105 protein-coding genes, 1 pseudogene and 1 riboswitch (1 of these 107 cut by a window edge) are annotated in these 113419 nt (G+C 60.4%); of the genes and pseudogenes, 60 read left to right on the top strand and 46 right to left on the bottom strand.

Annotated elements, in window-relative coordinates; all coding sequences use genetic code 11:
* The 3 genes from I2H38_RS04885 to I2H38_RS04875 form a co-directional block, all read left to right on the top strand.
* Window positions 1–383 carry the 3' end of a glucokinase gene (locus I2H38_RS04885; RefSeq protein WP_407664041.1) on the top strand. 595 nt of this gene lie to the left of the window's left edge, so the window shows 383 of its 978 coding nt (coding positions 596–978); the start codon falls outside the window, past its left edge; it ends in the stop codon at window positions 381–383.
* A gap of 86 nt (window positions 384–469) precedes the next feature.
* A complete protein-coding gene (locus tag I2H38_RS04880; RefSeq protein ID WP_196270713.1) occupies window positions 470–1585 on the top strand; it encodes a succinylglutamate desuccinylase/aspartoacylase family protein in 1116 nt (371 codons plus the stop codon).
* An 847-nt stretch (window positions 1586–2432) separates the two neighbouring features.
* Window positions 2433–4016, top strand: a complete 1584-nt coding sequence (locus I2H38_RS04875) for a peptide chain release factor 3 (protein WP_196270712.1) — start codon at window positions 2433–2435, stop codon at window positions 4014–4016.
* A 27-nt stretch (window positions 4017–4043) separates the two neighbouring features.
* On the opposite strand, the gene I2H38_RS21230 is transcribed toward I2H38_RS04875, so the two are convergent.
* The 7 genes from I2H38_RS21230 to I2H38_RS04840 form a co-directional block, all read right to left on the bottom strand.
* Window positions 4044–5510: a sensor histidine kinase gene (locus I2H38_RS21230; RefSeq protein WP_196270711.1), complete on the bottom strand. Its 1467-nt coding sequence runs from the start codon at window positions 5508–5510 to the stop codon at window positions 4044–4046.
* A 79-nt stretch (window positions 5511–5589) separates the two neighbouring features.
* Entirely contained in the window at window positions 5590–6525 is a 936-nt protein-coding gene (locus I2H38_RS04865; RefSeq protein WP_196270710.1) for a sugar kinase, read from the bottom strand.
* A gap of 84 nt (window positions 6526–6609) precedes the next feature.
* Window positions 6610–7401, bottom strand: a complete 792-nt coding sequence (locus I2H38_RS04860; protein ID WP_196270709.1) for a bestrophin-like domain — start codon at window positions 7399–7401, stop codon at window positions 6610–6612.
* 67 nt (window positions 7402–7468) lie between these two features.
* Window positions 7469–8371, bottom strand: coding sequence for an N-acetylglucosamine kinase (locus I2H38_RS04855; protein WP_196270708.1), 903 nt, complete (start codon window positions 8369–8371; stop codon window positions 7469–7471).
* Between the two features lie 43 nt (window positions 8372–8414).
* Entirely contained in the window at window positions 8415–9308 is an 894-nt protein-coding gene (locus I2H38_RS04850; RefSeq protein ID WP_196270707.1) for an N-acetylmuramic acid 6-phosphate etherase, read from the bottom strand.
* 113 nt (window positions 9309–9421) lie between these two features.
* The gene (locus I2H38_RS04845) at window positions 9422–10435 is read right to left on the bottom strand and encodes a serine hydrolase domain-containing protein (RefSeq protein WP_196270706.1); all 1014 of its coding nucleotides are present in this window, start codon (window positions 10433–10435) and stop codon (window positions 9422–9424) included.
* Window positions 10436–10451: 16 nt separating this feature from the next.
* Window positions 10452–11549: an anhydro-N-acetylmuramic acid kinase gene (locus I2H38_RS04840; protein ID WP_196270705.1), complete on the bottom strand. Its 1098-nt coding sequence runs from the start codon at window positions 11547–11549 to the stop codon at window positions 10452–10454.
* A gap of 141 nt (window positions 11550–11690) precedes the next feature.
* Here I2H38_RS04840 and I2H38_RS04835 point away from each other — a divergent pair, with 141 nt between their 5' ends.
* The 4 genes from I2H38_RS04835 to I2H38_RS04820 all read left to right on the top strand — a co-directional run bounded on the left by I2H38_RS04835 (window position 11691) and on the right by I2H38_RS04820 (window position 15490).
* A complete protein-coding gene (locus I2H38_RS04835) occupies window positions 11691–13190 on the top strand; it encodes an ABC transporter substrate-binding protein (protein WP_196270704.1) in 1500 nt (499 codons plus the stop codon).
* 69 nt (window positions 13191–13259) lie between these two features.
* Entirely contained in the window at window positions 13260–14207 is a 948-nt protein-coding gene (locus I2H38_RS04830) for an ABC transporter permease (RefSeq protein ID WP_196270703.1), read from the top strand.
* Window positions 14208–14210: 3 nt separating this feature from the next.
* Window positions 14211–15035 (top strand): ABC transporter permease, encoded by an 825-nt coding sequence (locus I2H38_RS04825; protein WP_196270702.1) that lies wholly within the window; start codon window positions 14211–14213, stop codon window positions 15033–15035.
* A complete protein-coding gene (locus tag I2H38_RS04820) occupies window positions 15032–15490 on the top strand; it encodes a GNAT family N-acetyltransferase (protein WP_196270701.1) in 459 nt (152 codons plus the stop codon). Before I2H38_RS04825 ends, I2H38_RS04820 begins: the two co-directional genes overlap by 4 nt.
* On the opposite strand, the gene I2H38_RS04815 is transcribed toward I2H38_RS04820, so the two are convergent.
* From I2H38_RS04815 to I2H38_RS04795, 5 genes are read right to left on the bottom strand one after another with little or no spacing between them, the layout of a single operon-like run.
* On the bottom strand, window positions 15477–16544 hold the full coding sequence (locus I2H38_RS04815) for a Gfo/Idh/MocA family protein (RefSeq protein ID WP_196270700.1): 1068 nt from the start codon (window positions 16542–16544) through the stop codon (window positions 15477–15479). The two genes, I2H38_RS04820 and I2H38_RS04815, sit on opposite strands and share 14 nt — an antisense overlap.
* Before the next feature lie 15 nt (window positions 16545–16559).
* Window positions 16560–17693 (bottom strand): N-acetylglucosamine-6-phosphate deacetylase, encoded by a 1134-nt coding sequence (gene nagA / locus I2H38_RS04810; RefSeq protein WP_196270699.1) that lies wholly within the window; start codon window positions 17691–17693, stop codon window positions 16560–16562.
* Window positions 17693–18733, bottom strand: coding sequence for an SIS domain-containing protein (locus tag I2H38_RS04805; RefSeq protein ID WP_229426557.1), 1041 nt, complete (start codon window positions 18731–18733; stop codon window positions 17693–17695). The genes nagA and I2H38_RS04805 overlap by 1 nt, the downstream gene beginning before the upstream one ends.
* A gap of 4 nt (window positions 18734–18737) precedes the next feature.
* On the bottom strand, window positions 18738–19523 hold the full coding sequence (locus I2H38_RS04800) for a GntR family transcriptional regulator (protein ID WP_196270698.1): 786 nt from the start codon (window positions 19521–19523) through the stop codon (window positions 18738–18740).
* Window positions 19504–20400 carry a BadF/BadG/BcrA/BcrD ATPase family protein gene (locus I2H38_RS04795; protein ID WP_196270697.1) on the bottom strand — a complete coding sequence of 299 codons (897 nt, stop codon included), beginning with the start codon at window positions 20398–20400 and terminating at the stop codon, window positions 19504–19506. The genes I2H38_RS04800 and I2H38_RS04795 overlap by 20 nt, the downstream gene beginning before the upstream one ends.
* A gap of 427 nt (window positions 20401–20827) precedes the next feature.
* On the opposite strand from I2H38_RS04795, the gene I2H38_RS04790 reads away from it, so the two are divergent.
* The 4 genes from I2H38_RS04790 to I2H38_RS04775 all read left to right on the top strand — a co-directional run bounded on the left by I2H38_RS04790 (window position 20828) and on the right by I2H38_RS04775 (window position 25068).
* Window positions 20828–22072, top strand: a complete 1245-nt coding sequence (locus I2H38_RS04790; protein ID WP_229426591.1) for an ABC transporter substrate-binding protein — start codon at window positions 20828–20830, stop codon at window positions 22070–22072.
* Between the two features lie 70 nt (window positions 22073–22142).
* A complete protein-coding gene (locus I2H38_RS04785; RefSeq protein ID WP_196270695.1) occupies window positions 22143–23105 on the top strand; it encodes a carbohydrate ABC transporter permease in 963 nt (320 codons plus the stop codon).
* An 8-nt stretch (window positions 23106–23113) separates the two neighbouring features.
* The gene (locus I2H38_RS04780; protein ID WP_196270694.1) at window positions 23114–23947 is read left to right on the top strand and encodes a carbohydrate ABC transporter permease; all 834 of its coding nucleotides are present in this window, start codon (window positions 23114–23116) and stop codon (window positions 23945–23947) included.
* A gap of 23 nt (window positions 23948–23970) precedes the next feature.
* The gene (locus tag I2H38_RS04775) at window positions 23971–25068 is read left to right on the top strand and encodes an ABC transporter ATP-binding protein (RefSeq protein WP_196270693.1); all 1098 of its coding nucleotides are present in this window, start codon (window positions 23971–23973) and stop codon (window positions 25066–25068) included.
* 39 nt (window positions 25069–25107) lie between these two features.
* On the opposite strand, the gene I2H38_RS04770 is transcribed toward I2H38_RS04775, so the two are convergent.
* From I2H38_RS04770 to thiB, 5 genes are all read right to left on the bottom strand, one after another.
* Window positions 25108–25401: a DUF2218 domain-containing protein gene (locus I2H38_RS04770; protein WP_196270692.1), complete on the bottom strand. Its 294-nt coding sequence runs from the start codon at window positions 25399–25401 to the stop codon at window positions 25108–25110.
* Window positions 25402–25545: 144 nt separating this feature from the next.
* Window positions 25546–27837 carry a putative bifunctional diguanylate cyclase/phosphodiesterase gene (locus I2H38_RS04765; protein WP_196270691.1) on the bottom strand — a complete coding sequence of 764 codons (2292 nt, stop codon included), beginning with the start codon at window positions 27835–27837 and terminating at the stop codon, window positions 25546–25548.
* 191 nt (window positions 27838–28028) lie between these two features.
* On the bottom strand, window positions 28029–28730 hold the full coding sequence (locus tag I2H38_RS04760; protein WP_196270690.1) for a thiamine ABC transporter ATP-binding protein: 702 nt from the start codon (window positions 28728–28730) through the stop codon (window positions 28029–28031).
* Window positions 28717–30291 carry an ABC transporter permease subunit gene (locus tag I2H38_RS04755; RefSeq protein ID WP_196270689.1) on the bottom strand — a complete coding sequence of 525 codons (1575 nt, stop codon included), beginning with the start codon at window positions 30289–30291 and terminating at the stop codon, window positions 28717–28719. Before I2H38_RS04755 ends, I2H38_RS04760 begins: the two co-directional genes overlap by 14 nt.
* A 9-nt stretch (window positions 30292–30300) precedes the next feature.
* Window positions 30301–31305: a thiamine ABC transporter substrate binding subunit gene (gene thiB / locus I2H38_RS04750; RefSeq protein WP_196270688.1), complete on the bottom strand. Its 1005-nt coding sequence runs from the start codon at window positions 31303–31305 to the stop codon at window positions 30301–30303.
* A gap of 68 nt (window positions 31306–31373) precedes the next feature.
* A riboswitch (TPP riboswitch) is annotated at window positions 31374–31480 on the bottom strand.
* Window positions 31481–31606: 126 nt separating this feature from the next.
* On the opposite strand from thiB, the gene solA reads away from it, so the two are divergent.
* Together solA and I2H38_RS04740 are read left to right on the top strand one after the other, a co-directional pair.
* Window positions 31607–32824, top strand: a complete 1218-nt coding sequence (gene solA, locus I2H38_RS04745; RefSeq protein ID WP_196270687.1) for an N-methyl-L-tryptophan oxidase — start codon at window positions 31607–31609, stop codon at window positions 32822–32824.
* Window positions 32825–32988: 164 nt separating this feature from the next.
* The gene (locus I2H38_RS04740) at window positions 32989–34770 is read left to right on the top strand and encodes an HWE histidine kinase domain-containing protein (protein ID WP_196270686.1); all 1782 of its coding nucleotides are present in this window, start codon (window positions 32989–32991) and stop codon (window positions 34768–34770) included.
* A 17-nt stretch (window positions 34771–34787) separates the two neighbouring features.
* Here the strand turns inward: I2H38_RS04740 and I2H38_RS04735 are convergent, their stop codons facing one another.
* Window positions 34788–37148, bottom strand: a complete 2361-nt coding sequence (locus I2H38_RS04735) for a Tex family protein (RefSeq protein ID WP_196270685.1) — start codon at window positions 37146–37148, stop codon at window positions 34788–34790.
* Window positions 37149–37335: 187 nt separating this feature from the next.
* Between I2H38_RS04735 and I2H38_RS04730 the strand changes: the two genes are divergently transcribed.
* The 10 genes and pseudogenes from I2H38_RS04730 to I2H38_RS04685 all read left to right on the top strand — a co-directional run bounded on the left by I2H38_RS04730 (window position 37336) and on the right by I2H38_RS04685 (window position 49065).
* Complete coding sequence (locus I2H38_RS04730; RefSeq protein WP_196270684.1) at window positions 37336–38652, top strand: Hsp70 family protein; 1317 nt, start codon at window positions 37336–37338, stop codon at window positions 38650–38652.
* A gap of 67 nt (window positions 38653–38719) precedes the next feature.
* Window positions 38720–41512 carry a phosphoenolpyruvate carboxylase gene (gene ppc / locus I2H38_RS04725; protein ID WP_196270683.1) on the top strand — a complete coding sequence of 931 codons (2793 nt, stop codon included), beginning with the start codon at window positions 38720–38722 and terminating at the stop codon, window positions 41510–41512.
* Window positions 41513–41633: 121 nt separating this feature from the next.
* Window positions 41634–41804 (top strand): annotated as a pseudogene (locus I2H38_RS04720) (plasmid stabilization protein); the annotation flags it as partial.
* Between the two features lie 295 nt (window positions 41805–42099).
* On the top strand, window positions 42100–42582 hold the full coding sequence (locus I2H38_RS04715) for a (2Fe-2S)-binding protein (RefSeq protein ID WP_196271310.1): 483 nt from the start codon (window positions 42100–42102) through the stop codon (window positions 42580–42582).
* On the top strand, window positions 42579–43598 hold the full coding sequence (locus I2H38_RS04710) for an FAD binding domain-containing protein (protein WP_196270681.1): 1020 nt from the start codon (window positions 42579–42581) through the stop codon (window positions 43596–43598). Before I2H38_RS04715 ends, I2H38_RS04710 begins: the two co-directional genes overlap by 4 nt.
* Window positions 43595–45889, top strand: coding sequence for a xanthine dehydrogenase family protein molybdopterin-binding subunit (locus I2H38_RS04705; protein ID WP_196270680.1), 2295 nt, complete (start codon window positions 43595–43597; stop codon window positions 45887–45889). Before I2H38_RS04710 ends, I2H38_RS04705 begins: the two co-directional genes overlap by 4 nt.
* Before the next feature lie 9 nt (window positions 45890–45898).
* Entirely contained in the window at window positions 45899–46957 is a 1059-nt protein-coding gene (locus I2H38_RS04700; protein WP_210324685.1) for an XdhC family protein, read from the top strand.
* A 6-nt stretch (window positions 46958–46963) separates the two neighbouring features.
* The gene (locus I2H38_RS04695; protein WP_196270679.1) at window positions 46964–47254 is read left to right on the top strand and encodes an NTP transferase domain-containing protein; all 291 of its coding nucleotides are present in this window, start codon (window positions 46964–46966) and stop codon (window positions 47252–47254) included.
* Window positions 47255–47361: 107 nt separating this feature from the next.
* The gene (locus I2H38_RS04690) at window positions 47362–48276 is read left to right on the top strand and encodes a dihydrodipicolinate synthase family protein (RefSeq protein WP_196270678.1); all 915 of its coding nucleotides are present in this window, start codon (window positions 47362–47364) and stop codon (window positions 48274–48276) included.
* A 12-nt stretch (window positions 48277–48288) separates the two neighbouring features.
* A complete protein-coding gene (locus tag I2H38_RS04685) occupies window positions 48289–49065 on the top strand; it encodes an SDR family oxidoreductase (RefSeq protein ID WP_196270677.1) in 777 nt (258 codons plus the stop codon).
* A gap of 47 nt (window positions 49066–49112) precedes the next feature.
* Here the strand turns inward: I2H38_RS04685 and chrA are convergent, their stop codons facing one another.
* Entirely contained in the window at window positions 49113–50510 is a 1398-nt protein-coding gene (gene chrA / locus I2H38_RS04680; protein ID WP_196270676.1) for a chromate efflux transporter, read from the bottom strand.
* A gap of 298 nt (window positions 50511–50808) precedes the next feature.
* Here chrA and I2H38_RS04675 point away from each other — a divergent pair, with 298 nt between their 5' ends.
* The 3 genes from I2H38_RS04675 to I2H38_RS04665 all read left to right on the top strand — a co-directional run bounded on the left by I2H38_RS04675 (window position 50809) and on the right by I2H38_RS04665 (window position 51785).
* Complete coding sequence (locus tag I2H38_RS04675; protein WP_324617347.1) at window positions 50809–51138, top strand: hypothetical protein; 330 nt, start codon at window positions 50809–50811, stop codon at window positions 51136–51138.
* Between the two features lies 1 nt (window position 51139).
* Window positions 51140–51457 carry a c-type cytochrome gene (locus I2H38_RS04670; RefSeq protein ID WP_196270674.1) on the top strand — a complete coding sequence of 106 codons (318 nt, stop codon included), beginning with the start codon at window positions 51140–51142 and terminating at the stop codon, window positions 51455–51457.
* Window positions 51458–51572: 115 nt separating this feature from the next.
* On the top strand, window positions 51573–51785 hold the full coding sequence (locus I2H38_RS04665; protein WP_196270673.1) for a dodecin family protein: 213 nt from the start codon (window positions 51573–51575) through the stop codon (window positions 51783–51785).
* A gap of 10 nt (window positions 51786–51795) precedes the next feature.
* On the opposite strand, the gene I2H38_RS04660 is transcribed toward I2H38_RS04665, so the two are convergent.
* The 4 genes from I2H38_RS04660 to I2H38_RS04645 form a co-directional block, all read right to left on the bottom strand.
* The gene (locus I2H38_RS04660) at window positions 51796–52233 is read right to left on the bottom strand and encodes a universal stress protein (RefSeq protein WP_196270672.1); all 438 of its coding nucleotides are present in this window, start codon (window positions 52231–52233) and stop codon (window positions 51796–51798) included.
* A gap of 57 nt (window positions 52234–52290) precedes the next feature.
* The gene (locus I2H38_RS04655; RefSeq protein ID WP_196270671.1) at window positions 52291–53130 is read right to left on the bottom strand and encodes a universal stress protein; all 840 of its coding nucleotides are present in this window, start codon (window positions 53128–53130) and stop codon (window positions 52291–52293) included.
* 86 nt (window positions 53131–53216) lie between these two features.
* Window positions 53217–53981 (bottom strand): LOG family protein, encoded by a 765-nt coding sequence (locus I2H38_RS04650; RefSeq protein WP_196270670.1) that lies wholly within the window; start codon window positions 53979–53981, stop codon window positions 53217–53219.
* A 95-nt stretch (window positions 53982–54076) separates the two neighbouring features.
* Window positions 54077–55060: a zinc-dependent alcohol dehydrogenase family protein gene (locus I2H38_RS04645; protein ID WP_196270669.1), complete on the bottom strand. Its 984-nt coding sequence runs from the start codon at window positions 55058–55060 to the stop codon at window positions 54077–54079.
* A gap of 123 nt (window positions 55061–55183) precedes the next feature.
* On the opposite strand from I2H38_RS04645, the gene I2H38_RS04640 reads away from it, so the two are divergent.
* The 4 genes from I2H38_RS04640 to I2H38_RS21220 all read left to right on the top strand — a co-directional run bounded on the left by I2H38_RS04640 (window position 55184) and on the right by I2H38_RS21220 (window position 59267).
* The gene (locus I2H38_RS04640; protein ID WP_196270668.1) at window positions 55184–57055 is read left to right on the top strand and encodes a PHA/PHB synthase family protein; all 1872 of its coding nucleotides are present in this window, start codon (window positions 55184–55186) and stop codon (window positions 57053–57055) included.
* A 157-nt stretch (window positions 57056–57212) separates the two neighbouring features.
* Window positions 57213–57962, top strand: a complete 750-nt coding sequence (locus I2H38_RS04635) for a response regulator (protein ID WP_196270667.1) — start codon at window positions 57213–57215, stop codon at window positions 57960–57962.
* 98 nt (window positions 57963–58060) lie between these two features.
* Complete coding sequence (locus I2H38_RS20665; protein WP_210324683.1) at window positions 58061–58378, top strand: phasin family protein; 318 nt, start codon at window positions 58061–58063, stop codon at window positions 58376–58378.
* Window positions 58379–58430: 52 nt separating this feature from the next.
* Window positions 58431–59267, top strand: coding sequence for a universal stress protein (locus I2H38_RS21220; RefSeq protein ID WP_196270665.1), 837 nt, complete (start codon window positions 58431–58433; stop codon window positions 59265–59267).
* Between the two features lie 9 nt (window positions 59268–59276).
* Here I2H38_RS21220 and I2H38_RS04620 read toward each other — a convergent pair whose 3' ends face one another.
* From I2H38_RS04620 to I2H38_RS04605, 4 genes are all read right to left on the bottom strand, one after another.
* A complete protein-coding gene (locus tag I2H38_RS04620) occupies window positions 59277–60125 on the bottom strand; it encodes a universal stress protein (RefSeq protein ID WP_196270664.1) in 849 nt (282 codons plus the stop codon).
* A gap of 35 nt (window positions 60126–60160) precedes the next feature.
* Window positions 60161–60907, bottom strand: coding sequence for a CBS domain-containing protein (locus I2H38_RS04615; RefSeq protein WP_196270663.1), 747 nt, complete (start codon window positions 60905–60907; stop codon window positions 60161–60163).
* A gap of 553 nt (window positions 60908–61460) precedes the next feature.
* Window positions 61461–62267: a helix-turn-helix domain-containing protein gene (locus I2H38_RS04610; RefSeq protein WP_196270662.1), complete on the bottom strand. Its 807-nt coding sequence runs from the start codon at window positions 62265–62267 to the stop codon at window positions 61461–61463.
* A 112-nt stretch (window positions 62268–62379) separates the two neighbouring features.
* The gene (locus I2H38_RS04605; RefSeq protein WP_229426556.1) at window positions 62380–64683 is read right to left on the bottom strand and encodes a hybrid sensor histidine kinase/response regulator; all 2304 of its coding nucleotides are present in this window, start codon (window positions 64681–64683) and stop codon (window positions 62380–62382) included.
* Between the two features lie 467 nt (window positions 64684–65150).
* Here I2H38_RS04605 and I2H38_RS04600 point away from each other — a divergent pair, with 467 nt between their 5' ends.
* The 3 genes from I2H38_RS04600 to I2H38_RS04590 all read left to right on the top strand — a co-directional run bounded on the left by I2H38_RS04600 (window position 65151) and on the right by I2H38_RS04590 (window position 66501).
* The gene (locus tag I2H38_RS04600) at window positions 65151–65798 is read left to right on the top strand and encodes a BON domain-containing protein (RefSeq protein ID WP_196270661.1); all 648 of its coding nucleotides are present in this window, start codon (window positions 65151–65153) and stop codon (window positions 65796–65798) included.
* Window positions 65799–65849: 51 nt separating this feature from the next.
* Complete coding sequence (locus tag I2H38_RS04595) at window positions 65850–66212, top strand: SPW repeat protein (RefSeq protein ID WP_196270660.1); 363 nt, start codon at window positions 65850–65852, stop codon at window positions 66210–66212.
* A gap of 67 nt (window positions 66213–66279) precedes the next feature.
* A complete protein-coding gene (locus tag I2H38_RS04590) occupies window positions 66280–66501 on the top strand; it encodes a hypothetical protein (protein ID WP_196270659.1) in 222 nt (73 codons plus the stop codon).
* A 15-nt stretch (window positions 66502–66516) separates the two neighbouring features.
* On the opposite strand, the gene prs is transcribed toward I2H38_RS04590, so the two are convergent.
* Entirely contained in the window at window positions 66517–67989 is a 1473-nt protein-coding gene (prs, locus tag I2H38_RS04585) for a ribose-phosphate diphosphokinase (RefSeq protein ID WP_229426588.1), read from the bottom strand.
* A 300-nt stretch (window positions 67990–68289) separates the two neighbouring features.
* Window positions 68290–68901, bottom strand: coding sequence for a phosphoribosyltransferase (locus I2H38_RS04580; RefSeq protein WP_229426555.1), 612 nt, complete (start codon window positions 68899–68901; stop codon window positions 68290–68292).
* Between the two features lie 368 nt (window positions 68902–69269).
* Between I2H38_RS04580 and I2H38_RS04575 the strand changes: the two genes are divergently transcribed.
* A complete protein-coding gene (locus I2H38_RS04575; protein WP_196270656.1) occupies window positions 69270–70175 on the top strand; it encodes a hypothetical protein in 906 nt (301 codons plus the stop codon).
* A gap of 142 nt (window positions 70176–70317) precedes the next feature.
* Here the strand turns inward: I2H38_RS04575 and I2H38_RS04570 are convergent, their stop codons facing one another.
* From I2H38_RS04570 to I2H38_RS04550, 5 genes are all read right to left on the bottom strand, one after another.
* Complete coding sequence (locus tag I2H38_RS04570) at window positions 70318–70851, bottom strand: universal stress protein (protein WP_324617346.1); 534 nt, start codon at window positions 70849–70851, stop codon at window positions 70318–70320.
* A gap of 235 nt (window positions 70852–71086) precedes the next feature.
* Window positions 71087–72160 carry an NAD(P)-dependent alcohol dehydrogenase gene (locus I2H38_RS04565; RefSeq protein ID WP_196270654.1) on the bottom strand — a complete coding sequence of 358 codons (1074 nt, stop codon included), beginning with the start codon at window positions 72158–72160 and terminating at the stop codon, window positions 71087–71089.
* A gap of 356 nt (window positions 72161–72516) precedes the next feature.
* The gene (locus I2H38_RS04560) at window positions 72517–72981 is read right to left on the bottom strand and encodes a DUF2267 domain-containing protein (protein WP_196270653.1); all 465 of its coding nucleotides are present in this window, start codon (window positions 72979–72981) and stop codon (window positions 72517–72519) included.
* Between the two features lie 459 nt (window positions 72982–73440).
* Window positions 73441–75828, bottom strand: a complete 2388-nt coding sequence (locus I2H38_RS04555; RefSeq protein ID WP_196270652.1) for a PIG-L family deacetylase — start codon at window positions 75826–75828, stop codon at window positions 73441–73443.
* A gap of 24 nt (window positions 75829–75852) precedes the next feature.
* Window positions 75853–77076 (bottom strand): ROK family protein, encoded by a 1224-nt coding sequence (locus I2H38_RS04550; RefSeq protein WP_196270651.1) that lies wholly within the window; start codon window positions 77074–77076, stop codon window positions 75853–75855.
* Window positions 77077–77258: 182 nt separating this feature from the next.
* Between I2H38_RS04550 and I2H38_RS04545 the strand changes: the two genes are divergently transcribed.
* The 7 genes from I2H38_RS04545 to I2H38_RS04515 all read left to right on the top strand — a co-directional run bounded on the left by I2H38_RS04545 (window position 77259) and on the right by I2H38_RS04515 (window position 85169).
* A complete protein-coding gene (locus I2H38_RS04545) occupies window positions 77259–78512 on the top strand; it encodes an extracellular solute-binding protein (protein WP_196270650.1) in 1254 nt (417 codons plus the stop codon).
* A gap of 4 nt (window positions 78513–78516) precedes the next feature.
* The gene (locus I2H38_RS04540) at window positions 78517–79440 is read left to right on the top strand and encodes a carbohydrate ABC transporter permease (protein ID WP_196270649.1); all 924 of its coding nucleotides are present in this window, start codon (window positions 78517–78519) and stop codon (window positions 79438–79440) included.
* 2 nt (window positions 79441–79442) lie between these two features.
* Window positions 79443–80300: a carbohydrate ABC transporter permease gene (locus tag I2H38_RS04535; RefSeq protein ID WP_196270648.1), complete on the top strand. Its 858-nt coding sequence runs from the start codon at window positions 79443–79445 to the stop codon at window positions 80298–80300.
* A 2-nt stretch (window positions 80301–80302) separates the two neighbouring features.
* On the top strand, window positions 80303–81820 hold the full coding sequence (argH, locus tag I2H38_RS04530; protein WP_196270647.1) for an argininosuccinate lyase: 1518 nt from the start codon (window positions 80303–80305) through the stop codon (window positions 81818–81820).
* Window positions 81820–82917: an ABC transporter ATP-binding protein gene (locus I2H38_RS04525; RefSeq protein ID WP_196270646.1), complete on the top strand. Its 1098-nt coding sequence runs from the start codon at window positions 81820–81822 to the stop codon at window positions 82915–82917. The genes argH and I2H38_RS04525 overlap by 1 nt, the downstream gene beginning before the upstream one ends.
* On the top strand, window positions 82905–83819 hold the full coding sequence (locus I2H38_RS04520) for a carbohydrate kinase family protein (protein WP_196270645.1): 915 nt from the start codon (window positions 82905–82907) through the stop codon (window positions 83817–83819). The genes I2H38_RS04525 and I2H38_RS04520 overlap by 13 nt, the downstream gene beginning before the upstream one ends.
* 150 nt (window positions 83820–83969) lie before the next feature.
* Entirely contained in the window at window positions 83970–85169 is a 1200-nt protein-coding gene (locus tag I2H38_RS04515) for a fumarylacetoacetate hydrolase family protein (RefSeq protein WP_196270644.1), read from the top strand.
* Window positions 85170–85230: 61 nt separating this feature from the next.
* Here the strand turns inward: I2H38_RS04515 and I2H38_RS04510 are convergent, their stop codons facing one another.
* The 8 genes from I2H38_RS04510 to I2H38_RS04475 form a co-directional block, all read right to left on the bottom strand.
* The gene (locus I2H38_RS04510; RefSeq protein ID WP_196270643.1) at window positions 85231–86664 is read right to left on the bottom strand and encodes a gamma-aminobutyraldehyde dehydrogenase; all 1434 of its coding nucleotides are present in this window, start codon (window positions 86662–86664) and stop codon (window positions 85231–85233) included.
* Between the two features lie 26 nt (window positions 86665–86690).
* Window positions 86691–87488 carry a gamma-glutamyl-gamma-aminobutyrate hydrolase family protein gene (locus tag I2H38_RS04505; RefSeq protein WP_196270642.1) on the bottom strand — a complete coding sequence of 266 codons (798 nt, stop codon included), beginning with the start codon at window positions 87486–87488 and terminating at the stop codon, window positions 86691–86693.
* Between the two features lie 26 nt (window positions 87489–87514).
* A complete protein-coding gene (locus I2H38_RS04500) occupies window positions 87515–88570 on the bottom strand; it encodes an ABC transporter ATP-binding protein (protein ID WP_196270641.1) in 1056 nt (351 codons plus the stop codon).
* Between the two features lies 1 nt (window position 88571).
* Window positions 88572–89375, bottom strand: coding sequence for an ABC transporter permease (locus I2H38_RS04495; protein WP_196270640.1), 804 nt, complete (start codon window positions 89373–89375; stop codon window positions 88572–88574).
* Window positions 89368–90192 (bottom strand): ABC transporter permease, encoded by an 825-nt coding sequence (locus I2H38_RS04490; RefSeq protein WP_196270639.1) that lies wholly within the window; start codon window positions 90190–90192, stop codon window positions 89368–89370. The genes I2H38_RS04495 and I2H38_RS04490 overlap by 8 nt, the downstream gene beginning before the upstream one ends.
* 20 nt (window positions 90193–90212) lie before the next feature.
* On the bottom strand, window positions 90213–91235 hold the full coding sequence (locus I2H38_RS04485; RefSeq protein ID WP_324617345.1) for an ABC transporter substrate-binding protein: 1023 nt from the start codon (window positions 91233–91235) through the stop codon (window positions 90213–90215).
* 55 nt (window positions 91236–91290) lie between these two features.
* Window positions 91291–91767: a DUF3830 family protein gene (locus tag I2H38_RS04480; RefSeq protein WP_196270638.1), complete on the bottom strand. Its 477-nt coding sequence runs from the start codon at window positions 91765–91767 to the stop codon at window positions 91291–91293.
* Between the two features lie 116 nt (window positions 91768–91883).
* A complete protein-coding gene (locus I2H38_RS04475) occupies window positions 91884–92813 on the bottom strand; it encodes a LysR family transcriptional regulator (RefSeq protein WP_196270637.1) in 930 nt (309 codons plus the stop codon).
* A 342-nt stretch (window positions 92814–93155) separates the two neighbouring features.
* On the opposite strand from I2H38_RS04475, the gene I2H38_RS04470 reads away from it, so the two are divergent.
* Complete coding sequence (locus tag I2H38_RS04470) at window positions 93156–93926, top strand: CYTH domain-containing protein (RefSeq protein WP_196270636.1); 771 nt, start codon at window positions 93156–93158, stop codon at window positions 93924–93926.
* 216 nt (window positions 93927–94142) lie between these two features.
* On the opposite strand, the gene I2H38_RS04465 is transcribed toward I2H38_RS04470, so the two are convergent.
* Both I2H38_RS04465 and I2H38_RS04460 read right to left on the bottom strand, forming a co-directional pair.
* Window positions 94143–95477 (bottom strand): globin-coupled sensor protein, encoded by a 1335-nt coding sequence (locus tag I2H38_RS04465; protein ID WP_196270635.1) that lies wholly within the window; start codon window positions 95475–95477, stop codon window positions 94143–94145.
* A 129-nt stretch (window positions 95478–95606) separates the two neighbouring features.
* The gene (locus I2H38_RS04460) at window positions 95607–97250 is read right to left on the bottom strand and encodes a putative bifunctional diguanylate cyclase/phosphodiesterase (protein ID WP_196270634.1); all 1644 of its coding nucleotides are present in this window, start codon (window positions 97248–97250) and stop codon (window positions 95607–95609) included.
* A 353-nt stretch (window positions 97251–97603) separates the two neighbouring features.
* On the opposite strand from I2H38_RS04460, the gene flgB reads away from it, so the two are divergent.
* The 17 genes from flgB to I2H38_RS04375 all read left to right on the top strand — a co-directional run bounded on the left by flgB (window position 97604) and on the right by I2H38_RS04375 (window position 112048).
* On the top strand, window positions 97604–97990 hold the full coding sequence (flgB, locus tag I2H38_RS04455; RefSeq protein ID WP_196270633.1) for a flagellar basal body rod protein FlgB: 387 nt from the start codon (window positions 97604–97606) through the stop codon (window positions 97988–97990).
* Complete coding sequence (gene flgC / locus I2H38_RS04450; RefSeq protein WP_196270632.1) at window positions 97987–98406, top strand: flagellar basal body rod protein FlgC; 420 nt, start codon at window positions 97987–97989, stop codon at window positions 98404–98406. Before flgB ends, flgC begins: the two co-directional genes overlap by 4 nt.
* Complete coding sequence (locus I2H38_RS04445; protein ID WP_196270631.1) at window positions 98406–98735, top strand: flagellar hook-basal body complex protein FliE; 330 nt, start codon at window positions 98406–98408, stop codon at window positions 98733–98735. The genes flgC and I2H38_RS04445 overlap by 1 nt, the downstream gene beginning before the upstream one ends.
* Before the next feature lie 10 nt (window positions 98736–98745).
* Window positions 98746–99534 (top strand): flagellar basal-body rod protein FlgG, encoded by a 789-nt coding sequence (gene flgG, locus I2H38_RS04440; protein WP_196270630.1) that lies wholly within the window; start codon window positions 98746–98748, stop codon window positions 99532–99534.
* 111 nt (window positions 99535–99645) lie between these two features.
* The gene (gene flgA / locus I2H38_RS04435; RefSeq protein WP_267875943.1) at window positions 99646–100026 is read left to right on the top strand and encodes a flagellar basal body P-ring formation chaperone FlgA; all 381 of its coding nucleotides are present in this window, start codon (window positions 99646–99648) and stop codon (window positions 100024–100026) included.
* A 2-nt stretch (window positions 100027–100028) separates the two neighbouring features.
* Window positions 100029–101126, top strand: a complete 1098-nt coding sequence (gene flgI, locus I2H38_RS04430) for a flagellar basal body P-ring protein FlgI (protein WP_196270628.1) — start codon at window positions 100029–100031, stop codon at window positions 101124–101126.
* A 25-nt stretch (window positions 101127–101151) separates the two neighbouring features.
* A complete protein-coding gene (locus I2H38_RS04425; RefSeq protein WP_229426553.1) occupies window positions 101152–101766 on the top strand; it encodes a MotE family protein in 615 nt (204 codons plus the stop codon).
* A complete protein-coding gene (gene flgH, locus I2H38_RS04420) occupies window positions 101763–102461 on the top strand; it encodes a flagellar basal body L-ring protein FlgH (RefSeq protein ID WP_196270627.1) in 699 nt (232 codons plus the stop codon). The genes I2H38_RS04425 and flgH overlap by 4 nt, the downstream gene beginning before the upstream one ends.
* Window positions 102462–102486: 25 nt before the next feature.
* Window positions 102487–102996, top strand: coding sequence for a flagellar basal body-associated FliL family protein (locus I2H38_RS04415; RefSeq protein ID WP_196270626.1), 510 nt, complete (start codon window positions 102487–102489; stop codon window positions 102994–102996).
* A gap of 135 nt (window positions 102997–103131) precedes the next feature.
* On the top strand, window positions 103132–103869 hold the full coding sequence (gene fliP, locus I2H38_RS04410) for a flagellar type III secretion system pore protein FliP (protein WP_196270625.1): 738 nt from the start codon (window positions 103132–103134) through the stop codon (window positions 103867–103869).
* A gap of 309 nt (window positions 103870–104178) precedes the next feature.
* Window positions 104179–105348 carry a flagellin N-terminal helical domain-containing protein gene (locus I2H38_RS04405; protein WP_196270624.1) on the top strand — a complete coding sequence of 390 codons (1170 nt, stop codon included), beginning with the start codon at window positions 104179–104181 and terminating at the stop codon, window positions 105346–105348.
* A gap of 142 nt (window positions 105349–105490) precedes the next feature.
* Complete coding sequence (gene fliF, locus I2H38_RS04400) at window positions 105491–107128, top strand: flagellar basal-body MS-ring/collar protein FliF (protein WP_196270623.1); 1638 nt, start codon at window positions 105491–105493, stop codon at window positions 107126–107128.
* Window positions 107128–107754, top strand: a complete 627-nt coding sequence (locus I2H38_RS04395; RefSeq protein WP_196270622.1) for a hypothetical protein — start codon at window positions 107128–107130, stop codon at window positions 107752–107754. The genes fliF and I2H38_RS04395 overlap by 1 nt, the downstream gene beginning before the upstream one ends.
* A gap of 2 nt (window positions 107755–107756) precedes the next feature.
* Complete coding sequence (locus I2H38_RS04390; protein WP_196270621.1) at window positions 107757–108959, top strand: MotB family protein; 1203 nt, start codon at window positions 107757–107759, stop codon at window positions 108957–108959.
* A gap of 140 nt (window positions 108960–109099) precedes the next feature.
* The gene (locus I2H38_RS04385; protein WP_196270620.1) at window positions 109100–110173 is read left to right on the top strand and encodes a chemotaxis protein MotC; all 1074 of its coding nucleotides are present in this window, start codon (window positions 109100–109102) and stop codon (window positions 110171–110173) included.
* Window positions 110170–111534 (top strand): flagellar hook-length control protein FliK, encoded by a 1365-nt coding sequence (fliK, locus tag I2H38_RS04380; RefSeq protein ID WP_196270619.1) that lies wholly within the window; start codon window positions 110170–110172, stop codon window positions 111532–111534. Before I2H38_RS04385 ends, fliK begins: the two co-directional genes overlap by 4 nt.
* Window positions 111515–112048 carry a transglycosylase SLT domain-containing protein gene (locus tag I2H38_RS04375; protein ID WP_229426552.1) on the top strand — a complete coding sequence of 178 codons (534 nt, stop codon included), beginning with the start codon at window positions 111515–111517 and terminating at the stop codon, window positions 112046–112048. Before fliK ends, I2H38_RS04375 begins: the two co-directional genes overlap by 20 nt.
* 41 nt (window positions 112049–112089) lie before the next feature.
* Here I2H38_RS04375 and I2H38_RS21480 read toward each other — a convergent pair whose 3' ends face one another.
* Window positions 112090–112419: an AprI/Inh family metalloprotease inhibitor gene (locus I2H38_RS21480; RefSeq protein WP_407664040.1), complete on the bottom strand. Its 330-nt coding sequence runs from the start codon at window positions 112417–112419 to the stop codon at window positions 112090–112092.
* On the opposite strand from I2H38_RS21480, the gene I2H38_RS20820 reads away from it, so the two are divergent.
* On the top strand, window positions 112349–112615 hold the full coding sequence (locus tag I2H38_RS20820) for a hypothetical protein (RefSeq protein ID WP_229426551.1): 267 nt from the start codon (window positions 112349–112351) through the stop codon (window positions 112613–112615). The genes I2H38_RS21480 and I2H38_RS20820 overlap by 71 nt on opposite strands.
* A gap of 271 nt (window positions 112616–112886) precedes the next feature.
* On the opposite strand, the gene I2H38_RS04365 is transcribed toward I2H38_RS20820, so the two are convergent.
* Window positions 112887–113419, bottom strand: a 533-nt coding sequence (locus tag I2H38_RS04365; RefSeq protein WP_196270616.1) for a response regulator transcription factor, incomplete at its 5' end; no start/stop codon positions are given.

Here is a 113419-nt window from a genome sequence, read left to right as displayed (position 1 = left end):
TCGCCGCGCATCGCGGGGTCGCATGCCCCTACACAATGCCCAACGATGTCCTCGCCGCCGCGCGCGAGGGTGAGGCGCTTGCCATCGACGTGCTCGATCTTTTCGCCCGGTGGCTCGGGCGGTTCGCGGGGGACCTTGCTCTGACTTTCGAGGCCTCCGGCGGCGTCTTCATTGCCGGCGGCATCGCGCCGCGCATGGTCGATATTCTCCAGAAGGACGCTTTCCGGAAGGCCTTCGACCACAAGGCCCCGCACGAGGCTTGGGCGAGGCGCGTGCCTGCGTTCGTCATCGTGAATCCGGAGCCGGCCCTGCAGGGCTTGGCCGCCCTGGTCACGCATCCGGGGCGCTTCGTATTCCAGTCGCAGGGTTGGAAGGCTCCTTAGGCAAGGCTTTGCCCTGTTCAAGCAGCGTGAGCGCTGGTAATCCGGCATTCTCTCCCGCCACAGGCCCATGCCCCATTCCGGTTATCATGAAGACAGAACAGATCGCCCTTTCTCCGCTTGCGCCCGGCGCGAACCTTTCCCTCACGGTTCAGCGCTTCGGTGAGGCGGGCGCGCGTCCGCGCGTCTATATCCAGGCCGCCCTGCACGCGGACGAGATCCCCGGCATGATCGCGGCGCATCACCTGCGCGAGCGCCTGACGGCGCTTGAGGCGGAAGGGCGGATCAAGGGCGAAGTTATCCTCGTGCCTTCGGCCAACCCTATCGGTCTCGCCCAAAAGGTGCTGGGAGAGCCGGTCGGCCGTTTCGATCTGTCGAACGGTATCAATTTCAATCGCGGCTACGCCTATCTCGTCCCGAAAGTGGCGGAGCGCATCAAGGGCCGGCTGACGAATGACGGAGAGGCGAATGTCCGCCTGATCCGGGAAGCCCTGAGTGCGGAACTGGCTGTATGGCCGACCCACAATCCCGCCGAGGTCCTGAAGAAGACCCTCCTTGGCCTCGCCATCGAGGCGGATATCGTGCTCGACATGCACTGCGATTCCGAAGCCGTCGTGCACCTCTACAGCCACACGCGTTCGGCCGAGGAGTTCACCCCGCTCTCGGCGCTCCTCGGTTCCCACGCGTTCCTGCTGGCGGACGAATCCGGCGACGATCCGTTCGATGAGGCCTGCAGCCGTCCCTGGGCAGAGCTTGCAGACCGCTTCCCCGAGCATCCGATTCCCTTCAGCTGTCATTCGACGACGCTCGAATTCCGCGGCGAGGGCGATGTGGCCCATGATCTCGCCGGCACCGATACCACCGCCATGATCGGCTATCTGACCCTGCGGGGTGTGATCGCCGGGGAAGCTCCCAAGGTGCCGTCGGCGCTCTGCGCGCCGACGCCGCTCGCCGCTTCCGAACCGGTTGTCGCCCCGGCCTCGGGCATGGTGGTGTTTCGTGCGAAAGTGGGCGACCGGGTCAAGGCAGGTGACGTGATCGCGGATATCGTCGATCCCCTGACGGGCGTCGTGACGCCCGCCCGGAGCGAAAATGACGGCGTCATGTTCGCCCGCATCCTGATCCGTTTCACCACGCAAGGCGCGCGCCTGGCCAAGGTTGCCGGCACCCATGCGCGGCGCACGGGCAAGCTTTTGGGGGCCTAAAGCTCTCGGCAATCGAATGGGGTCCGGCAAATGTAGGGAAGCTTGCAAATCGCTTCGGCGAGCTTCGAGGAAAGCTTCATTCGTCGTGCTGCCCGAATATGGGCGCGATTGACGCATCCTGCCCCGGCTTCGCATTTTGCCAGCTCTGGCTTCGCAATCCTGTCGATACGGATGCGGAGTTCTAGAGGAAGTTCATTCCGGAAAGCCTCGATTCCATCAACGAGGATGCCAGGGTTCAAATGTTCTAGGTGTCGAGCCGGACATTGTCGACGGAGCGCTTCAAACTAATCATTATCAGGCGCCTGGGGGACTTCGGCTGGTTTCGACCACGCTGGTACGGCAAGCAGAACCATGCAGACATACGCGAAGGGGCTCCAACCTTTCAAACGACCTCCGATTCTTCGCTAATGGATGATACTAAGTGTCACTAACGGAGCCGCTGCAAGAGAATAAAAAGAAAGGCCGCCCGTTGAGGCGGCCTTTCCATTGTCGGTCCACGGCCCGGATGGGGCCGCCCTTTTCGTGCCTTAGGCACCAATCTCGGCAGAGGCCAGGATCAAGGTCACGGCAACCGGGAACCGTAGGGTATGACAATGAGACACTTGATCACCTCCTTTTCGTTGTTGACGGGGACCACCAATATGGTTTGAAAGCCGAGGCGGGTTAAGAGGGTAGCACTGCGGCGTCTTGCCCCCCGCCTTTCGTCCCGACAATCCGCGTCCCGAAGCGCATTCCGATCTGATTGGATTGAAAGGCGATCTAGTCTAGAAAGTTTTGTTTGCCGCATTTTCAGTCGCAAAACCGGCGTGCGGTTTTGTCGAAAATGCTCTAAAGACCTTGGAAAGCCATGACCGACCTTCCGGCGCCCGTGCGCCGCCGCCGCACCTTTGCCATCATCTCCCACCCGGACGCGGGTAAGACCACGCTGACCGAGAAGCTGCTGCTGTTCGGAGGCGCGATCCAGCTTGCCGGTGAGGTGAAGGCCAAGAAGAACCGGGTCTCCACCCGCTCCGACTGGATGGGGATCGAAAAGGAGCGCGGCATCTCGGTTGTGACTTCGGTCATGACCTTCGAGTATGGCGACTGCGTCTTCAACCTGCTCGACACGCCAGGCCACGAGGACTTCTCGGAGGACACTTATCGCACGCTGACCGCCGTCGATTCCGCCATCATGGTGATCGACGCGGCGAAGGGCATCGAGGCGCGCACGCGCAAGCTCTTCGAGGTGTGCCGCATGCGCGACATTCCCATCGTCACCTTCGTCAACAAGATGGACCGCGAGGCACGCAACCCCTTCGATCTGCTCGACGAAATCGAGAAGACGCTGGCCCTCGACACCTCCCCCGTGACCTGGCCGATCAGCCAGGGCCGCACCTTTGCGGGGACCTTGGATCTGAGCCGCAATCTCATCCGCCGCATCGATACGGACGAGGAGCCGATTTCGGTTTCGGGGCCGAACGATCCGGCGCTGACCGCGCTGCTCCCGCCGGAGGAGGTGGAGGCGTGGCTGGAGGAGGTCTCGCTGGCGCAGGAGGCCTGCAAGCCGTTCGATCTGACGGCCTTCCGCGAAGGTCACCTGACGCCGGTCTTCTTCGGCAGCGCGCTGCGCAATTTCGGCGTGCGCGATCTCATCGACGCCATGGCGGCCTATGCGCCGCCGCCGCGCGGGCAGGAGGCGGATAAGCGCCTGGTCGAGGCGGGTGAGGCCAAGATGTCGGGCTTCGTGTTCAAGATCCAAGCCAATATGGACCCCAACCACCGCGACCGCATCGCCTTCATGCGCATCTGCTCCGGCAAGCTCCAGCGCGGCATGAAGGCCAAGCTCGTGCGCACGGGCAAGCCCATGAGCCTGAACACGCCACAGTTCTTCTTCGCGCAGGATCGCGCTATCGCGGACGAGGCCTGGGCGGGCGATGTGGTCGGGATTCCGAACCACGGTACGCTGCGCATCGGCGATACGCTGACCGAGGGCGAGGATCTGGTGTTCCGGGGCGTCCCGAGCTTTGCGCCGGAAATCCTGCGCCGCATCAAGCTGCAGGATGCCATGAAGGCGAAGAAGCTGCGCGAGGCGCTGCAGCAGATGGCGGAAGAAGGCGTGGTTCAGCTCTTCGTTCCTCAGGACGGCTCCGGCGCCATCGTCGGTGTGGTCGGTGCGCTGCAGCTCGACGTGCTGAAGGAGCGTCTCCTCGGCGAATATGGTCTGCCCATCGACTATGAGCCGACCCGCTTCACCATCTGCCGCTGGATCACCGCGACCGACCGCGTCGAACTCGACAAGTTCATCGACGGCCATTTGTCGTCGATGGCGCGCGATCTCGACGATGCCCCGGTCTTCATGGCGGCGAACACCTTCAATCTCCAATACGAGATGGACCGCTACAAGGGCATCCTGTTCTCGGATGTGAAGGATTACCAGAAGAAGGCGGCGTGAGCTTTCGCGGCCTTTCGGCGCCTCGCCTCAATGAGAGAGGAAGTCGAGCGGCAGGCGGATGCGGACGTGCAAGCCTTCGCTGCGCCAGTCGTAGTGGATGTCACCGCCCAGCTGGCCCGTCACGCTCGTGCGGGCCAGTTGTGAGCCGAAGCCTTCCGCCGCGGGCGCGGTTGCGATCCTCGGGCCGTTGGTTTCCTGCCACAGCAGGAGAAGCGTCGAATCGTCGTGCGTCCAGCTGATCTGGACCTGCCCCTCGTGCACCGACAAGGCGCCATATTTGGACGCATTGGTCGCGAGTTCGTGGAGAACCAGGGTCAGGCTGGTCGCCGCTCGCGGTCCGACCGGGAACAGCGTTCCGTCAATCGACATCTGCGTCTCTTGATCGATATGCGGCGCGAGAACGACCCGAACGATCTCATCGATCGAGGTCTCGCGCCCGGCGGGCTCGTCACCCGTAATGGCCGGGCGGATCAACTCGTGGGCGCGCGCAAGCGCCTGGAGGCGTCCGCGCAGCACGACCGACATGTCCCTCGGCGTTTGCGCCGTTTTTGCCGTCAATGCGACCATGCCGCTCGCCATCGCGAACAGGTTTTTGACCCGGTGATTGAGCTCCTGCACGAGAAGCTGCCGGGTCTCCTCACCCTTGCGGCGCTCCGTGATGTCGAGAATTGTCCCGAGGAGGCGTGAGGGCACCCGTACGCCTTTCACGACATCATACATCATTCTGCCGCGGGCTATGATCCAGCGGGTCTCGTCGTCGGGGCGCGTGATCCGATGTTCGAGCTGCAATCGCCCATCCGAATTCGGATCAAGCAGCGATGTCACGCATTTCAGAACCTGGTCGCGATCTTCAGGATGAAGAGATGAAAGCCAGACGTCGTAGGTGGCGGGTTGATCGATCGGGAGGCCAAAGATCTCCTTCTGACGTTCGGACCAATAGGTCTGGCCTGTCCGGACATCCCATTCCCAAAGACCCAGCTCCGTGGCTTCGGCGGCCAGCGCGAGGCGCTCATGATGCAGGGCCTCGTGGTGTGCCTGCCGGTCCGCCTCCGCGCGCGCCTTGACGCGATCAGTCACATTGGCGCCGATGATCAGGACACCGCTGATACGATCATCCCCGCCCCGTGTGGGCACCAGCTTGATGTCCCAATAGGTTGTCTCGCGATTGGGGATGAAGTCGAATGGCGCGCCTGAGATTTCGTATGTCTCGCCGGTCTCGAAGACGCGCGCCTGGCAGGTTGCGATCCCCGCAGCGTAGCGATCGCCTATGATTTCCGAGACGGTTTTGCCGATGAAGTCCGAGTCACGGGTCGAGAATGCCGAACGGAAAAGACGATTGGCAAAGACACAGCGGTGATCGGAGCCGAGCGTCACGGCGAGCGCGAGCGGAACATGCTCAAGGAGTTGCGTGAGAGCGTCGGGGCCAAAGTCCTGCGCCCCCGCCTGAAAGCGGAACTCATTGAGTCCAGAGGCCCACTCCTGGAAAGGACTCACCGCAGCACCCTTCGCTCACCCAATCGCTAGCGCATCGGAACGCCGCGCTACACAACCCTAAATCGTTCCGCCGCTCGGTTCAAACGCGTTTTTGGTGCAGCACACGAAGCTCCGGAGCGGGTTTGGCATTCTCTGGAAACGTTTCCTGTGTGCGCTTGATATCGGCGACGGTCGGCAAACTGGCCTCGTTGCCGAGATGCTGGATGGCGTAGGCCGACGCCGCGCGGGCGAAAATGAAATGCTCACGCCAGGGAAGCTCGGGCCGCGCCATAGCCGAATAGACATACGCGCCGTGGAAGATGTCGCCCGCGCCGTTGGTATCAACAACCACGTCCGGCGGGACTGCAAGCGCGGGGAGCACGCCTTCCGCGCCGGTTTCATCGTACCAGACGAGTCCGCGCTCGCCCAAGGTCACGCCGCCGATCTTGCAGCCGCGACTCTTGAGGTAACCCAACATTTCATAGGGCGTCAGATTCATCTGCTCGCAAAGGCGCTCGGCAACGATGGCGACGTCGATGAATTCGAGAAGTTCATGCGTGTTGGAGCGCAGGCCGCCGCCGTCGAGCGAGGTGAGAATGCCGGCCTCGCGGCAGGTGCGGGCGTAATGCATCGCGGCGTCGGCTTGGTGGCCGTCGAGGTGAAGCGCCTTGCAGCCGGTCAGATTCAAGGGCGGCACAGGGTGCAAATAGTGGTCGTCGCGGCAGCGCACGATGGCGCGCTTGCCACCATGCGGCATAATGAACGACAAGGACGATTCCGCGACCTTCCGGTGATGAACCGAAATGCCATACTTCGCGGCCATGTCGATGAACATGCGCCCCAACCAGTCATCCGCAATCGAGGTGAGCAGGTCCGGAACGATACCGAGCTTCGCGCAAGCAAATGCGGCGGTGACCGCGTTACCGCCGAACGAGATAGCATAATCGCGCGCCACGGTCTTGTCGTCCCCGGTCGGAATTTCATCCGCGAGGAAAGTCACATCGATATAGGTCTGGCCGACGAAGAGAGCATGCATCACTAAGGATCGTTTCGAAATTGGATTCCGGACATGGGAGTCTTGGCCGAGGATGACGGATTGTGCAAGCGTTACGGGTCGGCCTCAAGGCGCCAATACGCCGGTGTAGACCTGGAGCACTTCCTGCAAGGGGGCAGGAGATAGTTGCAAGGGACCGTCAAAGGGACGCTCGCGCATCGCGACAAAGCCCAGGGCTACGACGACGGCAACGGAGAATATCGATAGAGCGGCGATCTGCGCTCGGGGACGCTCCAGATGCACGACGGCAATCGCGATTTGCGTAATGAGTGCGAGGATCACGACAGCGGCCCATTTCGTACGGTCCGTGCGGTCGCCGCTCAAAGCCAGACGGTCGTCACGCGCGGAGCGCAGCTTGAGCACCACGTCGAGAAGCGCGCCTTGCGCTGCCGGGCCGGCATCGGCTGTGATTTTGGGATCCGCGACTTTGCTGAGCAGCTCCAGAAGCGTCTGGCCCGCCTTGGCGGAATAGTCCTGATCGCGCATGCGTGGCCATTCATCGGAAATCAGCAATTCTGCGTAACGTTGCGCCGTTGCGCGGATGTCCTTCATATCCGACACTGTCGCGACGCTGACGGCGTATAGAGTCAGCAATCCGCCCTCTTCAGCCATCACAGTACGGGTCGCCTGCCTGTTTCGCTCCCAGACATCATTGGCCAGAAAACCGGTCAAGAGGGCAAACAACACCGCGACGGAACCGAAGAAGGGCGCAACCACCCCGCTGAAGTTCGCTGCGCGGGTGCGGCAGGCTTTCCCAAAGCAAAGCCAATGGATCAGGATGGCCGTGAGGGCAAACAGCCCTGCCACCGAGCCAAAAATTCCCCAAACAGGCATATCGAGCCAGCTGTCGAAGATCATTTCGCTCCTCCTGAGAGGTCGGGTCGGAGTTAAGGTGCTATCTTACGGGAATGTAAAGGTTCGGGGCTCAACGGACCATGGCTGCCAAACGCCCGGCAGTCAGCGCCGCATCCACGTCGTTGGCAATCACTTCCACCGGCGCGACCAGATCCCGCCGAAAGGCCTCCGCAATGATTGGATGAAGACGCGAGCCTCCGCCGACGAGCGCGACGGGGCGCGGGCCGACCCGCTTGATCAGGCTGTTGGCGAGGCGGGCGAGTTCCTCTCCGGCTTCGCGCAGGATGCGAAGAGCGGTCTTGTCGGGCCTCGAAGCGGCTTCGCCGACGACACGAGCGAGGACGCCGATCTTTCCGCGATCCCCGCCATAGACGAAGGTTCGCACGATATTCCAATCGGTGCCGCCGAGCGCTTCGGCAAGACACGAGCCGAGGGGTGTTCCCCAGCCTGATCCGGGAGTGTCCTCCTCCGCGCGCAGCACCGCTTTCAGGGCCTCCCGCGCGATCCAGAAGCCGGAACCGCCGTCGTCGATCAGGTTGCCCCGTCCGCCGACCCGGATCACTTCCTTGTCTTCGGACAGGTAGTAGCCGATGGAGCCCGTGCCGCTATAGACCAGGATGCCCTCGCCGAGCGCGAAATGGGACAGGTAGGCGATCCACATATCCTCGGCGACGAAGACCTTGTCTTCAGGAAGCTTGAACGCCTCCGCCAGAATGCTGCGCATCGTCGCCTCGGCTGGCGTGTCGCGCGTCAGGCCGGTGATGCCTGCGACGATGCCGACGGGCTTGTCGCTTTTGGCGGCGGCCTGCGCCACCTCGCCGACAATCCGCTTCGCCCGCTCTTCCGCAGCAGTGGAGAAGAGATGGCCGGTCAGAGGCTCGACGGAGCCTTGCGCGACGCATTTGCCCTCGGCATCCACCAATCTCCAGCGCGTGGCGGTTCCGCCCGCGTCGATGCCAAGCCCCAGCGCCATGACACTTCGCTTCCCTGTCTCAACCCACCTTGATGTGGTGGAGTCAGCCCCTGATGTCGGAGAAGTCTGCCAGCGCTTCGCGCAAATTGCCATCGCTACGCGCGAGCGCCGCCTGCGCATCGGTGGAATTGATGCCCAGCGCGATGAGGGAGGCGAGTTTCATGTCGCCGTCTGCCTGACGGAGCGCCGCGATGGCGGTGGCGTCATCGCAACCGGTAATCTGGGACACCATGATCTCGCTGCGGCGACGCAGTTTCGCGTTGGTCGCGCGCATATGCACCATGAGGCCGCGATAGACCCGGCCCAGTCGAACCATGATCAGGGTGGAGAGAAGGTTGAGAATGATCTTCTGCGCCGTGCCCGCCTTCATGCGGGTCGAGCCGGCGACGACCTCTTCGCCCGTATCGGCGAGGATCGGGTGAGAGCACACGTCGAGGATCGGCGCGCCCGCGTTGTTGGAAATGCCGATCGTCTGCGCGCCGCGCGCCTTTGCTTCCTCAAGGGCCGCAATGGTAAAGGGCGTGCGGCCGCTGGCGGCAACCCCGATGACCACGTCATTCGGGCCGACCTGGGAATCCTTGATCCCGGCGATGCCCTGCTCGACTGAATCTTCCGCGTTTTCGACCGCTTTCAGCAACGCGCCTTCGCCGCCCGCGATCAGGTAGACCAGTTTATCGTCGGGCCAGTTGAAAGTGGGCGGAAGTTCCGTGCCGTCCTGCACTCCGATGCGGCCCGAGGTTCCGGCGCCCACGTAAACCAGGCGCCCGCCCCGTCGCAGCCGCGCCACTGCTTCCTCTGCGGCCGCCGCGATGGCGGGGAGCGAGGACCGAACCGCCGCAACGGCGGATAGCTGGCCCTCATAGAAAGCGGAAAGGATGTCGAGGCTGGGCCAGGAATCGAGATCCTGGAAGCGAGTGCTGAAGGTTTCTGTGGCCATCGGGTGCTCTCTATTGCAGACCAATATAGGTCCAGTTCGTTACGTCAGCAATCGCCGTCTCCACCGTGGGGCGGGGATTCAACGGCTTTCGGTAAATGTCGTTAAGACCGTACCTAACGGTCGAATAACGCGATCACCTGCTCCCCGGTCGCGCGGCGGAGGCTCAGGATTCCGCTATCCGTGTGGCGGCTCGGATGGACGCGGTTGGTTAGAAGCGACCACGCCAGCCCGCGCTCGAAATCGAGCCATAGGCCGGTCCCCGTGAAACCCGTATGCCCGATGGTGGTGGGCGAGCAGGCATCGCCCCCGTGCCAGCCAGGATAAAAGCCCTCCCAGCCGATGGTTCGCTTCTCGGATTCCCGGGTGCGGATGGCCTTCAGGGAAGCCGCCGAGAGGCCGGTTCCGTCGAGGAGCGAGTGCGCGAAATCGAGCACGCCGTCGATGGTGCCGAACAGGCCCGCATGGCCGGACGCGCCGCCGAGCGCGAAGGCGTTCTCGTCATGCACTTCGCCGCGGATCACGCGTCCGCGCCAAGTGCAGCGCTCCGTCGCCGCGCACAGGTGCGGGTCGGGGCGAAAACTCAGCCGGTCGGGGAGGGGCTGCTCGATGAGGGGCTTGTCCGTGATGCGCTCGATGGCGATGCCGAGCAGCATGTAGTTGATGTCGGAATAAACCGGCGCCCCGCTCTGCCAGACCCGTTGCAGAATGAAGGCGCGCAGCGTCTCGGGATCCTGGCCGTAAGTATAGAGCGGCTCGACAGCGGGCAGATGTGTCTGATGGGCGAGGCACTGGCGAAACGTGAGACGCCGCTCGGCAGCGTTCATATCGTATTGGCGCAGATCGGGAATGACCGCGATCAGCGGATCGTCGAGCGCGATCCTGCCTTGCTCCACGAGGCGGAGAATGCCCGTCGTCGTAAAGACGACCTTGGTGAGAGAGGCGAGATCGAACCACGTCTCACGCGATAGATCGTGCCTCTCCGGCACGATCTGCGCCGAGCCCGCCCAATGCACCGCGCGCGTTCCGTCGGCTGTGACGATGCCCAGGACCGCGCCAGGAATTTTGGTGTCGCGAATGGAGCTTGCGGCAGGCTCGAAAGCCTGCCCGATCAGGTCTGTCAGGGGCATGGTTCGCTTATGAAAATCAGGCTGCGCGATGAAGTTCGCCGCCGGGCATCGGATGAGGCACGCCGGTCGTCGTCGGAAGGCTCAAGGGCAACCCTTGGGTTGACCGCACGGCGAGATAGCCGAAGGCCTGCGCCTCCAGGAAATCGCCGTTCCAGCCGACCGCTTCCACCGGATCGACGCTCACGCCGAGGCGCTTGCGCAGGCACTTCATGAAGTGCGCGTTGCACCGTCCGCCGCCGGTGACCAGCCAACGCTGCGGCGCGCGCGGAACGTGCCGGAGCGCGGCGATGACGGATTCAATGGTGAATGCGGCGAGCGTCGCCGCGCCGTTCTCGTCCGAGAGCGTTTCCACGCTTTTGGCGCGGGCATGGAAATCCTGGCGGTCGAGCGATTTCGGGGCAGGGCGGTCGAAATAGGGGTTCTTCATGAACTCGGCGACGAGCTTGGGGTCAGCAACACCGGATGAGGCGAGCTGCCCGTTCTCGTCATAGGCCAGCCCGCGGCGGCGCAGCATGAAATCATCGAGAAGCGCGCTCGCCGGGCCGGTATCGAAGGCGATGACCGTGTCGCCGTCGATGTAGGTGACATTGCCGACGCCGCCGAGATTCAAGATCATGACCGGCTGCGGGAGGTTGCTCGCCAGCGCTCGGTGATAGAGCGGCACGAAAGGCGCGCCCTCGCCTCCGGAGGCGACATCCGCATGGCGGAACCGGTCGACCGTGTCGATGCCCAGCTCGCGGGCAACACGGGTTCCCGTGCCGAGCTGCCGCGTGAAGCGAACCTCCGGCCGGTGATAAACCGTCTGTCCATGAAAGCCGATGAGGCGGACGTCTTTGGCCGCAATGCCAGTCTCCGCCATGAAGCGCCGGATCGCGGCGATATGGGCGTCCGTCACCTCTTGATCGAGGTCGCTCAAGGGCTCGCTCTGCGCGCGCGCCGGCTCGGCGATCAGATCCTGGAGACGTTTCCGTAGATCGTCAGGATAGGAGAAAGTGCGTCCCGGCCCCGGCTTGACGATTGTGTCGCCGTCGGTCTCGACGATCGAGACATCAATGCCGTCCATGGAGGTCCCGCTGATGACGCCAATCGCTTTCACGGGCGAACGTTGCAACATCAAGTGCTCCGGCCAATTTGGGTCTGTGGCGAACCATAGCACAAGCGGTCGGGTGGTCTAGAGTGGTATGATATTGGACCATGACAGGTTCGCAACGATGGCTTATAAATTCACCTGCGGCTTCCAAGGGAGAAAAGACGCATGTTCAGGTCAGCACTGCGCGGCGCAATCGGCGCGGGTTTCATGGCGGCGATGATGGCCTCCGCCTCGGCTCAGGTTCTCGAGATTGGGGCTGAGGCCAGCCCGACCGGTCTCGACCCCCATCTCATCACCGCTTTTCCAAGCTTCATGGTGGTGAACGGCAACCTCTATGAAGGCCTCACCACTGTCGATAGGGACTTGAAGATCGGTCCCTCCCTCGCGGAATCATGGACCATCTCGCCCGACGGTAAGACCTATACCTTCAAGCTGCGCTCCGGCGTGAAATTCCACGACGGTTCCGCCATGGAGGCGGAAGACGTGGTGTCGACGATCCGGCGCGTGCAGAGCAAGGACATCGCGTCCCCGCTCGCGAGCCGCCTTTCCGCCATCGACAGCGCCGCGGCGACCGACGCCAAGACCGTCGAGCTGAAGCTGAAGGAGCCGTCTGCTCCGCTTCTGGCTTCGCTTGCTACCATCGCTATCGTTCCGCGCTCTGTCGAGACGAACAAGGACATCCTGCAAAAGACGCCGGTCGGCACCGGCCCGTTCAAGTTCCAGGAATGGCAGCCGAACGGCTTCATTCTTCTGGCGAAGAACGATGCCTACTGGCAGCAGGGCCTGCCGAAGCTGTCGGGTTTGAAGTTCAACATCGTGCCTGAATCGGCCACGCGCCAAGTCGGCCTGACCAACGGCCAGTACGCGCTGCTGCCGAACATCGACGCGGCGACGGCGCTGCAGCTCAAGGGCAAGCCCAACGTCAAGCTCTCCGAGACGCTCGAACTGGCCTACACCCTCGTCGGCATGAACGTGTCGAAGGCTCCCTTCGATAACGCCAAGGTGCGCGAAGCCCTGAACTACGCGATCAACCGCAAGGAGATCGTGGATGCCGCGCTCTTCGGCGCGGGCGTGCCCGGTGGTCCGCTTTCGCCGGCCCTGAAGACCTGGGCGGTCGATGTGAAGGAGTTCCCCTGCTACAGCTTCGATCCGGCGAAGGCCCAGGCGTTGCTGAAGGAGGCAGGCGTGACTCTGCCGGTCGCGGTGACGATGAATGTCCTGCCGCGTCAGGACATCAAGGACATCGCGCAAGTCGTGCAGGAGCAGCTCAACAAGGCCGGCTTCAAGGTTGAGTTGAAGAACCAGGAGCAGGGGCAGTTCATTCAGGATTGGCGCAACAGCAACTTTGACCTGTTCGCCTCGATCAACTCCGGCAGCCCCGATCCGGACGAGTATTTCTACCGCACGTTCCGCACGGGCGGTTCGACCAACGTGTTCAAGTATTCGGACACCGAGATCGACGGGCTTCTCGACAGTGCCCGCACCCTGTCCGATCAGGCCGCACGTAAGGTTGCTTACGACGCGGTGCAGAAGAAGCTCGCCTGCTCGGGTCCGGTTGCGCACCTGACCTACGGCACGCTGTTCTCGGCGATGCGTGACAAGCTCCAGGGCTATGAAGTCATGCCGAACCGCTCGCTCGTGCTGCTGCGCGGCGCGAGCTACTAATCCACGACACCACTCCGGCGCCGCCATGTCGCGGCGCCGGAGTTATTTTCAAACGAAGTTTGTTTTCCGATGAATCGAGTCCTCGCCGCGCGCCTCATTGATCTGGTCGTCGTTCTCTTCGGCGTCTCGATCATCGTGTTCTTGATGATCCGCCTCATTCCCGGCGACGCCGTCGCGATTATGCTGGGGGCCAATACGGAAATTACGCCCGAGCGCATGGCGGAACTCAAGAGCCGCGTCGGCCTCGACCGGCCCGTGATCGAGCAATATCTGCTCTGGGCCGGGGCCGCGCTACGCGGCGATTTCGGCACCTCGCTCTGGACCGGCAGGCCCGTCGCAACCGAGATCATGACGCACCTCTGGCCGACGCTTGAGCTCACCATGCTGTCGCTGGTCCTCGGCGCGGTGCTCGCCGTCCCCGTGGGTTGCCTGATGGCGCAGACACGCGGCGGCGGCGCGGACGTCGCCATGCGAATTGGCGCGATCGCCGGCTTGACGATCCCTTCCTTCTGGCTCGGTATCGTCCTCATTCTTCTTCTCGCGACCGTTGCTCCGAGCTTTGCCTCCCTCGGCTATGTGCCGTTTTTGGAGGACCCCATCGGCAACCTGCAGCGCATGATGCTTCCGGCTTTCGCTTTGGCGCTGCCGATCCTCGCCAATCTTTCGCGCCTCGTGCGCTCGGCCATGCTCGACGCTTTGGGGCAGGATTATATCCGTACCGCTCGCGCCAAGGGCTTGAACGAGCGGCGCGTGGTCTACAAGCACGCTTTGCGCAACGCCCTGATCCCGTTTCTCACCAGCGTCGGCATCATGACCGGCTATCTGCTCGGCGGCGCGATCGTGGTCGAGCAGGTCTTCGCCATTCCGGGCCTCGGGCGCCTCATCCTCGGGGCCATCGCCGAGCGGAATTATCCCGTCATCCAGGCGACCATTCTTGTCGTCACGGCCGTGTTCGTGCTGGTGAATTTTCTCGTGGATTTTCTGTACATGATTGTCGACCCCCGCGTGAGGGCTTGAGCCGTGTCGCGTTTGGCCAAGAACAAGCTTCTTACTTTCGCCGCCATTCTGGTGCTGGTGCAACTGGTCCTCGCGCTGGGCGCATCCGTCATCGCGCCTTATGATCCGATGGCGCAGAGCGTCGCGCGTCGTCTGCGCGGCCCGTCCGAATTGAATTGGCTTGGCACGGACCAACTCGGCCGCGATGTGTTGACGCGCATTCTCTATGGCTACCGCACCTCGCTCATCGCCTGCCTGCTCGCCGTCGGCATCGCGCTTCTGGCGGGCGGTACGCTCGGGCTGATCTCCGCCTATTATCGCGGCTGGCTCGACCGCATCATCATGCGCATCATGGACGTGCTGTTTGCATTTCCTGTGATGCTGCTCGCTATCGGCATCATCGCGGTGCTCGGGCCGCACACCTATAGCGCGGCGGCGGCGATTGCAGTCGTCTACACGCCGATATTCGCTCGACTTCTGCGCGGCCCCGCGCTGGTGTTGTGCGAAAGCGAATATGTTGCGGGCGCAAAGGCCATCGGCGCGTCGGATGCGCGTATCATCTTCCTGCACATCCTGCCGAACCTCGCTTCCGTCATTCTCGTGCAGACGAGCCTTTTGCTGTCGGCCGCCATTCTGGTCGAGGCGTCGCTCTCCTTCCTCGGCCTCGGCACGCAGCCGCCGACGCCGTCGCTCGGACTGATGCTCTCGGAGGGACGCAATTTCCTCATGCTCTCGCCTTGGAGCGCCATCTTCGCCGGTTTCGCGATCCTCTTCCTGTCCTTCGGCTTCAACCTGTTGGGCGATGCGTTGCGCGACACGCTCGATCCGCGCCTGCGAGGCCAGCCGTGAGGGTGCGGCCGGCCAACACCGCCGACATCCCGGCGCTGGCGATCATCGCCGAACATTCCTATCGTGAGGCGTTCAAGACGATCCTCGAGGAGGATGTGCTGGCAACGCGCGATGCGGCTTTCTTCGCGGCGCGCTTTGCTGGATCATGGGATCGCACGATCCTCGTCGAGGAGGGGACGCCTCTCGGCTTTCTCCTCATGACAGATGGCCATATCGACATGCTGTTCATGGACCCCGATGCCAGCGGGAAGGGCGCGGGAACATTGTTGCTGCGCGAAGCGGAAGCGGCGGGAGCCAAGAGCCTCGAATGCTTTCGCGACAACCAAGGCGCACGCCGGTTCTACGAGCGCCATGGCTGGCGTATCGCACGGGAATATGACCGCGAATTTGCGGGCAAGAACCGCAGCTTCGTGTTCTATGTGAAAGATGGCGTAGGCAGTCCTACAGCGCTATGACGCGACCCGTGCGGACCGATTCATCGGCAGCGAGCACGATCCTCAGTGATCTGACCGCATCCGTCATATGATCCGTCAGGTCGAGATCCTCGTTGATGGCGCGTAACAGGAATCGCTGCTCGCGCTCGCACAACGCGTCGTGATCGGGTTCATCCGCTGTGTTGATCCGCTCATCCGCCTTCGCGAGCGTGCCATCTGGCGTCAGCGCGGCGTGATGCAGCAGGATCTGGTTGGTCTTGGTGTGGGCGTTGATGTCGGCGGATCTCACCTCTCCCGCCGTCTCGGTCATGACGATGCTGACGCTGCCCTTCGGGCCGATCACGTCCTTCACGAAATAGGCTGTCTCGCTCATCATCGGCCCCCAGCCGGCCTCGTACCAGCCGACTGAGCCGTCATCGAAAGTCACATGGAGGTGGCCGTAATTATACATGCCTGCGGGCATGTCGTGGGTCAGACGTGCGCCGACCGCGTGGACCTGCAAAGGTCTTGCGCGGGTGATCTGGCACATGACATCCACATAGTGGACGCCGCAATCGACGATCGGTGAGAGCGATTGCAGCAGCCGCTTGTGAGCCTCCCAGGCGGATCCGCTCGATTGTTGATTGAGGTTCATGCGAAAGACATTCGGCACGCCGAGCGTCTTCGCGATTTCGATGAATTTGATCCACGATGGATGATGGCGCAGGATGTAGCCGATCACGAGCTTGCGCTTGGTACGGATGGCGGTTTCGACGACCTGTTCCGCATCCACCACCGTATCGGCGAGGGGCTTTTCCACGAAGACGTGCGCGCCGGCTTCCATGGCGGCAATGGCGTAGGACGCATGAGTGTCGGACCAGGTGTTGATCGACACCACATCCGGCTTGAGAGCCTCGAGTGCTTCCTCGAAATGCGTAAAACGCTTTGCGCCTTGCAACGCCGGCGGCAGATCCATGCTCTCGGAATTGCGGGTGCAGAGGCCCGCGACTTCGAAACCGTCGATGCGGGAATAGGCGAGGGCATGTGAAAGGCCCATATTGCCGAGACCGACGACAAGAACCCGCTTCACGCCCATGGTCATTTCCTTACATTAATCGTCTTCGCCGTCGATCCAGGTTTTTTGGACGTGCAGGTCATCGTCAAGCAGAACCAGGCTCGCACGGTACCCCGGGGCGATGCGGCCGAGTTCATGATCGAGCCTGAGGAAAGCGGCTGGGGCAAGGGACGCCATGCGCAACACGTCAGGAAGCGCGAGGCCGAGTCGCTGTACGCTGTTGCGCACTGCGCTCGCCATATCGAGATCGGAGCCGGCCAGCGTTCCATCCGCCGTCGTCAGTTTGCCGCCCTTGCGATAGATCGTCCGGCCATGAATGTCGAAGCTCGTCATGTCCGTGCCGGTCACCGACATCGCGTCGGTGACGAGCATCATATGCCCCGTGCCCTTCGCCGCAATGGCGATGCGAAGTGCTGCGTCGCTCACGTGGTATCCGTCGACGATCAACCCGCACCAGGTGCTGTTGCTGTCGAGCGCAGCGCCGACCGGGCCGGGGTCGCGGCCCGCCATCGGCGGCATGGCGTTGAAGAGATGCGTGAACCCGCGCAGGCCGTGGCGGCAGGCTTCCATGATCGTCGCGTAGTCGCCCGCCGTGTGTCCGGCGCAGACGAGCACGCCCGCAGCAGCGAGGCGCGCCACCATCTCCATCGCGTTGCGCTCGGGCGCAAGCGTCACGAGCGTACGGCCCTCCTTCAGCGACGTGAGGATCGCGAGGTCTTCCTCCTCCATCGGGCGCATATAGGCGGGATTGTGTACGCCCTTGCGCTCGGGATTGATGAACGGACCCTCGACATGGATGCCGAGAACGCCGGGTGTGCGTGCGGCGAGCGCCACACGCATCGCCTCGACAGCCTCTGTCATCCGCTCACGCGTATCGGTGATGAAAGTCGGCAGAAGACCGATGGTGCCGAAAGCCCGATGGGCCTTGGCAATGGTCTTGATGCCCTCGGCGGTCCGCACGTCGTTGAAGAAGACACCGCCGCCGCCATTGACCTGAACATCGATGAAGCCCGGCGCAAGCAGACCTTCGACTTTGCGGCGCTCGGTTGCCGCGCCGAGATCCTTTTCAAATGGCAGGCCGACAATGCGGCCGTTCTCGATGACGACCGCGCGCCCCTCAAGAATATGCGTGCCGTCGAAAACGCAGGCTCCGGTGAGGGCAAAGGGCATCAGACCGTCTCCGTCACCTTGCGCAGGCGCGGCGGAGCATCGGGGTTGCGACCGCGCGCCTGTGCGATGGCGTTCACCAGCGGATAGAAGCTCTGGATAAGCGCAATCGGCGCGACGAAGGGATGAATGTTCTCGACCGACGGCAGCATGACCTTCGCAGGCCCTTCGGCCGCGCCCGCGACGATAACGGGAACACCCTGCTCGTTCAGCTTCGTCACGAGATCGTTGACGCCGCTCAAGGTCTCATCGCGCTGGCTGAGAACGAGAATCGGGAAGTGATCGCCCGCGAGGGTCCAGGGACCGTGCATGAGTTCGGCGGCGCTCATGGCTTCCGCGTGCAGGCCGGAGGTTTCCTTCAGCTTCAGCGCGGCTTCCTGCGCCATCGCAAAGCCCACGCCGCGCCCGACGACGAAGAGGTCGTCAACTTTCGACAACATGGGGAGCGCGGCCGACCAGTCCGTCGAAGCCGCCTTGGCGAGCACGTCCGGCAACGTCTCGAGGGCCTTCAGGAGCGCCTGGTCCTGCGACCAATGGGCCACGAGCTGCAAGGATGCGGCAAGCGCCGCGATGAAGGATTTTGTCGCTGCGACGCTCTTCTCAGGCCCGGCATGAAGCGGCAGCACCACTTCGCAGGTGGACGCGAGCGGTGATGTCGAGTCGTTCACCAGCGCGACCGTCAGCGCGCCGTCTTCCCGCCCCGCATTCGCGAGGTGAAGGATGTCGGGGCTGCGGCCCGATTGAGAGACGGCGAGAAAGAGCGCATCGCGCATCCGCGGCCGGGCGGAATAGACGGAGGTCACCGAGGGGCCGACGGAGGCCGTGACGAGGCCTGAATGGATTTCCAGCAGGTATTTGGCGAAGGTCGCCGCGTTGTCCGAACTTCCGCGGGCGCAGGTCACCGCGAAGGGCGGCGGCGAAGCGCGCAGGCGCGCGCCCAGATCACGGCACAGGGCAGCATTGCTCTCAAGCAGACGTGCTACAACCTGCGGGGCCTCGCGCGCTTCGCTCAGCATTGCTGTCACGGGAAATTCGGAATTCATTTTCTCAGACATCATCACTCTGCATTCGGTCAGGCTGGCTGATCGTCAGCTCAGCCACGAAGTCATAGGCATCGCCCCGATAATAGGACGAGGTGAACTCGACCGCTTCGCCCGTTCCAGTGAACGAGCGGCGTTCGATATAGAGAGCGGGGCTTTCCGGCGGCACCTGAAGCAGGGCCGCCTGCTCCTCGCTCAAGAGGACCGCATGAAGCCGTTGCAAGGCGCGGCTCGGCATGAAACCCTGTTCGTGCAGCACCGCATAAAGCGATTGCTTGACGAGCGAGGGATCCGGCAGAAACCGGCTCGGAACAACGGCGTGCTCTATCGCCATCGGAATGCCGTTGGCGAGACGGAGACGGTTGACGCGGCTCACCATATCGCCGGGCGACAGGCCGAGCACCATCAACTCGTTGGGTGAGGCGGGGCCGATCGAGCGGCTCAAGAGCACGGCCGAAGAAGGCAAGCCTCGGGCCGACATGTCATCGGTGAAGCTCGATAGCCGAGAGAGCGGCTGTTCGAGACGCATCTGGGGCGCGATGAAGGTGCCTGACCCCCAGCGCTGAACGAGCACGCCCTTCTTGACGAGTCCCGTAATCGCCTTGCGAACGGTGACGCGCGAGATGCCGAGTTGCTTGGCGAGGTCGCGTTCACCCGGCAGGGCGTCGTCCGCTTTGATCGCCCCCTTCCTGACAGCATCCTCGATCGATTGCTGCAGTTGCAGATAGAGCGGCGTCGGGTTCGCCTCGTCGAGGGGGATCAGCGGGAGCGACTCAGAGGCTTGTTCGGTCATTCCTGCCTCCGCGATGCGTGGTCTGCCCTAAAAGGATCGCGCCATCCAGCGCATCGGCCGCCGGCGGGGCGATGGCTTGCTGGAGCGGTGGTGGAAGCCAGAGCCGCAACGGCTCGGCCAATCCGCCGAAGAGGCACAAGGCCGGCGCGCCGAGATCGAGCAGGCGCGTCGCGATCTGGGCCATGCCGGAGGCGGCCTCGGTCACAAGCGCGATGCCGAGCGGATCCCGCTGCTCCGCGTGTTCGAGCACAATCGGCGCATAGCGCGCATAGTCGCTCGGGCGCGCCTTGCCGACCCAGTCGACGAGAATTTCAGGATCGTTGCCGAATTCGGCAAGAAGCGTCCTGGAGAGCGGCGTCGATGCGATGCGCCCGTCATAGGCCCAGATGATCCGGCGCAGAGCTTCGCGGCCGATAGCGGCCCCGCTGCCTTCGTCGGAAATCTCGTAGCCCCAGCCGCCGACGTAACGACGCTGGCCGCCGACGACGCCATAACCGCACGAGCCCGTGCCGACGATCAGGATTGCGCCGTCGCGGCCTCCGAAGGCGCCGAGCCATGCGGTATGCGCATCGGTGTCGATGGCGAAGGAGAAGAAGGGATGGGGCCGCGAGAGAAGACGCTCCACCGCGCTGGTCTGGCCGGCTCCGGCAGCCCCCATGCCCGCATGAATTCGCTTGAGATCGGCTTCCTGAAGTCCGGCCTGACCGAGGGCTTCGCGGCAGGCCGTGAGAATCGAGTTCCAGACCAGATCGGGATCGAGCCGGATATTCGATGGACCACCCGTTCCTTCGCCCAGCAAAGCGCCCTTCGCATCGCGCAGGCGCGCCCGGCACTTGGTGCCGCCGCCGTCAATGCCGAGAAAGAGGAATTCACTCATGTCAAATTGGATCGCGGATGGCTCAGCCGGCAAACGTCATTTCAAGGTGGTTACCATGCCACTTAATATCCAGTCCGTGAAGGGGCGTGACGGAAAAGCGGGCACCTTCTTTCCGAGAAAGATCGCTAAATAGGGCGCTCAACAGCGGGGAGCAGACGTGAAGGCCATTGGACATTGGTACTATGGAACAAGTCGTTAAAGAACTTGTCGCGCTTCAGCCCTGGCGATACCACTATAAGGTCACTTGTCCGTGGTCATTTCAAGTGGAACAGTTCAGGGAAGTCCACTGGCGACACAAGAACGCAGCAAGCGCGCAAGGACAGGTCGAGGGGTGATCAAGAGGGGCGTTTCACACGCCCCGCCGACCGGAGGATTACCAACGATGAGGCCTCTCCACGCGAAAAATCTCGTGCGCAGGGCAGGGCAAATGCTTGCGACCGTTTCGGTTGCCGCTGCTGCCATGGCCTTTGCGAATGTGGCCGGCGCCCAGACTCTCACCATCGAGAGTTGGCGCAACGACGATGCGGATGTTTGGAACAGTCAGATCATCCCGGCCTTCAATAAGAAGTACCCGAATATCAAGGTCCAGTTCAAAGCCGACCCGCCGACCGAATACAATGCCGCGCTCAATGCACGCCTCACCGGTGGTACCGCTGGCGACCTGATCACGTGCCGACCGTTCGACGCCTCCCTCGATCTGTTCAAAAAGGGCCAGCTTCTGCCCGTCAATGATGTCCAGGGCATCGAGAATTTCTCGGACGTGGCGAAGAGCGCCTGGTCCACGGATGACGGCAAGACGACTTTCTGCATGCCGATGGCATCGGTGATCCACGGCTTCATCTACAATAAGCCGATCTTCGACGAGTTGAAGCTGACGCCACCGAAGACCGTGTCGGAGTTCCATGCGGTTCTCGACAAGATCAAGGCGCACGGCAAATACACCCCCATCGCCATGGGCACCGCCGATCAATGGGAAGCGGCCACCATGGGCCTCCAGAATATCGGCGTGAATTACTGGAAGGGGGAAGAGGGCCGCAAAGCGCTCATCGATGGCAAGCAGAAGTTCACCGATCCGGCCTATGTCCAGACCTTCGCGGAGCTCGCGAGCTGGGCTCCCTATATGGGCAAAGGTTATCAGGCGCAGAAATACCCGGACACGCAGAACCTCTTCGCGCTCGGCCGGGCCGCGATCTATCCGGGGGGATCCTGGGACGTCCCGATCTTCCGCAAGCAGGCCGATTTCGAGTTCGATGCCTTCGCTCCGCCGGTGCCAGATGGCGCAAGCAAGTGCTACATCAGCGACCACACGGATATCGCGCTCGGGATCAACGCCAAGTCGAAGAGCGTGGAGGCCGCCAAGACCTTCCTGTCCTGGATCGCATCCTCCGATTTCGCGGATATCTACGCGAATTCATTGCCGGGCTTTTTCCCGCTCTCCAAGGAGAAGGTCACGGTGAAGGATCCAGTCGCGGCGAAATTCGTCGGATGGCGCGCCACCTGCGACAGTTCGATCCGCAACTCCTATCAAATTCTGTCCCGTGGCACGCCGAACCTTGAGAACGAGCTTTGGAACGTGAGCGCGCAAGTTCTCAATGGCACGATGAAGCCCGAGGAGGCCGCGAAGAAGGCCGAGGACGGCCTCGCGAGTTGGTACGCACCGCACAAGAAGTAATCGCTCAAAGACGATGCGGGCCGCCGCGATGGCGGCCCGCGATCCCGTTTCTCTTCGAGCTAGAGCTTACATGTCGGACATCACGGCCTTAGGCGTGCAGCCGGCGGAACGCGTTTTCGCGCGCTCCCGCTTCCCTTTGCATATCGCTGTCTTCCTCGCTCCCGCGCTGGTGATCTACACGGTCTTTTCGATCTATCCGTTGGTCGACACGATCCGCCTCAGCTTTTATTCGGGCGATGAGACCGGCGCGCGCCATTTCAGTGGGCTCAGCAATTTCTATACGCTCCTGACGGACCCCGCTTGGTCGGGTCATTTTTGGAACGCCCTTAAAAACAACCTGATCTTCTTCAGCATTCACATGGTGGTGCAGAACGGCATCGGCCTGGGGCTCGCGATGCTGCTCAGCCTGCCGCGCCTGACCGGCGGCAGCGTCTATCGTACGCTCCTTTTTCTGCCGACGATGCTATCGGTGGTGATCATCGGCTTCATCTGGCAGCTCATGCTCAACCCGCTCTGGGGGATCGCCGAGAAGATCCTGGATGCGGTCGGTCTGGGAAGCTTTTTCGGGCCGTGGCTTGGCCAGGAATCGACCGCGCTGATCACTGTGTCCCTAATCTCCGTGTGGCAGTTCGTCGGCATCCCGATGATGCTGATCTATGCGGCACTCCTGAACATCCCTGACGATCTCCTCGATGCGGCGACGGTCGACGGCGCGGGACCGTTCAGCGTTTTCTGGTTCGTGCGCCTGCCGCTGATCCTGCCGACGCTCGGCGTCGTGTCCATTCTCACCTTTGTCGCGAACTTCAACGCTTTCGATTTGATCTATGCCGTCAAGGGCGCGCTGGCCGGCCCGAATTTTTCGACCGATATTCTCGGCACGTTCTTCTACCGCACCTTCTTCGGTTACCAGCTTCAGGTCGGCAGCCCGACTATGGGCGCGACGGTGGCGACCGCCATGCTGATCATCATTCTGATCGGCGTGCTGATCTATCTCTTCGGCGTGCAACGGCGACTGCAACGGCACACATTCTGAGGGACGTCATGAGACCGCTTGCCAGGCCGGGCCGCATCGCCGTTCACATTGCGCTGATCCTTTACACGATCCTCGCCGTTGGCCCGATCGCGCTGATCCTCATCAACGCATTCAAGACGCGCCGCGCCATCTTTTCCGATCCGCTCGGCTTTCCGGATGCACGAACCTTTACGACCATTGGCTTCGATCAGGTCTTCGCGAAATCTGATTTCGGGCTCTATTTCGTGAACAGCCTCACGGTGACCGTGATCTCCCTCGGACTCATCATCCTTATCGGCGCGATGGCGGCCTGGGCCCTGACGGAATATCGCTTCCGCGGCAACACGATCATCGCTCTTTACATGGCCATCGGCATCATGGTGCCGATCCGCCTCGGCAGCGTCAGCATCCTGCGGATGATGGTGGACCTCAACCTCGTCAACACGCTCACCGCGCTGATCCTGGTCTATGTGGCGCAAGGGTTGCCGCTCGCCATTCTGATCCTCGGCGAATTCATCCAGCAGATTCCGAAGGACCTCCGCGATGCCGCCCGGTGCGACGGAGTCAGCGAGTATCGCATCTTCGGCAGCATCATCCTGCCGCTGATCACGCCCGCCATCGCGACGGTTGCCGTGTTCACCATGGTGCCAATCTGGAACGATCTCTGGTTCCCCTTGATCCTCGCGCCCGGCGACGGCAAGCAGACGGTGACGCTCGGGGTGCAGCAATTCATCGGCCAATACGTCACCGACTGGAATGCGGTTCTCGCATCCCTGACGCTCGCCATCGCGCCGATCCTCGTCCTGTATCTTTTCTTCTCACGCTACTTGGTCCGCGGTCTCACTGCGGGAGCGGTCAAGTAACACCCTTCACGGATTTGAACCCGATGGCTGACGTTTCCCTCCACGGCATCGCAAAGTCCTACGGCTCGGCCGAGATATTGCGGGACATCAATCTCTCCATCGACGATGGGGAATTCGTCGTCTTCGTCGGTCCCTCGGGTTGCGGCAAGTCCACGCTTTTGCGCACCATTGCGGGCCTCGAGAATGTCAGCGCGGGCGAATTGCGGATTGGCGGAAAGCGCGTCAACGAGATGCCACCCGCCGAGCGCAAGATCGCGATGGTGTTTCAGTCCTATGCGCTCTACCCGCATATGTCGGTCTACAAGAACATGGCCTTCGGCCTCAAATTTGCGAAGACCGACAAGTCGGAGGTCGACCGGCGGGTGCGTCGGGCGGCGGATATTTTGAAACTTTCCGCGCTTCTCGACCGCAAGCCGCGCGAATTGTCGGGCGGCCAACGTCAGCGCGTCGCCATCGGCCGGGCCATCGTGCGCGAACCTTCCGTCTTTCTGTTCGACGAGCCGCTCTCGAACCTCGACGCGGCCTTGCGCGTCAACACGCGGCTCGAGATCGCCAAGCTCCATCGGGAGTTGGGGGCAACCATGATCTATGTGACTCACGATCAAGTCGAGGCCATGACGCTCGCCTCCAAGATCGTGGTCATGAATCATGGCCGGATTGAGCAGGTGGGAGCCCCCCTGGACCTCTATCGCAATCCCCGCAATCTGTTCGTTGCCGGTTTCATCGGTTCTCCGCGCATGAATTTCATCAAAGGGCAGGTCCGCTCGGTAGCGGGACACAGCGCAACGATCGGCTTTGCGGGCGCGGAGGCGGTTCTTGAGGTTGCGCCCGGACGTGTGAAAGCCGGCGACGAAGTCACCGTAGGCATTCGACCGGAACACATGGCGCAGGACGGTCCGCAGACTATTCCGCTGGAAGGCCGCATCGACGCCATCGAACGTTTGGGTGAGGCGAGTTACGTCTACATGAAGCTTGCAGGCGGGGAGGATGTGATCGTCCGGTCGCCGGGGGACGCGGATGCTGCTCCGGGCAGCGGCTATATCGCCCATGTTCCAAGCCGGTCCGTGCACATATTCGATGCGCAAGGGCAGTCGATGCAGGCATCCACGCGGATGCCCTAGGCACGCCGCCGGTCCGGAGGCCAGCCGTTCCGCTTCTGCTCAGCCCCGTCTTATCCAGGTGATGGTCGGCCGCTCTCGCCACATGGATTTCTCCAGGTAGGTGCTGACAAGGCGCTGGACCTGGGCGAGCGAGGACTCGTCCTCGGCCTCCACCACGAGCATGAGACCCTTTCCAATCGCTTGCAAAGTGCAATGCCCGAATTCGAACTCGGCTCGGCCCTCAGCCTCTGAATAGGCTGCCGGGGTGTTCGGAGCGAAGTGTTTGCAGAGCTGAACGAGGTAGCGATCAGGCACGATCGTATCCACGTTCGCCTCCGCTCTCAGCGGTGCCATGGCCCTTCTTTCCGAAAGCATTCGCAAGCGAGCGTCACCGGCGATTCTCAAGCTCAGAGCATGCCTTACAGATGATGAGGCGTTCAACTCAAAAATCGCTAAAGGTTTGAATTATAACGCGTTTTAAGCGTTATATCATTCGCTTCACGCGCATTGCGCCTCGTGGCCACGGAGAAACTGTGCGACCTGACAGGCAGACATCGGCGGGGAATAGAGATTGCCTTGAGCTTGCGAGCAACCCTTCTCACGCAACAGATTCGTTTGCCCTATCCGTTCCACGCCTTCGGCGATCACCTCCATGCCAAGGCTCGTCCCGAGCTCGATGACGGCCATGACGATGGCCGCGCTGTCGGAATCGGTTTCGAGGTCCTTGACGAAGCTCTGGTCGATCTTGATGTCGTCGATAGGAAACTGCTTGAGATGGGTGAGCGACGCATAGCCTGTCCCGAAATCATCGAGAGCAATGCGGATGCCATTGTCGTGGAATTCCTTCAACGCGGCGATCACGTGGGAGGCGGTTCGGCCGAGGAACACGGTCTCCGTAATTTCCACCGACAGCCGCTCGGTCGGTACGCCAGCGGCATGGATGATTTCGAGGAACCGCTTGGCAAGGCCGATCCAGTTGAACTGGGCCGGCGAGAGATTCACCGCCACGCGGCCGCAATCGATCCCCTGATCGAGCCAGCCTCTGATGTCGGCGGCTACCTGCTTGAGGATGTGTTCGCCGACCGCGATCGATAGCTCGGGTTCCTCGAAGGCGGTTTGGAAGGATGCGGGCGTCAGCAGGCCTTGATCGAGATGGTGCCAACGTGCGAGGGCCTCGAAGCCAACGACCTTACCCGTGCGGAGATCGATCTTCGGTTGGTAGAAGGGGACGATCTGCCCTTGCCGCAGCGCTTCCTGAATGTCGCGAGCGACCGTCGCTCTCTGCTCGAGCTGATCCCTCATGTCTGTCGAGTAGACGACGGCACGATTGCGGCCCATCGCCTTCGCGGCGGAAAGGGCGAGGTCGGCGTCCCGCATGAGCTCGGATGGAGTTCGATCATGCTCGGGATAGCTGGCGATGCCGACGCTGGCTTGGCTCGCTAACACCCCATCCCGGTAAGTGAAAGGCCGCCTCAGATCGGCAAGCAGTTGCTCCGCGAGAGTCAGCACGTTCTCAAGCGGAAACGGCTCGACGACGACGATGGCGAATTCGTCACCTCCAAGCCGCGCTACGGTATCGCATTCCCGCATCATGCGATTCAGGCGTGTGGCGGTCTTCTTGATGAGAAGATCGCCCGCATCATGGCCGAGCGTATCGTTCGTGGTCTTGAGATTATCTATGTCGATCAGCAGCAGGGTGACGCGGTTACCGCTGCGCTCCGCTTGAGCAAGGGTCTGCTCCAGGCGGCTTTGAAAGAAGGCGCGATTGGGCAGGCCGGTGAGGGGATCGTGGCTCGCCGCGCGCCATACCCGCTCCTCGGCCGCTTTGCGCTCGGTAATGTCGACAACGCCGGACATGATGTGCCGGACGCCACCAATTTCAATCGACGTGCCAGCGAGCAGGACTGTGTGGATTGTCCCATCCGCCAGCCGTACCTGCGTTTCGAAGCCGTTCACATATCCATCCTTGAGGATGGCCGCGACGAACACCTCGCGGTCGTTCGGATTGACATAAAGCTCATCGATCGTCTGGATGCCCAGGGTTTCCGCGGTCGCGCCCATATAACGGATTGCGGCGTCGTTGCTGGCGAGGATGCTGCCATCCACTCGTACAACGAGCATTGGAATGGGCACTGTCTTGAACATCGTCTCGAACATGGTTCTGCTCTCGACGAGTTCCGTATTGGCGCGCCGCTCGGCCCGAGTCGCTGCCCATTCCATCCGCTGAAGCCGGTTCGACCGCGCCACAACGAGGAACAGGGCAAAATTCAACATGGCCATGGCCAGAAGAAGCCCAGTCGTCGTCGCGCTCTTCTCCTCGGGAAACATATAGCCGAGGAGCATCAGCACGCTGCAGCCGATGCCCGAGATCACGGACCATCGAAAGCTCGTCGGCACGGCGAGATAGTAGATCGACGGCAACATCAGTACGACGAAAAGAGCGAGGTCGCTGTGAGAGCTGACAAGCACGGCCACTGCGCTTGCGTTGATCCACTCCCAGGCGATCATGGATTTCTCCGCCTGACGGAAGCTGGTAGCGCTGCGAACCGTCCAGAAACAGGCGAGGGCGATCAGGACAACGACGATGCGGGCGGGGATCGCCGCGTAGAAGTGAGGCCCGCCATAAAACCGCCAGTCGCTGATGAAGAACAGAGAGTTCAGAGCCGCCGAGAGCAGGAATAGCAGGCGGACATGCCGAAGCGTTTCCGGCAACCGCTCTGCTTGAAACGCAGCTTCGCGTTCGGGCGTTAGAAATTCGCCGCCGAAGGGGGGGAGAGATTGAGAGGACATCGCCCGGATGCTGTCATACAGTGTTTCAATGTCTCGTTAACGGCGGCTTTAGGCCAAGGCGGAGGGGACCTTACTGGAGAAAGCCGCCAAGCCCAACAATTATAAATGAATACTACTCTCGAGGTCGCATTTACGACGACTGGCGATCTTCAGGCCGCCGGATTTGGGAAAAACAGCGGATCCGTCTCCGATCACGGTTCGGAAGCCGATGCAGCGATCTGGGCGGCGAGGGGGCCGGTCAGGATGTCGGCGGGTGGGCCCGAGGCGACGACCTGGCCGTTCGCGACATAGGCCATCTGGTCCGCCAGGTCGGCGACATCCTCCGGCGTGTGGATCGTCATGACGATGGTTACAGGCCGTTTGTGCCGCAGCGCGTCGACAAGTTGAATCATACTGCGGCGAAGGCCTGGATCGAGGCCGCTGAATGGCTCATCAAGAAGAATGAGAGGGCGGCCCGAAATGAGGGCGCGCGCCAGAGCGACACGCTGACGTTGGCCGCCGGACATTTCGCCAGGCTTGCGCCGTTCCAGGCCCTCCAGCCCTACGGCGTTCAACATTTCGGCAACAAGCACGTCCTCCCCTTTGGACAGACGTAAGGAAGGCCGCAAGCCGAGCGCGACGTTCTGCGCCGCGGTCAGGTGCGGAAAAAGGTTGTGATCCTGAAAGACAATCGCAACCGGGCGTTCGGACGGTTCGAGACGCAGGAGATCTTGGCCGGCGAAGGTCAGGCAACCGCTGTCCGGCGTCTCGAAGCCCGCGATCATGTGCAGCAGGGTGGTTTTGCCTCCACCGGACGGGCCGACCACGGCGCAAAGGGTGCCCGCCGCGACGGACAGGGAATACTCGGCCTTGAAATCAGGCCAGGCCAAACGGCAGTTCTCAATCACCAGCATGGGATAACCGGCCTGAAACATGAGCGAGGAGGAAGGCGACGAGGACAATGAAAAGGCCGATGGCCGAGGCTTCATCCAGCCGGTAGGAGCCAAGGCGCTCATACAGCAGATAAGGCAGCGTGCGCAGGTCGGGGCCGCCAAAGAGCGCGATAACCCCGAAATCACCGAACGACAGAGCCATGGCAAGCGCAAAGCCTGCGCCCAACGGGCGCTTGATCAGCGGCCAGTCCACGATCTTTAGCTTCGCCATCCCGGTGACGCCGAGGGACGCAGCGAGGCGGCCGTATCGCTCTTCCGCCGTCATCAGCCGCGGGGCGATGTAGCGGTAGGCGAAGGGGAGGGCGGCGAGGCCGTTGATGAGCGGCAAGAGGAATAGTCCGGCGGTCGCGGGTTCGACCAACCGGCGAACCATGAGAAAGAGACCCGCCGTCAACGCGAAAGGTGGAACCGCGAGCAGGGTGTTGGGGAGAAAATCGTATAGGGCCGCAACACGCGGAGAGCGGAGCGGGAGGCGTGCGCGCCGTGAGGCCGATCCGAGCGCCAGTGCCAGCAGGCACGCGAGAATGGCTGCAGCTGCTGCGATTACAAGGCTTGTTGACGCCGCTTGAAACAAATCAGCATCAACCACGCTCTCCATGTTCTTCAGTCCGCTCAGAACGCTGAGCGCGAGCGGCGCGATGAAGAGCGTGCCAATCGTCAGGATGGCTGCGTCGATGATTTTCAGGCTGCGGTTTGAAACGTCGGGGCGGGGGACCTGCGCGCGGAGCGTCTGGCCGGTGGGAGGGCGAGTGAACGCCAGGTTCAAGATGGCCGTGATGGCCAAGCAAATCGCAACCTGGATGAGCGCGAGCCAAGCAGCGCGACCGAAATCGAGATCGATCTTGAGGGCCTCGAAGATCGCTACCTCAAGGGTGGCGCGGCCCGGACCGCCGCCGAGCGCCAGCACAATGGCGAAGCTCTTGAAGCAGAGAAGAAAGACGAGACCCGCCACACCGGGAAGTTCTGCGCGCAAGACCGGCCAGTCGAGATGGCGGAAGATCTGTCCGGGAGAGAAGCCGAGCACAGTGGCGAGTCGCCATTGCTCGGTGGGCACGACGTTCAAGGCGTCGAGGGCGATCCGCGCCACGAAGGGTGCGTTGAGAAAGACATGCGCAATGAGAATCCCCGGATAACCGAAGATGCTGAAGCCATGGCCCCACCCGATGAGATTCAGCGATGTGTTGAGCCAGCCATTTCGCCCATAAACCGCAAACACCGCAAAGACCGCGACGATCGTCGGCATCACCATGGTGGTGCTCAAGGCTGCGAGGACGATGTCGCGTCCGGGAAAACGGCGTCGTGCCAGCGCAAGCGCAAGGCCGACGCCGAGTATCAGCGAGAGTATCGTCGAAAGTCCGGCTTGAATGACGGAAAAGGCGAGAATGCGCGTCAGGTAGGGGCCGATGGAGAAAAGTGTCGCCTTTCCTCCATCGAAGAGAATGAGGGCCAGGAAGCCGCCGGCCACGAGCGCCACGATCGCGAGCGCAACGAGAGTCCCGGGATGAGGCGGCTTGTATCGCACTCCGAAACCTCAGCGCGCGGTGGCGTTGAGCCAGCCATCGGTGAAGGCGCGGCGATTCTGTTGCACCTCTTCCGGCGTGAAGAGCAGCGCCTTGCTGGGCTGGATCATGCCCGTGAAGATCGTGGGCGATCCCGATGGCGGGTTCTTTGCCGGGTACATCCAATTGGTGTCGGGAATCGCCGACTGAAAGGCGTCGCTCAGGATGAAGTCCATGAACTTCTTCGCCAGTTCAGGCTGCTTCGTCGTGCGTGTCATGCCGGCAAGTTCAACGTGAAGGTAGTGGCCTTCAGCGAAGGGGGCTGCTTTGTAATTGTCCTTCTTCTCCGCCACGATGTGATAGGCGGGCGAAGTCGTGTAGGACAGCACCATGTCCGCCTCGCCCTTTAGGAACAGCCCGTACGCTTCCGACCAGCCTTTGGTGAAGGTGACGACGCGCGGCTTCAGTTGCGCCCACGCCTCATCGGCTTTGTCGCCGTAGACCTGACGCATCCAGAGCAGGAGACCGAGGCCCGGCGCGCTTGTGCGGGGATCTTGCAGCACCACCTTCGGACCATTGGGACTTTCAACGAGCTCCTTCAGGCTCTTCGGCGGATTGGAGAGTTTGTTGGCGTCATAGACAAAGGCGTAATAACCCCAGTCGAACGGAATGAAGGTGTCGTCCGCCCATTGGATCGGGAGCGAGAGATCCTTCGCGGCCGCGCCATGCGGAGCGAACAGGCCGAGCGCCTTGGCCTCGGCCGCGAGATTCATGTCGAGGCCGACAACTGCGTCGGCCTTCGTCCCGTCGCCCTCAAGGCGCAGGCGTCCGACCATGCTGCCCGCGTCCTCCGAAGTCACCCAGACGAGTTCGCAATTGCAGGTCGCCTCGAAGCGCTCCTTGATCACCTTGCCGGGGCCATACTTTCCGGAAAAGGAGCTGTAGGTGTAGACGGTCAGCGTCGGCTTGGGTTGCGCCTGGGCGAGGCCCGTTGCGAACCACAGCGACAGGATGAGGACGGATAATCGGCGTAACATCAGGAAATCTCCCATGCGTGAGACAAGCCGGTCGGGCGGCACAACTCGCAAGGGGCGCAGTTTCGTCTGCGATGTCGCATGCTCATTCCCTCCGCCGGCATGATCCGGATCAGGTTCGACGGGTCGGCGGCCCTGCCGCCTCTCAGCCCCGTATGAGGCTCCCCGTGAGACGTCTTGCTTCTAGAACAGTTCCGTAACCGGAACAAGTTCCGGTATGCGGATCGGGTTCCTTCCTTCCTCTCCCCATTGCTGTCAGGCTGCGTTTCTGGTGGGATGAGCGAGCCATTTTGCGGAGCGCCACATGCCACGCCCTACCCCTGCTTATGACGTTGCTGTGATCGGACTCGGCGCCATGGGTTCGGCAGCCATCTACCAATTAGCCAAGCGTGGCGTGAAGGTGGTGGGGATCGATCGCTTTTCGCCGCCCCATGATCAGGGCTCGACCCACGGGGAAACCCGCATCACCCGCCAGGCCATCGGCGAAGGCGAGGCCTATGTCCCGCTGGCCTTGCGCTCCAACGAGATATGGCGGGAGTTGGAGGGGGAGACGGGGAAAGTCCTGTTGACCCAGAATGGCTGTCTGATCGTCGGCTCCGAGGGGGGCTCCGTCCAGGGGACCGCCCGCGCCGGCTTTCTGACACAGACCCGCAAGGCGGCGGTGCGCTACCGCATCGACCATGAGATCCTCTCGGCAGCTGAGATACGGCATCGATACCCGCAGTTTACCCCGAAGGAGAGTGAGTTCGGGTATTTCGAATCCGGTGGCGGCTATCTGAACCCGGAGAACTGCGTCGCAGCCCAACTTGCACGGGCGAAGGATCTCGGCGCGGCGCTTCAGCGCGAAACAAAGGTTTTGTCGATTCAGCCGATCGGTGGCGCCGTGCGCATCACAACCGACCGGGGCGATTTTCTCGCCGGGGAGGTGATCGTTTCCGCCGGCCCCTGGGCGCCGGCATTGCTTGGATCGCCCTTCGACCGGCTTCTCGCGCCGACCCGTCAGGTGATGCATTGGTTCCCGGTCGAGGCGGAGAGCGCGACCAGGTGGGCCGAGAGCCCGGTCTTCATCTGGTCGCATGGTCCGGACGCGAGCGACTTTTTCTACGGCTTTCCCGCCCTGCCCGGAACCGGCACCATCAAGACGGCCGGAGAGCAATATGAGCAGGCGATCGACCCCGACCGGATCGAGCGACGCATAGACCCTGTGGAATCGCGAACGCTGTATGAAGATCATCTCGCGGGCCGTGTGCGGGGTCTCAAACCCATAGCCGCCAGGGCTGTGACCTGCATTTATACCGTTACTCCGGATTCCGGCTTTCTCATCGACCGCCATCCAAACATGGAGCGGGTCCTCGTCGTGTCGCCGTGCTCTGGTCATGGCTTCAAGCATTCTGCGGCTATCGGCGAGGCCGTGGCTCAGATTGTGACTGAAGGACAAAGCGGCATAGATCTCTCGGCCTTCACCCTGGCGCGCTTTAAGGCGGCGGGTGAAAGTCAGCAGCAAGCAGGGCTTGCTCGATAGGACCCCTTTAACGAAGACCGTGCTTCGGGGGAGTTAGATTCCGTCGGATAGGGGCGTTTGGGAGACATGGCACGATTTTGATGGGATTGCAGGGGCGGACGATCTCGACAGAGAGGCGCGATCGGCCCATGAGTAAAGCAGTAGTGGTGTTTTAGGTTCCGTAGATGGCAGGGCTGCCGGCGTTCGATTGGCTGACATGTTTGTATGTGTTCGGTGCCTGCCTCGCCATCGTAGCCGCATGGCTGGCCGGACGAACCTCCGCCCAGCGACCACTGTCGTCCTTCACTCAGGCTGTCGACCGTTGGCGCGACGGCGATCTGCAAACCCGGTTCGCCGTTTCCGATCCCCATACACCCGTCGGTCATCTTGGCCTGGCTTTCAATGACATGGCGACGAAGCTCAGTCTGCGAGAGGCTGAGCGCGAAAGCGTCATGCGCGTGCTGCGCGAAGGCGAAGAGCGTTTGCAACTTGCTCAGGATGTTGCCGGCCTCGGCACCTGGGACTGGGACCATCCGACAGGCGAGATCGCATGGTCGTCTCAGATGTTTCGGTTGACCGGGCTGGACAGCGACCGGAATGAAGCGGATCCCCTCTCCGCGTGGTTGGGAGTGCTCCATCCGGATGATCGCAAGCGGATGCAGCAGGCCGTGAAGCTCTTGGCCCAGACCCTGGAGCCTCTCACGTCCGAATATCGCATCGTCATGCGCGACGGTGCGGTGCGATGGCTCTTGATGCGGGGACAAACAATTCCCGATGAAACGGGAGCGCCTTCGCGAACGGTCATCGTCAATCTCGACATCACGCCGAGCAAGGAAAGTGAAGTGCGCGAGCGCTTCCTGCTCCGTCTCAGCGACAGAATACGGGATCTCGACCGCCCCGGCGAAATCTTGATGGCGGTCGCGGAAACGTTAGGTGATCATCTGGCGGTTTCACGTCTGGGCTATGGCGACGTCAATGATGCGACCATGGTTCTGACGACGCTGGTCGACTGGCATTTGGATGAGATGCCCGACGTGCGGGGCAGGCATCCTCTTATCCCCTTCGGACCCATCCTCTGCGCCGGTCTCAGGGCAGGCCAAACGGCTGTCTTCAATGATGCGCTGTCCGATCCCCGGGCTGAGGGGCATACCGAGATCTATTTGGCGCTCCAGTGCATCGCGTCGATTTCCGTCCCTCTCGTCAAGGAGGGGCAGCTTCGGGCGGTGCTCTATGTGCACAGCAAGGCACCGCGCGTCTGGACTCCAAGCGAGATTGAACTCTGCCGCGACGTCGCCGAGCGGACCTGGGCGGCGGTCGAGCGGGCGAGATCGGATGCGCGCCAGCGTTTGCTGATCAATGAACTCAATCATCGCGTGAAGAATACTCTTGCGACCGTCCAATCCATCGCTGCGCAGAGCTTCAAGTCTGGAGAGCCGACCGTCGCGCGGGCGGCCTTCGAAGCACGTCTGTTTGCCCTTTCCAAGACGCATGACGTGCTGACGCGTGAAAACTGGGAAGGCGCAAGTCTGCGCAACATTGCCGAGGAGGCCATGGCTCCCTATCGGAGGGAGCACGTCGAGCGCTTCCATATCGAAGGAGCGACTTTGCGGCTTCCGCCGAGAATTGCTCTGCCGCTTGCGATGGCCATGCATGAACTTTCCACGAATGCCGCCAAGTACGGCGCATTCTCCGTCGATGACGGACGGGTTACGATCCGCTGGCAGGTGGAGGCGACCGCGGAGGGTCGCCAACTGATCATGCAATGGCGGGAAGAAGGCGGCCCTCCTGTGCGCATGCCAACGCACAAGGGTTTTGGTTCGCGGCTGATCGAACGAGGCCTCAAGTTGGAACTGGCCGGAGAGGTGAACCTGGATTTCCGCCCCTCCGGTGTCCTGTGCATCCTCAGCATCCCGTTGCCGGACGCGCCAGACGGAGAGGGCGACGATGCCGTTCTGGGCTTTGCCTAGGGACCATTGACCTGAACTTATCGGCGAGGGTTTTTGTCCTTGCCCGATGCGTTCGTTAACCCGGCTCGACGCAGAGCCTCGGCGAGGGCACTGTCGGCGGGCGGTTTGCCTCCCTGCCCGGATGGCTTCTTGTCGCCTCCGGGAGCGCGAGCTTTCTGGAAAGCCGGTCGATTTTCCTCGCGGGGGCCGGCAGGTTTTTTCTCGACGGGATCGCTCATGCGCATGGTCAGCGCTATGCGTTTGCGAGGCTTGTCGACTTCGAGCACCTTAACGCGAACAATGTCGCCAGGCTTCACGACATCGCGCGGATCTTTCACGAACGTATCCGACAACGCCGAAATGTGCACCAACCCATCCTGATGGACGCCCACGTCGACGAAGGCGCCGAAGGCCGCGACGTTGGTGACAACGCCTTCAAGCATCATGCCGGGTTTCAGATCGTCGATCTTCTCGACGCCGTCCATGAAGGTGGCGGTCTTGAATTCCGGACGCGGATCGCGGCCGGGCTTCTCCAATTCGCTCAAGATGTCCTTCACGGTCGGCACGCCGAAGGTTTCGTCCGTGAACTTCTCGGGCTTGAGCGTCTTCAGAATCGAGCCATTGCCGATGAGAATCTTGATGTCGCTTTTCGTCGCTTCGATGATGCGACGCACGACCGGGTAGGCCTCCGGGTGAACGCCTGACGAATCGAGCGGATCATCTCCATTCGGAATGCGAAGAAAGCCCGCGGCCAGCTCGAAAGTTTTGGGCCCCAATCCCATCACGTTGCCAAGGCCTTCGCGGGTCTTGAACGGGCCATTGGCATTGCGATGAGTCACGATGTTCTGCGCCACCCATTCGCCGAGGCCGGAGACACGGGCGAGCAGAGGAGCTGACGCGGTGTTAAGATCGACACCAACCGCGTTCACACAATCTTCCACCACCGCGTCAAGAGAGCGCGAGAGTTTGTATTCCGCGAGATCGTGCTGATACTGGCCGACGCCGATGGATTTCGGATCGATCTTCACGAGTTCGGCCAGGGGGTCCTGGAGGCGGCGCGCGATGGACACCGCGCCGCGAAGCGACACGTCGAGCTCCGGCAATTCTTGGCTCGCAAAGGCCGAGGCCGAATAGACGGACGCGCCCGCCTCCGAGACCATGATCTTCGTGAGTTTGAGATCGGGGTATTTGGAAACCAACTCGCCCGCGAGCTTGTCGGTTTCGCGCGAGGCGGTGCCGTTGCCGATAGCGATGAGTTCGACTTTGTGCACGCGGCAGAGACGCGCCAGTGTCGCAATCGATTCATCCCATTGCCGCTTCGGCTCATGGGGATAGATCGTGTCGGTCGCCACGACTTTTCCGGTCGCATCGACCACGGCCACCTTGACGCCCGTGCGATAGCCGGGATCGAGGCCCAGCGTCGGGCGCGCGCCGGCGGGTGCCGCCAGCAACAAGTCGCGCAGGTTGCCCGCGAAGACCTTTACCGCCTCGTCCTCGGCCAATTGCCAAAGACGCATTTTCATGTCGAGTTCGATGGAGAAACGCAGCTTCGTGCGCCATGCCCAGCGCACGGTATCAAGAAGCCAGCGGTCCCCGGGGCGGCCCTGGTCGGAAATGCCGAAGGCCAAGGCCGTCCGGCCCTCATAGGGACTGATATAGCCGGGCTCCGCACTGTCCTTGTCCTCGTCCATGCGCAGGTCGAGAACCTCTTCCTTCTCGCCGCGGAACAGGGCCAGGATGCGATGCGACGGGAGCTTCGTCAGCGGCTCGGAGAAATCGAAATAGTCGGCGAACTTCGCGCCTTCGGTCTTCTTTCCGTCGCGCACTGTCGATGTCAGTCGGCCGCGCTGCCAATAGTTTTCGCGAAGCGCGCCGACGAGTTCCGCGTTCTCCGCGAAACGCTCGACCAGAATCGCGCGCGCGCCTTCCAGCGCGGCCTCCGGGGTCGCGACTTCCTTTTCGGCATTAATGAAGGCGGTGGCGGCTTCTTTCGGATCCCGGGTCGGGGCGCTCAGTAACAGGTCGGCGAGGGGCTCGAGCCCGGCTTCCTTTGCGATCTGCGCTTTCGTGCGTCGCTTCGGCTTATAGGGCAGATACAGGTCTTCGAGGCGCGCCTTGGTGTCGGCGGTGTTGATTTGAAGAGCCAGCTCGTCCGTCAGCTTGCCCTGCTCGCGAACACTGTCGAGAATCGTCTTCCGGCGGTCCTCGAGCTCGCGGAGATAGCGCAGGCGTTCCTCCAGGGTTCGCAACTGGGCATCATCGAGCGTGCCGGTGACCTCCTTACGGTAGCGCGCGATGAAGGGCACGGTTGCGCCGCCATCGAGCAGGTCGATTGCTGCCTTGACCTGCCATTCCTGGGCCTTCAACTCGTCCGCGATGCGCTGACCGATGGATTGCATGAAAATCTCCGATTGAGCCGAGGCGCGGCTTCTAGGCGCGGCGTATCCTCGGGTCAACCACGATGCCCTGGCGAGGAGGACATGCTGCCGCAGGGGCAAGCCTTACGTTGCCGAGATTTTGCTTGGCCTCCCGCGCCTTGGAGGATAGACCGTCCGGCCCCGTAAGCCGCTTTAGCCCGAGTTCGAGATGCCAGCCTCTTCCGAAAACCTGTCCATTGGCATCGATTTCGGCACCAGCAACACGGTTGTCGCCATCGCAGATCAGGAAGGGCGGGTCGAGGCGCTGACCTTCGATCACCAAGGCAAGGATCTCAAGGTCTATGTCACGGCCCTCTGTTTCTGGGATGAGCGCCACGGCAATGGCATTCGTACCGAGATCGAAGGTGGACCTTGGGCGATCGACCAGTTCCTGGAAGGGCTGACGGCACATCGGTTCATCCAATCGTTCAAGACCTTCGCCGCCAGCCAATCCTTCCAGGAAACCCGCATTTTCCGCGAGCGGTATCGTTTCGAGGATCTTCTGGGCGCTTTCCTGCGGACGCTTGCGCGCCATGGCGGGAGCCGCATGGATTTTGCCGCGCGTAACGTGGCGATCGGCAGGCCGGTCCAGTTCGCCGGCACCCATCCGGATGACGCCCTTGCGATGAGCCGCTACCGGGCGGCCTTCGGTAAGCTGGGCGCCGAACACGCTCATTATGTCTATGAGCCCGTCGGAGCGGCTTTCTTCTATGCGCGTCAATTGGAGCACGACGCGACCGTGCTCGTTGCCGATTTCGGCGGCGGCACCAGCGACTTCTCTGTGATGCGGTTTTCGCGCAGCGGTGGAGTCCTTCGGGCCGAACCTCTCGGGCATTCCGGTATCGGCATCGCAGGTGATTCCTTCGATTACCGCATCGTCGACCAGGTGGTGTCACCCCGTCTTGGCAAGGGCGGCAGCTATCGCTCCATGGACAAGATCCTGTCGATCCCGAACCATTACTACGCCAATTTCGCCCGCTGGAACCAGTTGGCGATGATGAAGGGAAGCGGGGATCTGAAGGAGCTGAGGGCTCTGGCCCGCACGGCGCTGGACCCCGAGCCGCTCGAAAAATTCATCGATATCGTCGAATACGATCTGGGTTTCGCCCTCTACCGTGCCGTTTCGAGCGCTAAAGTGGCGCTATCGGCAAACGATGAAACGGAGTTCCGCTTCCAGGGCGAAGGGGTCGATATTCAGGCCGCAATCGCGCGCAGCGATTTCGAGGGCTGGATTGCCGGAGACGTCGCCCGTATCGCCGGGGCGGTCGATCAGGCGCTGGAGAACGCCGGCATCGGAGCAGGAGAGATCGAAAAGGTATTCTTGACGGGCGGAACATCCTTCGTCCCGGCCATTCGGCGCCTTTTCGTGGACCGTTTTGGCGAAAGCCGCCTGACGTCGGCCGATCAGTTCGAGTCCATTGCTTATGGGCTGGCCCTTATCGGGCAGGCCGAGAATCCGGAACGCTGGGCGGTCGGTCGCCATTGAAATAAGCAAAGATGCGACATCACCCTTGCGGTGAGAGGGGATGAGGGGGTTTATTCGCAGGTGCAGCATGAATGCCCAAGCGAGTGTGCCCGTGTCCGTAGCCAGCCCCGACGCCACCCCTAGCAAGGATCTTCCCCTTCGCGACGATATCCGGCTCCTCGGCCGCCTTTTAGGCGACACGATCCGCGAGCAGGAGGGAGAGGCGGTCTTCGAGATCGTCGAGCGCATTCGGCAAACCTCGATCCGCTTTCACCGAGACGAGGACAAGGCTGCCCGCAAGGAGCTGGAGACGACGCTGAACAGCCTTTCGCGCGAACGCTCCAATCAGATCATCCGGGCGTATAGCTATTTCTCGCATCTCGCCAATCTCGCTGAGGACCAGCACCACATCCGCCGCTCCCGCGCCCATGCGATGGCAGCCTCCGCGCCGCGCGAGGGGACGATGGCCTATGCGCTCAAGCTCGCGCAGGAGGCCGGCGTCAATCAAGCCGAGCTTCAAGAATTCTTCGCGTCCGCGCTCGTCTGCCCGGTCCTGACCGCTCACCCGACCGAGGTTCGGCGGAAAAGCACGATCGATCGCGAGATGGAGGTCTCCCAGATCCTGGCTCTGCGCGACCGGCAGCGTCTGATCCCCGAGGAGGTGTCCGCGAGCGAGGAGGCCCTGCGACGCGCGATCCTGACCCTGTGGCAAACCAGCATTTTGCGGCGCACGAGGCTGAAGGTCATCGACGAGGTCATGAATGGCCTCGCCTATTATGACTATACATTTTTCCAGGAATTGCCGCGCCTGTACGCCTCGCTCGAGGATCAACTGGCGGCCATCGATCCCGTGTGGTCGACGTTGGAGCTTCCCTCGTTCCTGCGCATGGGCAGTTGGATCGGCGGCGACCGCGACGGTAACCCCTTCGTGACAGCCGATGCATTGCGTCAGGCTTTGCTGTTGCAGAGCCGTCATGCGTTGGGCTTCTATCTCGAGGAAATTCATCGACTCGGAAGCGAGCTTTCTCTCGACGGGCGCTATGTCAGCGTCTCCGAACAGGTTCAGGCGCTGGTCGATGCCTCGCCGGATCACTCGCCGCACCGGCAGGACGAGCCATATCGGCGCGCCATCTCCGGCATCTACGCGCGTCTTGCAGCAACTGCTATGGCCTTGGGGCATGGCGAAGTCGCGCGCCACGCGGTGGGTGATGCGCCCGCCTACCGAAATACCGAGGAGATTGCCGGAGACCTCTCCATTTTGCATAGCTCGCTAACCTCAAACGGTTCAGCGGCCCTGGCGCGCGGACGGTTGCGCAAGCTGCGCCGCGCCGTCGATGTGTTCGGCTTTCATCTCGCGAGCCTCGACCTTCGCCAGAATTCCGACGTGCATCAGCGGGTTGTTGCGGAGCTGTTCGAGAAGGCCAATCCCGGGACGAATTATGGGGAGCTTTCGGAAGAGGGCCGTGTCGCGTTGCTTGTGGAAGAATTGAAAACGCCGCGGTTGCTAACGTCGCCCTATCTCGACTACTCGCCCGAAACTGCGTCGGAACTCGCCATCGCGCGCGAGGCGGCAGTGGCGCACCAGCGTTACGGACAAGTGGCAGTTCCGAACTACGTCATCTCCAAGGCCAGCGATCCCTCCGATGTCCTGGAGGTGGCGCTGCTCCTCAAAGAGGCTGGGCTTCTGCGTCCGCATGACGGCGAGATGAGGGTCAACATCATCCCGCTGTTCGAGACCATCGCGGATCTGCGCGATTGCGGCCGGGTGATGGAGGCGTTGTTCTCGCTGCCGGATTACATGCGCCTCCTGCGGAGCCGCGGCCAGGCGCAGGAAGTCATGCTGGGCTATTCCGACAGCAACAAGGATGGCGGGTTCCTCACCTCCGGTTGGGAGCTATACAAGGCGGAAATCGAACTCATCGATGTCTTCAAGCGACACGATGTGGCGCTGCGCCTGTTCCATGGCCGCGGCGGCTCCGTCGGTCGGGGTGGCGGGCCGAGCTATCAGGCCATTCTGGCGCAACCGGGCGGTGCGGTGCAGGGCGCAATCCGCATCACCGAGCAGGGCGAGGTGATCGCAGGCAAATACTCGAATCCGGATCTCGGCCGGCGCAATCTGGAAATCCTCGCCGCCGCAACGCTCGAAGCGTCGCTGCTGCATTCCGGGCAACCCGCCCCGCGCGCGGAATACCTCAGGGCCATGGAGGAGCTCTCGGACAGCGCTTACAAGGCCTACCGCGGTCTTGTCTATGAAACCGAGGGGTTCGAGCGCTATTTCTGGGAATCGACGGTCATCGGCGAGATCGCGAACCTCAACATCGGAAGCCGCCCTGCGTCGCGCACCAATTCACGACGTATCGAGGATCTTCGCGCGATCCCCTGGGTGTTCGGCTGGGCGCAGTGTCGCCTGATGCTGCCGGGTTGGTATGGATTTGGTTCGGCGGTGAACGCGTGGCTCGAAACACATCCTGAAAACGGCCTTGCGCTCTTGCAGGAAATGTATCGCGAATGGCCGTTCTTTCGGGCGCTGCTGTCGAACATGGACATGGTTCTCGCCAAGAGCAACATCGCCATCGCGTCCCGCTATGCGAAGCTCGTCGAGGACGAAGCCTTGCGCGATGCGATCTTCCCGCGGCTGCGGCGAGAGTGGGAGGATTCCATCAGGCGGCTCTTGAGCATCACGGGGCAGGAAGCCCTTCTCGATAGCAACCAGTTGCTGGCGCGCTCGATCCGCAATCGTTTCCCCTATCTCGATCCGCTGAATCACCTTCAAATCGAGCTTTTGAAGCGCCACCGCGCGGGTGACGCGGATGAGCAGGTCGTGGAAGGAATTCACCTTTCCATCAACGGCATCGCTGCCGGCTTGCGCAACAGCGGCTGACGGGCGCGACGCAGATTTCGGGAACCAAGGTCAACCTCATCCGTTGTCGCCTCTCGACAGCCTCCCATGTTCCCTTGTGAACACGGTGGCGTGCAGGGTCATGCGATAGCAGGAGAGCGTGATGCCCCGTGGCGACAAGTCAAGCTATACGGACAAGCAGAAACGGCAGGCCGAACACATCGAAGAATCCTACGAGAACCGGGGTGTTTCCGACAAGGAAGCCGAGCGGCGCGCCTGGGCCACCGTCAACAAGGAAACCGGCGGTGGTAGAAAGAGCGGATCGGGTCGAGGGAAGTAGGCCAGTCTAAAGCGACCCCGTGCGAATTCCGCAACGCACCCAGCCCTGGTTGTTCCGCTAGACGGCGTCGAAAGCCTGCAAAGCGCGTTCGCCGACTGGACATCGCTTTGCCGGTCGGCTGCGAACCATGAACTTTCCTGCGGGTGCGCGGAACCTGCTTCCATCCCTTTGGTTATTCTCGTTCGAGGATGGCGATACCCCGCCTTGGGAGCCGCCCCGGCCTTAAGGAATGGGAATGGATACATACTCGCCTCTCAAGACGCCGTCATTGTCGCAACGGAACGGCTCCATGACGGCGGTGAATCTAGTTCTGTCCGTCAATGGGAGGGATTATCGTCTCACGCTCGATGCCAGGGTCACTTTGCTCGATGCGCTGCGCGAGCAGCTCAGCCTCACGGGGACGAAGAAAGGATGCGATCAGGGGCAATGCGGCGCGTGCACCGTGCACGTGGACGGGAGGCGGATTCTCTCTTGCTTGACGCTGGCCGCGAGTGTCGAAGGCAAGGCTATCACGACCATCGAAGGGTTGGCGGATGAAGGCGGCCTACACCCCATGCAGCAAGCCTTCATGGATCATGATGCCTTTCAGTGCGGCTATTGCACGCCCGGTCAGATCATGTCCGCGGTCGCCTGCGTGACCGAGGGGCTGGCGGAAACCGATGACGACATCCGCGAATACATGAGCGGAAATCTCTGCCGTTGCGCCGCTTATCCGAACATCGTCGCCGCCATCAAGCAAGCCAGGATCGACATGCAGCGAGGCAGATCATGAGGCCTTTCGCTTATGAGCGCGCCGGCGACCTTGTCTCCGCTGTCACAGCGGCAACCATCGAGGCAGATTCTCAGATCCGTGCGCCGATTCAGTTCCTTGCCGGCGGCACGACGCTTCTTGATCTCATGAAAATCGACGTGATGAGGCCGGAGCGCCTCATCGATATCAATCCGCTTGAGAAATCCCTCTCCGAAATCTCGTTCGACAGGAGTGGCCTGCGCCTCGGTGCTTTGGCGCGCATGAGCGCCGTTGCCCATCACCCGGATGTCGAGCGCGAGTATCCCGTGATTTCGCAGGCGCTCAAGCTGGGTGCGAGCGCGCAGTTGCGCAACATGGCGACCCTCGGCGGGAATGTCCTGCAGCGAACGCGTTGTCCTTACTTTCGCGACGTATCCTGGCATGCCTGCAACAAACGCGATCCCGGCAGCGGCTGCTCCGCCCGCCAGGGGCTCAACCGCAATCATGCGGTGCTCGGCACGAGCGATCACTGCATCGCCGCCTATCCGGGCGATTTCGCTCAGGCGCTCATCGCGCTCGACGCCACGGTGTCGATCGCAGGCTCCAAGGGAGATCGTCGCATTCCGTTTAGCGACCTGCATCGGCTGCCAGCCGATACGCCGCATATCGAAACCACCCTTTCGCCGGGGGAACTCATCACGGAGTTTCACTTCCCGGCGCGGCCCTGGGCGCGGCGCTCGCTCTACCTGAAAGTGCGCGACCGTGAGTCTTATGAATTTGCCGTAGCGTCCGCAGTCGTGGCGCTTGATCTGGCCGATGGCGTGGTTCGCGACATTCGCATCGCTCTCGGCGGCGTTGCCACCGTTCCCTGGCGGTCTCTTGCCGCCGAGGATGCTCTGCGTGGCAAGCCGCTTGATGAATCGCGTGCAGGGATGGCGGCGGAGGCCGCGTTCGCAACGGCAAAGACCTTCGGCGGAAACGACTTCAAGCCGGAATTGGGACGCGCCACTCTCGTTCGCGCGCTCCTCGCGGTCGCGATGCTGGAGGTTCGTTCATGAACGTGTCCGCGAGAGCTGAAGGCGGCATGATCGGGCGGCCGACGCCGCGCATCGACGGGCGTCTCAAAGTGACGGGCGCTGCCCGCTATCCGTCGGATGTTATCCTGGAAGACACGGCCTACGCCTTCCTCGTCATGAGTACGATCGCCCGTGGGCGGATCAAAGAATTCGACCTTACGGAGGCGCAGGCCGTCGATGGCGTTCTCGATATTCTCACCTACGAGAACACCAAAGGCAAAGTCCGCAAGTCGCGGTACTTCATGAGGGGCGGGTATGCCGCGTCGAGCGTGGTGCCCCTGGAATCCCCAAAGATTTGGCATGACGGACAGATCGTCGCGATGGTCGTCGCGGAAACGTATGAAGCCGCGCGCGAGGCGGCGTACAAGGTTCGGGTCGAGTCTTCGGCGCGCGAGGCGGCGCCTGGCTTCGACGAACGTCGGCCCCAGCCGCGCCAGACGCCCCACATATTCGCAGGATCCGAGCCGCAGGTTGGCGATGCCGAGACGGCTTTTCAGGATTCCGATGTTCAGATCGACGCCTATTACACGACCCCCACCCAGCATCACAATGCCATCGAGCTGTACACGACGACCTGCGTCTGGTCCGGCGATCAATTGACCGTCCACGAGCCGAGCCAATATGTGCATGGATTGAAGAACGGCCTCGCCAAACAGCTCGGCATCAAGCCGGAGAAGGTCAGGGCGGTCTCGCCGTTTATCGGCGGGGCCTTCGGCGCGAAGGCGGCTCTCACGTCACGCACGGCATTGGTTGCAATCGCTGCCAAGCGCCTCAATCGACCCGTGAAACTCGTCGCCACGCGGCAGCAGGGCTTTACGGTGTCGACCTACCGCGCAGAGACGCAGCACCATATCAAGCTCGGGGCCGATCGAAGCGGCAGGCTCATGTCTCTTTCGCATGAGGGGTGGGAGGTGTCCTCGCGTTCCGATGATTACAAAGTCGCGGGCACCGAGACGACAGCCCTGCTTTATGCCTGCCCGAATGTCTTTACCCGTGTGAATATCGTCCACGCCGATCGCAGCACGCCAGGCTTCATGCGCTCGCCGGCCGAGGTGCCCTATGTCTTCGCCCTGGAAAGCGCGATGGACGAACTGGCGGCCGCTTTGAGCATGGACCCGGTGGAGCTTCGCCGCATCAATGATACGCGCGTCAGCCCTATCGACCAAAAGCCGTTTTCAAGTCGGTCCCTAAGGACCTGTTATGATCGCGCGGCGGAGGCGTTCGGCTGGTCGAAACGTAATCCAGTGCCCGGATCGATGCAGGATGGCGAGTGGCTCGTTGGCTGGGGCTGCGCGACGGCGTGTTACCCAACCAATGTCGCGCCTGCAGAGGCGCGGGTCACGCTCGCGCCCAACGGCACGGCGCGGGTTCAGACAGCAGGACATGATCTTGGAACCGGAGCCTATACCGCGATTGCGTTGACGGCAGCGGAGTTTCTCGGAGTTTCACTTGAGAGCATCAATGTGGAGCTCGGCGACAGCACGTTGCCGCCGGCTCCCGTCGCAGGCGGATCGAATGCGACAGCGAGCATCTGCAATGCGGTCGCGCAAGCTTGTGAAGACATTCGTGACCGGCTTGCTCGTGCCGCTGTCCAATCGGGTGGCGCGTTGCGCGGCGCCGATGCAACCTCGATCCGGTTGAGCCGTGGCGCGCTCGTCAGTGCCGACGGTAGAAGCGAAGAGTTGAAGGAATCTCTTTCGCGTCTGGGCTTCGGTCCTATCGAAGGATTCTCGAAGTATGTGCCTGAAGTCGCTTCTCTGCCGATCCGGATTATGGGTCACACGCTTCTATCGAGAGGGCTTCCGGTCATGACGATTGGGACCTCGGCGGGCGACCATGTGCAATACGCCTTCGGCGCCGAGTTCGTCGAGGTGAGGGTGCATGAGCGGACACGCGAGATCCGTGTTCCCCGTCTCGTCGGAGCCTTCGCTGCGGGTCGCATCGTTAGTCCGACCACCGCGCGAAGTCAGTTGCTCGGTGCGCTGATTTGGGGTGTCGCATCCGCCCTTCACGAGGAGACGGAGATCGATGAACGCGTCACGCGCTACGTCAACAAAGATCTCGCGGATTACATGATCCCGGTCAATGCTGACATCCGCGACGTGGAGGTCATCCTCGTGCCGGAGGAGGATCACAAGGTGAATGCGCTCGGCATCAAGGGGCTGGGCGAGCTCGGCAATGTGGGCACAAACGCCGCCATTGCGAACGCTGTCTATCACGCCACCGGACGTCGGATACGCGATCTCCCAATCCGGATCGAAGATCTCCTCTGAGGCTATGACATGATGACTGCATTTGAGATTGCGAAGGCGGATTGGCCGGAATTCGGGTTGGTCGACGATTTGCGACCGGCCCTCTTCTCGGCGTTCGAGGCGAGGGAGCACTCCGTCCTCGTGACACTCCACAGCGCAACCGGAGGCGCGCCGCGCGGCATCGGCGCGCAGATGCTCGTCACACAACGCGCGATTTCAGGCTATCTGTCCGGTGGCTGCATCGAGCCCGACGTTACGCACCACGCGCTGGCGGCGCTCGCTGACGGCAGCCCGCGCCGAATGGTCTACGGGCAGGGAGGCCCCATCGATATCCGCTTGCCCTGCGGCGGCCGGATCGAATTGCTCGCCGAGCGGATTTCACCGGGAGATCCGGCCCTTCATGATCTGTTCTCTCTCACGGCGCGACGACAGCCGGCCGCGTGGGTCACGACGGGGGAGGTTCGCGGGTGTGCCGGGGAAGATGCGGATGTGGGCCATTTGAGTCCTGATCTGCGAGCGGCCTTCCTTCATGCGCGACAGGTGCCGGAAATCGCCGGCTGCCACGCGCAGACGCACACGGTCTATCGCCGCTTCGAGCCCAGGCAGCGTTTCGTCGTGCTGGGATGCGACCCCACTACTTTGGCCATGGCCATGGTCGCTCGGAAGATCGGAATGGAGGTCGTGCTGGTTCGGCCCAACGGGCCATCAAAGCCGCCGCCGATTCCGGGCATACGCTACCTTCGTCAGCGCCCTGGCGCTGCTCTCGCGAAGATCCGGCTGGATCCCTGGACGGCGGTCGCGGTGGCGATGCATCAGGAGGACGATGATCACGAGGCTCTCGTCGCTGCGCTTCCATCGCCGGCGAGCTATGTCGGCCTTCTCGGCAGCAGCCGATTCTTGCCGAATAAACTCGCGCGCCTGATCGACGCCGGCGTTTCCGCGCATGATATCGCCCGGCTTAAAGCCCCCATCGGGTTGGATGTCGGCGGTCACTCTCCCTGGCAGATCGCCATGAGCGTGATGGCGGAGATCATTCAAACGACGAACGCCCTCCGCGCCCGCAAACGCTCGTCGGTCCAGGCTGCTTGACCTTTCATGCACGAGTTTCACGCCCTGGTGCTGGCGGCAGGTGAGGGCTCCCGCTTCGGGGGACGAAAGCTTCTAGCGCCCTGGGGAAGAGGTATCTCACTTGACGGTGCGCTTGAGGCCGCCTTCGCCGCGCCGGTCGAAAGCGTTGTTCCCACAACTCATGACGGGCTCGCCGGTGATGTGGGGGTCAAGCGAGTCCTCGATCAGCTCGGTCCCGCGCTGGCCTTAATCCCGTCAGATGACCCAGGCGTGCACTTGGATGTCGATGTGGTGAGCGATTTGTCTGCCGTCGCGTGAATGGGCAGACGATCTTCACCCAAAGGAGGATAATCGGTGCGCCGAGCCGCGAGGCGGTGTATTGAAGGGCTCTGATCGTTCAGGCTCAAAATCCCGTCACGGAGGAAATGTTGCTCACGAGTTCTGCCGCCGGCGTCTATGTCATCTGCCCGACTCCGTTTACGATAGATGGGCGTGTGGATCCCGCTTCGACCGATCAGATGGTCGAGGCCTTTCTCAAGGCCGGAGCCACAGGCCTGACGATCCTCGGGATCATGGGGGAAGCCCCGAAGCTTGCGGCGGACGAGTCGCTTGCTTTCGCCAAGCAGGTCATCGCCACGGTTGCCGGACGCGTGCCGGTCATCGTCGGCGTATCGGCTGCCGGTTTCGCGGGGATGTCGGCTTTGTCCCGCAAGGTGATGGGTGCGGGCGCCGCCGGCGTCATGATCGCGCCACCCTCGGCGCTCAGGACTGACGATCAGATCGTGTCCTACTACGCGGATGCCGTTGAAGCCATCGGCCCGGACGTGCCGTTCGTGATCCAGGATTATCCGCTCGTGACGAATGTCGTCATGACGCCCAAGGTGATCCTGCGGATCATCGAGGAAAATCCTTCCTGCGTCATGCTCAAGCACGAGGATTGGCCCGGTCTCGACAAGATCACGACCCTGCGCCGCGCCAGCGCGGATGGTCAGGCTCGCCGAGTCTCGATCTTAACCGGCAATGGCGGCCTGTTCCTGCCCTTCGAGATGGAGCGCGGGGCGGATGGAGCGATGACGGGGTATGCCTATCCCGAGATGCTGGTCGGCGTCGTCAACTTGATCAAGGCGGGTAAGCGCAAGGAGGCCCACGACCTCTTTGATCGGCACTTGCCGCTGGTGCGTTATGAGACCCAACCCAATCTCGGGCTTGCCGTGCGCAAATATGTACTGAAGCGGCGCGGCATCATCGCGTCGGACACGCTGCGCAAGCCTGGGCCGAAATTGAGCCCGGAGACGGTTGCGGATATCGATTGGCTGATGGAGCGCATCGAGCGCTCGTAATGGGGATATGGCATGAAAACCGGTTTGGAAGGAAAGCGCGCGCTCGTTCTCGGCGCGAGTAAGGGGCTTGGCTTCGGCATCGCTCAAGGCCTCGCGGAGGAGGGCGCTCGCGTCGCCATCGCGAGCCGCACCATGGAGGGGTCGAAGGCGGCCGCCGACAAGATTGGCGGAGACGTCCTTCCCTTCATCTGCGACACGGGCAAAGCCGATCAGGTTGATGCATTGGCCAAGGATGTGACGGAGGCGCTTGGCGGGGTCGATATTCTCGTCCTCAACAGCGGCGGCCCGCCGCCCGGGAAGGCGCAGGGTGTCGCAAGCGAGCAGTGGCGTAACGCGTTCGAGGCGATGTTCGTCAATCTCGTCAGACTGACCGATCATCTCCTGCCAGGCATGATCGAGCGCAAATTCGGCCGCATCATCTCGGTGATTTCTTCTGGCGTGATCCAGCCGATCCCGAACCTCGCCATCTCCAACGCGATCCGCCCGGCTCTCGTCGGCTGGGGCAAGACCCTGGCAAGCGAAGTCGCCGCTTCCGGCGTCACGGTCAATGCCATCGCTCCGGGCCGCATCGCGACCGACCGGCTCAAGCAGCTCGACGCCGCCAACGCCGAACGCACCGGCCGCTCGATCGAGGATGTGGCTGCAGCGGCTCGCGCAGGGATCCCGGCTGGCCGCTACGGCGAAATCGAAGAGTTCGGTGCCGCTGCGGTTTTCCTCGCCAGCGAGAAGGCGTCTTTCGTGACAGGCTCGATCCTGCGGGTCGATGGAGGTCAGATCTCCTGCACCTGATGACGATTATCGCGGGGGTGGGCCGAGTTCTGCTTACCCTCGCGGCGTCAGGAGATCGCTCCGGCAAGATAGAGTGCGATGCCCGCGGCCGAGGTCGCTGTCAGCGTTTGCAGCATTCCCATCTTGAACCGGAATACGGCAACGATAGCGGCCGTCGCGAGCAGAAGCGCCCAGGAGTGAACACTCGCCAGGACCGGCGCGCTGAAGGAGAACGGCCCCCACGCAACGGGTCGGACTTCGCGAAAAATCGTATGGATCGCGAACCAGATCGCGAGATTGAGGATGACGCCGACAACCGCGGCGGTGATGGCGGACAAAGCGCCATTGAGCGCCCTGTTGCCCCGCAGAACCTCGATGTACGGAGCGCCGAGAAAGATCCAGAGGAAACAGGGCGCGAACGTTACCCAGGTCGCGAGCAAGCCGCCGAGCGCGCCCGCCAGCAAAGGGTTTAATGTGCCCGGGTCGCGATAGGCGGCCATGAAGCCAACGAATTGTAGCACCATGATCAGCGGACCCGGTGTAGTCTCCGCCATGCCGAGTCCGTCGAGCATCTCCCCCGGTCTGAGCCAGCCATAGGTCTCGACCGCCTGCTGCGCCACGTAAGCAAGCGCGGCATAGGCACCGCCGAAGGTGACAAGCGCCATCTTGGAGAAGAACACGCCGATCTGGCTGAAGACGTTGCTCGATCCGAGAAACAGAACAAGGGCGAGGACGGGGATCAACCAAAGCGGAAGCCAGAAGGCGATGACCCGAAGGCTATGGCCGAAACTGGGGCGCGCATGCGCCGGCAATCCTTCCCCCAAGACGCTCGCAGAATCCGCCTCACTCTTGCCTTGCGTTCCGCCGCCGGTCTGAAACGCGGGGTGATCCGACAGGCCCCCCAGAAAGCCGATCAACCCGGCCACCAGGACGATGAGCGGAAATGGAATGGCGAAAAAGAAGATGGCGATGAAGGCTGCTGCGGCGAGCCCGAGCAAGGCACTGTTCTTCAGCGCCCGCTTGCCGATCCGCGCGACGGCTTCCAGTACGATTGCAAGGACGGCGGCCTTCAGACCGAAGAAGAGGGCCGCAATGAAGCCGACATGGCCATAGAGCGCGTAGACTACGCTGAGGCCCATGATGGCCACGATGCCCGGCATGATGAACAGGCCGCCCGCCATGAGGCCGCCACGCGTACGGTGCATCAGCCATCCGATATACGTGGCGAGCTGCTGAGCTTCCGGCCCCGGCAGCAGCATGCAGTAATTGAGCGCATGCAGAAACCTGCTCTCGGAAATCCAGCGCTTTTCTTCGACCAGAATCCTGTGCATCACGGCGATCTGGCCCGCGGGTCCGCCGAAACTCAGCGCGGCGACGCGCAGCCAGACGCGGAAGGCCTCGCCAAGGCTGACGCCGTGACTGTTCGTAGGATCGCCTGTTCCTTGGGTAGATGCGGGTGTGCTCATTCCAAAACCGGTCAATCTCAATTTAGCTTGGCTTCTCGGCCTTTGGTCATGTTAGTGCAACCCCTTCCGGTCAAGAGCACAAATCTGCAAGGGCGTCCCTCGCTAAACATTTATTTTTGCGGCGCCGCGAGCGCGGGGACAGGCCGATATTGATCCAGATCAAGGCTGGGAGGCGGCACGTCCTTAAGCTTCGGTTGTCCTGCCGTTGTTTCCGGAGGCCGAAGTGCTCCATCACATCACGTTGCATCTGGCTCGGTGCGCAGAATACCCTGAGGGGAGCGCGAGGCATGGTTACGAGATGACCGCGCCTCTTGACGATAAGGGGTTGCTCGATGCGGCGGAGTGGAAGGCGACGCGGTCCAAGTGCCGGGTTCGGCGCTTCTGGGCCGGTCAGCCCGATAGGTTCGGGGTCCTTGTCCATCGTCCCGGTGGTTCGGGAGGCGCCACGTGGCTGATTGACTACGATCCGGCGCGCACGACCGACGACGAGGCGGGATACCGGCTCAACAAGCACCATTTCTTGCCTGGCGAGTATGTATCCATCCAGGACGAGGATGAAAAACTCCACACCTTCCAGGTGATGTCGGTTCGATCGGTCAAGCAGGCGGCATCGGCGGAGACCCGGTGACATGTGGCGTGCGGTGCTATCGGGGCTCCTTTTGGGTCTTTCCTGCCAGCAGGCCTTGGCGCAGGAAGGGCGAGTGCAGCGAGGGTTGACATTCGCGACAATTAACTGCGCGCAGTGTCATGCCATTGGACGCTTCGGCGAAAGCCCCTTGAAAGAGGCGCCGCCATTCCGCACGTTACGCGCGCGCTATCCCATTGAGAACCTCGCGGAAGCGCTTGCGGAAGGAATCATGACCGGACATCCCTCGATGCCCGAGTTCCAGCTCGACGCCGCCCAAATAAACGATCTCATCGCTTACCTGAATTCGATACAGAAATAGAGCTGCCAATTTCGCTGGCCGCGCACCAATCACATTATGCGTGAATGACCTTGATCATGATCAAATGATGGTGTCCCGCTCTTGATAGACTCCCTCGCAAACTCAGGAGGATGGCATGACATTGCTCAAGGTGATCGAGGTGCTGGCTGAGTCCGATCAAAGTTGGGAAGATGCCGCAAAGAGGGCAGTGAAGATCGCTTCGCAGTCCGTGCGCAACATCCGCTCGATCTACATCGAGAACTTGGAGGCGGCGGTTTCCGGCGATACAATCCGGGTCTATCGCATCAACGCCAAAATCTCCTTCACCCTGGACCCGTCCGACGAATGAATAGCGGTTTCTATCGGACGACGAGAACCGGAATTTTTGAGTGGGTGAGGACCTTCATGGTTTCACTGCCGAGCAGCAGTGCCGACACGCCTCTGCGGCCATGCGATGCCATGACGATGAGATCGCAGCGGCGGACTTCCGCAGTCCGGATAATGGCTTGATACGGCTCATCGTCTTCCGAGTGCACCTTGGCCGCATCGACGCCGATAGCCTCCGCCATTGCGCCAGCTTCTGACAATGTGCGCAACGCCTGTTCTTTCATGTGGTGACTGAAAGTGGCCGATGTCTCTTCCAGTTGATCGGCGTCGAGGGAGAACACGTGAAACCGCTCGGAAACGGTGAGGAAGCACACCTTGGCGCCGAGCGCCTTCGCCAACTTGAGCCCCTGATCGACGGCATGGGAGGCGAGGGACGAGCCGTCAGTGGCGATCAGGATGTTCGTGTACATGAGAGCCTCCTTCCTGTGTGAACAAAGCCCCCAACGCTGCGTTTCGATGTCTTTTCCTTAATGGGAGAGCAGAAGCGGCACCGGGCAAGATTTCAGCATGGATTGGGTGACGCCTCCGAGAACCAGTTGCCGCAGCCGCGAGTGCACGAAGGCGCCCATGACGAGCATATCCGCCCTGAACAAACGAGCCTGCATGCGCAGGGTTTCGCCCGCATCGCCGTTGTTCGCGAGCAACTCCTTGACGGTACATTTGACGCCGTGCCGGATCAAATGCGGCGCCAGCTCTGCGCCGGGTGCAGCCCATGATAGATCCTTCTCTCCCGAAATGCTGACGATCTCGACCTGATCCGCCGCCTTCAGGAATGGCAGCGCGTCGTTGACGGCCCGGGTCGCCCTGGCGCTTCCGTCCCAAGCCACAACGATCTTGTTGCTGCGGAAGGTGTCGATCCCTTTCGGAACGATCAATAGCGGCCGACCGCTGTTGAAAAGCACTTCTTCGAGCAGACCCCGGTTGAGGCTCAAAGGGTCCGGCTGGACGTCGAAGACCGCCACGTCATGAACGCGGGCTCGTTTGGCGGTCTCGGGCGCCAATACAGAGTAGTGCTCTTGAACCACCTCCGCGCTACAGGGCACGCCCGCCGCGAGAAAGTCCTGGCGGGCTTGCTCAACGTGGGCTTGAGCCGTTTCACGCAGGCGGCGGTTTTCCGATGCGACCAAACCCGCTGCCACATCGCTGACGAAGGCGTGGGTGATCGTCATTTCCGGAGTCAGAGCACAGATCGAGGCGTGGGCCTCCGCTTGGCGCGCCAGTGAAAGGCCATAAGGAAGCGCGGAAGAGGCGGTATCGCCTTCCGGATTGAAGCCGATAAGAACGCTCTTGAGATTCTGAACCGTCATTCTGGTCTCCTGTCCGCGCGGCACAGTGGCTCAAAACGCGGACAGGCTCTTTGATTATACTCAAGGTCTTTGAAAAATATCCTCGTTCAGGGCGCGTGAGCCACGAGACCGTTGTCGGTGAGCTTGTGCCAGATCTCTTCCGCGCTGTCGGCGAATTTCAGAAGTTCGCAATCGATTGGGGACACCATTCCGTTCTCGATCAGGGCTTCGAAGTTGATGACGGTCTTCCAATACGCCTCGTCGAACAAAATGATCGGCAATGGGGGAGATTTTCCTGTTTGCCGGAGTGTCAGGAGTTCAAAGAGTTCGTCCAGGGTGCCGAAGCCGCCTGGGAACACGACAAGAGCGTTCGCCCGCATCGCAAGATGCATCTTGCGCATCGCAAAATAGTGAAACCGGAATGTCAGCTCCGGTGTCGTATAGGAGTTCGGTTCCTGTTCGCGCGGGAGGGTGATGTTGAACCCGATCGAAGGAGCGCCGACATCGGCCGCGCCCCTGTTCGCAGCTTCCATGAGCCCAGGCCCGCCTCCGGTGGCGATCACGTTGTCCCGTATGCCGCCATTGTCCGTCAACGCCCCCCCGCGGGAGGATGCGATCTGTCCGAATGACCGGGCCTCGGCATACCAGAATGCCTGTCGGCCGGGGCCATTCTCGCGCACGCGGGCGCTGCCGAAAACAACGATGGTCGATCGCACACCCCAATTGCGCAAGCTTTCTTCCGCTTTGGCGTATTCCAAGAGAAAGCGAACGCCCCGCATCGAATCCCCCAGGAGAAAGTCCTGGTCGAAAGCGGGAAGGCGGTACGAAGGAGAAGCAAGCTGGGCCGCATTGGGCCGCTTGGCGTCGGTCATGCATGAAGCTCCTTTGGGGGGCACAACGCGACGGGGAGCGCCCTTTCGATGTCTAGCAGTGCCAAGCTTGGTGTGGAATCCTAAAGACACATTTGTTATGGAACCAGCACGGCGGCGCCCAGCAAGCGCCCTGCCCGAAGGTCCTCAAGAGCGTCGTTGGCCGCGTCCAGACGGTAGCGTGTCGTCTCCGTCCTGATCTGCGCCTTGGGAGCGATGGAGAGAAAGTCGCGTGCGTCCTGCCGGGTCAGATTGGCCACGGAAAGCAAATGCCGCTCCTCCCACAGAAGCCGGTAAGGAAATTGCGGGATATCGCTCATGTGAATTCCACCGCAAACAACGCGTCCGCCCTTCTTCACAGCGCGCAAGGCAAGCGGGACGAGTTCACCCACGGGGGCGAAGATGATGGCGGCATCGAGAAGTTCAGGCGCGGCCTGATCCGAGTCGCCGGCCCAGGTTGCGCCGAGGGTGCGCGCGAAATCCTGCGCCGCGCGATCGCCGGGCCGCGTGAAGGCGAAGACGCGTCGACCCTGCCAGATGCAAACTTGAGCGACGATGTGTGCGGCCGCCCCGAACCCGTAAAGACCAATGTCCATGCCAGAGCCTGCTGCAACCAGCGACCGCCAGCCGATAAGCCCCGCGCAGAGTAACGGCGCCAGCGCGGTCGGATCGGGTCCGTCCGGCAACCCGAAGGCATAAGCGGCATCGGCAACGGTGTGGGTCGCAAAGCCGCCATCCCGCGTATAGCCGGTAAACAGCGGATTATCACAGAGATTCTCTCGCCGCGAAGCGCAGTAGGGACAGCGCCCGCAGGTATGGCCCAACCAGGGAATACCGACCCGCTCGCCGATCCTGCGAGCATCGACGCCCTCGCCGACGGCGTCGATGCGCCCGACAATCTCATGGCCTGGGATAATAGGCAGTTTGGGATTCGGCAGATCACCATCAACCACATGGAGATCTGTGCGGCAGACCGCGCACGCTTCGACTTGAACACGGATCTCGCCGAGCCCAGGAGAGGGGAGAGGTCTCTCCTCGAGAACCAACGGCATCCGCACCGCGCGCAGGACCATTGCCCTCATGGCTCGGGATTCCTGATACGACCAACTCGTCCTGCTCCGCTTCAGTGGCGAAACCTTGACCTCGATCAATCCTAAATCGCCGCGCGATGCTTAGTGTCAACGGGTCTCTCAAAGGATTCTTTGATGGCAGAGCGCCGTAGGACCCGCCTATCCAAGAAAAGGGCCATCGCGGCTCCCCCCGGGCGAAAAATCCGTGTTCCCGTCAAGCCGATGCTGCCGATCCCACCGAAATCGCCACCTCCACTTGAGGACCTGGGCAACCTGCCGCTCACCACAGAGATCGGCGAGGATCTCGACCGAGCCTTTCACGCTTCGGTAGCACGGTTGACCAGCGGTCTTTCCCCCGCTGCACTCATGGGTGCGTTTCTGGATTGGGGGACCCATCTTGCCACCGCACCAGGGAAGCAACTTGAACTGATCGATAAGACGATCCGCAAGCTCATGCGGCTGGGCCAATATTGCATCCGCAGCCGCGAAGGCGGCCAACCCGTCGAGCCGTGCATCGAGCCCTTGCCGCAGGACCATCGCTTCTCCGCTGTGGAATGGCAGGCTTGGCCTTTCAATGTGACCTACCAGTCGTTCCTGCTGCAACAGCAATGGTGGTACAACGCGACGACCCATGTAAACGGCGTTACCAAGCAACATGAGAGAGTAGTTGAGTTTGTCACGCGACAACTTCTCGACATGGCGGCTCCCTCCAATTTCATCCCAACCAATCCTCTCGTGCTACAAAAAACGCTCGAAACCGGCGGGATGAATTTGTTCCAGGGTATGCGGAACCTGTTTGAGGACTGGGAACGCGTCATGGCCGGCCGCAAACCCATTGGCGCCGACAAATTTCAGGTCGGGCGAGATGTGGCGCGAGCGCCCGGCAGAGTGATTTACCGGAATCATCTGATCGAGCTGATCCAGTATCTTCCAACAACGGCAAAGGTCCGACCGGAGCCAGTGTTGATCGTTCCGGCGTGGATTATGAAGTATTATATTCTCGACTTGTCGCCGGAGAACTCGTTGGTCCGATACCTGGTCGAGCAGGGCTTTACGGTCTTCATGATATCCTGGCGAAATCCAACCGAGAGCGATCGCAGTTTGAGTCTCGACAACTACCGCACCGATGGAATCATGGCGGCAGTCAAAGCGATACGAACGATTGTTCCAAGGCAGCGAATCCATGCAACGGGTTATTGTCTTGGCGGAACGTTGCTCCTGATCGCGGCGGCCGCCATGGCGAGGGATGGAGACGATAGTCTGAAATCCGTCAGCCTCTTCGCGGCCGAAGCGGATTTCACTGAGGCCGGCGAATTGATGCTGTTCATCAACGAGAGCCAGGTCAACTTCCTGGAGGATTTGATGTGGCAGCAGGGATATCTCGACGCGAAGCAGATGGCAGGTGCGTTCCAGCTCCTGCGCTCGAACGACCTCATTTGGTCCCGCTGGATCAGCCAGTACCTCATGGGCGAACGCGAGCCGATAAACGACCTCATGGCGTGGAACGCCGACGCCACCCGACTGCCGTTCCGCATGCATTCCGAATATTTGCGGCGGCTTTTTCTGAACAATGACCTGGCAGAAGGACGTTTCCATGCGGAAGGCCGCCCCGTCGCATTGACCGATATCCGTGTTCCGATTTTCGCGCTCGGCACAGAATACGATCACGTTGCGCCTTGGCGTTCGGTCTACAAGATCCACCTCTTGAGCGACGCTGACGTGACATTCGTCCTGACAGCAGGCGGCCACAACGCAGGTGTGGTTTCAGAGCCGGGCCACCCCGACCGAAGTTACCATGTGATGACCCGTTTCGCGCAGGATCACTATCTGGATCCGGATACCTGGCGGGCGCGCGCGCAATATCACGAGGGATCCTGGTGGCCGGAATGGGTAGAGTGGCTCGCCGCGAATTCAGGGGCGCCGCAGGAACAGCCCGACATAGGCGCCGAAGATGCAGGCTATGCCCCGCTCGCCGAAGCACCCGGTTCATACGTCCTCGAGCCCTGACATCCGCTTTTCCGATATCAAGCTAGGCAGTTTTCGTGACGCCTCTTATCCGGGCTCATCGTGTGCCAAGCGTCTTGTCGTTTTAGCAGCGCGCTCCAATTCCATAGAAATGTAACGATTTGTAACAAACCGAATGGTTGATGTTCTGAGGGCTATCATGCTCGAGAAGCTCGGCAGACCACACGTTCTGATCGTCGACGACGATCCTCGTATCAGGCAGATGCTCAGCCGCTACTTGTCGGAAGAGGGCTTTCGCACGAGCACGGCGGAAGATGGGGCGGCCATGCGCAACGTACTTCAGAAAGATGCCGCTGATATCATTTTGCTTGATCTCATTCTTCCTGGGGACGACGGCTTGGCTCTCACCCAGGAAATTCGCCAGACCGCACCTGATGCGGGAATCATTATGTTGACCGGGCGCAACGACACGATCGACTGTGTGATCGGCCTTGAAATTGGCGCAGACGACTATATGGCGAAGCCGTTCCATTTGAGGGAGGTTCTGGCACGAATTCGTAGTCTGCTCCGACGCGTTCATCACATCCGTGAAGAACGCAACGAGGCGGACACGCAGACCTTCAACTTTGACGGATGGTTGCTCGACCCAGGTCGGCGGCGACTGACCGCTCCCGATGGCAGGGATGTCCCGCTGACGAGCGGTGAGTTTGATCTGCTGCATGTTTTTGTCACGCACCCGCAACGGGTTTTGAAGCGTGACCAACTGATGGGCATCACGAAGGGACGCGGATGGGATGCTTTCGACCGCTCGATCGATGCTCAAGTCGTACGCTTGAGAAAGAAGGTCGAGACGGACCCGAAGAAGCCCGTTCTCATCAAATCCGTCCGCGGTGTCGGCTATGTTTTCGCAGCGGAGGTCAAGGCAGGCGAGAACTCTCACCAGGACTGACATTGATCAATGCAGCCGGGGAAACGGCTGGCATGGTCCGTCCCTTCGATCAGAGCTAAAACGAAGCACTGAGAAGCCATAATATAGGAGCCACAGCCATGGTGGGAATAAAAGCAAGCAACACGAATAAGCCGTCGCAGGAATCGTTGGACTCGCTCACGTCGTTCGCTGGGTTTTGGAAATCATCCGCTCTTGATCTCCCACTGATGCTGATGAGCGAGTCCTTCCGCTTCATGGGGCATCGTTTTCAGGCGCAAGCTGAGCATCTGGCTTGTCTCGCACAATGCAAAACCGCCGCCGAGGCATTTGAATCGCAGGCCTCCTTCGCGCAGGCCACTGTTTCGGATTACATGACTGAAACCGGCACAATCATGCAGGAGGCCCGATCCGTCATGACGTCGCAGAAAGCGGCGTGAACAGCTCGGTTTCAAACGTGCGGATGGATAAGGTCGTTTGACGGAGGTTTGCGTGATCAAGGACGTCCTTGTTCATCTGGACGGAACCGCCGACGACGACTGGCGGATTTCTCATATGGAGCCGATTGCTAGAGCGTTCGAAGCGCACGTAACGGGGCTGTTTCTCAACCGGATGGTTCCGGGGGCGATGCCGATCGAGGCTGGCTATGTCGGCGCCCAATTGCTCGAAAAATTGCTGGATCAGGCCCGTGACGAAGGAGACCGGATTCAGAAGAGCCTCGCCGAGAGGCTGTCACGCCTCAATCTCCCGTATGAGATCAGGCGGATCGACGCCTTCTCGGATGAAATTCCGGAAGCCGGGGCTCTTGAAGCGCGAGGTGCCGACATCTGCATCGTGTTGCGCCCCTATACCCGCGATGGCGCCCAACGCTGGCTTGGCCTGGTGGAGGGTGTTTTGTTCGGGTCAGGCCGCGGAATTCTCATCGTTCCGGAAAAGAAGCCCGTCCGTCACGCTGTGGAACATGTCGTCATCGCGTGGAACGCCAGCCGTGAGGCTGCTCATGCTCTTGCGGAAGCGATGCCCCTTCTGAAGAAAGCTCGCGAGGTTACAGCTGTTCTGGTCGATCCGGAAATCGTGGAGGCCGAGGAGCATCCGAGCGCCCGCCTCCTTCGCCATCTCGAACACCATGGAGTCAAGGCAAACATCTGCGTGTTGCGCACGAACGGGGAGCGGGTCTCTGAAATCCTCATTAAGGAGGCCGAGAAGACCGATGCCGATCTGATGGTGACGGGAGGCTACGGCCATGCACGCATTCGCGAATGGGTGCTTGGAGGGGTCACGCGGGAATTACTCCATCTCTCGCCGATTCCCCTGTTGCTGGCACATTAAATTCCACTTCTAATGAGCCATCAGGATCGGAAATTCGGATGTGCCCAGCATCTCCTGCGTTGCGCCTCCGATGATCCACTCGCGAGCGCGGGAGTGTCCATAGCCACCCATAACGATGAGGTCGGCTGAGAGCCTGCGCGCCTGGTCGAGGATGACATCGCTCACGCCACGGCCGTCGCTCTCGACAATGTTCGCCTCGACCTGGGTCCCATGGTGGTCGAGATATCTCGCGATATCTGCCACCGGATCGATCCTCTGCCCAGTTTCGTCCTGCTCGGGATCGACGACAAGGATCGCGGTTCGCACTGCACCCTCGATCAATGGCAGAGCTTCGGCGAGGGCGTGACTGGCTTCCCGACTGTCGCGCCAGCAGACGAGGACGCGCCGGATGCTATCCGTCGACCGCCACTTCGGAGGCACCACGACGACGCCTCGGCCGCTTTCAAAGAGAGCAGCTTCGAAAAGGTCATCCCAGCGGGCGGCATGGTTCTCGCGATACGGCCGGCTCATGACGAAAAGATCAGTCCAACGGGTCTCCCTCGCAACGGTGTCCGTCAACATGCCCCGGGTTTCATCCACCCGCCGGATTTCATTGGGTACCGCAAGGCGAGAAAATCGCTCTGCCAGCCGCTGCTCGACGAGATCCCCCTGACGTCGCGCCTCATCCTCCAGCGCGGCGAGGACCCCCGCGGCTGCGGCCCCGCCATCCATCGAAACCATCCCCGCATAATCGGGCAGCGGGTTCGTAAATAGGCCGGTGATGTGCGCCTGAGAGGTCGATGCGATCATCTCAGAAAACTGAAGGCGCTCCTCATCCTCGGGGGTGCCGTCCAGATGGACGAGAACGTCTTTAATCATCGAAACTCTCCATTGATGGCGCCACTCTCGGCTCATCAGGTCGACGGCGCGGTTTCTTGCTGGTCGCTTGCCATGTCGGGCCGATAGACAACGGTCCCACTATACGGCTCGACAAAAACGAGGTGGTCCCGCAGGGCCTTCACGCCGGGAATGTTCTCGACCGCGACGCGAATCGCGGCGCGTTCTCGCTCGTCGAGCAAGGTGCCCCAGAGTTCCGCGACGCCATTCGTAACCGAGACATTGAGAAGCGCGATCGGTGCCCAACTTTGAGTCTTGAGCTCGCGCAGAATCGTGTCCCTGATCTCGCTATCCGCCGCACTGACGGGGACGGCCCCTTGTTCAAGATTCGCGGCGAGCCCGCGCAGGACATCAGCCCTGCTCACGATACCGATCGCCAAACCGTTCCTCACAATCGGAATCCGCTTGATCCGGTTTTCGTTCATGAGGGAGACAACTTCGCTCAGGGGGGTGTCCTCGTTCGCGGTGATCGCAGGCCCCGTCATCACATCGGACACTTTCCTGCCGTGGGTCTTGACGTACTCGGCCGCGAGCTTGCCGGGGCTGAGGATAAGCTCGAGCCAGTGTGGCCTTTTGCGATCTGTTCCCAACTCAGATCGTCGAAGAAGATCGCCTTCCGTGAGCATTCCGACAAGCCGACCCGTGGCGTCGAGGACCGGGAGCCCACTGATGCGGTTCTTCAGCATGAGCTCCGCAGCCTGAACAACCGACGTGTCGGGTCCAACGCTGATAATCTCCCGCGTCATGAGGTCTGTCGCCTGCATCGCGGTCTCCAATCCCAGCCCGGATTTGGGCGATCAGGCAGTGTGTTTATGCCAAGTTTCATTCGTTCGGATTGATTAGGATCAAATTGAAAGCACCGAATTTCGCAGACCGGCGGCTTTGCCAGGAATATCGTTCAACTGCTTCCTGGCCCGTGTCCGAGGCCAGAAACGGCAGTCTGAAGGGTCCTCATTTCGTTCCCATTCGCGGCAAGCGGGCAGGGCCAGTCGACTTCCTTCAAACTATCGGGCGCGGAGTTCCGCAGCCAATATGCGCTCATGGGAACCGGAACGCCGACGATGACTGGAGGAATGGAGAAGCAAGGACCCGGCATGAGGCTCACCACAATCGCGTTGCAAAATGATCATTATCCAAAGCCCGCTTTCGAAACGGGTCGTGGGTTTTGTCGCCGTTGCAGGCGAAAATGTTGATGCGGGCTCTTCACCGTGCGGACATTTGTCGTTTGACGTGACGATAAAATTCTCCCCGCTCGAAAACGTTCCCCCCTCACAATGTGGCACGGCCTCAGTCGGGACGGTCCTTCGGTGGCGTGGACTAGTGGGAATGATCGCAGGTTCGGGACGCCGCAGGCTCCAGCTCATCATTCAGGTTCGCCATCGCATGCCGGGGCCAAGACGCCTGATGGGTCACCTTGATCATACCGGGACATCCCGAGTCATCCTGGCCGGCAAAGCGGGCCAGCTCATCCGGTTTGTGCAGGAATACCTTGTGGCGGCCCTCCAGCGAGACAAGGCCGGCTTGCCGGAGTTTGGTCACCGCTCGGCAAACTGTTTCGATCGTGAGACCGAGGTAATCCGCCATATCGAGTCGTGTCATCGGGAGATCGAAGACGATCGGAGCCGATCGGTCCTTGGCGACCCGAAGGCCGTTCATCAGAAGAAAACTGGCGACCCGCTCCTCGGCGCTTTTTTGCCCAAGAAGAACCATCTGTTCCTGGGCTGCTCCAAGCTCGTTCGCGATCACCTGTAGAATTTCATAATGAAGATGAGGGCAATCCGCCGCGAGCGCCTGAAGCCGTCCGTGGGGAAAGCGGCGCAGTCTTACGGTCGTCACTGCCTCCGCCGTATAAAAGTACCGGTCATGAAAGGCGAGCCCGAGAACATCGCCGGGAAAGGCGAAGCCGGTGATGGCACGCCGACCATCCGGCAAGATCCTGTAGAGCCTCAAAACGCCTTCGCTGACTCTGAACGTGTCCGAGGCGACATCCCCCTCCCAAAAAATCGAATGCCCCGCGTGGCAAAACTCGGAAACCCGGGTCGCGAATACGTCTTCGAGGGATAGCCTGGCTTGGCCGATAGGTCCGGCAAAGTGGTCGATGATTGGGCTTGCGGAATAGGCCATGAGGCCGCTCCTTATTGGTGATCGAGCGGTCGCAGTTGAGGATTCAATACGCACTTCTTGATGGTCTAACCGTAACCGCGCGTGAGGATATGTAACATTTTGTAACAGGAATTCAGCGATCAACGCGCAGAGTTCGAAATACGTCTTGCAGCTCGCGAGCCAGCTCTGCCGCGGTATAGGGCTTCTTCAACCAAGCTGTGCCATCGGTAAATTCCTGCTCAAGGAGATCTGGCTCCGCATAGCCTGACGTCAGAAGGATATGGATGTGCGGATATTCCGCTCTGACCCGGCGAGCGAGTTCCGTTCCCGTCATACCGCCGGGCATGACGATATCGGTGAAAAGAAGATCGATTGACCGACCGTTTCCGAGCGCATGAAGCGCTTCTGTGGCGTCCCCGGTTTCGATGACCGAATAGCCTAGCGCCCTGAGCCGCGCGACGGTGACACGACGGACCCTTGCATCGTCCTCGACGACAAGAATTGTCTCGCCGCGCGACTGGAAGGATTGAGGTTTCGGCTTGGCGTGCTCCGTTCCGGTGGCCTGCCCGTTTTCCACAAGTGGCAGGAAGATACGGACCGTGGTGCCGTGGCTCGGCTCGCTGTAGAGCTGGATCTGGCCGCCGGATTGCTTGACGAACCCGTAAATCATGCTGAGCCCGAGACCCGTCCCCGCGCCCGCAGGCTTTGTGGAGAAGAAGGGCTCGAACGCCTTCTGTTGCACCTCTGGGGTCATCCCGATGCCCGTGTCGCACACGGTCAAGAGTATGAAACGGCCAGGCTTGGCTTCGGAGTAGATCTGCGCATAATCCGCATCGACCTCGGCCCGGGTGACATCAATCGTCAGAATGCCGCCTTGCGGCATAGCGTCCCGTGCGTTGAGCGCTAGGTTCAAGAGCGCATTCTGAAGCTGCGGCTCATCGATGAAGGCGTTGTAGTGATCGCCGCGTATGGTGGTTCTCATCTCGATCGATCCACCCAACGTCCTACGCAGCAGGCTGGTGAAATCCGATACCAACTGACCGACATCGACGAGTGTGGGATTGAGGGGTTGTCTTCGGCCGAAGGCGAGCAGGCGCTGTGTGAGCTTGGCGCCTTGCTGGGCGGCGTCCTGAGTTTCTGAGAGAAGCGCCCGATCCTTGCCCTTGAGACGCGCGGACGCCTCAAGCATCTCGAGGTTCCCCATCACGACGGTCAGGAGGTTGTTGAAATCATGAGCGATGCCACCGGTCAACTGGCCGATTGCTTCCATCTTCTGCGCTTGCCGCAGCTCCTGCTCGATTCGTTGCCGGCTCGTCATGTCTCGAATGAAGCCGGTGAAAATCCTCTGGCCGCCGACAATCGCCTCGCCGACTGCAAGCTCCATCGGGAACGTGCTTCCATTTCGGCGTTGCCCGGCGACGAGGCGTCCAATCCCGATGATGCGTGGCTCGTGCGTCATCAAGTAGCGACTGATATAGTTGTCGTGCTGCTCCCGATGGGGGGATGGCATAAGGATGCGGATATTCTCCCCAATAACTTCCTGTGCCATATAGCCGAAAAGGACTTCAGCCGATTTGCTGAAAGACTCGATCCGCCCATGCTCGTCGATCGTGACGATAGCCTCCGGCGCCGTTTCCAAAATCGAGCGTAGCCTCGCCTCCTTCTGCCGCGTAGCCTCCTCAGCCGCGCGCAGCTGCGTCACATCCAAAAGTGTGGCGATGACTCGAGGCGATCCGCTCCCGCCATTTCGCGGCTCGCCGTGGCACCTGATTCGTCTTGTCACGCCATCTGCCTGGGTAATCCGAAACTCAAGCTCGAACGGAAGATGCTGATGGAGAGATCGATCGACATACCCGGCGAGCTGAGCACGGTCCTCAGCATGGACATATCGCTCCAGAAATTCTCGCCAGGAGAGCGATGGCCCAGGATGTCGAATGCCAAGATGGCCGAGCGTCTCTGCCGAGATGACGCCGCGCATCGCGTCGTGACCAAAGAAATCGACGCGTCCAAGTCGTGCCAGTTCCTGCGCATCGCGTAAGGTCTGCTCGCTTGCCAGTACGGCGCGTCGGGCCATTTGATGCAGGAGGGCGAGGAGAGCAATCCACCAAATGGTACTGATAGCAAGTACGCGGTTGAAGATAGTAGGAACGCTGCCGTAGTGAGCGCTCAACGGAGAGATGACGTAGCCGAGTATCGCGAGCGCCGTGAGGATCGTTGCAACAAGCAAGATCGAGCGCCGATGCTCAATCCAAAAAGCCAGGAGCATGATTGGAACATACAGAAAGCCGATTGAATACTCGGCGGGGAGAGCGGCATCCAACGCGAAGACAAATGCCGCGAGCGTCAGAGAAAACAGCAAGAACCGTTCCGGCTTCAGGGCGGATTTACTAAGGCCGCGGACAATGGTCGTCGAAACGGTTTGCCACATTGCTAGCATGAGCCATTTCTCATCGTAGTCGGCTCTAGAATGCACTCCGATCCGATCGGATTGGGTCGGCGCATTGCCCATGTAGAACCGGTTCCCACTTTTTGCGGAAAATGCTCGAATCTAGAGTGCTTTTCTCGAAACGGACGCGATTGATTAAATATAGATATTCATCGAATAGAAAATTGACCAAGATCAGGGCTTGCAAACAATTTCGAACGAGGAATACGGCTATATATGTCGTGGGTATTCCAGAATGAAAGCTGATATTTATCAATAATCGCGTAAACGGCGCAGAGGATGTCTTCCCTTCGGGCGGGTCATTCGATCAACGAACTTTCGGCTGACCGCGTCGTGTTTTCACAACTGGATTGAGCAAAATCAGTTTGCCGAGGCCGGAAAAGCGTCAGATCTCATCGCTCGGCACCAGAAATGACGGACGGAAAGCCAGGCAATACGCAGAATAGGAGCAGGCCTCCATGGATGACAAGATCCTTCGCCAGTTGGTCCTCGACGAGTTGGACTATGAACCCAGTATCGATGCTGCCCATATCGGAGTTGCCGTTGAGAAGGGCGTCGTAACGCTTAGTGGCCATGTCGGGAGCTATGCAGAGAAAGTCGCTGTCGAGCATGCCGTTCAGCGGACCAAAGGCGTACGCGCCGTCGCCGAGGAAATAGAGGTTCGGTATCCCACCGACAAGAAGACCTCCGACGACGAGATTGCAAAGCGCGCTCTGAACATCCTTGCATGGGACGCCCGTGTGCCCGACGACGCTGTTCAGGTGAAGGTCCAGAAAGGGTGGATCACACTGACGGGTCACGTGGAATGGCAATATCAGAGATTGGCGGCTGAATCCGCAATCCGGAAATTGTCTGGTGTGGTGGGCGTCGCCAATATGATTGAGATCAAGCCTCGCGTGCAAGCTCCTGACGTCGAGAAAAAAATCCTGGAAGCACTCAAGCGGAGTGCTGAAATTGAGGCTGATTCTGTCAAAGTTACCGTCAAGGACGACAAGGTCGTGTTGGACGGCAAGGTTCATGATTGGTACGAGCGCGTCGTAATCGAACGCGCGGCTTGGTCCGCACCCGGCGTCAAGGCGGTTGAGGATCGACTGGTTGTCGCTTGACGTTCGCCAACGCGATCGTGGCATCGAGTGGGTCTTCTATGGGAGGCTTCCATGAAGGCGACCGAAAATAATACCGGAAAGAATGTTGATACGGCAATTAATGTCACCAACGCCGTACTGGGTGCATTGCTGTTTTCCTCGCCCTGGATTTTCGGCTTTCGCGCGGATCCGCTTGCCGCATGGAACGCCTGGTTCTGCGGCGCCCTCGCTCTCTTTATCGCGCTTTCGGCGATCTCTCGTGCATACGATTGGGAAGAATGGCTCAATTTGATAGTCGGCCTTTGGACAGCCGCTTCGCCGTGGCTTCTCGGCTTCTTTGGGGTCGTTGCTGCGATGTGGGTTCATCTCTTCGTTGGATTGGGCCTCGTTGCCTTTGCCGCGATGGAGTTGCGCAGAATCTACCTTACTTCCTAGACGGCGACTGAGATGGTGTGGGCGAACATCCGCCTGAGTTCTCATGAGGAGAGGAGATAAGGAGTAAATGGCGACGAGTCCTGTCGACAACGCGAGAAGGGCGCGGGAACGGTTGGTCGAGCGCCGCCGCGCGATCATTGAGGATGTGGCGTCAGTCGACCGCGTGTCGATCGACTATGCCATGGATCTAAAAGTGATTCAGGATGCGATCGACGTGATCGACAAGGTGATTGAGGAAGAGATGTCGGAGCGGTCCGATTTGTATGATGCACTGTCCGGTGCGGATTAGACCATCGCAGATTTTCTATGGTTTGATGGCTCTGGCAAATACTTCAGACACATCGAGGACGGTGAGGCGATCCGCTAGCGCGGACAGAAAACTCGCGGCCTGAGGGATCGTGTTCGTTAGAATAACTTTGTCGATTGTGGGTTGCTTGAGGTTATTCAACGCGGCGTTCCCACCGACACCATGAGTGGCCATGACGAAAACGCGGCTTGCCCCGTGCATGCGACACTGAGCTGCCACCCGCGCCATAGTCGACCCGGTGCTGATGAGGTCATCCATGATCACTGCAACGCGACCTGAAACATCACCCATGAAAAGGTCGCCTGAAAGATGACCGAGGCTGCGGTGCTTGTCTGAAACGGCTTTCGTAACGGGATGGCCGAGGTGCTTCTCGATGTCTTGCCGGAAGGTCTCGACGCGCTTTGCGCCTCCAATGTCCGGCGACACTATGGCTAGGGGCTTTCCGCCAGTTGTCTCGATGAGATGATCTATAAACGCCGAATTTGCATTCAAGTGCATCGTTTCGCATCGGAAAGCATTTTGGAAGGCGGCGAGATTGTGAGCCTCCATGGTGATGAGGCGGTGCGTTTTGACAGCCTCGAAAAGTTGAGCGACATAGCGCGTCGTGATTGGGTCGTATGGCTTGGTTTGGCGATCTTTGCGCGAATAGCACAAATATGGTGCCACCACGCTGACACGGGCCGCGCCTGAATCGTTCAGGGCGCCTACGAAGAAGAGCAGGCGACAGAGCCTGTCATTGGCGCTTTGTCCGCCCCCCCCATGAAGGTCGGCGATCACATGGACGTCGCTATCCCGCACATCGATGAGCGGTCTGGTCTTGTGCTCGCCATCCTCAAACTCTCGCTCCTCATGACTCTGAAGCGGAACGCCGATATGCCGAGCGACACGCTCTCCAAACTCGGTCGCTGTCTTCAGCGCGAAAATGAGCGGCTTGTCTTTTGCTGGAGCGGCATGAAGGGCATGGCCTGCGTGCGCGGTTGTCGTCCGGATGTGGCGTAGTGCCAAGCCACCAAACAAGCCGTCGACGATGCGTCCGTCGGTTGAGAGGGGCGCGACAAGCATTTCCACCCTCGCCTTATTGCCGTTCGTCCAGGCCACCATGAACTCGGCCAATACGGGTTCGGCGCGTGGTCGAACGAGATCCGCCAGCCGCCGCAACCGGACCACGCCGCGCCGCCCCGCAGCCTCCGTCAATACCTCCGCACCAGGATCGCACGGGCCGACCAGCGATTCCAGTGCGGCTCCACCGAAGATCAGGGCAAGGTCGCGGCCACCAGGGCTGAACCGGAAGACGAAGGCGTTGGCCGCATCTTCAGCAAGCTCAGGGACCGCGATGTCACGCGGTCTGGGAGCGATTGCACCACCGCGCCGGTCTTGCCAGTATGTGAGAAGTCGCGCAAGCGACCCATCCTTCGGTTGCGGCGCGAAATCCAGTCTTTCAAACAGCCGCCGAAGAGCCGGATCTGTCATTGCGAACGTCGTCATCGCCGCTCCGCCATTCATGCGCGCGCACTCCAGAACGGTAACCTCGTCCCTACCGGGAGAGCTGATCTTTCTCAATTTTAGGTAGACCTACCGCCTATGAAAGGTCATCGCGGTGACAGGAGTTGCCCGGGTGTGCGGCGTCGCGTCTCGTAAACTCTCGATAGTTGAGGAGACATGCGCCTCAGATCACGCCGACGATTTGTCGTTCGGAACGACCACGATAGAATTGAGAATTGTCTCCTCCGTTCTCACGCCTTTCACCCTGCTAAGCCCGACGCCTCTCTCTCACCTTGCCATTTCATCTGTGCCCGACAGCGTCGACGCGTTGCGTAGGTAGTGCAGAACCTCCTCATCGGAGAGTTGGTGAAAGTCGCGATAGAATTCGCCGATCCCGAAAAATGTTTGAGGGGTCGCGAGACAGACCACGTCATCCACAAGACCTCGCAGGGACATCACCGTATCCGTTGGAGCGACGGGCACAGCAAGTACGAGGTGTTTCGCGCCCCGCTTGGCAAGAGCCTTTAGGGCGGCTCGAACGGTCGTTCCGGTGGCAATGCCGTCGTCAACCACGATAACTGTGTGTCCAGCCACGGAAACCGCAGGGCGATTGGAGAGGTAGGCCTTCCGGCGACGTTCGATTTCCTTAAGCTCCTTCCGAGCCAGCGCCTCAATGGTTTCGTTGTCGAGACCAGCCCAGGACACGACTTCTTCGTTGAGCACGATATCCATACGTTCGCCATCGACAACAGCCGCCGCTGCGAGTTCAGGCTGGGCCGGCAGGCCAATCTTGCGGACAAGGAGAAGATCAAGCGGTGCTTTCAGCGCCTTCGCGATTTCGAATCCGACTGGAACGCCGCCCCGAGGAAGTGCCAGGACCACCGGGTTGGGCAGTTGCATTCGCGCAAGCTCTATTGCCAAAAGACGCCCGGCACTTGAGCGATCCTCGAATTCGTTCATTCGACAAGGTCTCCAGCCCGCTCGGCGGAGAAAATGAGATGTCTCCCACCGCGAATAGGGTTCTCATGTGAAGCTTTAATGGAGTTAGGAATAGCCTGCGCTGCGGCGGATACATTGACGAGAATCAAGGTGAGATCACCGGGATCAGCCTTTCTTGTCCGATGATTCCTCGTCCTACGGCTGACACAATTCCTTCGTCAGAACCGAAACCTGACGGTGCCGTTACGCTTGCCGACAAGGTGAATTTCCTGAGCAGGCCCTCGTCCTACCCACATATCCCGCGTGAGATTGCGACAAAGGAAACCCACATGTCGTGGGTCTTTCTTGCCGGAGACAGGGTCTACAAGCTGAAGAAGGCGGTGCGCTACCCATATCTCGATTTCTCGACGCTTTCGGCGCGGGAGTTCTATTGCAGGGAGGAGCTTCGTCTGAATGGCCGTCTTGCGTCGGGAATCTACTTGGGCGTTGTCCCGCTGGTACAGGGTAAGACAGGAAAGCTATCGTTTGCAGGAGAAGGCTCTATCGTTGATTGGGTCATCGAAATGCGACGGTTGCCGGCGGATCGCATGCTCGACGTGATGTTGAAAAGCAAACTTATCGGCCAGGACGACGTGGCGCGCCTCGCTCATGTCCTGGCGGACTTCTATCGAAAATCTCAACGCCCCGCCGCTCCACCAGATATGAGCTTCCATCGGTCGGTCGGTGAAATGATGGACAATCGGAATGCCCTTACGTGTACGAAGCATTTACTGGATCAATCCAAGATCACGACACTTCTCGACCGGGTCGATGCTGAGCTGCTAAAGGCGCGCGGGATGCTCGAAGAGCGGAGCAGATCGGGCCATATCGTCGACGGTCATGGGGATTTGCGCCCAGAGCATATTTGCATGACTGAGCCGATCGTGATCTTCGACTGCCTCGAGTTCAATCCGCGACTACGGCTGGTCGATCCATTCGACGAGTTAGTCTTTCTGGGATTGGAGTGCGCCCGTCTCGAGGCGCCGTGGTTCGGCCCCGCTCTGATAGAAAAGGTCGCACATGCGCTGTCGGAGGAAGTTCCTCATGATCTCATCCCGCTTTACACGGCGCTCCACGCGGTCTTGCGCGCGCGGCTGTCACTCGCTCATCTGCTCGATCCAACTCCGCGAGATCCAGCCAAATGGACGCCTTTGGCTCAGCAATATCTCGATCTTGCCGAGCACGCGCTAAAGTAAACGCCAGCACCATTGCGCCGAAGTAGGCGGAATATTGCGAACAACGATATCAAAGGTTAACGTATCCGTTATACCACGCTGAGAAGAGCTGTCTCGGGGCGCTCGCGGTCCTACGCCCTCGGTATGTCGACATTGGCTCGTCCTATCGGACCAGTGTCACGGAGCAATGGGCCATATGCGCGACCTTGCTCGAGACGCTGCCGAGCAATAAGGCGCGCCATTCCCCTGAGCCGCGGCTACCCAGAGCGATAAGGTCGACATGGCTTTCTTCTGCTATCGCTAAGATCATTTTTGCCGGGTCGCCATGAGCCATCGTTGTGTTGACCTTTGATGCTCCGATCTCGCGGGCGCTTTCCTCAGCCGATGACAGGAGACGCTCGCCGAAGAAATCTCGAATGATCGTTGCGGCTTCGTCATGACGAAGGAGCAGCGCCTGGGGCAGGAACTCGACATTGACGTCTTCCGCGGTCTGGGTGTGCAATTGCCGAATTCGGTCCCCGATTTCGGTCGCATACTCGGTCTCGAGCAGATGCCGATCTTGGTCTGATAGTTTCCCGTCAATGACCACATGCACGATGAGAAGCTCGGCATCATATTTCTTCGCCAGATCTGCGGCAAAGGTCAGGGCTTTCAAGGCGTGGTGTGAGCCATCTGTCGCCGTGAGAATGCGCTTCACGCTTTCCTCCACTCGTTACTGGCCACCGCTCTTCAAGGAAGGATGAATTTCATCCATGCGACCTTGAGAATTATCAAGAATACTTCGATGGCTGCACGGAGGTGCCTTCGGTCGTTGATCGCGGCGGGGGGCGTGGATGACGACATCTATGAAAGTCCATGGCTCGCACGGCTCGTTGCACCGAACGTGTTCGCGCCAAGACGTGGACACGGCTGCTGCGGCGCCCAGCCCGCGATCACGGTGTGATTGCGACCTTCAACACCCCGTCCCGCTGGTGTGAAAACAGGTCGTAGGCAGCTTCGATGTCATCGAGCTTGAATCGGTGCGTCACCATGCGCTGCAGATCGATACGGCCGGACTGGACCACGCTGAGGAGGCGCCGCATACGTTCTTTGCCGCCGGGGCATAACGTTGTCACGATGGTGTGGTCCCCAAGACCGGCGGCGAAGGCGTCGAGCGGTATTTTGAGATCGCTTGAATAGACGCCGAGACTGGATAGCGTTCCGCCTGGCCGTAAGACCCGCAAGCACGCCTCGAATGTGCCTTGCGTGCCCAAGGCCTCGATGGCCACGTCGACGCCGCGGCCATCCGTCAGGCGCATGATCTCCTCGATCGCGTCGACCTTGCTGAAATCCACGACATGGTCTGCGCCAAGCTTGCGGGCCATGTTGAGACGCTCCGGCAGGCGGTCGACGCCGATGATGGTCGAGGCGCCGCTCAACTTTGCGCCCGCCGTCGCGCACAGGCCGATCGGCCCTTGGGCGAAGATCGCGACCGTGTCGCCGATGCGAACCTTCCCACGCTCGGCGGCGGAAAATCCCGTCGACATGATATCGGGGCACATCAGCACCTGCTCATCCGTCAAGCCGTCGGGCACGGGAGCAAGATTCACCATGGCGTCCGGGACGCGAACGTATTCAGCCTGGCAGCCGTCGATCGTGTTGCCGAACCGCCAACCGCCGACAGCCTTCCAACCATGCTTGGTTCCCGCACCGTCTTGCGAATGCGCGCCGCAAAGACAGGCTGCACTGTGGCCGCTCGGCGTGATGGCGCCCGCGATGACGCGCTGACCTTCGCGGTATCCCTGAACCGCCGAACCGAGCTTCTCGATAGTTCCGACAGGCTCGTGCCCTATCGTCAGGCCACGGGCCACGGGATATTCGCCCTTCAGGATGTGGATGTCGGTGCCGCAGATCGTGGTGGTCGAGATGCGAACCAGCGCGTCGAGGGGGCCAATCTCCGGAATGGGCTTCTCATCGAGGACGATGCGGCCGGGTTCGACGAAAATGGCGGCTCTCATCTTGGACATTGTCGCTCCTGCGAAGCGAGTGATGCTTCAAGCGCGGCGATCTAGACTTCCTGGGGGCCTGAAGGCGGGACCCCGAGCGGTTCGCTGGGACCAGGGCCCTCGCCCGGGGGGGCGGGTGGAATGCCCAAGGGCTCGCCGGTTCCGGGGACCCCGACGGGAGGGGGCTCGGGATGCACGGGCTGGGGCATCGGGCTTGGCACGTCAGGTCGCGGCTCGGCGGGGGAAGGTGTGTCGGCCATGGACTCGCGTTCCTTCGTCTCTTGTACGACCTGTCGCGATGGCGCCGCCATTGCGACAACCCTTCTTGTATGACTGCATGGAGTAGTCTGACATTGACTTCGCTCAACCCGACAGAGTCATTCCAAGGCAGGTTGATCGGTCATTCGCTCGAGCTGAACGGTCGGCCAAAGCGCGCGCACATCCTCCGGCAGGGACTGACGAACCTTGTCGAGCTGGCCTGCGCTCACATGCCGTGACAACACGTTGAAGACAGCATGAATGGCTTTGACCCGGTTCACAGGCCGCTGGTTGGTCAGGCCTTCACTCACATGATTGATGAATTCATCCTGCGAACGGCCACGCTCGGGCTTCTGAATCAAGCGCCATCGATCATAGTAGAGCCCGCGTACGAGGAGCGGCAGCTGCGCGCCAAGATGGACGGCTAGCTCGGCGGGAATCCAATCCCGCACACTGTGCAGAACCGCGCCTAACGCATGCCATGCAAGCTCCCGGTCGGGGCCGATCTCGTCCATAATCTCTCCGAGCCAGATGTTGCTTGTTTGAAGCGTCTTGTCGAACACATCGAGACCGGTCGCGCTCATGAGGCACCTCAGTCCTGACCGTGAAGTCAATGAAAGAGTTCCGGCCACTCTCGACTGTAGAAGGCGGAACTCAGATCGGCAGGAACACCATCATTCTCCCGCTTCGTCCGCCTTGCGAAATGTCAACGACGTCCCGGGAGAAACGGCTGATTGCAAAACGGCATCGGTGGGACACAATGGAGTTCTCAACGTGCGACGGTTGTTCAGTGCTGCGAGGCACCTGCACGATTTCAATAATATTCTCTTCTGCCTAAGCAGCGGCGGAAATGCGCCCGACGAGTTTTATCCCGTGCCGCCTCCGACAGAGCCGAGACCTGTTCCACCCACACCATCGGACACGCCCTGCCGAGACGAGCCGCCGAGCATTCCATCATCGCTGCCCGAGCAGACGCCGGACCGCAAAGGGCCCGCCATCCATCCAACACCTCAACCCGAGGTGCCCCATCAGATCGCGAAGCGCTAGGCCGGCTGCGCCAAATTGGCGAGGAGGCGGAAAGCGCCGGGAACGAGCTTGTCGAGCTGGTGGTGCAGTACGAGGCTGACGTGCGTGTGCCGTCCGTCACCGATCTTGCCCGAGATCAGTCCTCCCAGCAGGGGTTTCTCGCCGTGGTCGCTCATCGCGGTGAGTGGTGTATAGGCTTGATCCCATGAGGAGGCGAAATAGAGACCCCGCTCCTTGTCCCAATCGGCCCAATCCGTCGCCTCGATGCGGTTGGGGCCGGCAAGAAGCGGATGGTTGGGCTCGAGGATCTCGACGGGTGCGTTCGGATTGGTCACGCGCCACCGGAGAGATGGGGAGCCAATCGTGATAGGACGCGGGGGCGTCCTGGCTGGGTCCCAGCCATCGGTGGGGCGATGATAAAGCGTGACGAGATGGCCACCCGCTTCCACAAAGCGATGAAGGCGCGTGGTTGCGGCGGCAAGATCTGGGCGCGTTCCAAAGGCAAAGATGCCGATCACGATCGTCGTGAAGCGGGACAGGTCGGCCTGAAGTGCATCCCGGTCCAGATCGGTGACATCGAAACCGAGTCTCGACAGCCAGATTCCAACTCTGTCATTGCCGCCGCCGACATAGCCGATGCGCGCAGCGGGCGGGCGTGCGAGATCGAGCGCGAGAACGTTCAGAACCTCCCGACCGATATGAGCGGTGCGCCCGATATGAGGGTAGGAAATCGCTGTCGATCGAAAGGCAGGGCTGCCGTGCACCATGACCTCGAGCCGATGCAAGCCGGGCTCGAGATGTTGGGGGGGCGAAATGCGTACGCCTGCCGCTTCGCTCTTCGCGGTCCAGCCGGACGGGGCAACGAAGCTGGTCTCGCCATCCCCCCCCTCAAGGCGGCCTTCGACGACAATGGGGCGACGCGTATCGGATAGACCGACGATCACGGCTTCAGGATCGAGAATGAGAGAATGCGCAGGAGCGATGCGCAATGGCTCCTCCAGATCGACGATGGAACGAACCTTGCGCCCCCCGATGTTTGCCTCGATCGCCACAGCTACTTCGCCGTTGCCGCCGAACACGCGGTAGTGCGACGGATAAAGATTGGTGAGGGGCGCGTTGGTGGCAAGGGTCAGATCGAAGCGGATTTCACCGGTTTGGGCGCTGCGCGAGCTTGAAATCTGCGATGGCAGGATGGGCGCGGCAGATGCTTGTCCGTCAGGTGAAGACAGCGCCACATGGAGCGCCGTCGTCGCCCCTGGTGCCACGACCGGTTGCTCGACCCAGGCGCGCACGGCGACGCCACTCGCTTCAAGAATGACGGCATCGAGCTCCTGAAGCTTGCGCGTCAAGCGATGGCCGATGGAATCGCTCACCGAGCCCGTGCAGGCTGCAAGCGCGCTTTCAATCGCAGCGGACGCCGTCGAAGCGGCCTCGACAATGCGCTGTCGATGAGGGAAGGCCGCCATCGCCTGCTCGATAGCGTTCTGCGCCGCGACGAGATGCGATGCAGCCTCGGGCGAAACGTTGGCGCTTTTGGCGAGCGCTCCGATTGTGGCGGGGAGGTTTTCGCGAATGTCCGTTTCAGAGGCGTGGCTATCGGTCAGATGCAACGGCCAGGATTGCGGCGGGTTCTCCTTCCAAACGCCCATCCCCTGCGTGAGGTGGCGGGCCCGCGACCATTCCCCGATCCGCGCGAAGGGAACGCCTGTTGCCGTGTCGGAGCCTGGAGCCTGGACCACGAGAGTCGCGCTGGGAGGCGGCAGCTCGTCATCGTAGGTGCCCCCACCACCCGACCAGGCGGGCAAATAGAACTTGGACACGCGCCAGGGCTTCAATCCTTCCGCCATATGATGCGGATAGGCACTCGGGTCGGCCGCGCGCTCAATCGCGACTTTCGCTGCCCGCGTCATGGCCCGGTGGTGGCCGTGCTGGCCCGGCACGTCAAGGAAGGTGGGGATGACGATGTCGGGCCGCTCTTCCCGATAGGCGCGCGCGATGCGCTCGATGATGCGTTCTTCGCCCCAGCGGGCGAGCGTATCGTCGCCATTCTTGGAAAACCCGAAGTCATGGACCGGATCATCGGGGCCGTGGCCGACCCAGACCACATCGGCATCAATCACGCGTGCGGCAGCTTCCATTTCCCGCGTTCTGACGATTCCAAGCGCTGGCCCACGTTCGCGGCCAATGGCATTCTGCCCTCCTTCGCCACGCGTCGAGCAAAGGACGACAACGCGCATGCCATAGCCGAAACGAAGGGCTGCGAGCATCCCATTATGCTCGTCGTCTGGATGCGCACCCGTGTTCATGACGGTCAGAACGGAGGTCAGCCGTTCCAGTTTTCGATGCAGGCGCACGAGAGCGGGATCTGCCATTTCGCTCGCGATACGTTCATGATCCCGCAACATCGTCGTGTCCTTTGCAAGTCGGATTTAAGGGGCGGTCTCGATGGCCGTATCGAGCCGGGGTGTCATCGTTTCAAGAAGCGGCAATGCCGCCGCGCCGAGGGCAGCCGTCAGGCGGCCCGTCGCGCCGCGCATGACACGCGGAACAGCGCGTTGACGGCGACTCGCAACGGATAGCGGCAGCGGATTGAGCGCGGCGATAAGGTCATCGAGAAGGGCGTCAGGCAGAGCACCGCCGAACACAATGCTCTCGGGGTCGAAGAGATTCTCGAGCATGCCGACGACCGGCGAGAGATACGTCGCGGCCTCAACGATCCATTCGCTTACGACGGGATGTCCCGTCGCATGAAGTTTTTCGAGATCATCAGGTTCGTCGCAGACGATGCCGTTCGCAGACAGACGCTCCTTCAACGCATGCAACGAGGCGTAACATTCCAGGCAGCCCCGATTGCCGCAGGCGCAAGGCCTGCCGCCAGGCGCGACGATGACATGACCGATCTCGCCGGCATTGCCGAACGCGCCTCGCATGGGGCGCCCATCGGTGACAATTCCAAGGCCAAGGCCAGCTCCGAAATAGAGGAGACAAAAATTCTTCCAGGCTCTGGCGACGCCGTGCAAACGCTCGCCGACGGCGGCGGCGGTCGCGTCGTTTTCGACCAGAGTAATCTTTCCGGTCGCTGCATTCAGTACCCCGGCGGCATTCTTGCCCGACCAGCCGGGAAGGGTGGTCGGACCGACCGAGCTCATGCCCTCGATCTCGAACGGACCCGGCATCACGACGCCGATACCGAGGAGCCTGTCCGACGATCCGGGGATTGCTTTGCAGACCGTGTCGATTTCCGCCGTGAGCAGGGGCGTGATGCGCTCAGGCGCAGTATCGCCAAGGGGGATGGTCCGATGGTCGCGGATGCGACCTGTCAGGTCGACCAGCACGGTGGCCATGTGATCGGGGGCGATCTCGATGCCGACCGTCATGCCGCCATCAGGATTGACCATGACCTGGACCGGCGGGAGACCGCGGCCCGAGCGCAGCCGCCCGCATTCGAGCAGGAGACCTTCCTCGATGAGTTCGCCGACAATGTTGGAAACGGCCTGCGAACTGAGATGCGCGAGCCGGGCGATCGCCGTTCGCCCCAGGGGGCCGTGCAGGCGCACCGCGTCCAGTACGACCCGCCGGTTATGCGTGCGGTTGCGTTCCGGGTTGTTGCCAATTGCAACTTTTGATGGCGGCAGGGACTTCTGACGGGGCATCGCGAGCTCGTATCCGGCAAGACGATGGCGGCACTCGACGAATAACTCAAGTGAATTATTTTATTGACAGCAGCCCATCGAGCAAGCGAGCCTATTGGAATGGGCAGGATGGATCGCGCTCTGCCTTGGGAACAATCACCACGCCGACACGAAACTCGGGTGGATCATGTGGAGGGTCTCGCATGCGTTTTAAAAAGATGATCGCCGGTCTCGCGTTCGGCGTCAGCGTTCTCGCGGCAAACGCCGCGAGCGCGGTCGAGATCGAATACTGGCAATATGTGTTCGAATCCCGCGTGAAGGCGATGGATCAGCTGATCCAGAAATTCCAAGCGGCCAATCCCGGCATCACGGTGAAGCACACGACCTTCCCCTATGCGGAATACCAGACCAAGGTCGCTGCCTCCGTGACGGCGGGTCAGGGACCGGACGTGGTTCAGCTCTTCTACGGGTGGGTCGATGGCTTCCTCGCGGGCAAGCTCATTCAGCCGCTGCCGAAGGATGCCTTCCCGCATGACAAGATCGAGGCGGAATTCTTCCCGATCGTCAGCGCGATGAAGCGCAATGGCGAGTATTACGGCCTGCCGACAGCGGTTCGCTCGTTGGCGCTTTTCTATAACAAGAAAGCGTTCCAAGCCGCCGGCCTTGACCCGAACAAGCCGCCGCAGACGCTTGAAGAGTTCGTCGCCGCCGCTGAGAAGACCGTGAAACGCGACAGCGCCGGCAACATCACCTCGGCTGGCGTCACCCTCGATATGGCAGGACAAGATCACCAATGGTGGCGTGAAGTCCTCGTCCGTCAGAATGGCGGCGTGCCCTACACCGACAATGACCGCAAGGTCGCCTATGACAGCGAAGCCGGCCTGAAGGCACTGCAATTCTACGTCGACCTCCAAACAAAGCAGAAGGTCGGCCTTGCCGGCTTCATGGATGAAGGGCAGGCGGCGTTCAAGGCGGGCCTCGCCGCCATGACCATCGACGGCACGTTCCGTCTCGGTGCATTCTCGTCCATCAAGGCTTTCGAGTGGGGTGTGACTGAATTACCGGCGGATGCGAAGGGCATGCGCAGCAACTACGCGAGCTATTTCGCCAATGCGATCAGCAGCAAGGTGCAGGGTGAGAAGCTCGAGGCCTCGAAGAAGTTCTTGGCCTATATCAGCTCGCCCGAAGCAATGGACATTTGGCTGAAGGCGGTCGGCGAGTTGCCTGCACGTCGCTCGGCTGCAATGACCCAGGAAAACCTGTCGAACCCGATCTATGGTCCGTTCTTGAAGGGGCTGGAATACGCGCATACCACGATGTTCGTGGATGAGGCGGCCCAGCGCCAGACCGCGATCGACATGGTGAACCGCGTTCTGATCCAGAAGCAGGATCCGAAGGCTTCGTTGGCTGAAGCGGCGAAGACCGAGCAGGCCATCATCGACCGGGCGGCGAAGTAAGACCATGACTGCGACGGCATTGCCTGTGAAATCCGGCCGCGTATTGGACAGGCTCAGCCTGCGCCAAAAGCGCGTCCTCTGGGCCTGGACATTCCTGGCGGTGCCGATCGTGTTCTACGGCGCGATCCGCTTCTGGCCGACGCTCGAAGCCTTCGCGCTGTCCTTCACCAACTGGAACCTCTTGAGGCCGGCGGCTTTCGTCGGCCTCGAGAACTACAAGCGGTTGCTCGTTGATCCGCTGTTCTGGCAGGTGTTCCGTAACACCTTCCTCTATCTGATCATCGGCACGCCGGTGAGCCTCGTGATCTCCTTCGTGATCGCCTATTACCTCGACCGCGTGCGTTTCATGCACGGGTTCATTCGCGCCCTCTATTTCATCCCGTTCCTCACGACGGCAGTCGCGATGGCCTGGGTGTGGCGCTGGTTCTATCAGCCGGTTCCGATTGGTGTGTTCAATGCTGCCCTGACCTGGTTCGGCATTCCGCAGCAACCGTTCTTACGCTCGACGACCCAGGCGCTTCCCGCAATCCTGGCTCCTGCCGTTTGGGCCGGCCTCGGCTTCCAGGTCATCATCTTCATCGCCGGCCTCAGAGCGATCCCCACCTCGTATTACGAGGCCGCGCGTATCGACGGCGTGTCGGAATTCACGATCCTTCGTCGGATCACCTTGCCGCTTCTGAAGCCCACCATCGTATTCCTGGTCGTGTTCTCGTCCATCGGATTTCTGCGCATCTTCGACCAAGTCTACAACATGAACTTCAATGATCCCGGCGGGCCCCTCAACACGACGAAACCGATCGTGCTGATGATCTATCAGACGGCGTTCAAGTCGCTCGACATGGGCTACGCCGCCGCGCAGACGGTCGTTCTCTTCATGATCCTGCTCGCCGTCTCGCTCATTCAGCTTCGTATCCTGAAGGATCGTTGACGATGACCACCACCGCTGCTGCTCTTGAAGCCCGGCTGTCGCGCCGGTCCATCCGCCCTGGTCGCATCATTGCCTGGACGCTGCTCTTCCTCGGCGGCGTAGTGATGATGACACCGATCCTTTTCATGCTCTCGACGTCGCTGAAGGATGCGTCGCAGGTTTACGACCTGCGTCTGATTCCGGAATCTCCCTCGTTCGACAACTACATCGCAGTGCTTTCCGACGGGCGCTTTCTCCGTTGGTTCCTCAACTCGCTGCTTGTTGCGGTCTGCGTGACGGTCTCGAACGTGTTCTTTGACTCGCTTGTCGGCTACACGCTTGCGAAGTACCAGTTCCGGGGGCGCTATTTCATCTTCATCGCAATCCTTTCGACGTTGATGATCCCGACCGAAATGCTGGTCATTCCGTGGTATCTCATGGCGAGCAACCTCGGGTGGATCGATACGTACTGGGGCATCATGTTTCCCGGCATGATGACCGCCTTCGGAACGTTCCTGATGAAGCAGTTCTTCGAAACCGTGCCGGACGAGTTCCTCGAGGCTGGCCGTGTCGACGGATTGAACGAGTTCACGATCTGGTGGCGTGTGGCGATGCCGCTCGTGACGCCGGCTCTCTCCGCACTCGCGATCTTTACGTTCCTCGGCAACTGGACGGCCTTCTTCTGGCCGTTGATCGTCACCAATAGCCGCGATCTCTACACCCTGCCTGTCGGGCTCTCGAGCTTTGCTGTCGAGCAGGCAATCCAGTGGGAAATGATCATGACGGGCGCCAGCCTTGCGACGATCCCGACCCTGGCCGTTTTCCTTCTCCTCCAGCGCTACATCGTTCGTGGCGTCATGCTCGCGGGCCTGAAGGGGTGACCATGTCTGCTATTCACGACCCTCGGCGCGACGACAACAGCGTCTTTCCCGACCCCGTCTACAAGGAAACGGTCCTGCGTCCTCTCTTCGATGGCGCCAAGTCGCATCATGTGGACGGCTTTCGATGCATCGACCGGGCGCATCTGGTCATGCTCACCGAGACCGGCATTCTCGACCGCAAGCAGGCCGGCGCCATCGCCCGCGCCCTTGAGGCCATCGATGCGGAGGTCGATGTGCCTTCGCTCACCTATACCGGCGAAGTGGAGGACTTCTTCTTTCTCATTGAGAAGGAGTTAAAGCGCAGGCTCGGGCCCGATCTCGCCGGCCGGCTTCATACCGCGCGGTCGCGCAACGATATCGACCACACGCTGTTCAAGCTGGGGCTGAAGGGGCGGATTGACGCGCTTCTTGCAAAGGCCCGTCATTTGGCCGACGTGCTCATCAAGGTGGCGATGCGCGAGGAAGCGACCCTGATCGTTGCCTACACCCATGGGCAGCCTGCCCAGCCCACGACCTTCGGCCACTATCTCGGCGCGATGATCGAAGTGCTCTTGCGCGACATCGGAAGACTCGCAGAAGCACGCGAGATCGTGGACCGTTCACCGATGGGGGCAGCGGCGATTACGACCTCAGGCTTCCCGATCGATCGGGCGCGCATGGCCGCGCTCCTCGGCTTTGCGCTGCCGCTGCAGAATTCCTATAGCTGTATTGCTGCGGTGGACTACGTGACCTCGACCTACGGGGCCATCGAATTGATGTTCCTCCATCTCGGTCGCCCGATCCAGGATCTGCAGTTCTGGACAAGCTTCGAGGTTGGTCAGGTCTATGTACCGAACGCGTTCGTGCAGATCTCGTCGATCATGCCGCAGAAGCGCAACCCGGTACCAATCGAGCATTTGCGTCACTTGTCGTCGCAGACCTTCGGCCGCGCCCGCGCCATGCTCGACGTGATGCACAACACACCGTTCACGGACATGAACGACAGCGAAGGCGAGACTCAGGCCATGGGCTATGAGGCCTTCGCCTCGGCGGCCCGTGTCCTCGACCTGCTGGCGGCGTTGATGGCGGAAATCCGTATCGACGGTGCGCGTGTACGCGACAATATCCGTCGCAGCTGCATCACCGTGACAGAGCTTGCTGACAGTCTCGTGCGGCGAGAAGGGCTGTCCTTCCGCGAAGCGCATGAGATCGCAGCGGCAGTCGCGAAAGCTGTCGTGGCCGTGCAAGGTGATCTCGCGAAGGATGGTTATGCTGCGTTCCTGAAGGCGTTTTCCGAGGCCACAAAGCGCGAGACTGCAATCGACGCAGCTGCCTTCGCAGAAATGGTTTCGCCCGAGCATTTCGTCGCGGTCCGCGACCGCTTCGGCGGGCCGGCTCCAAAAGCCTTGCAGGCCGCTCTCCAACACTATCGCACGCAGCTCGACGCGCTGACGGCGCAGGCGACGGCTATCGCAGCCCGTGAAGCCGTCGCAGCGGCCGAACTGATCAACAAATTTCAAGCGCTTCTGGGAGAAGCCTGATGGCCAATATTGTCCTCAACAATCTCGTAAAGAAGTACGGGAACACAACCGCCGTCCATGGGATCGACCTCCAGGTCAAGGATGGTGAGTTCGTCGTGCTCGTCGGCCCCTCGGGCTGCGGAAAGTCCACGACGCTGCGCATGATCGCCGGGCTCGAAGACATCTCCGGCGGCACGATTTCCATCGACGGCCGTGTGGTCAATGAGGCCGAGCCGAAGGACCGCAACATCGCTATGGTGTTTCAGAACTACGCCATCTACCCGCACATGACGGTGGCGCAGAACATCGGTTTTGGGCTCTACACCTCGAAGCTGCAGGAATCCGAGAGGAAGAAGCGCATCGAAGAGACTGCGCAGATTCTTGGTCTCGAGAAGCTGCTCGAGCGGCGGCCCTCGCAACTCTCTGGCGGACAGCGCCAGCGTGTCGCCATCGGTCGAGCCATGGTGCGCAATCCCGCCGCGTTCCTCTTTGACGAGCCGCTCTCCAACCTCGATGCGCAATTGCGTACGCAGATGCGACTCGAAATCAAGAAGCTCCATCAACGACTGGGCACCACCATTGTCTTCGTGACCCACGATCAGGTGGAAGCCATGACCATGGCCGATCGCATCGTGGTGATGCGGGACGGGCACATTCTTCAGGTCGGGACGCCGATGGATCTCTACGAGAGACCGGCGGACATCTTTACCGCGCGGTTCATCGGCAGCCCGACCATGAACCTTCTGCCGGCGCGTCTTATCGAGAGGGCGGGGCATCACGTCGCGGAACTCGATAGGCTCGGCGCATCCGTGGCGCTGTCGTCTGCTGGCATTTCGGATGCCAAGGGGCCAGAGGTTCTCGTCGGCGTGCGTCCGCACGACCTTGTTGTCGGTGCGCAAGCCGGAGAAGGCGGTCTTTGCCTCTCCGGAACGGTCTCCGTCGTCGAACCGCTCGGTCCGGAGACGCTCGTGCACCTCGATCTCGGTGGCACATCGATCATTGCCAGCGCTCCCGGCAAGATCATCCCGAAAGCGGGTGATCATGTGACGGTCGGCGCTCAAGCAGGCAGCCTCTATCTGTTCGACAGCAAGACTGAACGCGCCCTATGCCGGATGTGACTCGCTTAAGCGAGGCGCGGCATCGTGTGCTGTGTCTTGGAAGAACCTATTGCGACTTGGTTTTCACGGGGTTGAATGGACTCCCGGTCCTCGGGCGTGAGCTTTTCGCTGACGATGTTGCGGTGGTGCCGGGCGGCGGCGCCTTCATCACCGCCGCACATCTCGTAGGCCTGGGACGCGATGCGACCCTTGTGACGCGTCTTGGGACCGATCCGCTGTCGGCAGGCCTCGAAACGGCGCTTGCGGAGAGCGGCGTGGATCTCGGCTTTATCGAGCGTGCAGCCGATGCAGGACCGCAATTGACCGTCGCCATCGTGCAGCCGCAGGATCGCGCTTTCTTGTCGCGCAGAGCCGGGCATGGGCGTCCCGCGACCTTGCAGACCGCGCTTATGTCCCCTGGGGCACGACATCTGCACATTGCCGAGTACGCCACTTTGGTGGAGTTGCCAGGGATTGTCGCGCAGGCCAAGGCTAAGGGGCTGACGGTCTCCCTCGATCCGAGTTGGGATGAAACGCTCATCCATGATCCCGGTTTCCTTGAAAATACCCGTGGCGTCGATCTCTTCCTTCCCAATGTGGAAGAAGCCTCCGCCATCGCCCGCACGGCCGATCAGGAGCATGCTCTCGATCTGTTCACCCGCCACTTCCCAGTCGTGGTGTTGAAGAAGGGGGCAGACGGTGCAACGCTTGCGACGGCTGATGAGCGGCTTTCCCTTACGGCTCCTTGTGTGACTGTGGTCGATACGACCGGCGCGGGTGATGCCTTCAATGCAGGCTTCATACACGGCTGGCTCGGAGGGCAGGATTTATCCGGCTGCCTTGACGCGGCGATCAGGGCCGGGAGCCTTTCGGTTCAAGCCGCTGGTGGCGCGACCGCGTTGAAGAAAGTTGCCGCCGAATAGAATCTGCGACACCGCCAGCGCTCTAAACGGGCCTGCACGCTCTCTGTTGTATTTTTTGATTGGTCGTCCTTTGCGGCCGGCCCTATCAATAGAGCAACGATATAGAGGACGTGTGGGCGGGCTGCCGCCCGGATCGGGAGCCGAGGCGCTATGAATGATCTCTCCCTAGAAGCCCGCATGGCGGCGATTCTGCCGACGGATGGATTCCAAGGCGTGCTTGCCGGGCGCATTTGGCGCCCTGGTATCGGACCTTCCATCGTGGCGATCCGCGAGGAAGGCGTCGTCGATATCACCGCCTCGTACGCGACGATGAGTGCCCTTGCCGAGGCACCCGATCCAGCCCATGCGGTGAGAGTCGCGAAAGGTGAGAGAGTCGGCACGGTTGCGGAGATCCTGGCGAATACCCCATCCGACCGCCGGGACGCGGCAAAGCCGTGGTTTTTGGCTCCCATTGACCTCCAGGTGATCAAGGCCGCAGGCGTCACGTTCGCGGTGTCCATGCTGGAGCGCGTCATCGAGGAGCGCGCGCGGGGAGATGCCAGCGCGGCGGTGGCTATCCGGGCCGAGGTCAATCGCCTTGTCGGGGATGATTTGAGCAGGCTCAAGCCCGGGTCGAACGAGGCGATGGAGCTGAAGGCGGTGCTGGTCGCTCAAGGAGCGTGGAGCCAGTATCTCGAGGTGGGCATCGGCCCCGATGCCGAAGTCTTCACCAAGGCCCCGACCTTGTCCGCCGTCGGGCCATTCATGGACGCGGGCTTCCATCCAGAATCTACCTGGAACAATCCAGAGCCCGAAGTGGTCGTCGTTGTGACGCCGAAGGGCAAAATCGTCGGTGCGACTCTGGGCAACGATGTGAACCTTCGCGACTTCGAAGGTCGTTCGGCGCTTCTGTTGTCCAAAGCGAAGGACAACAATGCCTCCTGCGCTGTCGGGCCTTTCATCCGGTTTTTCGATGAGACCTTCTCGCTCGATGACGTGCGCCAGACCACTGTGACCTTGACTGTCGAAGGCAAGGATGGCTTCAGGCTCGAAGGCTCGTCGTCCATCACTCAGATCAGCCGCGATCCGCAGGATCTGGTCAGCCAGACGATCGGCGCAAACCATCAATATCCCGATGGTTTCGTTCTCTTCCTCGGCACGATGTTCGCGCCGACGCAGGATCGCGATGAGGTGGGCATGGGCTTCACCCATAAGACCGGCGATATCGTCACGATCGCTGCGCCGAAGCTAGGTGGCTTGGTAAACCGCATACGGACGAGCGCGGATTGCGAGCCGTGGACGTTCGGCCTGCGGGCCTTGATGACAAACCTCGCGCAACGCGGACTGATCAAAGGCGAGTCTGTCGGTTGATGCGAGGCGGCCGGACTTTACTCGGCCACCTCGGTCAAGACCTCTTAAGGGGAGACAGGTCTCAGCGACTGTGTGCGAACATGACGTGACGCACTTGCGTGTACTCGGTGAGCCCTGTCATCGAAAGATCGCTGCCATAGCCCGAGTTGCGCATGCCGCCGTGGGGCATTTCGGTGGCGAAGACGCCGTGCGTATTGACCCAGGTCACGCCGTAACGCAAAGCGGCGGCGAGTTCGGCGGCGCGGCCCTGATTGCGGGTCCAGATCGATGATGCAAGCCCATAGCTCGATGCGTTGGCCCAGCCGATGACCTGCTCTTCATCCTTGAACGGGGTGATTGAGACGACAGGGCCGAAGACCTCCTTCTGAACGATCTCCGAGTTCTGGGATGCCGCGATCAGCGTTGGTTCATAGAAGAACCCGCGTCGGTCCGGAGCACGCCCACCCGTGATGACGGCGGCTCCACCGTCGCGAGCGCGGTCGATGAACCCGGCGACACGGTCGCGCTGCCGAGCAGTGATCAACGGACCGAGTTCGGCCTTTGCGTCATCCGGCTCGCCATAGGGCAACGCGGCGATGGCCTGTCCCAGATCGCTGACCAGCTTCTCGTAAATCGGCGCCGAGGCGTAGATGTGGCACGCAGCGGTGCAATCCTGCCCCGCATTGTAGAAGCTTGCCTCCTTGAGCGTTTCAATCAGGCTGGGAAGATCGGCATCATCGAAGACGATGACCGGTGCCTTGCCGCCGAGTTCGAGGTGCGTCCGCTTCATGGTTTCCGCGGCTGTCGCGAGAATCTTGCGTCCCGTGCCGACATCGCCTGTAAGCGAGATCATGCGCACGGCCGGGTGGGAGACGAGTCGGTGGCCAACAGACGCGCCCGTGCCTGTGACGACATTGACGACGCCGGGCGGTAGCACTTCCGCGAAAATCTCCGCGAGCTTCAACAGCGTGAGAGGTGTGTGCTCGGAAGGCTTGATAACGACCGTGTTGCCTGCCGCAATCGCCGGCGCAATCTTCCAACTTGCCATGAGAAGCGGGTAGTTCCACGGAGCAATGGAAGCGACGACGCCGACGGGGTCGCGACGCAGCATGCTGGTGTGCCGGCCATTGCGATATTCTCCAGCGGGCACGCCCGGCATGGTGCGCGCCGCGCCCGCGAAGAAACGAAATACGTCAACCACGTTCGGAACTTCGCCGCCGAGCACATAGCGATGCGGCTTGCCGCAATTCATCGCTTCGAGCTTCGCAAATGTCGCGGCCTCGGCCTCGATGCGATCCGCGATGCGTAGCAGCGCCAAGGAGCGCTCGCGAGGCGAGAGGCCCGCCCAGGACGGAAACGCGGCGTCAGCCGCAGCGACCGCACGGTCGACCTGCGCCTCGCTGGCGCTGGAGAGGGACACAATCAGTTCGCCAGTCGCTGGATTGACGACCGGCTCGGCCGTGCCCTCGCCAGCTTCGAATCGAGCGTTCACGAAAACCTGTGCGTTGTCGAACATCGTTGAAATCCTAGGAGAATGAACAGTCAGGAGTGAGCGGAAAGGGATTTGTCCCGCAAAAGCTCACCGAAGAGGTGAAAGAGCGCTTGGGATTGTCTGTTGCCATCCGCTCGCCATTCCGGATGCCACTGTACGGCGAGAATGGACGATGCTCCCATGCGGGCCGAGACGGCTTCGATGAGGCCATCGGGAGCCGTGGCCTCGACATTCAGACCTGGCGCAAGGCGGTTGATGCCCTGATAGTGAACGGAGTTCACGACGATACTCGGCTCAGAATACACCCGTGAGAGAATGCCACCATTTTTGATACGGACGTCGTGCCTGCAGTCGAACATCGCATCGAGATCTGCCTCAGGCGGTGCGTGATGCGGGATGAAGGTAGCGTTGGTCGCAAGATCGCGTCTCAATGTGCCCCCCAGCGCGACATTGATTTCCTGCAAACCTCGGCAAATTCCGAAGACCGGCTTGCCGACCTGAACCATTTCTCCAAGAAGCCTTTTGACGACCTCGTCGCGGTCTTCGTCGAAAGGCCCCTCCGCGTCGGCGCCTGCGTCGTCGTAGTGCCGCGCCGCGATATTCGATGGGCTCCCGGTGAGCAGAAGCCCGTCCAACATCCCTGCAAGACGCGGCGCGTCAATGAAATCTGGCAGGCTTGGGATAATGATAAGGGAGACATCCATGTGCCTGGCCGCAGCCTGAAGATAGCGCCGCATGACACTGGCAGCGACTTCCTCGCCCAGGGTGCGGTTGCAGGCGATCACACCAAGGAGCGGCCTTTGACGCTCGGCGCTCCCGCATTCGGGTTCGTGGCCGGGGATTGTCATCACGGATGATCCAAGAAAACGGCGTCCTACGCCTCGATGATTTGCGCGCGACTTTCAGGTACGCTGACTGCGACCGGGTCACCCGGAGAAAAGATGTCCGTTCCAGGGGCCAGACATTTGATGCGCAAGTCGCCCAGGCGGAGCACATAACGAATGCGCGCTCCGAGGAAGACACGGGTCTCGACTGTGGCGCGAAAGCCGTTCTGAACAGCCGTCTGTACAGGCTGGAGCTTTATGTCTTCCTGACGCAAAATCAGATGCGCTTTCTGACATGGCTCGGATCCTGGCGCGACCGAGATGATTTCGCCACTCGGCAGGATCGCCTGCGCTCCCGTAGCCGTTTCGCCAACTTTCACAGGAATCAAATTGGCGGAGCCAATGAATTCAGAGGCGAAGCTGGTGCGAGGAGCGGCATAAATCTCCTGCGGGGCGCCGACCTGTTCGATTCTTCCGGCATTCATCAGCACGACCGTATCGGACAGACTCAGCGCCTCTTCCTGATCGTGCGTCACGAAGACCGTGGTGAGCCCTAGCCTGCGGTGAAGTTCGATCAGCTCGACCTGCATGTCCTCGCGCAGCCGCGCATCGAGATTGGACAGAGGCTCGTCGAGGAGCAAGATCTTCGGGTCCGAGACGATCGCTCGCGCCAACGCCACGCGTTGTTGTTGGCCGCCCGAGAGCTGGCGCGGCATGCGATCTGCGAGATGGCCTAGCTGAACCGTTTCGAGGGCTGCCTGGACGCGTTGGTCTTGTTCGCTCCGCGTGCCGCGTTTGCGCATCCGCAGCGGGAACCGCACATTTTCGCGCACGCTCATATGCGGCAGCAAAGCGTAGGACTGAAACATCATGGCGATGTCCCGGTCTTCCGGCGGAACATTCGTCACGTCACGCCCCGCGATGCGCAGGCCGCCACGGGTCACGTTCTCAAGTCCTGCAATGATCCGCAGAAGTGTGGTCTTGCCGCAGCCGCTCGGACCGAGAAGACTGACGAATTGACCGCTTTCGATCGTAAGGGAAATCCCATGCAGCACGTCGACGGAGCCGAAGGATTTGACGATCTGGTTGAGTTCAAGGGTTGCCATGTCAGGTGCCGACGAAGCGTTGGATGCCGAGGAGGCGATCGATGATTGCGATCAGGAAGACAGTCAGACCCATCATCAACGTCGATACCGCTGCAACGGTCGGATCCGGGCTGAACTCCAATTGGTTGTAAATCTGGATCGGGAGGGTCACGAGATCGGGTGTCCGAAGGAACAACGCGACGACGGCCTCGTCGAAGGAAATGTTGAAGGCAAAGAAGGCCCCGGCGGCGAGTCCCGGCACGCATTGGGGCAGAACGACATAGAGAATGCGTTGCCAGCGGCTGGCGCCCATAGTGCGGGCGGCTTCCTCAAGGAACGGGTCGGAGTCGGCGAGGACCGCGAGCGTTGTGCGGATCACATAGGGAAGCGCGATGACCATGTGGCCGATCCAGAGGGCCCAGAAAGAGACTGGTCCGACAGTCGCGCTCCAAAGCATCAGCAGGCCGATGGCGAAGATGATCGAAGGCAGGATTAGCGGTGACAAAAACAGGCCTGCAAGAAGGCCGGTACCGGGCAAACGGCGGCGATGAAGGGCGATGGCAGCGCCGGCTCCGATGATCGTCGCGGTAACCGTGACGAGAACCGCGAGTTTCAAGCTCGTCGTGAGGGCATGAACATAGGCATTCGATTCGAAGATCGCCGCGAACCAGCGCAAGCTGAAGCCGGTCGGTGGAAAGGCGATGAACTGGCTCTCGGACACCGACACGCCCGCGACCACGATGAGCGGTGCCAGGACGAAGATAAGCGTTAGCGTCACGAGGAGCCAAGTGAGCAGGCGTAGTGCGTTGGGAACACCCTTAACCATGACGCCGCCCAGACAGCTTGATGTAAGGGGTCAGAGCGAGGAGAACGCCGACGAGAAGGATCACGGATTGGGCCGCAGCGAAGTTCCATTCGAGCGTCTTCGTCGCCGCGTCGTAAATGGAGGCAGCCACGACCGGTAGTCGGACGCCGCCGAGAAGGGAAGGGGTTACAAAGGAGCTGACAGACAGAGTGAAGGCAAGGAGCGATCCGGCGAGAATGCCAGGCATTGCCAGCGGCAGAATAACGGTTCGCAACGTCGCGAAGAAGCTGGCGCCCATGGTGCGCGAGGCTTCCTCCAAACGCCGGTCGATCTTCATAACAACTCCGAGAATGGAGAGGGTCGTGAAGGGAAGTAGAACCTGCACCATACCAATGACGATGGCCGCTTCCGTGTGCATCAAAGTGAAGTTACGCCCCACGAATCCAAGCTTCCAGAAGGTGAACGGAACCAACCCGCCGCGCCCGAGCAAAACCATCCAGCCAAAGGTGCGCACGACGACGCTCGTCATGAGCGGCAGGATGATGAGGACGATGAGCCAAAGCCGGAGGCCGGGCCGGACGCGTGCCATCACATAAGCGAGGGGAAAGCCGATCACCGCGCAGATCATTGTGATCAGAACGGAGAGATAAATCGTGCGCCAGACGATTCCAAGATAATACGAATCCGTCAAAAAACGCGCGAAGTGTTCAACCGTCAGTCCCCCATCCGCACCGACGATGCTCAAGCGAAGCATCTCGGTGATGGGTAGGACGAATGCGAGCGCGAGCAGGAGAATGCCGGGGCCCGCAAGAGCAAGATCTTCGATGCGATCACGCATGGTGAGCCCCGGCTTTCGGATTAGCGAGCGATCAGTTTCTTCCAGCGCTCGACAAGCGACGCGCGGGCTGCATCGACGGCAACAGGATCGAACCGCATCAGGCCGGAAACGGCTTGCTCGCCATAAACGACTTCCTTCGCGACGGTGTCGTCGAGTTTCGTCGCCTTGTTTGTCGGCGAGTAGCGCAGCTCAGTGGCCCAGCCGGCCTGAACCTCAGGAGACAGGGAGAAGTCGATGAACTTCTTCGCCAGATCCTGGTTCGGACGGTTCGCGACGAGGTTGGCGGTCAGGTACACGGCAGGGGTGCCTTCGGCGCCTTGAACGAACTCGATTGGCAGGCCGGCCTTGCGGAGGGTGTAAGCGTAGTCCTGCGCATAAGGAGCAATCCACGCGTCGTTCTGCGCGAAGTTTTGTTGCATTTCGGGCGATGTCGAGACGACAACGGAGCTACCGAGGAGGCCCTTCACCGCGTCGAAGCCCGGGTCTGGGTTCTTGATGTCGCCACCCTTGACCTTGTTCAGCATGAGGAAGCCGAGAAGGCCGTAGCTGTTGGAAAGGTCGGTGAGGACGATGTGATCCTTGTACGCCGGATCCCACAGATCAGCCCAACGGGCTGGCTTCTTCGGGGCTTTGTCCTTGTTGTAGAGGAGACCGATGGCGGCCACCGCATGGACGGGACCTTCTCCGCGCGACAATCCTTCCGTCGCGAAGGGATAAAGGTCCTTCCCGTTCGACAGTTCCTCAGCCTTGATCGCGCTGATCAGCCCTTCGCGCGCAGCCACGACTTCCTGGCCGCCCGAGAAGTGGATTACGTCGAATTGCGGTGCGGCCTTCTGTGCGCGCAGCTGCGCCAGCGCGTCCGCCGAATAGGCCGTAATGACCTGCACATCCACGTCGTACTTCTTCATGAACGGCTCGATCACGAGCTTACGGTGGATCTGCTCGTAGGCTCCGCCATAAGAATTGATGACGAGCTTATCCTTGGCGGCTACGGGAGTTGCGAGAGCGCCTGCGACGGCAAGCACTCCAGCGATCTGTGACACTCTGGCAAACATTGTTTTCACCCTCTGGTTCGTTGCTCAGGATCAGGAGTTGGGGTCAGCCGAGCCGGCCGATCTCAACCGTTTGCATACCTTCGATGCGGATGCTGCGGCAGGCCGCGGCGATGGCTTCAAGGCCTTCGGTCATGCGGCCGAAGATGTTGCAGGGCGTCCAGCCGATAGGCCCGAAGATACGCCCGCCGTTGTCGTAGAACATACCGATTTCCCAGAATTCGTCGGTCATGCCCTTCATCAGGTTCTTGGCCTGGTAGAACCACAGCAGCTCGCCGGCGATGGGGAAGCAGGTCTGGTTCTCGGCCGGAATGGACAAGGGATCGAAGGTCTGGGCTTCAGGGGGGAGGCCGGTCATGATCTCAGGGCCGGCGAACATCGCGTGGGTGGCCGGAACCTGGATCGGCTTGGCAAGGGCGTTCCAGATGGTGTCGCAGGTCACGGGAGCGTTCTCCCAGTAGAGCTCGATGGTGCCCTGCACATTCTTCTCGACAAACTTCAGGTAAAGGCGACGCGTCGTCATGGATATTTTCCCCAAGGGCCGGGCGTTTCCGCCCAGGCGAGTATTTGCGGGGTTAGCGTCGCAGTCAAAAGTTTATTTGTCCAATTATCGTTCTCTATTGAAACGATAGAAATTTTTTATCGAGAACCGTGCTCGACCCAGGCGAGGCCCGGGGCGGTATCGGCACAAAACTCGGCAGCCGTGCGCCGGGCAAGTTCAGCGACCCTCTCCGTGAGAAGAGAGCCAGGAACGGGGTGATAGCTGGCGATAAAAGCCAGAGGTGGGAAGGGTTTGTTGACCTGTGCCGAGACCAGATCGCCCGTGGCGAGCTCCTTCTGCACGATGATTGTCGGCACGGCGGCAACGCCGAAGCCATCCATGGCGAGGCGGATCATGGTGGGCAGAGAATTGGAATTCGAAAGCTGGGAGGCCAGGACGCTTTCGTCCTGAAAGTAGGGCGCGATCATCCGGTAGGGCGGCGATCCCCGTTGGAAGGTGATGAGTGGCATCGCCCCCAGTTCGGCGACTGTATAGATATGATCCCCATCGACCAGTTTCGGACTTCCGACCCAGGACATGGCATAGGAACAGACGACGAAGCTGCGATAGCCTTCTTCCAGAATGGGGTCGAGGCAGAAGGTGATGTCGAGTTCGCCGCTCTTCATGTGGTGCAGCAGATTGAGCGTTGAATCGGTGACGATCTCGATCTGCGCGCCGGGATAGGTTTGGCGCAGCCGGTCATAGAGACGTGGCAACCAAGTTTGAACGATGGCATCGATGGCCCCGATTCGAAGGGTCACCGCAATGTTTTCCGGATCCGTGAAGCCGAGCTTGAGATCATCGAAATCGCCCAGCATTTTCTCGATAACGCGTAGAGCCTCATGACCTGCGGGTGTGAGGTGAAACTCACGGCCTTCGCGGGCAATCAACTGCACGCCAAGCGTCCGCTCAAGAGCCGCAAGCCGCGAGGAAATCGCCGGTTGCGTGGTGTTGAGATGTTTGGCCGTGCGGCCGAAATGGCGTAACCGCGCCAGATGAACGAACGTTTCGAGGTTGGCGAGCTTCATAACGAGACCCGGTTCACAGGCCGACGGGCGACAAGAGGGATTTATTGGCCTTATGAGACGCCTGTCGCCTCAGCTTCTCAACAGGAAACATTTCAGAGCCGAACTTGTAATAGAGCTGCGCTGAAAGGCATCGAGTATTGCCCTTGAAGTGCCATGATGTCTGGCCATAGCTCAATTCTAACGCACTTCAACTATTCGACTCCAGAATGGAATATTATCGCATAATCTACGAGTGGCATTAAGACCCTCGATATTTTGCAATAATGTTATATTTGATGAACGTCATGTGGGGTTCTAGTTAAAGCCGAGCGTTTGTTCCGGTCTACTAGAAGAGAGTCCGACATGAGTACTTCCCGGCGTTATCTTATTGCCTCCTCCTTGGCTCGTCTCATTCGCAAGGAGCGAGGGGGCAACCGCGTCACGGAAGGCCACTTTCCCAATCAGGCCGACCGCAGCTCTTATGTGATCATCGAAGGCGATATCGGCAACCTCGTGCTCATTACGACCGGGGCGGATGCTCCCGTAGAAGAGCGCACCGAGGTGCCCCGCGCCCACGCTGAGGCGCTTCTCGACGTGACGCCGGGCAAGGTCGACTATGTCCGGTCGCACCTGACAGTCGGGACCCGTGACATCCATATCAATCGCTTCGTGACGCCGGGACCGCTTGACTTGATTTCGGTGGAGTTCGAAACCGAGGAAGAGGCAAGAGATTTTCGTCCTCTGTCGTGGTTCGGCCCGGATGTGACGACGGAGATCGCCTACCAGAACCGCGCGATCGCGTTGGAAGGTTTGCCGGCTGCGCCTGATGTTCCGATCTCCAATGCTGCTCTCAACAGCCTCCTTGATGCACTGGAAAACAGGTTCGGCTCGTCTCGCTCCTATGCCGCTCCACAATCGGCACGCAATCCCGCCGACACAGGCGAAGCACGGCGCAATCCGGGGCCAAATAATGAGAAGGCGGCTCGAAAGCCTGCTGCAACCTCGCAGAAAACCGAAATGCCGCCTTTGGTGGCCGCAGAGCCTGCCGAAGATGATAATGGCGGACTGAACCTCAATATCGAGGATAATGTCATCCGTGAACTGGCTCGGTCACTACGCCCGCAGCGGCGCTAGACGGACTTATCTGCGCCGCTTCCGTTCCGGGGCCGAGGGTAGCGCCCTTCGGCACTAGCGAGTTGCGGCGGTCGCCAAGCGCCCAATGCATGATCAGAAAGGTGCACCCGGCGTTCTGATCGGACCCTGCGGCATCGAGAGGAAAGAATCTGATCACGCTTCACGGAGGCATGATCAGATTCTAGAGCATTCTGGGGATGTCTGTGGTGGAGCTTCTCAGGCAGCCCGCGCTGCCTGTAGGAATAAGTCGATGTCCTGCTTCAACCGACCGAGCTGGTGATCGAGCGTATATTTTGCTTGCGTGACGGCCTCTGCGGCTGCCGCCGCTGATGCCGTGGAATCGTTGAGTGTTTCGATGCTTTGTGCGACGGCTTGGGTATGGCCCGTTGTCTGTTGCACACTCATCGCGATTTCAGATGTCACCGCAGCCTGCTCCTCGACAGCCGCTGCGATCGCGGTTGCGATGGTGCTCACCTCTTCTATGACGCGAGCGATCTCGTCGATTTCGGTTGCGCTCTTTTGGGTGGCCGTTTGGATTCCGCCAATGCGGGAGCCGATTTCAGTTGTAGCCTTGGCGGTTTGTGTTGCGAGGGTTTTGACCTCTTGCGCGACCACGGCGAAGCCCTTGCCGGCCTCGCCGGCATGGGCGGCCTCAATGGTTGCGTTCAACGCCAGCAGATTCGTTTGAGACGCAATCTGATCGATGAGATCGACGACATCCCCGATCTGCTTGGCTTGTTCAGCCAAGCCCGCAACCGATTCCTTCGTCCGTTGCGCGCTCTCGAAAGCTTGCCGCGCCACGTCTGCCGAACGACTTGCCTGCTCCCCAATCTCACGCACTGACGCAGCCAGCTGCTCCGTCGCGGCCGCGCCGGATTGCATATTGATTGCTGTTTGCTCGGCGGTGCGTGCGACATTGGTTGCGAGCGAGCTTGCTGAACCAGTTGCCGTGTCGAGAGTTGCGGCACTTTCTGACAAAGCTCCGCTTGCCTCCCCCGAAATCTGGAGACTTGCCTGCACCGCATCTGAAAATGAGGCGATGGCAACAGACAACACCTGCCCTCGTCGCTGGCGCTCTTCAATCATGGCGTCCTGATAGACTGAGATTGCGTAGTCCATGTCGAGCATGATCGCTTTATTCATCGCAGCGATCTTGCGTGCGAGCGAGGCGCCGCTGAATCGATGCTTTGTTGAGAGCGCGTGAACAAGTTCGTTCATGACAAATGAATAGCCGCCGATATACCAGCGGGGTTCGAGGCCGATCCTGTTGTGAATCAGGCCGATCCGCCGAATGCTCTCAACATAGTCGAGATCGAAGCGGCCGCTGAAAAGACGCTCCCAGTGCTTCGACTGCGCGGAAACCAGCCGGTTCTGCTGCGACCCTATCATTTGAGAAAGCGCGGGAACCTTATGCAAATGACCGTAGAAGTTCTGCAGCACCTGAGGCAGAGACGGAGAAAGAACCTGCCATATCGCGTTGAGCTCACGGCATGCCTCCTGGTCGATATTCAAGAAGCGAAGCCGATCGGCGAGCGATTTGTCGTCTTGCATGGTCATTTCCCAGGCGCTGAATGCATTCGGTCCCGGGATTTAGAGTGCCAGGATTGACCCAGGCTTGCATGGCGCACGTCGAAATCGAATTTCCTGACCGAATGCGCCCTGCTTCGATAGGCTGCGGGCCTACTTTGCAATTCCGACCATTGCGAACGCTTTAGCGCCTTTACGGATGAGATGTTCGATACTGATGGGCTGATAGATGTTGTAGCGCCTACCCCTTTCAGGGCTAGCCCAGAAATAGCGCTCGGCTTGGGCTGCCGGTACAGCGGGGCTGAAGAAGTACCCTTGCCCATAGTCGCAACCCAATGTCCGAAGAAACCGCAACTGCGACTCACTCTCGAGCCCTTCGGCTACGGTCTTAATTCTCAGACTTCTCGCCAACACCAAAGTTGCCCTCACGATGGCCTGGTCATCTGAGTTCGAGTTCAGACCAGCGATGAAGGAACGATCGATCTTTATCTCATCGATCGTATAAGTCTTCAGGTGTGTGAGCGAGGCAAATCCGGTCCCAAAATCGTCCAAGGAAATGGACACGCCCATCTGGCGAAGGTCGGACAGAGCCTGCGCCACCTGCGTGGCCTTATCGTCGAGTAGAACCGATTCCGTGACTTCAACGGTCAGCCGTGACAACGGGACGCCCTTTGAAGCAAACAGTTCGGCGACCTTCCGAGGATAGTCTCCGCGCCTCAATTCCGGCGCCGTGACATTGATGGACACCTTGAAGGGCGGCATGTTTGCTTTCTGCCACCGGAGAAGATCATTGCTGATGCTCAGAAGCATGTGCTCGCCCAACATCACGGCGGCTTCGGGATCGCTCAGGGCGTTGGGAAAATGAGCCGGGGAAAGCAGGTCTCCATTCGGCAAGATCCAGCGCGCGAGGGCCTCGAACCCATGGCAACGGCGATCGGTTAATTGGATCTGCGGCTGATAGTAAGGCCTGACCTTCCCTTTCTCGAGCAGGGAACGAAAGGTCGACATCTGCTGGAGGCGCTCTGTCAAGGCTGCCCGCATCTGCGGGGCAAAGATCTGAGCCTGACCTCTACCTTCGGCCTTCGCTCGATAAAGCGCGATATCGGCATTCTGCAGCAGTTCATTGATATCAGCACCGTGATCCGGAAAGAGAGCGACCCCCAGGCTTGCGCTCAATCTGATCTTGGGGGAGTGATCCGTCACCAATGACGTGACGGCTTCGAGAAGTCTGCCGACCATCGGCATTATATCGTCGCTAGACGAAATGCCCTTCATGACAAGCGCGAACTCATCGCCTCCGAAGCGAGCGATCGCATCTGCCTCCGATGCGAGTGCTTGAATCCTTCGACCAACCTCAAGGAGGATGGCGTCGCCGGCCTGATGACCAAGCGTATTGTTCAAGTCCCTGAAATGGTCGAGATCAATCAGCACAAAGGCGATTTTCCCAGCGATGTGGCGTGCTTCGGTAAGCGAGTTTTCGAGCTGGGCATGGAAGTGGGTTCTATTGGAGAGCCCGGTAAGGGGGTCGTGTGTCGCCATGTCCTGGAGCCGTCGACCCATCGCGCGGCGGACTATGACATCTTGCAGGACTCCAAAGAGCTGGTCTGCGTTGCCGTCTTCGAGTTCCAACTCCTCGCTGTCCGCAAACTCGACTTCATCGGTCGCGGAAAGTGACCTTGCCGCGTCAAACTGAGCGTCTGCGGCGGTCGCGCGACCAGTGAAAAGTTGCAGCATCTCCCGGCCGCGGGAGTCATATGCAGCAAGGATATCGTTGCGCGATAGCAGCATGCGGGTCATCCAACGGCGGTCTCGTCACTACAGATCGGCTCCATCATTGCGGCAGCAACCGAAAGATATAATATTCCTATAACCGGAAGGGGAGGTCTCCCGGGTCCTTCCGCATTGGCGCATCTGCGACGAGAGAACGTAGCCGCGATGAATTAATTTCTATTAAACGCTCAGTTTAAGATCGCTAACAGCCGCGGGCTATTACGCAATGTTATTCATCTTCGGCCGCTCTGGCCCTCCGCTCCAGGCTATCGACGCGCGGTGATCAAATACCTCGATCCGGCTTCGTCGCTCTGCGTCAGCTTCGGGCAAGGTTACGCGCGTAGGTCTCTATGGAAGGATACCCCGAGTTGGAGGTCCCCGTGGGATCGGTCTTTCTTTTCGATGTTGCCTCGCGCCAGGCGCAATGGCTTGCGGTCCGCCAGGCGACGATCTCTGGCAACATTGCGAACGCGAATACTCCCGGCTTCAAGTCGTCGGATGTCGAGCCGTTTGCGAATGTGCTCGACAAGACGCAACTTTCGATGGCAGCAACGGATCGTGGACATATCGGCTCAGACACTTCTCAGGTTCGGGCAGTGAAGGTCAAGAAGACCGACAGTTGGGATGTCATGCATTCTGGAAATTCGGTCAGCATCGAGCAGGAAATGGCTAAAGCAGGCGATGTCAATCGCGACTACTCGCTCAACACCAGTATCGTCAAAGCCTTCCATCGAATGATTCTTGCGAGCACGAGGGGCGGGCAATGATTGATCCATTGCAGGCATCGTCAAAGCTCGCAGGAGCGGGCCTCGAGGCGCAATCCTTGCGCCTTCGAATCGTTTCCGAAAACATCGCTAATGCGCAGTCGACTGGACAGACGGAAGGGTCCGATCCGTACGCCCGAAAGACGATCACCTTCCGAAGCGAGCTCGATAGAGCGCTTGGAGGAACCACGGTTCGCGTCAAAGAAGTCGGCGTCGATCAGGCGCCGTTCCAAGTTGAGTACGACCCGGGCAATCCGGCGGCGGACGAGAAGGGCTATGTGAAAATGCCAAACGTCAACATGCTGATCGAGATGGCGGACATGCGTGAGGCCAATCGTACGTACGAGGCGAACCTGCAGATGATGAAGCAGGCGCGGTCCATGATTTCCAGCATGATCGATATGTTGAGAGGCGCGTGATGATTGAGGCGATTTCGACGATTTCATCATTCATCGACCGATCGGGCCAAGTCTCGGGAACACAGCTCACGGGGCTGCAGAAAATCTCGCCCGCAGCCGCTGCTCCACAGACGGCCGACTTTGGCGGCATGATGCTGCAAGTCGCAGCAAAGGCGACGGAGACGCTGAGGGCCGGCGAGGCTGCGGCAATTTCCGGCATACAGGGCAAGGCCTCCGTTCAACAGGTGGTCGAGGCGGTGATGTCGGCAGAACAGACACTCCAGACGGCCATCGCGATCCGAGACAAGGTCGTTGCGGCATACCAAGAAATCTCACGGATGGCGATCTAAGGAGAAGGTTATGAGAGCTCTCGCTATTGCTGCGACAGGCATGAATGCCCAGCAGCTGAATGTCGAGGTCATTGCGAACAACATCTCGAACGTCAACACGACCGCTTTCAAGGGCGCGCGAGCGGAGTTCACCGATCTTCTCTATCAGGCGGAACGCCTGCAGGGGGTGCCAAATCAAGCGGGTGAAGCGCCGATTCCGGAAGGAGCGATGCTTGGCCTCGGTGTGAGAACTGCGGCGATCCGAAATCTACATCGTCAGGGGCCGCTCACCAACACAACAAACCAATTCGACCTCGCCTTGAATGGACGCGGATGGTTCCAGGTGAACAGCCCGAATGGCGAGACGATCTACACGAGGGCTGGCTCATTCAACAAGAATGGGAACGGGCAACTTGTGACGATTGACGGGTACACGCTGGACCCGGCAGTCATCATTCCGCCGAACACGGTGGATGTCGTTATCAATGAGTCTGGTCAGGTTTTCGCCAAGGTTGACGGTCAGCCCGTTCCGCAGAATGTCGGCCAGCTCACGATCGCAAACTTCGCGAACGATTCAGGTCTGGAGCCGCTCGGCAACAATTTCTACCGGGAATCGCCTTCGTCAGGAGCGCCGGTCGTCGGGGTTGCGGGTGATCCAGGTTTTGGAAAGATTCATCAAGGTTACCTTGAGGGCTCGAACGTCGATCCGGTTAAGGAAATTACCAATCTGATTTCCGCACAGAGAGCCTTCGAGATGAATTCGAAGGTGATTCAAGCGGCCGACGATATGGCTGGAACAATATCGAAGGGCATTCGCTAGTTCGCGACGCGGCTGCTCATGGAATTGATCATGACGAATTCACTTCGGAACATCGCCTTCGCTCTCGTGACCTTGATCTGGATCACGAAGCCTGCGTTTGCGCAGGAGCAGATGCTGCCTGTTCCGACCGTGACGATCTATCCGGGAGATATGATCAGGGAAACGATGTTGAGAGAGCGTAGTTTCCCGCCGAATTATCGAGCCAGATCGGCAGTCGCCGACTCTTCCGCCGCATTGATTGGAAAGACCGCACGGCGGACATTGCTCCCCGGAGAGGCAATCCCATTCAATGCTGTGGACGATGCAAGGCTTGTGACACGGGGCGTGCCGACGCAGGTTGTGTTCCAGGAGGCGGGATTAACGATCACGACCATGGGATCGCCGCTTCAATCAGGTGGGCTCGGCGAGCAGATCAGGGTCCGTAACATGGACACCGGTCGAATCATTCTTGGCACAGTGCGAGCGGATGGAAAAGTCCGCATAGGTGATTGAGAATGGTCAGACTGTTCCTGATACTCCTCTCTGTATTATTTGCCGGTGTCGCTCACGCCTCGACGCGCATCAAGGATATTGCTTCTGTTCAAGGGGTCCGCGACAACCAGCTCGTAGGCTACGGTCTGGTCATGGGGCTTCAGGGGACCGGTGACACCCTCCGCAACTCTCAATTTACAGAGCAGTCCCTTCAATCGATGCTCGACCGCATGGGGGTCAATGTTCGAGACATTCCTTTGCGGACGCGAAATGTTGCCGCCGTCACCGTGACGGCCGATCTGCCGGCCTATATCGGAACAGGTTCTCGCATCGACGTTACGGTCACTTCCCTCGGTGATGCTACGTCGCTCAAAGGTGGGACGCTGATGCTCACGGCGCTCATGGGCGGCGATGGTCAGGTCTATGCGGTAGCCCAAGGGCCGGTCGCGGTTTCAGGGTTCAACGCGACCGGCCAAGCTGAGACGCTGACCCAAGGCGTCGCGACCGCAGGCAGGATTCCGAACGGCGCTCTCATCGAACGAGAGGTGCCGGGGCAGTTCCGCGACATGCCTTCTCTGGTGTTTGAGCTCAAGAATCCTGACTACAAGACCGCGACATTGATCACGGATGCGATCAATGCCTACGCGGAGAAGCGTTATGGGAAGCGAGTCGCCACGCCGCGCGACTTTCGCACTGTTGTTCTACAAAAGCCCCGCGACATAGGTGCAACCCGATTTCTCGCGGAAATTGGCGATCTTCGCGTCCAACCCGATACTCCCGCCAGGGTTGTCGTCGATCAGCGAACGGGAACCGTCGTGATTGGGAAAAACGTACAGATTTCGACCGTCGCGATGACACATGGAAATCTGACGGTTCGCGTCACGGAAACGCCGCTGGTATCGCAACCTGAACCCTTTTCCGGGGGCCGCACGGCGGTTGTTCCCAGAACACAGATCACGGCAAACGAGCAGGACGCTCATCTTGCGGTGATTGGAGGATCCGACTTGCAGACATTGGTCAAGGGGTTGAACCAGATCGGCCTCAAGCCAACCGACATCATCGCGATCCTTCAGGCGGTGAAGACTGCTGGAGCGCTTCAGGCGGATCTCGTTGTTCAATGATGCTCCCGGCATGAGGTTGCCGTCGATGAGAAGATTTATCGGTTACCTGCTTCACGATCGTTCCATCACCGGATTCCGCGCTATGCCCATGCACAACTCGCAATCTGTAAAATACTTTCTTTCCGTCCTCGTGATCGCCTCTATCGCATCCGGCAATGCGAGCTCTGCATACGCGCAGGAAAAGGCTGCAGCCGATCGCGGCCCGGCGCCGAAGCCGGTTGAGCTGCTGAAGGACGCGAAAGCCAATCCCTACTGCGCAAATATTGCAGATGCAGCAGCCGATGCGAGGTTCGCCTGGCAAAAAGAGACGCTCGCATCGCTCGAAAAGCAGATCGAGGGCCGAATTAAGGTCCTTGAAGAAAAACGGGCCGAATATGAGGTGTGGCTGAAGCGGCGGAATGAGTTTTTGGCAAAGGCCGACGAAGGCGTCGTTGCGATCTATGCCAGAATGCGCCCCGATGCCGCGGCATTGCAACTCGCGAACATGCACGACGAAACCGCGGCAGCGATCCTTACCAAGCTCAGTCCACGAAATGCCAGCGCCGTACTTAACGAGATGGAGCCGGCCCGTGCAGCGCAACTGACGAACGTGATCACCGACACGACGAAGCGGACCCAAGAGAATGAGAAGTCGGGATGAGACAACTCCTTATATCTTCGGCCGTGCTGTTCTTGGGCGCATGCGCCACGAATCCAAATGACATCGGGCGCGAGCCGAGCATGACACCGGTTGGATACGGTCTCACCGTCGCTCGTGAACCGGTTCCCACCGTGTTTCCGTCGTCCGGCAGAGCGTCATACAACTCACTTTGGTCGCAGAGTAGTGCGGATCTCTTTCAGGACCCGCGCGCGAAAAAGGTCGGGGATGTCGTGACTGTCACGATTTTGATCGATGATAAGGCCAAATTCGACAACACGACTGACAGATCGCGGAAGTCGAAAGCCAATCTCGGGTTCGATGTCGGGTTTAACTTCAATGGGCGTGCCTCTGACTTCAAAGGGGATGGGGACATTCGTTCGGGCTCGTCCTCTGAAGGTCAGGGTTCGATCGATCGATCCGAAAAGCTCAGGCTTTCTGTTGCTGCGGTGGTGACCGAAGTGCTTCCAAACGGAAATGTCATCATCAGCGGCTCGCAGGAAATCCGGGTCAATTTTGAGGTTCGCGTTCTCAATATCGCCGGCATCGTGAGGCCGGGTGATATTTCGCGCAAGAACACCATCGGCTATGACAAGATAGCAGAGGCGCGTGTCTCCTATGGAGGGCGCGGACGCCTTACGGACGTCCAGCAACCGGCCATTGGGCAACAAATTTATGATGCGCTCGTGCCTTTCTAGAATCGTCTAGGAATATACAAAGAGAATGGCCAGGAAACCCGTCGGCGCATCGCCATCGAAGTCGGAACTATCTGCGAAGGGTAGTGGTCGTTGGCTTGTGACGTTGCTCGTCCTCACGGTGCTCGCCATAATCACGGGAGGGGCTTTCGGTCTTTACATGGTGGCCACCGTTGAAAAGGCGGTCGATGAAAAGAAGAAAGGCGAGGAGAAACAGGCGTCTCGTGTTTTGACCTACTCCGGTGATATGACGTTAAAGACCCTTTCCCCCGTCGTCACAAATCTTGCCGGATCTGCTGAGACGTGGATCAGGATTGAATCATCGATAGTGTTCGCCAACGGGTCGATACAGAGCCCAGATGTGCTGGCCTCCGAGATACGCCAAGATATATTGGCGTATCTGAGGACACTTTCACTCCCGCAAATCGAGGGCGCCAGTGGCCTGCAGCATTTGCGCGAAGATCTGAATGAACGCGCTCAAATGCGCTCCAAGGGACTGGTGCGCGAACTGATCATCGAAACCCTCGTCGTCCAGTAGGCGCTTCGTCACGACTGGGATAACTAGAATCGATACGAATCTTAAGATTGCCTGTCGCGCTGTCAGACGATCCCGTCTTTGTTATGCGTTAATTCACTTCATCCGACCATATCGAGCAGAAGCTCTCACATTCTCATGATCGTTCGTTTTCTCTTCATCGGCATCTTTTCTCTCCTCACAACAAGCGCGAGTGCGCAGCTCCCAGGCCTCGAGGCCATGATCCCTGCGGGTGACGGCGCTGTCAGCGGTCGCATTATTCAGCTTGTGGCGTTGCTCACGGTTCTCTCGCTCGCGCCCGGCCTTCTGATCATGGTGACGAGCTTTACACGCTTCGTCGTGGCTTTGTCGTTTCTGCGGTCAGGCCTCGGCCTTCAGAGTACGCCTGCCAACTTGTTTCTGATCAGCCTTTCGCTGTTCATGACCTTCTATGTCATGGCACCGACCTTTGATCGTGCCTGGCAGGATGGCATCCGGCCGTTGACCGAAAACAGGATTTCCGAGGCTGAGGCCTTTACGAAGGTCACCGATCCGTTTCGCGAGTTCATGCTCACTCATGTCCGTCCGAAGGATCTCCAGACTTTCAGCGACCTCGCGGTCAATAGTTTCCCCAAGCCGCAAGACGAATCCAAGGTCGATCTGCGCATTCTCATCCCGGCCTTCATGATCTCGGAGTTGCGGAGGGGCTTCGAAATCGGATTTCTGATCGCGCTTCCGTTTCTGGTGATCGACATGATTGTGGCAACCTTGGTGATGTCCATGGGAATGATGATGATGCCGCCCACGGTCATTTCCCTTCCTTTCAAAATCCTGTTCTTTGTTCTCATCGATGGCTGGAACATGCTCATCGGCGGGCTCGTGCGGTCTTATTTCTAACGGAAGCGAAGCATCCAAGCGTCCAGGGCCCTACCCTTCGAGAGGTGCGGTCGAGCTCTTCGAGAATTCAGACTCTGCGTCTCGCGTTAAGCAAGTTTTAAGAGTAACAGGACTTAGATCGCGTGATCAGGTTGTTTCGGCTTGACGACGGCCACAGCTTCACACAAGCTTCGATCGTCAAACTGACAATTATGGCAGATTGGATAGACGACCCGTTGAGGCGCTGTCCGAAGGCATGAAGCCGTCCTGCCATACCGGTGGAAGTCCGGTATGTCCCCGAAATCTTATTTCATTCAAAGGGACAGCGATATGTCTAGCCTTCTGACCAACAACTCCGCCATGACCGCTCTGACGACGCTGAAAAGCATCGCCGGGCAACTCGATCAGACCAGCAATCGTATCTCGACCGGCCTGAAGGTGGCGAGCGCCGCCGACAACGCCGCTTACTGGTCGATCGCAACGACGATCCGCGCCGACAACGGTTCGCTCGGTGCTGTGAAGGACGCTCTCGGTCTCGGTGCGGCTTCGGTCGATACCGCCTTCAACGGCATGAACAGCGCCATTGAAGACATGAAGTCGATTCAGGCGAAGCTGACGGCGGCCATGTCGCCGAACGTCGATCGCGCCAAGATCCAGACCGAAATCAACGCCATTCTCGGCAAGATGAAGTCGACCGCCGACGGATCGGTGCTTTCCGGTGAGAACTGGCTGTCGACCGACTCGGGCGCCGGTAACTACGTGTCCGATCGTAAGATCGTCGCGGCGTTCTCCCGCGTCGACGGCGCGATCACGATCGACACCGTGAACGTCTCGGTCGATTCCACCAAGCTGTACGACAAGACGACGACGGCGTCTGCCACGGCTGGAACGGATGCCGACATCACTGCGGATAAGACCACGTTCGATGCTGCCAAGACCCAATGGGTAGCCGACCAGGCGACCTGGGAGGCCAGCACGAAGGACGCTACTGCTAAGGGTGTTTATGATACGGCAAAGACGACCTTCGATACCGCCAAGACCACCTATTCTACCGCAATCGACACAGCTAACAAAGCTGCCGTCAAAGGAGCTGACGGCGAGGGCGGTATTCTAAACAAGGAATGGGCGGTTTTCGGTAAGGACGAAGACGGCGCTTACAAGGCCTATGAGCTCTCGGTCGACAAGCTGGACATCTCGGCGATCCAGAACCAGGATCTGTCGAAGCTTCGTGCTTATGTCGCCGTGGTCGACAAGGCCCTGGGCGCTATGACGGACGCTGCGACCACGCTGGGTGCGAACAAGACCCAGATCACGTCGCAGACGACCTTCGTCGAATCGCTCATCAAGTCGAACGAGCGCAGCATCGGTGCTCTCGTGGACGCCGACATGGAAGAAGAGTCGACCCGCCTGAAGGCTCTGCAGGTTCAGCAGCAGCTTGGCGTTCAGTCGCTCAGCATCGCGAACGGCAACACGCAGGGCATTCTCTCGCTCTTCCGCTAATTCCGTTCATCCCTCGTTTGAGGGGCGGAAACGATTGGGCCACGCTCTTCCGGAGCGTGGCCTTTTTGTTGCGCAATCTCCGCGCAAGATTGGAGAGTGAAATTGCTGTCGAAGCCTGTAATTTCAGAAGTCGAGTTCGTGCATGACTGGTCGCCAACACGCCGAGAAACTCTGGAGCAATCTCCTGGAACTCGGAGCGCGTCGCCTCGCGGCGCTTGGCATCATCGGACTCGTCGTGTTTCTGGCCGTTGGGTTAGGAGCGTACTACCTGAGCCGCCCCGCGCAGGAAGCCCTTTATACCGGCCTCGAGCGTGAAGATGTGAGCCGCATCGGAGCCACGTTGAAGGATGCGGGAATTCCGTTCGATGTGAGCGCTGACGGTACAGCAGTCCTCGTCAGTTACGGACGAACGGCGCAAGCCCGGATGCTTTTGGCTGAGAAAGGGTTGCCGCAGAGTTCAAAGTCAGGATACGAGCTCTTCAACGATCTTGGATCGCTCGGATTGACCTCCTTCATGCAGGAGGTCACGCGCGTCAGAGCCCTCGAAGGCGAGATCGCGCGCACCATTCAGACGATGAAAGGCGTGAAAGCCGCACGGGTTCATATTGTGATGCCCGACCGCGGTTCGTTCCGCCGCGAGCAGCAACCGGCCTCGGCGTCAGTCGTCGTGCGCACCGAGCAGGCTGACGATATGGGTTCTGCCCAAGCGATCCGCCACCTTGTTGCGGCGGCAATCCCGGGCATGAAGGTCGATAGGGTGACGGTGCTGAATACCGATGGCACACTCCTGATGTCAGGCGACGACGGCGCGAATGTATCGACGGGAAAAATGGCGAGCCTCGAGCGGGTTGTCGGTCGCGAGATCCAGGATAACGTGCGCAGGACACTCGCCCCGTACCTTGGCCTCGGAAATTTTGAGATCAGCGTCGCCGCGCGCCTGAACACCGACAAGACCAACACGAGCGAGACGATATACAACCCGGAATCGAAGGTCGAGCGCTCCGTTCGGACGGTCAAGGAAACCGAGGTCTCTCAAAATCGGAGCAACCAGAAGCCGACGACCGTGCAGCAGAACTTGCCGAATGAACGCGTGAGGTCGGAAGGCGGCGATAATTCAAGTGAAGATAACCAGCGCCGTGAGGAGCTGACGAACTACGAGATCTCGTCGAAAACCGTGCAAACTGTTAGCGACGGCTACTCGATCAAGAGCCTGTCCGTGGCCGTTCTCGTCAATCGAAGCCGCCTTGCCGCCCTTGTCGGTGGGGACCAGGCGCAGGCCAATATCGATGCCCGGCTCACCGAGATCGAACAACTGGTGTCGTCTGCGGCAGGGTTCAATCAAGCCCGTGGGGACCAGATCAAGGTGGCCGCTGTGGGATTCATTGACGACGGCCGGATGATGGAGCCGGCGCCGCCGTTGAGCTTCGTTGAAGTCCTGATGCGGCAGTTTGGCAACATCATCAATGCCGCGACGATCCTGGTCGTAGCAACGCTCTTGATCTGGTTCGGCTTGCGCCCGGCTGTTACGGCCATTCTCGCGCGGCCTGAAACGGAGCAGGGGTATGACGCATCTGCGCCCGATCTCCTTGGCGAAGCTGCGGGCTTGGAGGGTGAGGGGGTCGCCCAACTTGAGCCCGCGACCGTCCCGAACCTCATCGAGGACTTGACTGGTAAGCTAAATCGCTCTCCGCAAAAGAAACTGGAGCAGATGGTTGAGTTTGACGAGGATCAAGCCGCCGCGATCCTCAAACAATGGCTCCATCAGGCGGAGGCTGCCTGATGGTGAGCGCGATCTCACGTTATCTCACCGATTTTCAGCTCGACGGGTCCTTTGATAAACGATTTCCAAATCAGGGCAGCCCCCAGGAGACACCGCCCGAGGTTGTTATCGAAGACACGGCCTCGCTTATCCGCGAGGCCGAAGATCGTGTTAGAACTGAAGAGCGGTCGCGGCTCCAAGACAAGGTTGAAGCGGCGATTGCGGCGGAGCGCGCACGGACGGACGAGCTTCTCACAGCCTATCGCGAGAAGTGGGCTCGAGAGGAAACGGACCGGCTCGCCGTCGAGATCTCTGATGCCTTGCAGTCCATGGAGGCCAAGCTCGTCGCCCAGGTTGCCCGATTGCTCACCCCCTTCTTGACGGAGGCGGTGCATGCTCAAGTGATTGATGAACTTAAAACAACGCTAGTGTCGATCCTGAGCGACAATCAAAGCAGGAGCATGACGATTCGTGGTCCGCAAGATCTGCTCTCGAACTTGGCCGCAAAGCTGCGTCCGGTTGCCGCTTCCATCGAGTTCATTGCGGATCAGGGTTCCGAGATCCGTGTCATCGCAAACGATACGATCCTTGAGACACAACTGAGTGTGTGGACGCAACGCCTTGCTGAAGCCGTTCAACAGAGCTGATCATGGCCGATCCCACCAAACAAGAGATCATCATCGTTCGTCGCTATGAAGCCGAGGAAGAGCACCATAAAGGTGGCGCTTGGAAAGTGGCGCATGCCGATTTCATGACAGCAATGATGGCTTTCTTCCTTGTCATGTGGCTGATCAGCGCCGTTGGGAAGGAGACGAAATCGAGCCTCGCGAACTATTTCAACCCCGTCCAACTGGCAGAGAGCACACCTGATCGTAAGGGGCTCAAAGAGCCGAAGGATGCGGCCCCCAAAAGCGAGCCGGAAACGGAAAACAAAAGCACTTCCTCCAAAGCAACGGGCGATGAGGTCGGTGGCCCGTCTCCTCGTGTTCAGAAGCCGCGATTCAAGGAAGGGGCGCTCTTCCAAGATCCTTATGCGGTTCTCGCCAAACTTGCTGCGGAGGCTGAACAAGAGCACCCGCAGGACGCGACCGGCGTCGATCTCACACTTGGAAACACGGGCGAGCCGGGCCTGAACGGCGGTGAAGCCTATCGAGATCCCTTTGATCCTTTGTATTGGCAAATCGTGTCGGTGCCGAAGCCGAAAACCGGCACGCCAGGTGACCCGGCGACTGCCCCTCCGGTCCCACAAGATGGCAAACTCGATGCGCTTGCCTCCTCGCCCCAGGCGCGGCTTGAATCCCGCGCCAAGGATAAGGAAGCGAAGAGCGCTGATAAACCGCTTCCGCAACTTTCCTCTGGAGCCGGGCCGAATGCCGAAAAGCAGGTAGCCGGTTCGCAAGAGGCCGACCTTCAGGCGGAAATTGCTAAAGCCGTGCCGACCTCAGGGGGCGGGAGCCCTCACATCGAGGTCAATCGAACTGGCGAAGGCATTCTCATCAGCGTGACGGACGAGATCGATTTCAGCATGTTTGCCGTAGGATCTGCGGAACCTCAGCCGAAAGTCGTCCGCGCGATGGAAAAAATCGCGAAAATCATCAGTACGCGTCCCGGCAAGATCATTATTCGCGGACACACCGACGGGCGTCCCTTCAAGTCCGATACGTATGACAACTGGCGGCTTTCGACGGCGCGCGCCCATATGGCCTCTTACATGTTGGTGCGGGGGGGAATCGATGAGGCCCGGATCGAACGGGTCGAGGGCCATGCGGATCGCAGTTTGAAGAGCGCGTCAGACCCGAAGGCTGCGATTAACCGCCGGATAGAGATCCTTCTGCGGGAGCCTTCTCAGTGATGCGCAGGACGTCGCAGTTTGCCTTCCTGATTTGCTGTCTGTTTGTTCCCGCTCCAGTCAAGGCCGAGCCAGATCTTCCTGTCGCCAAAGCTGTGAAGGCTGCGGTCGGACCGGTGGAGATGGTCCGCACATTGCAGGCCTTGCAGGATCAGATCGCGGTAGGCTCAACGGCTGCTCACGTTGCGCAGAGAGCATTGCTGGTGAGCATTGACGAAACCTTCATCCCACTCGAGGCGGAGGTTTGGCAGGAGCAAAGGAATGTGCGCGCGGCCGTTACATTCGTCCTTAGCGGCGGCAAGCCAAGCATTCTGAAAAGGCTTTTGTCGCTCGGCACCCTCGCGGGGCACGACGAGCGCCTCGTGCGAGGCGCGCTAGCCTATGTCGAGGGCAGAGAGGCCGATGCGAAACGGTACTTCGGCGACATCGACGTTACAATTCTTCCTCCGAGTCTGGCAGGACAGATTGCTTTAGTAAAATCGGCGCTGCTCGTTCGCGATGACCCGGCGGGGTCGATTCAGCTTCTTGATTTCGTGCGGCTACAGCTGCCTGGGACCCTGGTCGAAGAGGCGGCTCTTCGCCGCGAAATCTTCGTCGCCAGCCAAATTGGCGATTCGAAGAAGTTCGATGCCTTGTCGAGGCAGTATCTGCGACGCTTTCGGCATTCGGTGTATTCCGGTAATTTTCGACAGCGCTTTGCCGCCGCTCTGACTCGCCTCGAATTCACGAGGGATCATGAGCAGTTTGCGAGACTGGTGACGATACTCAATGAATTGGAGCCCGACGGACGTCGGGAACTCTATTTGATGGTCGCGCGCGCGGCAATCGATCAGGGGCAAACGAAAGCCGCGATTCTCTCCTCGGACAAGGCACTAGAACTGTCGGTGTCGGATAGGGTCAGCGCAACCCGGGCGAGGCTATACAAGGCAGCCGCGGTCATTGTGACCGCAAAAGGATTCGATACGGGCGTCGATGAGCTCAGGAAAATTGACCGGACCATCCTTCCACCTAACGATCTGACATTGCTCGACGCCGCGTTTTCCATGGCTAACTACATACGCAGTTCGCCGGAGACTGCTCCGACACCGCCGCCGGTGGCGGCGCCAGTCGCGTCTCCGGATCAAACCGCGCAGGCGATGCAATCCCTTCCTGCTATATCCCGCGCCCAGGACGCGCTTGGGCGGGTCGATCAATTGTTTCGGAGAGAAACCCGTTGAACAAGCTCGACACGTTCCTGCAAAACGCATCCAGGCGGACTGATACGCTCCCGATGAAGTCGAACTCGCAATCCGGCGACAACAGTGAGGGTGCTTCAAACGGGGCGGACGCCCTGGCTTTCTCGGCGCTTCTGGAGGATCTGTCAGCGAGCAGCACTGCCGGAAGGGATACAATGCCCTCCACCGAAGAGGAGCTCGCTCGCTCGGTCGGCCTTTCTCTCGACTCTGGGATCGCAAAGTCCGCGTCTGGCGACACAACCAGGCGGTCGCCTGAAACCAGGGATGATAAGCCCGCGTGGGGTGCGGAGACCGTTGCCACGCGAGCCGATTGGGCTGACACCGCGCTGTTGGGCAGAGTCCTGTCGATCACGACTCAACCGCTCCCGGTGGACCAGATTGATGCCGCGCAGCGATCCGTTCAATCGGGCCCATCTCGTACTACAACAGATAGCGCGGCATCACTCTTGGATCTTCTTCAACCTCAATCAGAGGGGGGCGACGCGGCCGACCACCTTCTCAACCTATCGAACACGTCGAGGCAAAAGGCGTCGGTTCTCCATCAAGAGACACATTTCAAACCCGTTACATCGGCCGGGGGGCTCTTTGAGGGACGAAGTGCTAGTGACGACGGACCTATGCCTGGGGCGAGCGCATGGAATCGCGCGCGCTCGCAAGATCAAACCGCGCCCGACGATGCATTCTCTGCGAAGAGCGCGGTAGCATCGCAGAGCCGGAACCGCGGCGACTCTCTTCTCACTGCAGTCGCGATGGGCGACAGAGAAAGCGTTGAACCGTCTCCATCAAACTCCATCCCGCACCGGATCGCGAATGCGATCATCGGGGGAGCGGAGCGCACATCAGCTCAGTTGGAGGTTCAAAGCCGCCAGACCGACCTTTTCCCTACGCTTGCGACGATGCGTCCCTCTGAAGCCGCGGTCCGGGTTCTGAACATTCAGCTTCATCCCGTGGAACTGGGGTTGGTCACGGTAAAGATGCGACTCTCGGGCGAGAAGCTCGAGATGGAGCTTCATGTCAGCAGTGACGAGACGGCCCAGATTTTGAGAAGGGACTCGGAAAAACTATCCAGCCTTCTGCGAACAGCCGGTTATCGGCCGGACAGTCTGACGATACATACAGCCGGCGTTGATGTTTCACAGCAAGACAGTTCGTTCGGGCAGCGCCAGCAATCAACCCACCAGTCTCAATCGCAATCCGACAGTTTCCAACAAGGGGCAACCGGCTCTGACGAGCGATCGCGAAAACAAGCACAAGACTCTGACGCCGGCAGCCCGAGAGCCTTGAAAGACGAAACCGATGAGATCGCTTCTCCTGGTCGCGGCAATGGTGGCCTCTATTTGTAGCTTCGACGCGGAGGCTGCCACAAACGCAGACACCTGCGAGCGCGAGATGGTCCGTGCGGCCGCCAAACATGGCATTCCGCTCGGAATGCTCTATGCCGTCGGCCTGGCAGAAACCGGTAGGCGAGGTTCACTGCAGCCTTATGCGATGAACATCGAGGGACGCGCCTATTTCGCGTCAAACATGACTGACGCGGTTCAACGGTTCGAGGAGGCTCGCAGGTCAGGAGCAAGGCTCATCGATCTGGGATGTATGCAGATCAATCACTACTATCACGGCGATCGCTTCCGCTCGCTTGCAAGCATGCTCAATCCGCGTGACAATGTTGAATATGCCGCTCAATTCTTGAAGCAGCTGAGGGCCCGCGAAGGCAGCTGGACGATGGCAGTCGCGCGATATCATGCCGGTCCTAACAATGATCCGGCTCAGAAGACCTATGTCTGTCGCGTCATTTCAAACATGGTCGCCAGCGGCTTTGGTGAATGGACTGCGAGCGCGCGTACATTCTGTCAGTAGTCTCGCGTGAGTCTTGCTGCGAAAGGGACCTTTCCAGAGGCTTAGCGGGAAAGGACGATTGGAGCGCTCAGTCCGTCAGCCTTTCCCTCAAAGGTCGAACCGTTTCTCACGAGGCGTGCGACAATGCTGCCGCGTGAATACAAGACAATGTCGCCGTCGCGGACATTCCAGGAGTTAATGTCTTGCAACGTCTTCTCTTTGCACCGGACCGTTGAAGCTTTGTAGAGATCGAGCGTGGACACACTCGATAGCTGCACTCGGCAAGAGCCTCCGGAGGCGTCACGGATTTTCCAGTTTCCAATGAACGACGTGACGCCCTTCGCCGATGGTTGGGGCACCGGCTTTGCAACCGATCGAGGGGTGCGGGCCATATCAGCTATTGGACTCGCCGGCTCAATCTCGCCACGAGGAGGCGCTTCCGGCAAGCCGCTCTGTGGGCTTGGGGCTGTCGAACCGTCCTCCATCGAAAAGTCGAAATTCCTCGTCGCCCATTTTCCGATCGGTTCCATTGGTTCGGCGGCTGCCCTCGGTCGAGATGCCGAGGTTGCCGGTTCAATGACGGTGTAATTGGATGATCGTGTTCCCTCAGCGGTGTAGCGCGGACGAGCGAGGTCAGATGCGGGCGGCAACCCCCATGGGCCCGAGTGGTACAGCCCTTCGACCCCGTTGCACGCGGCGAGATTGCAAAGTCCGACGAGAAGTGCGGATCGCCGCAAAACACGTGCGCAGGAATCGTGGTTGATCAAGGGCATTTCTCTATTTGCACACCCCTTGGGCGTTCAATGCTTGCGAGCCTGCATCAGATCGGGTCAGCGTCGTCACTCGGCCTAGTCATCGGTTAACCGATGAAGGTATATCCGATGTATCTTTTTGCTTCGATTGGATCGTATCCGAGGCGCTGTCTGAGCTTCTTGCGCAATTTGCTGACATGCCCTTCGACGACGCTCTCTTCGACATCGTTGCTGTAGATGCCGTAGATGGCGTTGAAGATCTGCGTCTTGGTCAGGCGGCGTCCGCGGTTTCGGACGAGGTATTCGAGGATGTGGCGTTCGCGGCGCGGCAGGATGAGGCTTTCGCCGTCGATCTCGGGGTCGCGGCCGTCGAAATAGACCTTGAGGCGGTCGGTGTGGTCGGGCGTCAGCGTTCCCTTCATGCGCCGCCAGATGGCTTCGGAGCGGGCGAGGATTTCGCGGACATGAACGGGCTTCCGCACCACGTCGTCGATGCTGGCTGCGAGCAGCTCGAGGGTCTGCTCGAGGGAGCGGACTTCGCTCAAGGCGATGATCGGGGCGCGGGAATGGCGGCGGATGGTCTCGGCGCAGACCATGCGGTCCTGAAAGTCGCCGAGGAGGAAGCCCTGCACGGCGTCGA

This window comes from Microvirga alba, assembly GCF_015694465.1.
Lineage (GTDB): Bacteria > Pseudomonadota > Alphaproteobacteria > Rhizobiales > Beijerinckiaceae > Microvirga > Microvirga alba.
Note: the sequence above shows the minus strand (reverse complement) of the source record. Positions and strands in the feature narration are given on the sequence as shown.

What these genes read in the sequence shown, in the direction of transcription:
- I2H38_RS04880 (WP_196270713.1), top strand. Translation starts at nt 470, where the DNA reads ATGAAGACAGAACAGATCGCCCTTTCTCCGCTTGCGCCCGGCGCGAAC.
- I2H38_RS04875 (WP_196270712.1), top strand. Translation starts at nt 2,433, where the DNA reads ATGACCGACCTTCCGGCGCCCGTGCGCCGCCGCCGCACCTTTGCCATC.
- I2H38_RS04865 (WP_196270710.1), bottom strand. Translation starts at nt 6,525, where the DNA reads ATGCATGCTCTCTTCGTCGGCCAGACCTATATCGATGTGACTTTCCTC.
- I2H38_RS04860 (WP_196270709.1), bottom strand. Translation starts at nt 7,401, where the DNA reads ATGATCTTCGACAGCTGGCTCGATATGCCTGTTTGGGGAATTTTTGGC.
- I2H38_RS04855 (WP_196270708.1), bottom strand. Translation starts at nt 8,371, where the DNA reads ATGGCGCTGGGGCTTGGCATCGACGCGGGCGGAACCGCCACGCGCTGG.
- I2H38_RS04850 (WP_196270707.1), bottom strand. Translation starts at nt 9,308, where the DNA reads ATGGCCACAGAAACCTTCAGCACTCGCTTCCAGGATCTCGATTCCTGG.
- I2H38_RS04845 (WP_196270706.1), bottom strand. Translation starts at nt 10,435, where the DNA reads ATGCCCCTGACAGACCTGATCGGGCAGGCTTTCGAGCCTGCCGCAAGC.
- I2H38_RS04840 (WP_196270705.1), bottom strand. Translation starts at nt 11,549, where the DNA reads ATGTTGCAACGTTCGCCCGTGAAAGCGATTGGCGTCATCAGCGGGACC.
- I2H38_RS04835 (WP_196270704.1), top strand. Translation starts at nt 11,691, where the DNA reads ATGTTCAGGTCAGCACTGCGCGGCGCAATCGGCGCGGGTTTCATGGCG.
- I2H38_RS04830 (WP_196270703.1), top strand. Translation starts at nt 13,260, where the DNA reads ATGAATCGAGTCCTCGCCGCGCGCCTCATTGATCTGGTCGTCGTTCTC.
- I2H38_RS04815 (WP_196270700.1), bottom strand. Translation starts at nt 16,544, where the DNA reads ATGGGCGTGAAGCGGGTTCTTGTCGTCGGTCTCGGCAATATGGGCCTT.
- nagA (WP_196270699.1), bottom strand. Translation starts at nt 17,693, where the DNA reads ATGCCCTTTGCCCTCACCGGAGCCTGCGTTTTCGACGGCACGCATATT.
- I2H38_RS04805 (WP_229426557.1), bottom strand. Translation starts at nt 18,733, where the DNA reads ATGAATTCCGAATTTCCCGTGACAGCAATGCTGAGCGAAGCGCGCGAG.
- I2H38_RS04800 (WP_196270698.1), bottom strand. Translation starts at nt 19,523, where the DNA reads ATGACCGAACAAGCCTCTGAGTCGCTCCCGCTGATCCCCCTCGACGAG.
- I2H38_RS04795 (WP_196270697.1), bottom strand. Translation starts at nt 20,400, where the DNA reads ATGAGTGAATTCCTCTTTCTCGGCATTGACGGCGGCGGCACCAAGTGC.
- I2H38_RS04790 (WP_229426591.1), top strand. Translation starts at nt 20,828, where the DNA reads ATGCTTGCGACCGTTTCGGTTGCCGCTGCTGCCATGGCCTTTGCGAAT.
- I2H38_RS04785 (WP_196270695.1), top strand. Translation starts at nt 22,143, where the DNA reads ATGTCGGACATCACGGCCTTAGGCGTGCAGCCGGCGGAACGCGTTTTC.
- I2H38_RS04780 (WP_196270694.1), top strand. Translation starts at nt 23,114, where the DNA reads ATGAGACCGCTTGCCAGGCCGGGCCGCATCGCCGTTCACATTGCGCTG.
- I2H38_RS04775 (WP_196270693.1), top strand. Translation starts at nt 23,971, where the DNA reads ATGGCTGACGTTTCCCTCCACGGCATCGCAAAGTCCTACGGCTCGGCC.
- I2H38_RS04770 (WP_196270692.1), bottom strand. Translation starts at nt 25,401, where the DNA reads ATGGCACCGCTGAGAGCGGAGGCGAACGTGGATACGATCGTGCCTGAT.
- I2H38_RS04765 (WP_196270691.1), bottom strand. Translation starts at nt 27,837, where the DNA reads ATGTCCTCTCAATCTCTCCCCCCCTTCGGCGGCGAATTTCTAACGCCC.
- I2H38_RS04760 (WP_196270690.1), bottom strand. Translation starts at nt 28,730, where the DNA reads ATGCTGGTGATTGAGAACTGCCGTTTGGCCTGGCCTGATTTCAAGGCC.
- thiB (WP_196270688.1), bottom strand. Translation starts at nt 31,305, where the DNA reads ATGTTACGCCGATTATCCGTCCTCATCCTGTCGCTGTGGTTCGCAACG.
- solA (WP_196270687.1), top strand. Translation starts at nt 31,607, where the DNA reads ATGCCACGCCCTACCCCTGCTTATGACGTTGCTGTGATCGGACTCGGC.
- I2H38_RS04740 (WP_196270686.1), top strand. Translation starts at nt 32,989, where the DNA reads ATGGCAGGGCTGCCGGCGTTCGATTGGCTGACATGTTTGTATGTGTTC.
- I2H38_RS04735 (WP_196270685.1), bottom strand. Translation starts at nt 37,148, where the DNA reads ATGCAATCCATCGGTCAGCGCATCGCGGACGAGTTGAAGGCCCAGGAA.
- I2H38_RS04730 (WP_196270684.1), top strand. Translation starts at nt 37,336, where the DNA reads ATGCCAGCCTCTTCCGAAAACCTGTCCATTGGCATCGATTTCGGCACC.
- ppc (WP_196270683.1), top strand. Translation starts at nt 38,720, where the DNA reads ATGAATGCCCAAGCGAGTGTGCCCGTGTCCGTAGCCAGCCCCGACGCC.
- I2H38_RS04715 (WP_196271310.1), top strand. Translation starts at nt 42,100, where the DNA reads ATGACGGCGGTGAATCTAGTTCTGTCCGTCAATGGGAGGGATTATCGT.
- I2H38_RS04710 (WP_196270681.1), top strand. Translation starts at nt 42,579, where the DNA reads ATGAGGCCTTTCGCTTATGAGCGCGCCGGCGACCTTGTCTCCGCTGTC.
- I2H38_RS04705 (WP_196270680.1), top strand. Translation starts at nt 43,595, where the DNA reads ATGAACGTGTCCGCGAGAGCTGAAGGCGGCATGATCGGGCGGCCGACG.
- I2H38_RS04700 (WP_210324685.1), top strand. Translation starts at nt 45,899, where the DNA reads ATGATGACTGCATTTGAGATTGCGAAGGCGGATTGGCCGGAATTCGGG.
- I2H38_RS04695 (WP_196270679.1), top strand. Translation starts at nt 46,964, where the DNA reads ATGCACGAGTTTCACGCCCTGGTGCTGGCGGCAGGTGAGGGCTCCCGC.
- I2H38_RS04690 (WP_196270678.1), top strand. Translation starts at nt 47,362, where the DNA reads ATGTTGCTCACGAGTTCTGCCGCCGGCGTCTATGTCATCTGCCCGACT.
- I2H38_RS04685 (WP_196270677.1), top strand. Translation starts at nt 48,289, where the DNA reads ATGAAAACCGGTTTGGAAGGAAAGCGCGCGCTCGTTCTCGGCGCGAGT.
- chrA (WP_196270676.1), bottom strand. Translation starts at nt 50,510, where the DNA reads ATGAGCACACCCGCATCTACCCAAGGAACAGGCGATCCTACGAACAGT.
- I2H38_RS04675 (WP_324617347.1), top strand. Translation starts at nt 50,809, where the DNA reads ATGACCGCGCCTCTTGACGATAAGGGGTTGCTCGATGCGGCGGAGTGG.
- I2H38_RS04670 (WP_196270674.1), top strand. Translation starts at nt 51,140, where the DNA reads ATGTGGCGTGCGGTGCTATCGGGGCTCCTTTTGGGTCTTTCCTGCCAG.
- I2H38_RS04665 (WP_196270673.1), top strand. Translation starts at nt 51,573, where the DNA reads ATGACATTGCTCAAGGTGATCGAGGTGCTGGCTGAGTCCGATCAAAGT.
- I2H38_RS04660 (WP_196270672.1), bottom strand. Translation starts at nt 52,233, where the DNA reads ATGTACACGAACATCCTGATCGCCACTGACGGCTCGTCCCTCGCCTCC.
- I2H38_RS04655 (WP_196270671.1), bottom strand. Translation starts at nt 53,130, where the DNA reads ATGACGGTTCAGAATCTCAAGAGCGTTCTTATCGGCTTCAATCCGGAA.
- I2H38_RS04650 (WP_196270670.1), bottom strand. Translation starts at nt 53,981, where the DNA reads ATGACCGACGCCAAGCGGCCCAATGCGGCCCAGCTTGCTTCTCCTTCG.
- I2H38_RS04645 (WP_196270669.1), bottom strand. Translation starts at nt 55,060, where the DNA reads ATGAGGGCAATGGTCCTGCGCGCGGTGCGGATGCCGTTGGTTCTCGAG.
- I2H38_RS04640 (WP_196270668.1), top strand. Translation starts at nt 55,184, where the DNA reads ATGGCAGAGCGCCGTAGGACCCGCCTATCCAAGAAAAGGGCCATCGCG.
- I2H38_RS04635 (WP_196270667.1), top strand. Translation starts at nt 57,213, where the DNA reads ATGCTCGAGAAGCTCGGCAGACCACACGTTCTGATCGTCGACGACGAT.
- I2H38_RS20665 (WP_210324683.1), top strand. Translation starts at nt 58,061, where the DNA reads ATGGTGGGAATAAAAGCAAGCAACACGAATAAGCCGTCGCAGGAATCG.
- I2H38_RS04620 (WP_196270664.1), bottom strand. Translation starts at nt 60,125, where the DNA reads ATGATTAAAGACGTTCTCGTCCATCTGGACGGCACCCCCGAGGATGAG.
- I2H38_RS04615 (WP_196270663.1), bottom strand. Translation starts at nt 60,907, where the DNA reads ATGCAGGCGACAGACCTCATGACGCGGGAGATTATCAGCGTTGGACCC.
- I2H38_RS04610 (WP_196270662.1), bottom strand. Translation starts at nt 62,267, where the DNA reads ATGGCCTATTCCGCAAGCCCAATCATCGACCACTTTGCCGGACCTATC.
- I2H38_RS04605 (WP_229426556.1), bottom strand. Translation starts at nt 64,683, where the DNA reads ATGCTAGCAATGTGGCAAACCGTTTCGACGACCATTGTCCGCGGCCTT.
- I2H38_RS04600 (WP_196270661.1), top strand. Translation starts at nt 65,151, where the DNA reads ATGGATGACAAGATCCTTCGCCAGTTGGTCCTCGACGAGTTGGACTAT.
- I2H38_RS04595 (WP_196270660.1), top strand. Translation starts at nt 65,850, where the DNA reads ATGAAGGCGACCGAAAATAATACCGGAAAGAATGTTGATACGGCAATT.
- I2H38_RS04590 (WP_196270659.1), top strand. Translation starts at nt 66,280, where the DNA reads ATGGCGACGAGTCCTGTCGACAACGCGAGAAGGGCGCGGGAACGGTTG.
- prs (WP_229426588.1), bottom strand. Translation starts at nt 67,989, where the DNA reads ATGACAGATCCGGCTCTTCGGCGGCTGTTTGAAAGACTGGATTTCGCG.
- I2H38_RS04580 (WP_229426555.1), bottom strand. Translation starts at nt 68,901, where the DNA reads ATGCAACTGCCCAACCCGGTGGTCCTGGCACTTCCTCGGGGCGGCGTT.
- I2H38_RS04575 (WP_196270656.1), top strand. Translation starts at nt 69,270, where the DNA reads ATGTCGTGGGTCTTTCTTGCCGGAGACAGGGTCTACAAGCTGAAGAAG.
- I2H38_RS04565 (WP_196270654.1), bottom strand. Translation starts at nt 72,160, where the DNA reads ATGTCCAAGATGAGAGCCGCCATTTTCGTCGAACCCGGCCGCATCGTC.
- I2H38_RS04560 (WP_196270653.1), bottom strand. Translation starts at nt 72,981, where the DNA reads ATGAGCGCGACCGGTCTCGATGTGTTCGACAAGACGCTTCAAACAAGC.
- I2H38_RS04555 (WP_196270652.1), bottom strand. Translation starts at nt 75,828, where the DNA reads ATGTTGCGGGATCATGAACGTATCGCGAGCGAAATGGCAGATCCCGCT.
- I2H38_RS04550 (WP_196270651.1), bottom strand. Translation starts at nt 77,076, where the DNA reads ATGCCCCGTCAGAAGTCCCTGCCGCCATCAAAAGTTGCAATTGGCAAC.
- I2H38_RS04545 (WP_196270650.1), top strand. Translation starts at nt 77,259, where the DNA reads ATGCGTTTTAAAAAGATGATCGCCGGTCTCGCGTTCGGCGTCAGCGTT.
- I2H38_RS04540 (WP_196270649.1), top strand. Translation starts at nt 78,517, where the DNA reads ATGACTGCGACGGCATTGCCTGTGAAATCCGGCCGCGTATTGGACAGG.
- I2H38_RS04535 (WP_196270648.1), top strand. Translation starts at nt 79,443, where the DNA reads ATGACCACCACCGCTGCTGCTCTTGAAGCCCGGCTGTCGCGCCGGTCC.
- argH (WP_196270647.1), top strand. Translation starts at nt 80,303, where the DNA reads ATGTCTGCTATTCACGACCCTCGGCGCGACGACAACAGCGTCTTTCCC.
- I2H38_RS04525 (WP_196270646.1), top strand. Translation starts at nt 81,820, where the DNA reads ATGGCCAATATTGTCCTCAACAATCTCGTAAAGAAGTACGGGAACACA.
- I2H38_RS04520 (WP_196270645.1), top strand. Translation starts at nt 82,905, where the DNA reads ATGCCGGATGTGACTCGCTTAAGCGAGGCGCGGCATCGTGTGCTGTGT.
- I2H38_RS04515 (WP_196270644.1), top strand. Translation starts at nt 83,970, where the DNA reads ATGAATGATCTCTCCCTAGAAGCCCGCATGGCGGCGATTCTGCCGACG.
- I2H38_RS04510 (WP_196270643.1), bottom strand. Translation starts at nt 86,664, where the DNA reads ATGTTCGACAACGCACAGGTTTTCGTGAACGCTCGATTCGAAGCTGGC.
- I2H38_RS04505 (WP_196270642.1), bottom strand. Translation starts at nt 87,488, where the DNA reads ATGACAATCCCCGGCCACGAACCCGAATGCGGGAGCGCCGAGCGTCAA.
- I2H38_RS04500 (WP_196270641.1), bottom strand. Translation starts at nt 88,570, where the DNA reads ATGGCAACCCTTGAACTCAACCAGATCGTCAAATCCTTCGGCTCCGTC.
- I2H38_RS04495 (WP_196270640.1), bottom strand. Translation starts at nt 89,375, where the DNA reads ATGGTTAAGGGTGTTCCCAACGCACTACGCCTGCTCACTTGGCTCCTC.
- I2H38_RS04490 (WP_196270639.1), bottom strand. Translation starts at nt 90,192, where the DNA reads ATGCGTGATCGCATCGAAGATCTTGCTCTTGCGGGCCCCGGCATTCTC.
- I2H38_RS04480 (WP_196270638.1), bottom strand. Translation starts at nt 91,767, where the DNA reads ATGACGACGCGTCGCCTTTACCTGAAGTTTGTCGAGAAGAATGTGCAG.
- I2H38_RS04475 (WP_196270637.1), bottom strand. Translation starts at nt 92,813, where the DNA reads ATGAAGCTCGCCAACCTCGAAACGTTCGTTCATCTGGCGCGGTTACGC.
- I2H38_RS04470 (WP_196270636.1), top strand. Translation starts at nt 93,156, where the DNA reads ATGAGTACTTCCCGGCGTTATCTTATTGCCTCCTCCTTGGCTCGTCTC.
- I2H38_RS04465 (WP_196270635.1), bottom strand. Translation starts at nt 95,477, where the DNA reads ATGCAAGACGACAAATCGCTCGCCGATCGGCTTCGCTTCTTGAATATC.
- I2H38_RS04460 (WP_196270634.1), bottom strand. Translation starts at nt 97,250, where the DNA reads ATGACCCGCATGCTGCTATCGCGCAACGATATCCTTGCTGCATATGAC.
- flgC (WP_196270632.1), top strand. Translation starts at nt 97,987, where the DNA reads ATGATTGATCCATTGCAGGCATCGTCAAAGCTCGCAGGAGCGGGCCTC.
- I2H38_RS04445 (WP_196270631.1), top strand. Translation starts at nt 98,406, where the DNA reads ATGATTGAGGCGATTTCGACGATTTCATCATTCATCGACCGATCGGGC.
- flgG (WP_196270630.1), top strand. Translation starts at nt 98,746, where the DNA reads ATGAGAGCTCTCGCTATTGCTGCGACAGGCATGAATGCCCAGCAGCTG.
- flgA (WP_267875943.1), top strand. Translation starts at nt 99,646, where the DNA reads ATGCTGCCTGTTCCGACCGTGACGATCTATCCGGGAGATATGATCAGG.
- flgI (WP_196270628.1), top strand. Translation starts at nt 100,029, where the DNA reads ATGGTCAGACTGTTCCTGATACTCCTCTCTGTATTATTTGCCGGTGTC.
- I2H38_RS04425 (WP_229426553.1), top strand. Translation starts at nt 101,152, where the DNA reads ATGAGAAGATTTATCGGTTACCTGCTTCACGATCGTTCCATCACCGGA.
- flgH (WP_196270627.1), top strand. Translation starts at nt 101,763, where the DNA reads ATGAGACAACTCCTTATATCTTCGGCCGTGCTGTTCTTGGGCGCATGC.
- I2H38_RS04415 (WP_196270626.1), top strand. Translation starts at nt 102,487, where the DNA reads ATGGCCAGGAAACCCGTCGGCGCATCGCCATCGAAGTCGGAACTATCT.
- fliP (WP_196270625.1), top strand. Translation starts at nt 103,132, where the DNA reads ATGATCGTTCGTTTTCTCTTCATCGGCATCTTTTCTCTCCTCACAACA.
- I2H38_RS04405 (WP_196270624.1), top strand. Translation starts at nt 104,179, where the DNA reads ATGTCTAGCCTTCTGACCAACAACTCCGCCATGACCGCTCTGACGACG.
- fliF (WP_196270623.1), top strand. Translation starts at nt 105,491, where the DNA reads ATGACTGGTCGCCAACACGCCGAGAAACTCTGGAGCAATCTCCTGGAA.
- I2H38_RS04395 (WP_196270622.1), top strand. Translation starts at nt 107,128, where the DNA reads ATGGTGAGCGCGATCTCACGTTATCTCACCGATTTTCAGCTCGACGGG.
- I2H38_RS04390 (WP_196270621.1), top strand. Translation starts at nt 107,757, where the DNA reads ATGGCCGATCCCACCAAACAAGAGATCATCATCGTTCGTCGCTATGAA.
- I2H38_RS04375 (WP_229426552.1), top strand. Translation starts at nt 111,515, where the DNA reads ATGGTGGCCTCTATTTGTAGCTTCGACGCGGAGGCTGCCACAAACGCA.
- I2H38_RS20820 (WP_229426551.1), top strand. Translation starts at nt 112,349, where the DNA reads ATGAACGACGTGACGCCCTTCGCCGATGGTTGGGGCACCGGCTTTGCA.
- I2H38_RS21480 (WP_407664040.1), bottom strand. Translation starts at nt 112,419, where the DNA reads ATGGCCCGCACCCCTCGATCGGTTGCAAAGCCGGTGCCCCAACCATCG.